The 115,343-nt window shown below is 64.4% G+C and carries 89 protein-coding genes and 3 pseudogenes; 62 read left to right on the forward strand and 30 right to left on the reverse strand.

The genetic code is table 11. The features are described 5' to 3' along the window. Nucleotides 1–41 precede the first annotated feature (41 nt). The 9 genes and pseudogenes from AB0P23_RS15285 (at nucleotide 42) to AB0P23_RS15325 (ending at nucleotide 12,776) form a co-directional block, all read left to right on the forward strand. Nucleotides 42–2,987 carry a thioester reductase domain-containing protein gene (locus AB0P23_RS15285; RefSeq protein ID WP_363798056.1) on the forward strand — a complete coding sequence of 982 codons (2,946 nt, stop codon included), beginning with the start codon at nucleotides 42–44 and terminating at the stop codon, nucleotides 2,985–2,987. 41 nt (nucleotides 2,988–3,028) lie between these two features. Then, nucleotides 3,029–4,228: a cytochrome P450 gene (locus AB0P23_RS15290; protein WP_363798059.1), complete on the forward strand. Its 1,200-nt coding sequence runs from the start codon at nucleotides 3,029–3,031 to the stop codon at nucleotides 4,226–4,228. A gap of 6 nt (nucleotides 4,229–4,234) precedes the next feature. Continuing rightward, nucleotides 4,235–4,975: an alpha/beta fold hydrolase gene (locus AB0P23_RS15295; protein ID WP_363798062.1), complete on the forward strand. Its 741-nt coding sequence runs from the start codon at nucleotides 4,235–4,237 to the stop codon at nucleotides 4,973–4,975. A gap of 139 nt (nucleotides 4,976–5,114) precedes the next feature. Beyond that, a pseudogene (locus AB0P23_RS15300) lies at nucleotides 5,115–5,243 on the forward strand (FAD-dependent oxidoreductase); the annotation flags it as partial. Between the two features lie 186 nt (nucleotides 5,244–5,429). Next, nucleotides 5,430–6,569, forward strand: a complete 1,140-nt coding sequence (locus AB0P23_RS15305; protein ID WP_363798165.1) for a GMC oxidoreductase — start codon at nucleotides 5,430–5,432, stop codon at nucleotides 6,567–6,569. Nucleotides 6,570–6,571: 2 nt separating this feature from the next. Next, the gene (locus AB0P23_RS15310) at nucleotides 6,572–8,173 is read left to right on the forward strand and encodes an MFS transporter (protein WP_363798064.1); all 1,602 of its coding nucleotides are present in this window, start codon (nucleotides 6,572–6,574) and stop codon (nucleotides 8,171–8,173) included. A gap of 214 nt (nucleotides 8,174–8,387) precedes the next feature. Next, nucleotides 8,388–9,065: a hypothetical protein gene (locus AB0P23_RS15315; RefSeq protein WP_032365277.1), complete on the forward strand. Its 678-nt coding sequence runs from the start codon at nucleotides 8,388–8,390 to the stop codon at nucleotides 9,063–9,065. A 58-nt stretch (nucleotides 9,066–9,123) separates the two neighbouring features. Beyond that, a complete protein-coding gene (locus tag AB0P23_RS15320) occupies nucleotides 9,124–9,993 on the forward strand; it encodes a hypothetical protein (protein ID WP_363798067.1) in 870 nt (289 codons plus the stop codon). A 212-nt stretch (nucleotides 9,994–10,205) separates the two neighbouring features. Further along, the gene (locus AB0P23_RS15325; RefSeq protein WP_363798070.1) at nucleotides 10,206–12,776 is read left to right on the forward strand and encodes an aminotransferase class III-fold pyridoxal phosphate-dependent enzyme; all 2,571 of its coding nucleotides are present in this window, start codon (nucleotides 10,206–10,208) and stop codon (nucleotides 12,774–12,776) included. Here the strand turns inward: AB0P23_RS15325 and AB0P23_RS15330 are convergent. From AB0P23_RS15330 to AB0P23_RS15345, 4 genes are read right to left on the reverse strand one after another with little or no spacing between them, the layout of a single operon-like run. Next, nucleotides 12,773–13,387, reverse strand: coding sequence for a hypothetical protein (locus tag AB0P23_RS15330; protein WP_032386234.1), 615 nt, complete (start codon nucleotides 13,385–13,387; stop codon nucleotides 12,773–12,775). The genes AB0P23_RS15325 and AB0P23_RS15330 overlap by 4 nt on opposite strands. Beyond that, on the reverse strand, nucleotides 13,377–15,533 hold the full coding sequence (locus tag AB0P23_RS15335) for an MMPL family transporter (RefSeq protein ID WP_363798074.1): 2,157 nt from the start codon (nucleotides 15,531–15,533) through the stop codon (nucleotides 13,377–13,379). Before AB0P23_RS15335 ends, AB0P23_RS15330 begins: the two co-directional genes overlap by 11 nt. After that, nucleotides 15,530–16,906, reverse strand: coding sequence for an aminotransferase class I/II-fold pyridoxal phosphate-dependent enzyme (locus AB0P23_RS15340; protein ID WP_363798076.1), 1,377 nt, complete (start codon nucleotides 16,904–16,906; stop codon nucleotides 15,530–15,532). The genes AB0P23_RS15335 and AB0P23_RS15340 overlap by 4 nt, the downstream gene beginning before the upstream one ends. Next, entirely contained in the window at nucleotides 16,903–23,325 is a 6,423-nt protein-coding gene (locus AB0P23_RS15345; protein WP_363798078.1) for an SDR family NAD(P)-dependent oxidoreductase, read from the reverse strand. The genes AB0P23_RS15340 and AB0P23_RS15345 overlap by 4 nt, the downstream gene beginning before the upstream one ends. Nucleotides 23,326–24,228: 903 nt before the next feature. On the opposite strand from AB0P23_RS15345, the gene rpoB reads away from it, so the two are divergent. Then, complete coding sequence (rpoB, locus tag AB0P23_RS15350; RefSeq protein WP_032365281.1) at nucleotides 24,229–27,735, forward strand: DNA-directed RNA polymerase subunit beta; 3,507 nt, start codon at nucleotides 24,229–24,231, stop codon at nucleotides 27,733–27,735. 95 nt (nucleotides 27,736–27,830) lie between these two features. Next, entirely contained in the window at nucleotides 27,831–31,787 is a 3,957-nt protein-coding gene (locus AB0P23_RS15355; protein WP_363798080.1) for a DNA-directed RNA polymerase subunit beta', read from the forward strand. Nucleotides 31,788–32,042: 255 nt separating this feature from the next. Here AB0P23_RS15355 and AB0P23_RS15360 read toward each other — a convergent pair. After that, a pseudogene (locus AB0P23_RS15360) lies at nucleotides 32,043–33,371 on the reverse strand (MFS transporter); the annotation flags it as partial. Nucleotides 33,372–33,438: 67 nt separating this feature from the next. Here AB0P23_RS15360 and soxR point away from each other — a divergent pair. Continuing rightward, nucleotides 33,439–33,876, forward strand: a pseudogene (gene soxR, locus AB0P23_RS15365) (redox-sensitive transcriptional activator SoxR). A 38-nt stretch (nucleotides 33,877–33,914) separates the two neighbouring features. On the opposite strand, the gene AB0P23_RS15370 reads toward soxR, so the two are convergent. Continuing rightward, the gene (locus AB0P23_RS15370; protein ID WP_363798082.1) at nucleotides 33,915–34,277 is read right to left on the reverse strand and encodes a nuclear transport factor 2 family protein; all 363 of its coding nucleotides are present in this window, start codon (nucleotides 34,275–34,277) and stop codon (nucleotides 33,915–33,917) included. A 76-nt stretch (nucleotides 34,278–34,353) separates the two neighbouring features. Here AB0P23_RS15370 and AB0P23_RS15375 point away from each other — a divergent pair, with 76 nt between their 5' ends. Further along, nucleotides 34,354–34,848 carry a MarR family winged helix-turn-helix transcriptional regulator gene (locus AB0P23_RS15375; RefSeq protein ID WP_288123385.1) on the forward strand — a complete coding sequence of 165 codons (495 nt, stop codon included), beginning with the start codon at nucleotides 34,354–34,356 and terminating at the stop codon, nucleotides 34,846–34,848. Between the two features lie 31 nt (nucleotides 34,849–34,879). On the opposite strand, the gene AB0P23_RS15380 is transcribed toward AB0P23_RS15375, so the two are convergent. Continuing rightward, a complete protein-coding gene (locus AB0P23_RS15380; RefSeq protein WP_032369714.1) occupies nucleotides 34,880–35,302 on the reverse strand; it encodes a VOC family protein in 423 nt (140 codons plus the stop codon). A 120-nt stretch (nucleotides 35,303–35,422) separates the two neighbouring features. Between AB0P23_RS15380 and AB0P23_RS15385 the strand changes: the two genes are divergently transcribed. Next, the gene (locus AB0P23_RS15385) at nucleotides 35,423–37,078 is read left to right on the forward strand and encodes an alkaline phosphatase D family protein (protein ID WP_032375385.1); all 1,656 of its coding nucleotides are present in this window, start codon (nucleotides 35,423–35,425) and stop codon (nucleotides 37,076–37,078) included. Nucleotides 37,079–37,095: 17 nt separating this feature from the next. On the opposite strand, the gene AB0P23_RS15390 is transcribed toward AB0P23_RS15385, so the two are convergent. Together AB0P23_RS15390 and AB0P23_RS15395 are read right to left on the reverse strand one after the other, a co-directional pair. Continuing rightward, nucleotides 37,096–37,662 (reverse strand): GNAT family N-acetyltransferase, encoded by a 567-nt coding sequence (locus AB0P23_RS15390; protein ID WP_032375386.1) that lies wholly within the window; start codon nucleotides 37,660–37,662, stop codon nucleotides 37,096–37,098. A 23-nt stretch (nucleotides 37,663–37,685) separates the two neighbouring features. Then, nucleotides 37,686–39,287, reverse strand: coding sequence for a GMC oxidoreductase (locus AB0P23_RS15395; RefSeq protein WP_230595422.1), 1,602 nt, complete (start codon nucleotides 39,285–39,287; stop codon nucleotides 37,686–37,688). Between the two features lie 175 nt (nucleotides 39,288–39,462). Here AB0P23_RS15395 and AB0P23_RS15400 point away from each other — a divergent pair, with 175 nt between their 5' ends. After that, nucleotides 39,463–40,413 (forward strand): endonuclease/exonuclease/phosphatase family protein, encoded by a 951-nt coding sequence (locus AB0P23_RS15400; RefSeq protein ID WP_032375388.1) that lies wholly within the window; start codon nucleotides 39,463–39,465, stop codon nucleotides 40,411–40,413. Here AB0P23_RS15400 and AB0P23_RS15405 read toward each other — a convergent pair. Continuing rightward, nucleotides 40,410–40,784, reverse strand: a complete 375-nt coding sequence (locus AB0P23_RS15405) for a VOC family protein (RefSeq protein ID WP_032375389.1) — start codon at nucleotides 40,782–40,784, stop codon at nucleotides 40,410–40,412. The two genes, AB0P23_RS15400 and AB0P23_RS15405, sit on opposite strands and share 4 nt — an antisense overlap. Nucleotides 40,785–40,878: 94 nt before the next feature. On the opposite strand from AB0P23_RS15405, the gene AB0P23_RS15410 reads away from it, so the two are divergent. After that, nucleotides 40,879–41,847, forward strand: coding sequence for an MsnO8 family LLM class oxidoreductase (locus AB0P23_RS15410; RefSeq protein ID WP_176458525.1), 969 nt, complete (start codon nucleotides 40,879–40,881; stop codon nucleotides 41,845–41,847). Here AB0P23_RS15410 and AB0P23_RS15415 read toward each other — a convergent pair. Next, complete coding sequence (locus AB0P23_RS15415) at nucleotides 41,823–42,740, reverse strand: LysR substrate-binding domain-containing protein (RefSeq protein ID WP_363798085.1); 918 nt, start codon at nucleotides 42,738–42,740, stop codon at nucleotides 41,823–41,825. The genes AB0P23_RS15410 and AB0P23_RS15415 overlap by 25 nt on opposite strands. A 131-nt stretch (nucleotides 42,741–42,871) precedes the next feature. On the opposite strand from AB0P23_RS15415, the gene AB0P23_RS15420 reads away from it, so the two are divergent. From AB0P23_RS15420 to AB0P23_RS15435, 4 genes are all read left to right on the forward strand, one after another. Beyond that, nucleotides 42,872–44,209 carry an NAD(P)/FAD-dependent oxidoreductase gene (locus AB0P23_RS15420; protein WP_032375511.1) on the forward strand — a complete coding sequence of 446 codons (1,338 nt, stop codon included), beginning with the start codon at nucleotides 42,872–42,874 and terminating at the stop codon, nucleotides 44,207–44,209. 137 nt (nucleotides 44,210–44,346) lie between these two features. After that, nucleotides 44,347–45,642: a hypothetical protein gene (locus AB0P23_RS15425; protein ID WP_283541867.1), complete on the forward strand. Its 1,296-nt coding sequence runs from the start codon at nucleotides 44,347–44,349 to the stop codon at nucleotides 45,640–45,642. Then, entirely contained in the window at nucleotides 45,639–47,042 is a 1,404-nt protein-coding gene (locus AB0P23_RS15430; protein ID WP_222067820.1) for a PQQ-binding-like beta-propeller repeat protein, read from the forward strand. Before AB0P23_RS15425 ends, AB0P23_RS15430 begins: the two co-directional genes overlap by 4 nt. A 64-nt stretch (nucleotides 47,043–47,106) precedes the next feature. Beyond that, the gene (locus AB0P23_RS15435) at nucleotides 47,107–47,307 is read left to right on the forward strand and encodes a membrane protein (protein ID WP_027498199.1); all 201 of its coding nucleotides are present in this window, start codon (nucleotides 47,107–47,109) and stop codon (nucleotides 47,305–47,307) included. 6 nt (nucleotides 47,308–47,313) lie between these two features. Here AB0P23_RS15435 and AB0P23_RS15440 read toward each other — a convergent pair whose 3' ends face one another. Continuing rightward, nucleotides 47,314–47,847 carry a histidine phosphatase family protein gene (locus AB0P23_RS15440; protein ID WP_032390682.1) on the reverse strand — a complete coding sequence of 178 codons (534 nt, stop codon included), beginning with the start codon at nucleotides 47,845–47,847 and terminating at the stop codon, nucleotides 47,314–47,316. After that, nucleotides 47,834–48,376, reverse strand: coding sequence for a GtrA family protein (locus AB0P23_RS15445; protein WP_027498197.1), 543 nt, complete (start codon nucleotides 48,374–48,376; stop codon nucleotides 47,834–47,836). Before AB0P23_RS15445 ends, AB0P23_RS15440 begins: the two co-directional genes overlap by 14 nt. A gap of 62 nt (nucleotides 48,377–48,438) precedes the next feature. On the opposite strand from AB0P23_RS15445, the gene AB0P23_RS15450 reads away from it, so the two are divergent. Both AB0P23_RS15450 and AB0P23_RS15455 read left to right on the forward strand, forming a co-directional pair. Further along, nucleotides 48,439–49,644 carry an MFS transporter gene (locus tag AB0P23_RS15450; RefSeq protein ID WP_363798090.1) on the forward strand — a complete coding sequence of 402 codons (1,206 nt, stop codon included), beginning with the start codon at nucleotides 48,439–48,441 and terminating at the stop codon, nucleotides 49,642–49,644. 191 nt (nucleotides 49,645–49,835) lie between these two features. Next, nucleotides 49,836–50,783 (forward strand): CPBP family intramembrane glutamic endopeptidase, encoded by a 948-nt coding sequence (locus tag AB0P23_RS15455; protein WP_363798092.1) that lies wholly within the window; start codon nucleotides 49,836–49,838, stop codon nucleotides 50,781–50,783. Here the strand turns inward: AB0P23_RS15455 and AB0P23_RS15460 are convergent. Then, nucleotides 50,773–51,285: a GNAT family N-acetyltransferase gene (locus tag AB0P23_RS15460; RefSeq protein ID WP_363798095.1), complete on the reverse strand. Its 513-nt coding sequence runs from the start codon at nucleotides 51,283–51,285 to the stop codon at nucleotides 50,773–50,775. The genes AB0P23_RS15455 and AB0P23_RS15460 overlap by 11 nt on opposite strands. A 103-nt stretch (nucleotides 51,286–51,388) precedes the next feature. On the opposite strand from AB0P23_RS15460, the gene AB0P23_RS15465 reads away from it, so the two are divergent. The 7 genes from AB0P23_RS15465 to AB0P23_RS15495 all read left to right on the forward strand — a co-directional run bounded on the left by AB0P23_RS15465 (nucleotide 51,389) and on the right by AB0P23_RS15495 (nucleotide 59,289). Continuing rightward, nucleotides 51,389–53,572, forward strand: coding sequence for a DUF222 domain-containing protein (locus AB0P23_RS15465; protein WP_363798097.1), 2,184 nt, complete (start codon nucleotides 51,389–51,391; stop codon nucleotides 53,570–53,572). 107 nt (nucleotides 53,573–53,679) lie between these two features. After that, nucleotides 53,680–54,282 carry a biotin transporter BioY gene (locus AB0P23_RS15470; protein WP_174557291.1) on the forward strand — a complete coding sequence of 201 codons (603 nt, stop codon included), beginning with the start codon at nucleotides 53,680–53,682 and terminating at the stop codon, nucleotides 54,280–54,282. Beyond that, a complete protein-coding gene (locus AB0P23_RS15475; RefSeq protein WP_363798100.1) occupies nucleotides 54,279–55,412 on the forward strand; it encodes an AMP-binding protein in 1,134 nt (377 codons plus the stop codon). Before AB0P23_RS15470 ends, AB0P23_RS15475 begins: the two co-directional genes overlap by 4 nt. After that, complete coding sequence (locus tag AB0P23_RS15480) at nucleotides 55,409–56,530, forward strand: thiolase family protein (RefSeq protein ID WP_363798102.1); 1,122 nt, start codon at nucleotides 55,409–55,411, stop codon at nucleotides 56,528–56,530. Before AB0P23_RS15475 ends, AB0P23_RS15480 begins: the two co-directional genes overlap by 4 nt. After that, on the forward strand, nucleotides 56,527–57,207 hold the full coding sequence (locus tag AB0P23_RS15485; RefSeq protein WP_363798105.1) for an ABC transporter ATP-binding protein: 681 nt from the start codon (nucleotides 56,527–56,529) through the stop codon (nucleotides 57,205–57,207). The genes AB0P23_RS15480 and AB0P23_RS15485 overlap by 4 nt, the downstream gene beginning before the upstream one ends. Continuing rightward, nucleotides 57,204–57,851: an energy-coupling factor transporter transmembrane protein EcfT gene (locus AB0P23_RS15490; RefSeq protein WP_027498186.1), complete on the forward strand. Its 648-nt coding sequence runs from the start codon at nucleotides 57,204–57,206 to the stop codon at nucleotides 57,849–57,851. The genes AB0P23_RS15485 and AB0P23_RS15490 overlap by 4 nt, the downstream gene beginning before the upstream one ends. Beyond that, nucleotides 57,760–59,289 (forward strand): AMP-binding protein, encoded by a 1,530-nt coding sequence (locus AB0P23_RS15495; protein WP_363798108.1) that lies wholly within the window; start codon nucleotides 57,760–57,762, stop codon nucleotides 59,287–59,289. Before AB0P23_RS15490 ends, AB0P23_RS15495 begins: the two co-directional genes overlap by 92 nt. Here AB0P23_RS15495 and AB0P23_RS15500 read toward each other — a convergent pair. The 5 genes from AB0P23_RS15500 to aroQ form a co-directional block, all read right to left on the reverse strand. Beyond that, entirely contained in the window at nucleotides 59,193–59,984 is a 792-nt protein-coding gene (locus AB0P23_RS15500) for an acyl-ACP thioesterase domain-containing protein (protein WP_363798111.1), read from the reverse strand. The two genes, AB0P23_RS15495 and AB0P23_RS15500, sit on opposite strands and share 97 nt — an antisense overlap. Before the next feature lie 37 nt (nucleotides 59,985–60,021). After that, complete coding sequence (locus tag AB0P23_RS15505) at nucleotides 60,022–61,527, reverse strand: NlpC/P60 family protein (protein WP_363798114.1); 1,506 nt, start codon at nucleotides 61,525–61,527, stop codon at nucleotides 60,022–60,024. A gap of 119 nt (nucleotides 61,528–61,646) precedes the next feature. Then, nucleotides 61,647–62,231: a vitamin K epoxide reductase family protein gene (locus tag AB0P23_RS15510; protein ID WP_032365300.1), complete on the reverse strand. Its 585-nt coding sequence runs from the start codon at nucleotides 62,229–62,231 to the stop codon at nucleotides 61,647–61,649. Nucleotides 62,232–62,251: 20 nt separating this feature from the next. After that, entirely contained in the window at nucleotides 62,252–63,022 is a 771-nt protein-coding gene (locus AB0P23_RS15515) for a thioredoxin domain-containing protein (protein WP_032375400.1), read from the reverse strand. A 63-nt stretch (nucleotides 63,023–63,085) separates the two neighbouring features. Then, entirely contained in the window at nucleotides 63,086–63,520 is a 435-nt protein-coding gene (aroQ, locus tag AB0P23_RS15520; RefSeq protein WP_032375401.1) for a type II 3-dehydroquinate dehydratase, read from the reverse strand. A 73-nt stretch (nucleotides 63,521–63,593) separates the two neighbouring features. Between aroQ and AB0P23_RS15525 the strand changes: the two genes are divergently transcribed. The 3 genes from AB0P23_RS15525 (at nucleotide 63,594) to AB0P23_RS15535 (ending at nucleotide 67,418) form a co-directional block, all read left to right on the forward strand. Beyond that, nucleotides 63,594–64,883 carry an MFS transporter gene (locus AB0P23_RS15525; protein WP_222072591.1) on the forward strand — a complete coding sequence of 430 codons (1,290 nt, stop codon included), beginning with the start codon at nucleotides 63,594–63,596 and terminating at the stop codon, nucleotides 64,881–64,883. 92 nt (nucleotides 64,884–64,975) lie between these two features. Continuing rightward, nucleotides 64,976–66,688: an MDR family MFS transporter gene (locus AB0P23_RS15530; RefSeq protein ID WP_363798118.1), complete on the forward strand. Its 1,713-nt coding sequence runs from the start codon at nucleotides 64,976–64,978 to the stop codon at nucleotides 66,686–66,688. 4 nt (nucleotides 66,689–66,692) lie between these two features. After that, nucleotides 66,693–67,418 (forward strand): alpha/beta hydrolase, encoded by a 726-nt coding sequence (locus AB0P23_RS15535; RefSeq protein ID WP_363798121.1) that lies wholly within the window; start codon nucleotides 66,693–66,695, stop codon nucleotides 67,416–67,418. A gap of 116 nt (nucleotides 67,419–67,534) precedes the next feature. On the opposite strand, the gene AB0P23_RS15540 is transcribed toward AB0P23_RS15535, so the two are convergent. The 3 genes from AB0P23_RS15540 to AB0P23_RS15550 all read right to left on the reverse strand — a co-directional run bounded on the left by AB0P23_RS15540 (nucleotide 67,535) and on the right by AB0P23_RS15550 (nucleotide 71,043). Beyond that, the gene (locus AB0P23_RS15540) at nucleotides 67,535–69,364 is read right to left on the reverse strand and encodes a DUF222 domain-containing protein (RefSeq protein ID WP_363798123.1); all 1,830 of its coding nucleotides are present in this window, start codon (nucleotides 69,362–69,364) and stop codon (nucleotides 67,535–67,537) included. 199 nt (nucleotides 69,365–69,563) lie between these two features. After that, nucleotides 69,564–69,962, reverse strand: a complete 399-nt coding sequence (locus tag AB0P23_RS15545; protein WP_032386257.1) for an ASCH domain-containing protein — start codon at nucleotides 69,960–69,962, stop codon at nucleotides 69,564–69,566. A 7-nt stretch (nucleotides 69,963–69,969) separates the two neighbouring features. Next, nucleotides 69,970–71,043 carry an endonuclease/exonuclease/phosphatase family protein gene (locus AB0P23_RS15550; protein WP_032365305.1) on the reverse strand — a complete coding sequence of 358 codons (1,074 nt, stop codon included), beginning with the start codon at nucleotides 71,041–71,043 and terminating at the stop codon, nucleotides 69,970–69,972. Nucleotides 71,044–71,137: 94 nt separating this feature from the next. On the opposite strand from AB0P23_RS15550, the gene AB0P23_RS15555 reads away from it, so the two are divergent. The 18 genes from AB0P23_RS15555 to AB0P23_RS15640 all read left to right on the forward strand — a co-directional run bounded on the left by AB0P23_RS15555 (nucleotide 71,138) and on the right by AB0P23_RS15640 (nucleotide 92,546). Next, nucleotides 71,138–71,950, forward strand: coding sequence for a TIGR03084 family metal-binding protein (locus AB0P23_RS15555; RefSeq protein ID WP_363798126.1), 813 nt, complete (start codon nucleotides 71,138–71,140; stop codon nucleotides 71,948–71,950). Further along, nucleotides 71,947–73,641, forward strand: a complete 1,695-nt coding sequence (locus tag AB0P23_RS15560; protein ID WP_363798127.1) for an acyclic terpene utilization AtuA family protein — start codon at nucleotides 71,947–71,949, stop codon at nucleotides 73,639–73,641. Before AB0P23_RS15555 ends, AB0P23_RS15560 begins: the two co-directional genes overlap by 4 nt. Beyond that, nucleotides 73,638–74,786, forward strand: coding sequence for an acyl-CoA dehydrogenase family protein (locus AB0P23_RS15565; protein ID WP_032375408.1), 1,149 nt, complete (start codon nucleotides 73,638–73,640; stop codon nucleotides 74,784–74,786). Before AB0P23_RS15560 ends, AB0P23_RS15565 begins: the two co-directional genes overlap by 4 nt. Then, nucleotides 74,783–76,381 carry a carboxyl transferase domain-containing protein gene (locus AB0P23_RS15570; protein WP_027498168.1) on the forward strand — a complete coding sequence of 533 codons (1,599 nt, stop codon included), beginning with the start codon at nucleotides 74,783–74,785 and terminating at the stop codon, nucleotides 76,379–76,381. The genes AB0P23_RS15565 and AB0P23_RS15570 overlap by 4 nt, the downstream gene beginning before the upstream one ends. Nucleotides 76,382–76,388: 7 nt before the next feature. Next, complete coding sequence (locus tag AB0P23_RS15575) at nucleotides 76,389–78,365, forward strand: biotin carboxylase N-terminal domain-containing protein (RefSeq protein ID WP_363798131.1); 1,977 nt, start codon at nucleotides 76,389–76,391, stop codon at nucleotides 78,363–78,365. After that, complete coding sequence (locus AB0P23_RS15580) at nucleotides 78,362–79,522, forward strand: acyl-CoA dehydrogenase family protein (RefSeq protein ID WP_032365310.1); 1,161 nt, start codon at nucleotides 78,362–78,364, stop codon at nucleotides 79,520–79,522. The genes AB0P23_RS15575 and AB0P23_RS15580 overlap by 4 nt, the downstream gene beginning before the upstream one ends. Next, nucleotides 79,522–80,274: an enoyl-CoA hydratase family protein gene (locus AB0P23_RS15585; RefSeq protein ID WP_032375412.1), complete on the forward strand. Its 753-nt coding sequence runs from the start codon at nucleotides 79,522–79,524 to the stop codon at nucleotides 80,272–80,274. Before AB0P23_RS15580 ends, AB0P23_RS15585 begins: the two co-directional genes overlap by 1 nt. A gap of 25 nt (nucleotides 80,275–80,299) precedes the next feature. After that, entirely contained in the window at nucleotides 80,300–80,923 is a 624-nt protein-coding gene (locus AB0P23_RS15590; RefSeq protein WP_032390459.1) for a TetR/AcrR family transcriptional regulator, read from the forward strand. Nucleotides 80,924–80,969: 46 nt separating this feature from the next. Continuing rightward, the gene (locus AB0P23_RS15595; RefSeq protein WP_206498013.1) at nucleotides 80,970–82,385 is read left to right on the forward strand and encodes a guanine deaminase; all 1,416 of its coding nucleotides are present in this window, start codon (nucleotides 80,970–80,972) and stop codon (nucleotides 82,383–82,385) included. A gap of 72 nt (nucleotides 82,386–82,457) precedes the next feature. Then, nucleotides 82,458–82,976: a DUF3558 domain-containing protein gene (locus AB0P23_RS15600; RefSeq protein WP_027498162.1), complete on the forward strand. Its 519-nt coding sequence runs from the start codon at nucleotides 82,458–82,460 to the stop codon at nucleotides 82,974–82,976. Next, complete coding sequence (locus tag AB0P23_RS15605) at nucleotides 82,973–83,515, forward strand: DUF3558 domain-containing protein (RefSeq protein ID WP_032375414.1); 543 nt, start codon at nucleotides 82,973–82,975, stop codon at nucleotides 83,513–83,515. The genes AB0P23_RS15600 and AB0P23_RS15605 overlap by 4 nt, the downstream gene beginning before the upstream one ends. Nucleotides 83,516–83,791: 276 nt before the next feature. Then, on the forward strand, nucleotides 83,792–84,166 hold the full coding sequence (gene rpsL, locus AB0P23_RS15610) for a 30S ribosomal protein S12 (protein WP_027498160.1): 375 nt from the start codon (nucleotides 83,792–83,794) through the stop codon (nucleotides 84,164–84,166). Between the two features lies 1 nt (nucleotide 84,167). Next, nucleotides 84,168–84,638 (forward strand): 30S ribosomal protein S7, encoded by a 471-nt coding sequence (gene rpsG, locus AB0P23_RS15615; protein ID WP_003941856.1) that lies wholly within the window; start codon nucleotides 84,168–84,170, stop codon nucleotides 84,636–84,638. A gap of 95 nt (nucleotides 84,639–84,733) precedes the next feature. After that, on the forward strand, nucleotides 84,734–86,836 hold the full coding sequence (gene fusA / locus AB0P23_RS15620) for an elongation factor G (protein WP_206498012.1): 2,103 nt from the start codon (nucleotides 84,734–84,736) through the stop codon (nucleotides 86,834–86,836). 102 nt (nucleotides 86,837–86,938) lie between these two features. Next, nucleotides 86,939–88,129 carry an elongation factor Tu gene (gene tuf / locus AB0P23_RS15625; RefSeq protein WP_032365471.1) on the forward strand — a complete coding sequence of 397 codons (1,191 nt, stop codon included), beginning with the start codon at nucleotides 86,939–86,941 and terminating at the stop codon, nucleotides 88,127–88,129. A gap of 262 nt (nucleotides 88,130–88,391) precedes the next feature. Continuing rightward, on the forward strand, nucleotides 88,392–89,702 hold the full coding sequence (locus tag AB0P23_RS15630; RefSeq protein WP_230595419.1) for a 3' terminal RNA ribose 2'-O-methyltransferase Hen1: 1,311 nt from the start codon (nucleotides 88,392–88,394) through the stop codon (nucleotides 89,700–89,702). Then, nucleotides 89,699–92,224 (forward strand): polynucleotide kinase-phosphatase, encoded by a 2,526-nt coding sequence (locus AB0P23_RS15635; RefSeq protein ID WP_363798138.1) that lies wholly within the window; start codon nucleotides 89,699–89,701, stop codon nucleotides 92,222–92,224. Before AB0P23_RS15630 ends, AB0P23_RS15635 begins: the two co-directional genes overlap by 4 nt. A 25-nt stretch (nucleotides 92,225–92,249) precedes the next feature. Beyond that, a complete protein-coding gene (locus tag AB0P23_RS15640; RefSeq protein ID WP_032375417.1) occupies nucleotides 92,250–92,546 on the forward strand; it encodes a putative quinol monooxygenase in 297 nt (98 codons plus the stop codon). Between the two features lie 286 nt (nucleotides 92,547–92,832). Here the strand turns inward: AB0P23_RS15640 and AB0P23_RS15645 are convergent, their stop codons facing one another. Together AB0P23_RS15645 and AB0P23_RS15650 are read right to left on the reverse strand one after the other, a co-directional pair. Further along, nucleotides 92,833–93,384, reverse strand: coding sequence for a hypothetical protein (locus AB0P23_RS15645; RefSeq protein ID WP_206498009.1), 552 nt, complete (start codon nucleotides 93,382–93,384; stop codon nucleotides 92,833–92,835). Next, entirely contained in the window at nucleotides 93,384–94,316 is a 933-nt protein-coding gene (locus tag AB0P23_RS15650) for a DUF6286 domain-containing Asp23/Gls24 family envelope stress response protein (protein WP_206498008.1), read from the reverse strand. The genes AB0P23_RS15645 and AB0P23_RS15650 overlap by 1 nt, the downstream gene beginning before the upstream one ends. Nucleotides 94,317–94,452: 136 nt before the next feature. On the opposite strand from AB0P23_RS15650, the gene ilvA reads away from it, so the two are divergent. From ilvA to AB0P23_RS15670, 4 genes are all read left to right on the forward strand, one after another. After that, nucleotides 94,453–95,616: a threonine ammonia-lyase gene (ilvA, locus tag AB0P23_RS15655; RefSeq protein ID WP_218828725.1), complete on the forward strand. Its 1,164-nt coding sequence runs from the start codon at nucleotides 94,453–94,455 to the stop codon at nucleotides 95,614–95,616. Between the two features lie 74 nt (nucleotides 95,617–95,690). Beyond that, entirely contained in the window at nucleotides 95,691–98,822 is a 3,132-nt protein-coding gene (locus AB0P23_RS15660) for an arabinosyltransferase domain-containing protein (protein ID WP_206498007.1), read from the forward strand. A 55-nt stretch (nucleotides 98,823–98,877) separates the two neighbouring features. Then, nucleotides 98,878–99,846 carry a daunorubicin resistance protein DrrA family ABC transporter ATP-binding protein gene (locus AB0P23_RS15665; protein ID WP_032381330.1) on the forward strand — a complete coding sequence of 323 codons (969 nt, stop codon included), beginning with the start codon at nucleotides 98,878–98,880 and terminating at the stop codon, nucleotides 99,844–99,846. Next, nucleotides 99,843–100,637 carry an ABC transporter permease gene (locus AB0P23_RS15670; protein ID WP_027498151.1) on the forward strand — a complete coding sequence of 265 codons (795 nt, stop codon included), beginning with the start codon at nucleotides 99,843–99,845 and terminating at the stop codon, nucleotides 100,635–100,637. Before AB0P23_RS15665 ends, AB0P23_RS15670 begins: the two co-directional genes overlap by 4 nt. A 68-nt stretch (nucleotides 100,638–100,705) precedes the next feature. On the opposite strand, the gene greA is transcribed toward AB0P23_RS15670, so the two are convergent. Continuing rightward, complete coding sequence (gene greA / locus AB0P23_RS15675; protein WP_027498150.1) at nucleotides 100,706–101,200, reverse strand: transcription elongation factor GreA; 495 nt, start codon at nucleotides 101,198–101,200, stop codon at nucleotides 100,706–100,708. Between the two features lie 223 nt (nucleotides 101,201–101,423). Next, nucleotides 101,424–101,864 carry a DUF4307 domain-containing protein gene (locus AB0P23_RS15680; protein ID WP_027498149.1) on the reverse strand — a complete coding sequence of 147 codons (441 nt, stop codon included), beginning with the start codon at nucleotides 101,862–101,864 and terminating at the stop codon, nucleotides 101,424–101,426. A gap of 103 nt (nucleotides 101,865–101,967) precedes the next feature. Here AB0P23_RS15680 and mca point away from each other — a divergent pair, with 103 nt between their 5' ends. From mca to AB0P23_RS15695, 3 genes are read left to right on the forward strand one after another with little or no spacing between them, the layout of a single operon-like run. Continuing rightward, the gene (gene mca / locus AB0P23_RS15685) at nucleotides 101,968–102,843 is read left to right on the forward strand and encodes a mycothiol conjugate amidase Mca (protein WP_027498148.1); all 876 of its coding nucleotides are present in this window, start codon (nucleotides 101,968–101,970) and stop codon (nucleotides 102,841–102,843) included. Beyond that, complete coding sequence (locus AB0P23_RS15690) at nucleotides 102,840–103,130, forward strand: hypothetical protein (RefSeq protein ID WP_027498147.1); 291 nt, start codon at nucleotides 102,840–102,842, stop codon at nucleotides 103,128–103,130. Before mca ends, AB0P23_RS15690 begins: the two co-directional genes overlap by 4 nt. Then, on the forward strand, nucleotides 103,130–105,139 hold the full coding sequence (locus AB0P23_RS15695; protein ID WP_219518686.1) for a thioredoxin domain-containing protein: 2,010 nt from the start codon (nucleotides 103,130–103,132) through the stop codon (nucleotides 105,137–105,139). Before AB0P23_RS15690 ends, AB0P23_RS15695 begins: the two co-directional genes overlap by 1 nt. 38 nt (nucleotides 105,140–105,177) lie before the next feature. Here AB0P23_RS15695 and AB0P23_RS15700 read toward each other — a convergent pair whose 3' ends face one another. Next, a complete protein-coding gene (locus tag AB0P23_RS15700) occupies nucleotides 105,178–105,843 on the reverse strand; it encodes a hemolysin III family protein (protein ID WP_206498005.1) in 666 nt (221 codons plus the stop codon). A gap of 133 nt (nucleotides 105,844–105,976) precedes the next feature. Here AB0P23_RS15700 and AB0P23_RS15705 point away from each other — a divergent pair, with 133 nt between their 5' ends. Beyond that, complete coding sequence (locus tag AB0P23_RS15705; protein WP_027498144.1) at nucleotides 105,977–106,759, forward strand: isoprenyl transferase; 783 nt, start codon at nucleotides 105,977–105,979, stop codon at nucleotides 106,757–106,759. A gap of 83 nt (nucleotides 106,760–106,842) precedes the next feature. Here AB0P23_RS15705 and coaA read toward each other — a convergent pair whose 3' ends face one another. Next, entirely contained in the window at nucleotides 106,843–107,775 is a 933-nt protein-coding gene (gene coaA, locus AB0P23_RS15710; protein WP_027498143.1) for a type I pantothenate kinase, read from the reverse strand. A gap of 126 nt (nucleotides 107,776–107,901) precedes the next feature. Between coaA and AB0P23_RS15715 the strand changes: the two genes are divergently transcribed. From AB0P23_RS15715 to AB0P23_RS15725, 3 genes are all read left to right on the forward strand, one after another. Beyond that, nucleotides 107,902–109,098: a hypothetical protein gene (locus AB0P23_RS15715; RefSeq protein ID WP_032375422.1), complete on the forward strand. Its 1,197-nt coding sequence runs from the start codon at nucleotides 107,902–107,904 to the stop codon at nucleotides 109,096–109,098. A 63-nt stretch (nucleotides 109,099–109,161) separates the two neighbouring features. Beyond that, on the forward strand, nucleotides 109,162–110,445 hold the full coding sequence (gene glyA, locus AB0P23_RS15720) for a serine hydroxymethyltransferase (protein ID WP_027498141.1): 1,284 nt from the start codon (nucleotides 109,162–109,164) through the stop codon (nucleotides 110,443–110,445). 429 nt (nucleotides 110,446–110,874) lie between these two features. Then, on the forward strand, nucleotides 110,875–112,200 hold the full coding sequence (locus tag AB0P23_RS15725; RefSeq protein ID WP_027498140.1) for a PhoH family protein: 1,326 nt from the start codon (nucleotides 110,875–110,877) through the stop codon (nucleotides 112,198–112,200). Between the two features lie 53 nt (nucleotides 112,201–112,253). Here AB0P23_RS15725 and AB0P23_RS15730 read toward each other — a convergent pair whose 3' ends face one another. Both AB0P23_RS15730 and AB0P23_RS15735 read right to left on the reverse strand, forming a co-directional pair. Then, the gene (locus AB0P23_RS15730; protein ID WP_206498059.1) at nucleotides 112,254–112,631 is read right to left on the reverse strand and encodes a limonene-1,2-epoxide hydrolase family protein; all 378 of its coding nucleotides are present in this window, start codon (nucleotides 112,629–112,631) and stop codon (nucleotides 112,254–112,256) included. Between the two features lie 26 nt (nucleotides 112,632–112,657). Continuing rightward, a complete protein-coding gene (locus AB0P23_RS15735) occupies nucleotides 112,658–114,253 on the reverse strand; it encodes a serine hydrolase (protein WP_363798146.1) in 1,596 nt (531 codons plus the stop codon). Between the two features lie 126 nt (nucleotides 114,254–114,379). Between AB0P23_RS15735 and AB0P23_RS15740 the strand changes: the two genes are divergently transcribed. Beyond that, nucleotides 114,380–115,237 (forward strand): acyl-ACP desaturase, encoded by an 858-nt coding sequence (locus AB0P23_RS15740; protein WP_032381336.1) that lies wholly within the window; start codon nucleotides 114,380–114,382, stop codon nucleotides 115,235–115,237. Nucleotides 115,238–115,343 lie beyond the last annotated feature (106 nt).

The raw sequence follows: 115,343 nt of genomic DNA on the forward strand, positions 1-115,343 counted from the left end.
CTGCTGCGCTTGCTGGTGTGTTCACGGTTGCCGAGGGAGCCATGATCGTCGGCGAACGAGCCCGTCTGACTGCCGAACTCGCCGACACCGGCGCGGTCGAAGCCGGTATGCGGTCCGTGTGCGAGCGGATCAAGTTTTTGCCGGCCACAGTCGAGCTGCTGATGGACGCTAACTGGATTACCTCGGAACGTTCCTTCGGCGGTCCGACTCACTGGGTAAAGTTCGAACCCAAACCAGTCGATCTACAACCGGTCGCGAATGCGCTGGCGACCTGGGGGGCAGATGTCGTCATCGATTTGGCCTCGGAGTTCGTATTGACGACCGAGGACGAGTCAGATGATTCTGTCATCGGCACGATGCCACCAGGTGGCGGCGCCCCGGCTATGGTGTATGCACTTTCGAAGCTCTGGTTGCGCGGCGCACAGGTTCGATGGCGAGAGGTCACCCCAAGGCCTCAGTTGCCAGTTATGTTGCCGCATTATCCTTTTCAGCGGGAAAGATACTGGATCCCGTCGCCGGTCGGACGGCCGAATCCGCGCGGGGGGAAGCCGTTGGCCCCGAGCATGACCACCTTGGCGACGGGTCAGCTGATTGCGGAAACAGAGATTTCTGTCAAGACCGTCCCGTTCTTGCACGAACACGTGGTTCATGGTCTTCACGTCGTTCCCGGAGTGGTGTTCATCGAACTGGTACTGCGATGCAGCGAATTTCTGTTCGGTACCGACGCTGCAATTCGATCCATGTCGATTTCCCGCCCTTTGGTACTGGCACCGGACGCCTCCGCTTCGGTTCAGGTCATCATCACGCCTGGTCCGGCGGACGGCTATGACGCCTCCGTCTACAGCCTAGGTAGCGGCGGAAAGTGGAATGTGCACCTCAGAGCGGATGTGACGTCCGGCGTCGGGGGCACAAGAGATGTACTCGTCGCTGCGTCGACGCAAGAAGCGGAGGAGGCCGGGCCCGAACAATCTTTCGATGGGCTCGCTTTCTACTCGGACTTCTGGCACCCGGACTTCCAACTCGGGCCCAGCTTCCAATTGATCACCAGCGCGAAAAGGGTGCGTGGACATGCGGAAGCATCGATCGCCATGCCCGCGCAGAATACCCAGGGTGTCAGAGCTGGCATTCGACCGGAGCTACTGCTGTTAGACACTGCAGTGCAGCTCGTCGCGCTTGCCGCGGGTGAAGTCGGAGTGCCTCTCGACCGGGTACGACTCGGGACCGGCTACCAGAAGATGGCGATCTACAAGACCACCCCAGTCGGCCCGATCAAAGGTACGGCGGTCGCCTCTACCGGAGCCGATGGAAGCATTGTCGGGAGTGTGTCTCTGACGGACAGCAACGACGAACCGATCGGAATCATCGAGGGAGTGTCTTTCGCGCAAGTGGGTGCCGAGATGCTCAGGCGGATAGCGGAATCGACGGCCGAACACGGCGTCAGCGCTCGTGCTGTCGCCAAACCTGACCTTGCTGCGATCGCCGCTCTGTCTCGCGACGAACGCATTTCTTCGGTTGTGGGCCACCTTCGTAAAATATTGGCGGCCATCACCAGCGCACCCGCCGATAGTTTCCGTGAGACGGAGTCTCTGGTGGACCGCCTGGATTCCCTCATGCTCATCGAACTGAAAGACGGAATCGAGACCGACTTCTCGATCGAGGTGAACACGGAAGACTTGTTCGAGGCGGCGACTCTGGCAGGTCTCGGGCCCTGGATTGCCGGGCGATTGACTCTGGGCGGGCATGCTGCGGCACCGTCCGGCGCACCGGTGACAAGCGAGCGAGCAGCGGGTCGGCGGAACTCGAAACTGATGACGGTCGAACAGATGAGTCGCAAGGCGATTCTCGATCCCCCAATCATCGTGCGCGGGGGAGACGTGACCGATGTGCCCGTCTCAGGGGCTACGTTCCTGACCGGAGCCACCGGTTTCGTGGGAGCATATCTACTGGGGGAATTGCTGTCCCAAACCGACGGCGACGTCTTGTGCCTGGTGCGTGCCGATGATGAATCGCACGCATTGCGTCGGATCGAATCCAACCTCGACAAGTACGGAATAAACTGCCCCCAAAGCCGTCATCGCATCGTGCCCGTAGTTGGGGATCTGGCACTTCCCCTCTTCGGATTGTCCGCCGCTGCTTTCGATTCCCTGCATGGCATCATCGGCAACATTGTGCATTGCGGCGGTATGGTCAAATGGACATACCCTTACGACGGCCTGTCCGCAGCGAATGTCGATGGAACGGTGAGTGTGCTTCGCCTCGCGACCGTGGGAACTCCACGGCCAGTGCATTTCATATCGACGGTCGGAGTGTTTTCGTCGCGTTTGTACACAAAGCCCACCGTCGACGAAACTACAGATTTGGACTCCAGCGGCCCGCTTGCTGTGGGGTACGCCCAAACCAAGTGGGTTGCCGAGAAGATGATGAGACTGGCACATGAAAGGGGCGTTCCGACTACGATTCATCGAATCAACACCGGCGGCGACAGCACGAGCGGTGCATTCAACCGCCAAGACCACTTGAGCATGATGATAAAGGGCTGCGTCGAGGCGGGACTCGCTCCTCTCGAGGCCGATATGCCGCTGCAGCCGGCTCCGATCGACTACGTGGCGCGGAGCATCGTCGCGCTCGCTGGTGAAAGGTCGTCGATCGGAGGGACCTTCCATCTCGTTCATCCGAACCAACTCAGTTGGCGTCAACTCTTCGACTACGTCGAGGACTTCGGATACAAAGTGGAGCGGCTATCGTTCGCGGACTGGAGGGACAAGGTTGTCAACAGGCGAGTCGGAACAATGGCCCTGGTCGGTCTGACACCTTTTCTTCACGAGTCGGTCGACGATGTCCAACTACCGTATTCGGAGAGCAAGCAGACCCGGTCGATCTTGACGGAGCTCGGTATCGAATGCCCAGACTTGGACCGAGACCTCGTCCATCGCTACTTGCAGAAATTTGTGTCGTCCGGATTCTTGGACGCGCCCCGCGTCGTGTGAATCGAGCCGAAGGCAGTTATGAGGAGCGTGCAATGACTACGTTGACAATCGATCTTGCCAGTCCGGAGTACCGACTCAACCCGTGGGGGCTTTATCAGAGGCTGCGTGACGACCACCCGGTGCATTACGTTCCGAGCGGTACTCATGACGGCGAGGACATCTATATTTTGAGCCGCTACGACGATGTGGGCCTTGCGCTCAAGGACAAAGCGCTATTCTCATCGCAAATCCAGCGTGACAATTACATGAATCTGCCGATGCTGGTGAACCGTGATGCACCGGAACATACAAGGCTGCGTCATTCCACGAATCGCGCATTCAACGCCCGCTTGGTCCGTCAGCTCGGAAACTGGGTGCAGGAAATCGTCAACGACTTGATAAGCGATCTGCTGAAGCGAGACACCGTCGAGTTCGTCGATCTGTATTCGACAGCGCTGCCGCTACGAGTTGTAGGTGGGATGTTGGGTGTCCCGCTCGATCGTAAGGCCGATCTACGACGTTGGTCGCAGGCCGTCATGAATTCCTTTGCAGTGTCGGCTGGGCTGGACCCGGACAGTGTCCCCGGATTCTTCGAGGACATTATGGAGTTCAGCAACTATATGGAGGAGTTGGCACACGAAAGGCGCGGAAAGCCCAATCGCGGCGACATTCTCGGGGAGTTGGTCGAAGAACAGGAAAGTGGTGCCCTGACGCGAGACGAGTTGGTGACCATGGCGTGGTCGTTCATTGCTGCAGGCCACGAAACCACGATGAACCTGCTGGGTGGGGGCATCGAAATGTTGATCCGCCGGAAGGAACTGGCCGAGGAGCTCAGGTCGGCCCCAGAGAGAACCGGTGCTTACATCGAAGAATACCTACGTCTTTACAGCCCGACCCAGTGGTTGCTTCGTCGAACAGCCGCCGAGGTGACCTTGCATGACGTTGTCATCCCCGAAGGTGCGCTGGTACACGTAGTGCTGGGCGCGGCGAACAGAGACCCAAGACAGTTCAGCCATCCCGACGACTTGGACCTCGACCGCACCAACGTGAACAGGCACTTCGCTTTCGGGGCCGGACCGCACTTTTGTCCGGGGTCGGCGTTGTCCAGGCTGCTCGCGGAGGTCACGTTCACATCGTTCTATCCGATTCTGGGGCAGTTCAGTTTCGATCCGGATCGTCCACCGCAGTTACGCAGGCAGCAGGGCTCGTACGGGTTCGCAGAGATGTACCTGAACGTGAAGTCCGGCGCGGCGAAGGGCTGAAGGACGGTGTCGATCGAATCGAACGTCTGGTTCCGAGCTTTCGATCGGACAAGCACGAAACGGCCTACGCTGCTGTGCCTTCCCCACGCGGGGGGATCCTCGGGATTTTTCAGGTCGTTGTCGGAACACTTGGCCGATTCGAAAGAGATTGTTGCGGTTCAATATCCGGGGCGTCAGGACCGCCTCCGCGAAGAGCCGTTGAAGCGTATTCCGGAACTTGCAGCAACTATCGCGTCCGAGGCGAGGGAAGCGATGGAGGGTTCGATCCAAGTTCTGGGCCACAGCATGGGTGCCTTGGTCGGTTTCGAGCTCGCACGGATGTTGGAAGAGGACAAAACACTACGTGTCGAGCATCTGACGATTACCAATATGAGGGCACCATCCATTCCGGCGCGGCCGCCGTATTTGCACACGCTCGCAGATCCCGACTTTTTCGGTGCCGTGGCTGGACTCGGTGCAACTGACCCGGCTCTATTCGACGATGCGGAGATGGCTCGCCACATTCAGGGAACCCTGCGTGTCGACTTCTCGGCAGTGGAAGTGTACCGAGCGATCGGATGCCCGAAGGTGACCTGCGGAGTGACAGCAGTCGTCGGACTGCAAGATCAATTGTTCACCGCGGCCGAGGTCGGTGCCTGGCGCAGGCACACCACCGGGAAATTCCGCTTACGGATGTACGACGTGGATCATTTCGGAATATACGACGCGATTCCGTCACTGGCCGCCCTACTGCTGGAGGTTCCTTGATTTCGACGAATGTGGGGGTCTATCGATGAACAGATTCAGGCCGAGTGGAACGCTGTCTCGAAGGCAGCTACTGCGTGGTGCGACTCTCTCGGCTGTGGCGCTGGGCGGGTCCGGGATCATCCAGCACCCGGCGCGAGCTATGCCGGGCTCGAGTGTATTGATAATAGGCAGCGGTTATGCGGGTTCTGTTGCAGCGCTCCGATTGGCGCAGCGTGGAGTCAGATCGACCGTTCTGGAACGAGGACGAAGGTGGTCGATCGATGCTGTGTCCAATACCTTCGCGTCAAGTCGAAGTTTGGACAGTAGGGCACTGTGGGCGCCCCTGGGGGCAGTACCCGGATACGGAGTGCTGCCCGGAGTAACCGGTGTCCTCGAAGTTGTCGAGGGTACAGGCGTGAAGTGTTTCGCAGGAGCTGGCGTGGGGGGCGGGTCACTTGTCAACTACGCAGTCATGATGACACCGCCCGAGCATCTATTTCGGGCCAGCTTCGGTGACTTGCTCGATTACGAGGAGATGGTGGATGTCTGGTATCCGAGAGCGCTGAATCTGTTGGGCTGCAGTCAGATTCCCGACGACGTATTGGCTTCCGAGCCATATGCCGATGCTCGCGAGTTCGCGAAGTCCATGGCGCGTGCCGGTCTGCGGGTCGAACGTCCGAACCTGGCGGTGGATTGGGATGTTGTTCGTGCGGAAATCGCCGGCACAATCGCACCGTCGGCGATCATGGGTGATTGCATCCTGGGCATCAACAGCGGTGCGAAGATGAGCGTGGACCGCACAATCCTCGCTGCGGCCGAAGCCACCGGGCTGGTGACGGTGCTGCCGATGCACCGAGTCTCCGCGGTGGGTGGCGATGAGAATGGCTATACGGTCGAGTGCGAAGAACTGTCGATTTCGGGCTCGGTGACGAATAAGAAAGTATTCGATTCTCGCACAGTGATCTTCGCCGCTGGGTCGATCGGAACGTCGCAGATGTTGGTTCGAGCTCGCGCTCGCGGGGACATCGCGGGGTTGCCCGGAGAGGTGGGTAGGTATTGGGGAACTGCTGGCGATCACGTCACCTCGGGGTTGATCGGCGTGGGATCTCCGGAGCAACAGGGTGGCCCGGCCCATCTAGTGGCGACCGATTGGTCCAACAAGGCCTGCCCTACGACGTTTCTCGGCTTTCCGCTCGGTGTCCCGGTTGTGGGGCCTCTGACCAAAAATGCATTGGCTGTCACTGTTGTTCCGCCGCGCGGTTCGCTGGTTCATGACGCCGTGACTGGTGACGTGAAGGTGACGTGGCCTTCCTCCGACCCGGACATAGTGGCAGTCTCACGTGGGGTCGCCCAGACGGTGAGCAAGGTCGACAGAGCTAATGAGCGTGTGGTTCCGACCATATCGTCTCCGGCCGTGACATCGCATGCCCTTGGCGGGGCGATCATTGGTAAGGTGACCGACGGTTTCGGGCAAGTAATTGGCTGTCCAGGCCTGTTCGTCGTGGATGGTGCTCTGATACCCGGTTCGACAGGTGCAGTTCCACCCGCCTTGACTGTGACGGCTCTCGCAGATCGATGCGCCAGCCGCATCGCTTCCCAACTGAGCGGGGAGTAGGCGTGTTCGGTCAGGGGCGTGCCGGGTCGGAACCCCGGGTACCGGTCGTCGACGACTCCCGTGAGTCAATCGCTGCGCGGCCAACCAAGAACGGCAACCCGGGTTGGACGTTGATGGTCGTCGCGCTCGCGACATTCATGTTGATGCTCGATCTCACAGTGGTCAATGTGGCCTTACCCGATATTCGTTCGTCCTTTGATTCGTCGTTTTCAGATCTTCAATGGTTTCTCGATGCATATGCTCTGGGACTCGCGACGATATTGCTGGCCGCGGGTGCGCTAGCCGATCGAATCGGGCGCCGTATTGTGTTTCAGTCTGGGCTCATTGTATTCACAGTTGCTTCTTTGATTTGTGGTTTGGCCCCAAACGGCGTCACATTGATAGGTGCCAGATTTCTGCAGGGATTGGGTGGCGCAGTACTCTTTGCAGTTGGTCCGGCATTGCTGGGTCACGAATTTCGCGGAAAAGACAGGGGAAAAGCCTTTGGGGTTTTTGGCGCGGTCGCCGGCCTGGCAATCGCGTTCGGTCCCCTGATCGGTGGGGCGCTGACAGAGTTTTCCAGTTGGCGCTGGATCTTTCTCGTCAATATTCCGCCTGCCCTGGTTGCGATTTGTTTCTGTCATGCGAAGGTACGCGAGTCGCGGGACGATGCCTCCCCGTCGGTGGATTGGGTGGGAAGTCTTTCATTTTCTGTAGCGCTTTTCTTCGTGGTTTTAGGCGTGATGCGCGGTACGCCCGACGGCTGGATCAGCCTCGGCGTCACCGGGTGTTTCGTAGTATCGGCATTGCTGATAGTAGTTTTTCTTGTAGTTCAATTTCGCCGCCGTGAATCTGCATTGTTCGATATCGCACTTTTGGTCAACCGCACGTTCAATGGACTATCTCTCGTCACGGCACTGTCGGCATTCTCGGTGATGCCGGCAATATTCTTCTTGATTTCTTACGTGAGGAACGTTCTCGAATATTCTCCGCTAGCGAGCGGAGTCAGATTTCTGCCACTTACGCTGCTGGTTTTCGTGGCCGCAGGACTGTGCGGGTCGGTGGTGGCCAAATGGCAACCCGCACTGTTGATCGGGGCTTCTCAGTTGTTCATTGCTGCGGGATCGTTTGCTGTCCTTCTGGTCCAGCCGGACTCTGACTGGACAGCCCTGCTACCAGCCATGGTGCTGATCGGTATCGGCATGGGTTTGTTCAATCCGCCGCGAGCAGCGCTATCCATTGCGGTGACCGTCCCCGCGAAGGCCGGAATGGCGTCGGGGACGAACGAGACGTTTCAGCAGGCAGGACTAGCCGTGGGCATAGCGGCTATGGGCGCTCTCTTCCAAGAACGTGTGTCCGTCGCGTTCTCCGAAGGGCCGGTCGCCGCCCTGCTCGGGAGCAGGGCGGCGGATGCGTCCGACGCCATTGCTGCGGGGGCTGCGGCCGAAGTGGTGAATTCCGTGCCTGCGTCGATCGCCCAAGAAGTGCGTAATGCGGCAACGTCCGCCTTCGTCAGCGGACTGCACGACATGATGATGGTGGCTGGAAGTATCGCATCCGTGGCCGGGATTCTCGCCTTCGCGACCATAAGGAGAAGGGATCTGGACAGCACGGCGCTTGCCTAGCCCTGCCGGCAGATGCCGCCCGTTGGGAGAGTCGAGCTGAGGCGAAGCCGCCGGGTGTCCGGTTCCTGCGGGTAGCGACCAAGGGGCAGTTTTTTTCTTGTTGAGCGTCGTGGGAGAGGCCAACCGATAGTGGCTTCCCCTAGTTTTGCTGCTCAGCACTACTATCGGGCCGAGAGCGGTTCGGCCGGATATTACCGAGTAGTAGGGTGACAGTGTGAACTCGAGCACCGAAACCCTGGAGTCGCCCGCGACTCCAGGGTCAAGCAAGACAGCAAAGATTCTGTTGGCCGTCGTCACGGTGATTGCCGTGGCGGCGCTCGCAGCGGCCGTGTTCTTCGGATACGGCTGGGGCACGGCGCTGTTGAGTGAGAAGCCCACCGCCGACACCCGCGATGCGGCGCTCACCGGCGCTCAGCAGGCTGCGGTCAACCTGAACACTGTGGATGCAGCCAACATCGACCAGTCGTTCGACAACATGAAGTCCTCGATCACCGGTGATCTGATGCTCAACGATCTGGAGCAGACCCGTTCGGGAATTACCGATCAGGTTCGTCAGTCCGGTGCCAAGAGCGAGGCCGAGGTGCTGCACGGCACCCTCACCGAGCTGAGCACCGACGAGAACACCGCAACGGCGCTCGTCGTCATCGCCACGACCACCACCTGGCCCGACCGGGTGGAGCGCAGCAAGCTGACCATGCGGATGGCCATGGAAGACGTAGACGGGGTGTGGAAGACCAACAAGGTCGATCCCATCGGTTCGCGGATCTCTCTCGACAACCCGAACACCAATCCCGTCATTCCGACGGAACCGGGTGGTCCCACCGACCCCAACGCGGTCGACCCCAGTACGGAAGCGACGCCGGCCCCCCAGCCGAACACCGGCGGCAACTGAGTTTGCCGGCAGCGCCGTCGTCCATCTGTACAGAAGTAAGCCTCGAAGGAGTTCTGCAGTGCCTCCCCAGCGTCGCAAGATCGTTCCCCCCACGACCACCAGCAAGGTACGGCGAAAGGTAGCCGGCACCGCCAAGCCCACGTCGGCCGAGACCGACGCAACGGCACCCGAGACAACGGCACCCGAGACAGCGGCACCCGACACCACGGCTGCCGAGACAGCCGTCGGCACCACACCCGCGTCGGAGAAGCCCAGACTGGACAAGGCAGATCCGGTCGAGACGGATACGGCCACGACAGCCCCGGCCACGACACAACCGGCCGAGACGCAGCCCGTCGACACGCAGCAGGGATCGCGCCCGTCCAGGGCCGGGCTGAAGAAACCGGTCGCGCCCACCTCGACCTCGACCGAGACGACCGAATCGCCGAAGTCGGCGTCGGGTATCGGGTTCAAGCACGTGATCGTGGTCGCGGTCATCGCCGTGGTTCTCGGTGCTTTCGCAGCCGTCGCTGCATTCAAGCCGTTCGCGACGATCGACAACAAGGCATGGGTGGATTCTTCGGGGACGCAAGAGGTGACGTCGGCAGCTACCGACGCTCTGCAGACCCTGTACACGTACAAGGCCGAGACGATCGATGCAGATTTCGATGCGGCGCGGGCGGTGCTCAATCAGTCGATGCTCGACGAGTTCAACTCCACCGCCGACACCACCAAATCTGCTGTGGTGCAAACCGATACCGGCACCGAGGCAATGGTCACCGATATCGGCGTCTCGCGACTCGAGGACGACAAGGCCGAACTGATCGCAAACGTCAACATCAGCGCTACTCAGAACGGCGTTGCCTCCGGCAGTGCGGAAGGCCCTCTGACGGTCAACATGGAGAAGATCGACGGCACCTGGAAATTGTCGGCGATCGACGACCAGTAGACCCCGACCGGTCGATACTTCGGCCCCGTCCGATGCAGCGTCAGCGCTGCTCGGACGGGGCTTTTCGTTGTTTTCACGGTCTCCGTCGGTGTCCCTGGCCAGGTCTACCATCGCGTTTGCGTCCTGGCTTGGGGCGAGCCCTGGTTGTTCGGGACAACCATTCGATGCTCGACGGCCAGGGATGGATCCGATGAAAACGGAGCATGCTGGTCATGACTGACACGACAATCGATGTATCTGTAGTACCCGAGCGGTCGGGTCGCTCGGGATTTGCGGGCAGCGTCAATCCCGAGTTGTACCGACTGCTGACTGCGCTGAATCTCGATCGCGAGTACGTCCGCGGCGACGGCACCGTGCTGTTCGATTCTGCGGGCCGTCGGTATCTGGACTTCGCGGGTGCCTACGGGGCGCTGCCGTTCGGGCACGGGCCGACGCCCATCTGGCAGGCGATCAACGATGTTCGATGCAGCGGTGAGCCCATCTTCGTGCAGCCCTCGGTGCTCACCGCCGCAGGTGAACTGGCGGATCGTCTGGGGAGAATCGCACCCGAGGGATTGACGCGTACGACGTTCGTCAACAGTGGCACCGAAGCGACGGAGGTGGCGCTGAAGATCGCGCGGGCCCATACCGGCCGCCTCGGGGTGTTGACGACCGGGAACAGTTTTCACGGCAAGACGTTGGGGGCGCTGTCGGCGACGGGAAATATCAAGTACCAGAGTGGATTCGGGGCCCCGGTATCGGGATTCGACCACATCGCTTTCGGCGATGCAGAGGCACTAGAGGCGGCTCTGGCGGCTGCGCCGGATCACTATGCGGTGTTCCTCGTCGAGCCGATTCAGGGTGAGGGCGGCGTGGTGTGCCCGCCCGACGGCTACTTGCGGCAGGTCCAGGAGATCTGCAACCGCCACGGTGTGTTGCTCGCGCTCGACGAGGTACAGACGGGATTGGGCCGGACCGGCCGGATGTTCGCGGCGGAGCACGAGGGCGTGATTCCCGACATTCTGACTCTCGCAAAGGCGCTCGGCGGCGGGATCGTGCCGGTGGGCGCGGTGCTGTGCCGCCCGGAGTTGGTGGGGGAGAGTTTCGCTCTTCGCCACACGTCGACGTTCGCGGGCAACGCGTTGGCCGCACGGGTCGGCCTGGCCGTGCTCGAGGAGTTGACCCGAGACGACTGCGCGGTGGTCACCGGAGCTGCCGCGCTCGGACGACAGCTGAAGAACGATCTGGCCGGCCTGGCCGAGAAGTACCCCTCAGTGGTCACCGAGGTACGTGGTCGCGGATTACTGCTGGGCATCGAACTCACCGCGGATGTGAACTTCGTCGGACGGCAGTCGCTGCTCGGTTCGATCGCGGATCAGCACAACCTGTCCGCGGTGATCTGCTCGTATCTGCTCAACGTCGAGGGCATTCGCGTGGCTCCGACTCTGTTCGGCAACAGGGTGATTCGTATCGAACCACCGTTGACGGTCTCGTCGTCGGCATGCTCGCGTCTGGTCGCTGCCCTCGATCGCGCGCTCGGCTACGCGGCCGAAGGGGACATGGACGGATTGTTCGGACATCTGCTCGGGCGTCCGACTGTCGCCACTCCCGCGGCGCTCACCGCATTGCGTCCGGGCCGTACTCCCGACATCGCGGTACGGCCGGGCGATCGACGCTTTGCCTTCATCGCCCATCCTCTCGATCTCGGCTTCTTCGCTGCGTTCGATCCTGCGCTCGAGGTGTTCGACAATGCCGAGAGACAGGACTTGCTGGAGCGATTCGCCGCGTCGACGTCCGAGCTCGATCCGGCCTCGTTCGTCATCGGCAGCGGGCGGGTGTCCGGATTCGGAGACGCAACTGCGCACGGCGACCTGATCGGGCTGCCGTACACCTCCCAGCAGTTGCTGCAGCTGCCGACCGAGCGTGCGCTGGCAGTGGTGGGCGGAGCCGTCGAACTCGCGATCTCGCGCGGCGCAACCGTGGTCGGACTCGGCGGGTACTCGTCGGTGATCACAGGAAACGGGCTGGGTCTCGGTGCGACATCTCGGCCGATCACGACGGGCAACACCTTTACCGCGGCCGCGAGTCTGCGGGCCGTCCGACGTGTGTGCCTGGAACGGGGCATCGATGTCGCTCGCGCTCGGGTGACGATTCTCGGTGCGGGTGGGGCGATCGGACGGACCATCGGCAAGCAATTGGCCGGTGAGGTCGGCAGTATCGCGTTGGTGGGCAGGCGCGGCGAGAACTCGGTGATCGCGCCGAAGTTGTGGGCTGCGGCGCAGGAGATGGTGGCGAGTGCCGGTTCGGGTTCGGGTGACCTGGCGGTGGCTGCCGCCGAGGTCGACGGCGACCTCGACGATCTGATCCGTTCGCGACACATCGAATTCTTCACCGATCCTGTTGCTGCTGTGCGGGATTCGTTGATCGTCATCGCGGCGACGTCGGCTCCGCAGTCGTTGATCGATCCGACGGACCTGATGCAGGGGGCCATCGTCTGCGACGTGGCGCAGCCGCCGAACATCGGCCGGGACGTCCGCGGTGAACGGCCGGACGTGACGGTGTTCGACGGCGGAATCGTGCGGGTGCCGTCGGGCTCGGACTTCGGTTTGACGTACGGGTTGGCTCCGGGGCTGACGTACGCGTGCATGGCCGAGACGATGCTGATCGCATTGTCGGGCGAATTCGCGCTCCGCAGCATCGGGACCACTCTGGACGGTGAGAATGTCGAACGGTTGGGTGCGCTGGCCGACGTTCACGGTTTCACGCTCGCCGCGGCCACCCGGTGGCGTCAGGACGCTCACTAGGTGACCGGGGCCGGGGGTCGCGAGAGCAGGTGGACCTCCGGTCCCGCCGCGCCGATGCGGGCGGTTCCCCATGGCACAAAGCCCATCGCCGTCCAGAATCCGAGGTTGCCCTCCTTGCAGATTCCGTACAGAGGTCGGCCCTCGCGATCGGTGCGCGCCTGCACGTGGGCCGACAGCGCAGCACCGACACCGGATCGGTGTGTGGACGGTTCGACGCCGAGGTATACCCACAGCACAGCGTCGGGGGCGGGGGAGTTCTCGGTCAGGAGCCGATCCATCTCGATGCCGGCCCGGGTGCCGGAACCCATGGCCCACAACAGATGTGGACCGGACACCAGCTGTCGCCACCGCGGTGTCGCGGGGGCGTCGTGTGGATGCCACAGTGACACTCCGACGATGCGGCCGTTCTCGACGGCGAGGTCGGCCCCACCTGCGGGAATGTAGCGGTGGCGGATCAGTGCGGCCATCATGCGCCGCTGTTTGCTCGGGCGGCTGGACGCGTCCGGGAAGAAGTATTCACTGACCGGGTCGTCGTCCTGGAAGGCGCGTGCCATCATCGCGGACATCTCGGCGATGTCTGCTGTGGTGGCCGTTCGGATCTCAATGGGCACGGCTGGTCTCCTCTGCGGGCGAGTGCGGACGTGGTGTGGCCTGCGGTCGCTTTGGGGTGGGGCGCAGCCACCAGTTGGCGTTGCCCATCGACGCGACGAGCGCGGGCACCAGCATCATGCGCACGATGGTGGCGTCGATGACGAGACCGACGATGATGCCGATACCCACGAGCCGCATCATGGCGAGTTCGGACAGCGAGAAGAATGCGGTGACGGTGATGAGCAGTAGCGCGGCGGCCGTGACGACGCGTCCGGTGTGGGCGGCACCGATGCGGACGGCGTCCCGGGTGGTGGCTCCTGAATCGTGTGCTTCGACGATGCGGGAGAGCAGGAAGATCTCGTAGTCGGTGGACAGGCCGAACACCACGGCCATGATGAGGATGCTCATCGTCGACTGCAACGGCCCCGGGGTGACGCCGATCCACTCGGCACCGTGACCGTCGACGAAGATCCAGGTGAGCACTCCGAAGGTGGCACCGAGGCTGATCGATGCCATCGCAATTGCCTTGACGCTGAGCACGATCGACCGGAACGCCACCGTCGTCATCACGAACGTGGCGAGAACCATGATGGTCAGCATCCACGGAAGCGTCGTGTAGATGGCGTCCATGCCGTCCTGGCTCTGCGCGGTGCCGCCGCCCACGCGCAGTGTCGTCCCGGTCGGGGCCGGGATCGACCGGATGGAGTCCAGTGTCTCCAGGGCACCTGCCGTGCGATCGGGTGAGCTCATGATGGCGTCGACGACGGTCAGGTTGTCCACGGTTCCGCCGGGGACTGCTGCAACGACACCGAGCGACCCGTCGACCGCTCTGGTCACTTCGGCGACCGCTGCGGGACTCGGTGGGGAGTCGGTGTCGGATTCGACGAGGACGGTGACACCGGTGTTCGCGAGCGGGAATTCGGTGAACAGCTTCTCGGTGGCGATTTTCGCGGACGCGTCGGAGGGGAGGCCCGTGTGGTCGAGATCGCCCAACCGGGCACCGAGAATCGGCGCACTGAGCAGTGCGAGTATCGCGAAAATGGCTACGACGACGAGCACCGGCCTGCGCATGACACGGTCTGCGACCGTGCCCCAGAACCGTTGGGCGCGTGCGTCGCCTCGGTCGATAGCGCCTCTGCGCCAACTCCACGAGTCGATACGGTGTCCGAGGATCGCGAGCGCTGCGGGCAGTGCGGTCAGTGAGATGACGGCAGCAACGGCCACCGCGGCCATGCCGCCGAAGCCGAGAGATCGAATCATCGACTGCGGGAAGATCAGCATGCCCACGAACCCACATACGAGCAACAGGGCCGAGAACGCCACGGTGCGGCCTGCGGTGAACATCGTGCGACGCACCGCATCTGCCGGGTCTCGGCCGTCGCGTAGTTCCTCGCGGAAACGCGTGATGACGAACAGGCTGTAGTCGACGGCCATCCCGAGTCCGACGAGCGAGGCGATATTGGTCGCGAACACCGACACTTCGGTGACCTCGTTCAGTGCGCGCAGTACGGCGAGCGATGCCACGACGCTCATGCCGCCGATGACCAACGGCGTTGCGGCAGCGACGAGTCCGCCGAAGATCAGCAGCAACAGGACGAGCAGAATCGGGAACGTGATGATCTCGGCCCGCACCAGATCCGCTCGCGCCTGCTCGTTGTAGGCGTCGGCGATGGCCGAGAAGCCGCCGAACTGCACGGTCGCGCCGTCGATCGTCAACTCCGCGCGCAGGTCCCGGTAGGTCTTGACGCGTCGGTCCTCGTCGCCGGTCAGCGTCAGGACCGCGAGTGCGGACCGGCCGTCGAACGATCGCAGACCCGACGCGAACGCGTCGGGCACGGTCCAGTAGGTGATGGGAGCGCGGGCGAGCAGTCCGTCGTCGATGCCGTCGAGGCGACCGAGAACGGTGTCGCCGATGTCGTCGATGGAGCGTCCGTCCGTCGGGGTGTAGACCACCGCGACGTCGGGAACCTTTCGGCCGAAACGCGATTCGACCAACGCGTCCACTTCGGCCGATTCACTGGCCGGGTCGGTGTACCCGCCCAGGCTCAGTTCGTCGACGACACCGATGCCCCACACACCCGCGGCCAGCACGAGCGCGACCACGGTGACCAGTACCCACCGCGCACGTTCGACGACGAAGTCGACCGGGCCGGTGCCGGTGGTCACGACGCACCCGGGGCGCCGACGCCGTCGACGAAGGACGCCAGTGCGGTCAACGCGGCGTCGATCTGTGCGTGCGTGTGTTCGCTCGAGAGGAAGAAGCGAAGCCGTTCCTGGCCCACCGGTACCGAGGGATAGGTGATGGCGTTGACGTTGATGCCCTGCTGCAACAGTGCGACGCAGGCCAGTACGGTTCGTTGGGTGTCGCCGATGACGATCGGCAGAATGGACGTGCCCTCGGCGGTCCCGGTGTCGAACCCGTGAGAGCGTGCGCGGGTGAACGCATAGCGGCCGTTCTCGCGCAGGCGTTCGACACGGTGCGGTTCGGCGGTGAGCACGTTCAGCGCCGTGTTCGCCGCTGCCACTGCGGACGGCGCGGGTCCGGCGGTGAACATGCTCAATCCCGGTGCGGAGTACTTGAATCCACGGATCAGCTCGCGGGAGCCGGCCAGGAACCCGCCGACGCTGCCGAGGGCCTTGGACATGGTTCCCATCCACACGTCGACGGCGTCGCCGGGCAGGTCGTAGAGTTCGCGGATGCCGAGGCCGCGCTGACCCAGTACGCCGAACGCGTGTGCTTCGTCGACCATCACGGCGCAGTCGTAACGCCGGGCCACGGCGATCAACTCGGGGAGTAGGGCGACGTCGCCGTCCATGCTGTAGTGGCTTTCGAGAATCACCATTGCGCGTGCGAAACTGCCGCGCGACATCTTCAGTATCGCCTCGAGCGCATCGGGGTCGTTGTGACGGAACAACACTCGTCGACACCCTGCCCATTCGGTTCCCGAGACGATGCTGCTGTGGACCAGGGTGTCGCACACTGCCAGGTCACCTTTGCCCAGCAGATAGCCGACCGCGGCGGCGTTGGTGAGGTACCCGCTTGCGGTGATCACCGTGTCGTCGACGTCGTAGGTGCGGGCGAGCGCCGACTCGAACTCCTCGTAGAGCGGAATCTGACCGCTCACGATGCGGCTGCCGGACACCGAGGTTCCGTAACGATCGATCGCGTCCTTGGCTGCGTCCATCACGCGCCGGTCCGAGCTCAGGCCCAGGTAGTTGAAGCTGCCGAAATTGATCATGTCGCAGTCGAGCTGTCGGATGGTTGCTCCGGCCGTGCCGTCGTGCGGCAGGTACAGCGGGTTGGGCACACCGAGTTCCGCGAACATCCGGTCGACTCCGTCGAATTGCGCGGTGGTCGCCGCGACGTCGGGATGGTCGGCCAGAGACCCGCTTCGCTGCCCCTTACCGTGCCCGGCGACGGCAGGTTCGGCGGCTGTGGGTCCACGGCCGATCGACTCGGGGCCGGTGTCCACGTTCACCGTGGAGTACCCGCCGCGGGCGAGCAGCCTGCGAGCGATCTCTCGTGAATCGACGCTCATGGTGCGACCGCTTCCAGAGGGGCGGACGGGGGCACGGTGGATGCGGCGTTACCCGCGGCGGCATTCCTGGTGATGCTCGCAGCGAGTTTCGCTCCGATCGCGGCAAGGCCTTGACCACGCCCGAACTCGAGCACCGACATTTCGAGACCCACGGATTTGCCGACCCGAGCGGCGAATTCGACTGCCATCAGTGAGTCGAGGCCCAGTTCCGGTAACGGTGTCGAGGTGTCGACTGCATCCGGATCGATGCCCATGACGGCAGCGAGCTGCTCGGCCAGAACGAACGTCAGCACGTCCGCGCGTTGGTCCTCGGGCAGCGCGAGTATTTCGGCGTGCAGTGCGGTGACGCCCGACCCGCCGGTACTCGCTGCGGCGATGTGCGCTGCGAAGCGTGGGATGTGCGCGGACGCGGGGTTGGCGATACCCCATTGTTCCCAGTCGATTCCGACGACGGCCACGTGCGGGAGGTCCAGCGTCAGGCATTCGCCCAGATAGCGGGCTGCTGCGTCCATGTCGACATTGCGGAAGCCGAGCATGTCGAGGTATCGCACCACCTCCTCGGCAGTTTCCGCCATGCCTCCTCCGCTCATCGCGCCCCAACTGACCGTCAATGCCGACTTACCGCGGGCACGCCGGGACCAGGCGAGTGCATCGAGCACGGAGTTCGCGGCGGAATAGGACACCTGCGGGGTGCCACCGCTGAGGCTGCTCATCGAGGAGAACAGGACGAAGATCGCAGGATCGATTCCGGCGACGTCGAGTGCGCGATCGAAATTCAGTGCGCCGGTTACTTTGGGCGCGAACACTTCTCGAACAGATTGTTCGGTGATGTTCGCAACCGGCAGGTTGTCTACCACCCCGGCGGTGTGGAACACCCCGCCGAGCGGGGCGTCGGCGACGGTGCGTCCGATCAGTTCGGCCACTGCGTCGTAGTGCGAGATGTCCACGCGTTCGGCGACCACTCGTACTCCGGCTGCCTCGAACGCGGCGACTCCCGCGATGGCGGTCTCGGTGGTTGCTCCGCTGCGCCCGACGAGTACGAGGTGTCGTGCGCCCTCGGCGACGAGCCAGCGCGCGATCGCCATTCCGAACGCGCCGAATCCGCCGGTGACGATGTAGGCGGCCGTGGGATCGATGCGTACGGTCGGGACCTCGGGCCGGACCGAGGGCATGTCGTCGTCGAAGGACAGTACGACGCGGCCGGTGTGAGTGGAGCGCACGACAGCGTCGAACGCGTCGGCGACGCGAGCGAGCGGGTACGTCGTGTATGGCAGCGGTGTGTACGTGCGGTCCACCAACCCCGCGATGACGGCCTCGGTGACCTGCCGCGCCAGAGCTGGCTTGAACTCGAACATTCGGTCCATGTCGACGGCGAAGAAGGTGAGATTGCGATCGAACGGGGCGAGGTCCAGCACGCCGCCGAAGTAGATGTCTGCTTTCCCCAGCTCGACGATGCGGCCGAATTCCGCTGCCACATGCAGGTTCTGGGCCATGATCTCACCCGGCGAGGAGTTGTAGACGACGTCGACGCCTCGTCCGTCGGTCAGCACACGAATGTCGTCGGCGAAGTTCAGTGATCTGGACGCGAGCACGTGGTGAGCGCCGGCCTCGGTTGCGACTGCCCGCCGCTCCTCGGTGCCTGCGGTCGCGATCACCACTGCTCCGAGTCCGCGGGCGACCTGGATTGCGGCCAATCCCAATCCGCCCGCGGCACCGTGGATCAGGACGGTCTCGCCGGGTCGAACTCGGGCGAGATCGAGTAGGCCGAATCGCGCGCACATCAGCGGCAGGATCGACGAGCACCACCCGAACTCCCAGTCGGACGGTACCTTCGCCGAGCCCCCTTCGTCGGCGTCGAGGGTGACGAAGCGCGCCATGATGTTTCGTGAGCACAAACCGATGTGATCGCCCGGTGCGATGCCGTCCACATCCGGTCCGACGCGAGTCACGACACCGAGTCCGCCGAGTCCGAGTGTCGTGCCGAAGTAGGTGCCCGCGAGTTCGCGCTCGGTCAGCACTCCCATGACCTTGAGCGGGTCCTTGTAGTTGATGTCGATTGCGCGGACCTGAACCTCGATCTGGCCGGGGCCGGGGTCCATGCGCGCTGTCGCGCGAAAGGCGATATCGGACAACATCTTCGATGCCGGAGCCTCGATCGCGAAGGACGCCTCCCGGTCCAATAGCGGGGCGGGTGTATCGCGTAGCGCCAGGTGGTCACGCAAATTGCTGCGCAGCCTCACTGCCCATCGAGAACCCTGGCGCAGAGCCACCTCGTCGGCATCGTCGCCTGCGTAGGGCCCGAACGCGATCGTCTCGGTCACCACCTGCTCGACATCGGTGTCGGCTTCGGTGTCCACCAGACGCCACGCGGCAGGGGATTGTTCGTTGCGCAGTGACCGTCGGGCACCGACGAGGCCGGAGTGGGTCAGGTGCGCGCAGGCAGGATCGCCCGGCATGCAGAAGGCCTTCTCGGTCACGATCACCGCGGTGACGGACCCCGGCTCGGAGGCCGGCCCGTTCGAGTCGCCGTACAGCGCGTTCTGCACGGTGCGTGCGATGGTGGTCAGGGCGTGCACGGCCGACGCCGGGTCTGCGAACTCGCCGGCGACGGCGACGACGGTGGCGCGGTCGACACCGTCGGCCTCGAGGCCGGTACGCAGGATTCTGGTCAGGTCGGTGGCGTCGAAGGTGTTCTGCGCCAACACAACCGATGTTCGGCGGGCGCGGGCGATGGCCTCGGCGCGCGTGTGTGCTCGGCTGTCGGCTGAGGCGTCGCCCAGCACGACGACCAGCGCGAAGTCGCGATCGGTGTCTGCTGCGGGCATCGGAGCATCGCGGTTGTCCCGCAATTCCCACACCGGTTCGTAGAACAACCGGTCCAGTTCGGTGTGCAGCGACGGCGGCGGCGCAATCGGTTTGAACTCGACGCCGCCCAACGCGACCGCGGCCCGGCCCTCGTCGTCGGTCACGGTGATGTCGGCTCGCATCGGGTCGGTTCCCGTGCTCCGCACCACGACGACGGCATGGTCGGGAATCGGTCCGTACCTGCGGACGGACGCGATGGTGGCCGGAACCACTGCGCCGCTGCGGTCCCCGACGGCAGCCGACGAAACCAGCGCTGTTCCAGCCAGTGCAGCGGTGCCGGCCAGCGCAGCGACGCATTGCAGCGCGGTGTCCAGTACCGCGGGATGCACCAGGTGACGGGAGCCGGAGTGACGGCCGGCGTCGATGACGGCGACGACTGTGTCGGTGTCGATTCGGGCGGAGACGATGCCCTGGAAGGCCGGTCCGTAGTGCAACCCGGCCGCGGCGAGCAGCGGATACAGCGCGTCTCCGGTGATCTCGACGGCGGCGTCGGAGATCTCAGCGGCGACGAACGGGGCGTCGAATCGCCCCTCCACGAGGCGGCCCGTGGCGTTGACGGTCCATTGGGTGTCGGCCGCCGACCGCGAGCGCAGCACGAATCTTCTCGTCGAGTCCTCCACCGAGATCTGCAGAACGGGAACGTCGTCGGCGTCGATCACCAGCGGGGCGACGAACTCCACGTTCTCGGCTGCGACCTCGGGATGTCCGGTCCGCGCGGCCGCGGCGCTCAGTGCGGCGTCGAGGTATGCGGTACCGGGTAGCAGAACGAGACCGTCGACTACGTGGTCGCGTAGCCACGGAAGTTGGGCAACGGCCAGTTCGACGCTCCAGTGGGAACCGGCCTCGTCGGAACGTTCGCCGAGCAGGGGGTAGGTGTCGGGGGCACCGAACCTGTCGAGAATCGAGGATTCGGGCTCGGACCAGCAGCGTGTGCGTTGCCACGGGTATGCGGGCAGCTCTGTGTGCGGCGATACGGCTGCCGGTCCGTCGAAGGAACCGCTCGCGTAGAGACCCTGGATTGCGGACGTCAGGCTCGATCGGTCGTCCGCCCCACGGACCAGCGTTCCGATCGATGTTCCGGTCTCGCCGGCTCGGATCAGGATTTCCCTGATGTTGCCCGAGAGCACCGGATGGGGGCCGACTTCGAGGAAGACGCGGTGGCCGTCGGCGATGAGAGCGGCCATCGTGTCGGCGAAACGCACCGGGCGTCGAACGTTGTCGCACCAGTAGCTCGAGTTCCATTCTGCGCCGGTGACTCGCTCTGCCGTGACCGTCGAGTACAGCGCGAGACCAGGGACCTGTGCATCTATGGTGTGCAGGGCCGAATCGATCTGCGCCAGAATGGGATCCATGAGGTGGCTGTGGTACGGCACCTCGACGTGCAGCATCTTGGCAAAAACGCCGCTGCCGGTGAGTGTCTCGGCGAATGCTGCCAAGGTTGCCGTGTCGCCTGCCAACGTGACCGCGGTCGGGCTGTTGATCGCGGCCACCGAGATCTCCGCGGACACGCCGTGCTCCTGGATCCGGGCCATGGCATCGTTCTCGGACAATCCGACGGCCAGCATGCCGCCGGAGCCTGCGGTGGTGGCCTGCAATCGGGCGCGGTGGTAGCTGACGAGCAGCGCGTCGTGCAGGCTCAGTGCTCCGCTGATGTAGGCGGCGCTGACCTCGCCGACGCTGTGTCCGACGACCGTGGTCGGTGCTATCCCGAGGGAACCGAGCTCGGCGACGAGAGCGACCTGGACGAGGAAGTTCGCCGGTTGCGCGATCGAGGTATCGGTGACCCGGGATACGTCTTCGTCCCGGGTGAGTTCCTCGATGATCGACCAACCGGCGATGTCGACGAACGCAGCATCGACGAGCCGTGCGACACGGGCGAATTCGCCGTCCGCGAGCAGCAGTTCGCGGGCCATGGCCCACCACTGCGGGCCCATGCCGCTGAAGACGAACACCGGCGCCGCGCTGTGGCCGACGACGGTGTGGGCGGTCGACCCACTGCCGCCCGCGAACGAGACCAGGGCGCCGAGCAAGTCGTCGGCATCGGTGTAGGGGAGTGCGGCCCGGACGGGGTGGTGGGCTCGACGCGACCACGCGGCCGAGGTGAGCGCAGGTAGTTCGTCTGAGCGGCCGGAATCGATCAGATCCCGAACCGTGGTTCCGAGTGCCGCGGCGGATGCACGTGCGGCCGCGTCGGTCCGTCCGGAGACGGGGAACAGCCGAAGTTCGACGGTGTCGTTCGCAGGTTCGGTGGCCGACACGTCGAGCTGGTTCGGTGCCGCAGACATCACGACGTGCGCGTTGGTACCGCCGTATCCGAAGCCGTTGATGGCCACGTACGGGTCTGCATCGGCGAAGGGTTCCGCGGCCACCGGAATGCGAATGTTCAGCTCGTCGAACGGGATTGCCGGATTGAGCGTGTGCAGCCACGCCTGCGGCACGATGGTCCGATGGTGCAGCGTCAATGCCGATTTGATGAGGCCGGCGATGCCCGCGGCCGCTTCGGTATGCCCGATCGCGGCTTTGATGGAACCGACCACCAGCGGGCTTTCGCGTCCGTCGACCACGCCGTAGGCTCCGCCGAGCGCCTCGAGTTCGAGTGGGTCTCCTACCGCGGTTCCCGTGCCGTGCGCTTCGACGTAGCCGACCCTTCCGGGTTCGATACCTGCTTCCGCGCACACTCGGGTGGCGAGTGCGAGTTGCGAGACGGGATTGGGGACGGGAATGGCGATGGTGCGCCCGTCCTGGTTCACGCCGGAACCTCGAATCACCGAATAGATCCGGTCCCCGTCCGCGATCGCATCCGCCAGGGGGCGGAGCAGCACCATGCCCGCGCCTTCGCCGCGGCCGTATCCGTCGGCGGCCGCGTCGAAGGACTTCGATCGGCCGTCGAACGAGAGAAACCTGCCCTTGCACATCGAGACGAACGTCTCGGGGCGGAACATCGCATTGGCTCCGCCGACCAGGGCCATGGTGCATTCGCCGCGCTCGAGTGCGCGGACGGCCTGGTGGACGGCGACGAGGGACGACGAGCATGCGGTGTCGATCGTCATGGACGGTCCGACGAGATCGAGCGCGAACGAGATGCGGTTGGAGAGCAACGTATGCGAGGAACTGGTGGCGCTGTGCGAATTGATCTGGGCGCGTGCGGAACTGGATGCGCGCAGCCCGGCCGAGTCGTTGGTGAATCCGCCGACGAACACTCCGATCGGCTGCCCGCTGACCCGGCCGGCGTGCCCGGCGTCGTCGAGCGCTTCCCAGGCGACTTCGAGTAGGAGACGTTGCTGAGGGTCGGTCACCGAGGCCTCGCGAGGCGACATTCCGAAGAATTCGGGGTCGAAGTCCCACAGCGACTGGGTCAGGAATCCGCCGCGTCGGGTGTAGGCGCGTCCCGGCGCGTCGGGATTGGGGTCGTAGAAGCGATCGGCGTTCCACCGATCCGCAGGTATGTCGACGATGCCGTCGCCCTTGTCGAGCATGAACTTCCAGAAGCTGGGGCCATCGTGTACCCCGCCTGGGAATCTGCATCCGATTCCGACCACTGCCACCGCGACCATGCTGTCCCCCCCCGAGAGACAAAGAGTTGTGTTGTGCGAATGCGTTTGTTGCGCAAAAGAAAAGACGCGCGTCGACGAATCGAACCCCCTCGTCGACGACCCCCGTTGCGACAAAGTGAATACAATCAGACCGCGGGCCGGATTTCCATAGCAACCGAGGGGTTGCGTCGATCGGGTCGGTCTGCATGGTCGATCACGACTCGACCGTTGTCGTTGCAAATGAAATGCGTGTTCCACCAATATCTTTCGTGATTGCCGCGAAAGATCTGGAAGCTCACGCGGAATCGCGGTCCGCAACTCGGCTCGGGTCGCAGTCGCCGGAGCCCCGATCCGACGAATGTCGATCAGCAGATCCCTCGGTAGCGATTCGTCCGGGTCGCCGCGATCGGCGGGATGAACGGCAGAGGCGAACAGCTCGAGTGAACTGCAGGGGTGATCAGCTTCCGTGTCGGTCGGGGAGGACCGACAGAATCGCGTCTGTGCCAGTCGTCACATCGGTCGCCTCGGGCGGGGTCGATGCGCCGGTTTCCCGCGGACCTCTTGACGAAGGGAGGCGCAAGGTTCACTCTTGTCGTCAGGAGCACCCCCTTGCGGTATCGGGCGCACACCTGTTCGAGACGGCGTGGCGACACGCTTTCCTCGACTCGGTGCGAGAACGGACCTCGGGTGTTACTTTTGATGCCCCCGTTGCGCCTTGCGCACATTTGGGGTACCTTTGGACGTTGCGCTGGCTGCCTCCTGTCCACCTCTCGATCGCTGTTACTCGAAAGCACGTTTTCGGGCCGCTGTGATGGGGATTCGGTCTGGTTGCGACCAGCCGAAATTCGCCCCAACATATAGCAAACAGATACAGCGGCGGTCGCCATGTCGTTTCGGTTGACAGAACGGCGCGACCCGCGTGAGGTGCTGGAAGGACGCATCTTGGCAGTCTCTAGCCAGACCAAGGCAGTTGTCGGAACACCGGGAGCCCCGAGGAGGGTTTCGTTCGCGAACATTCGCGAGCCGTTGGAGGTACCCGGTCTCCTCGATGTACAGACGGACTCGTTCGAGTGGCTGGTAGGTGCGCAGAGTTGGCGCGACCGTGCCGCCGCCCGTGGAGACAGCGGTGTCTCCGGCGGACTCGAGGACATCCTGACCGAGCTCTCTCCGATCGAGGACTTCTCGGGCTCGATGTCGCTCTCCTTCTCCGACCCACGATTCGACGAGGTCAAGGCCTCGACCGATGAGTGCAAGGACAAGGACATGACGTACGCGGCTCCGCTGTTCGTCACCGCCGAGTTCATCAACAACAACACCGGCGAGATCAAGAGCCAGACGGTCTTCATGGGTGATTTCCCGATGATGACCGACAAGGGCACCTTCATCATCAACGGCACCGAGCGCGTCGTCGTCTCGCAGCTGGTGCGTTCTCCGGGCGTCTACTTCGATCACTCGATCGACAAGACCACCGAGAAGGACCTGCACAGCGTCAAGGTCATCCCCGGCCGCGGTGCTTGGCTCGAGTTCGACGTCGACAAGCGCGACACCGTCGGTGTCCGTATCGACCGCAAGCGTCGTCAGCCCGTCACGGTGCTGCTGAAGGCTCTCGGCTGGTCCACCGAGCAGATCACGGAGCGCTTCGGCTTCTCCGAGATCCTCATGGCCACGCTGGAGAAGGACAACACCGCCGGTACCGACGAGGCTCTCCTCGACATCTACCGCAAGCTGCGTCCGGGCGAGCCGCCGACCAAGGAGTCGGCGCAGACCCTGCTGGAGAACCTGTTCTTCAAGGACAAGCGTTACGACCTCGCTCGCGTGGGTCGCTACAAGATCAACAAGAAGCTCGGCCTCAACTCGGGTCAGCCCATCGTGGCGTCGACCCTCACCGAGGAAGACATCGTCGCGACCATCGAGTACCTCGTGCGTCTGCACGCAGGTGAGACCTCGATGACCGCACCCGACGGCGTCGAGGTTCCGGTCGAGGTCGACGACATCGACCACTTCGGCAACCGTCGTCTGCGCACCGTGGGCGAGCTCATCCAGAACCAGATCCGCGTGGGCCTGTCCCGCATGGAGCGCGTCGTGCGCGAGCGTATGACGACTCAGGACGTCGAGGCGATCACGCCGCAGACCCTGATCAACATCCGTCCCGTCGTCGCTGCGATCAAGGAGTTCTTCGGAACCTCCCAGCTCTCGCAGTTCATGGACCAGAACAACCCGCTGTCGGGTCTGACGCACAAGCGTCGCCTGTCGGCACTGGGACCCGGCGGTCTCTCTCGTGAGCGCGCCGGCCTCGAGGTCCGCGACGTGCACCCCTCGCACTACGGCCGCATGTGCCCCATCGAGACCCCGGAAGGCCCGAACATCGGCCTGATCGGTTCGCTCTCGGTGTACGCACGCGTCAACCCGTTCGGCTTCATCGAGACCCCGTACCGCAAGGTCGTCGACGGCAAGGTCACCGACGAGGTCGATTACCTGACCGCCGACGAGGAGGATCGCCACACGCTCGCGCAGGCGAACTCCCCGGTCGACGATTCGGGTCACTTCATCGAGGACAAGATTCTCGTTCGTCGTAAGGGTGGAGAGGTCGAGTTCGTCTCGTCCGACGACATCGATTACATGGACGTCTCGCCTCGTCAGATGGTGTCGGTCGCGACCGCGATGATTCCCTTCCTCGAGCACGACGATGCCAACCGTGCCCTGATGGGCGCGAACATGCAGCGTCAGGCTGTCCCGCTGGTGCGCAGCGAGGCTCCGATCGTCGGTACCGGCATGGAGCTGCGTGCCGCCGTCGACGCCGGTGACGTCGTCATCACCGAGAAGACCGGTGTCGTCGAAGAGGTCTCCGCCGATTACGTCACGGTCATGGCCGACGACGGATCGCGCAAGACCTACCGGATGCGCAAGTTCGCGCGTTCCAACCAGGGCACCTGCGCCAACCAGCGTCCGATCGTGGACGAGGGACAGCGCGTCGAGTCCGGCCAGGTCCTCGCCGACGGCCCCTGCACCGAGAACGGTGAGATGGCTCTCGGCAAGAACCTGCTGCTGGCGATCATGCCGTGGGAGGGCCACAACTACGAGGACGCGATCATCCTGTCGCAGCGCCTCGTGGAAGAGGACGTTCTCACCTCGATCCACATCGAGGAGCACGAGATCGATGCTCGCGACACCAAGCTCGGTGCCGAAGAGATCACTCGCGACATCCCGAACGTCTCCGACGAGGTCCTCGCAGACCTCGACGAGCGCGGCATCATCCGTATCGGTGCCGAGGTTCGTGACGGCGACGTGCTGGTCGGAAAGGTCACGCCGAAGGGCGAGACCGAGCTGACCCCCGAAGAGCGCCTGCTGCGCGCCATCTTCGGTGAGAAGGCTCGCGAAGTTCGCGACACCTCGCTCAAGGTTCCGCACGGCGAGAACGGAAAGGTCATCGGCATCCGCGTCTTCTCGCGCGACGACGACGACGATCTGCCTCCCGGCGTCAACGAGCTGGTCCGCGTCTACGTGGCTCAGAAGCGCAAGATCCAGGACGGCGACAAGCTCGCCGGCCGTCACGGCAACAAGGGCGTCATCGGCAAGATCCTCCCGCAGGAGGACATGCCGTTCCTGCCCGACGGCACCCCGATCGACATCATCCTCAACACCCACGGTGTTCCGCGTCGTATGAACATCGGTCAGGTCCTCGAAACCCACCTGGGTTGGATCGGCAAGACCGGTTGGAACGTGCAGATCGCCGCGGACGGCAGCAAGCCCGATTGGGCCGAACGCCTGCCCGAGGAGATGCTGGCGGCTCCGGCCGACAGCAACATCGCTACCCCGGTGTTCGACGGTGCCAAGGAGAATCAGCTCGCCGGCCTGCTGGAGAGCACGATCCCCAACCGCGACGGCGAGCAGATGGTCGGATCCGACGGAAAGGCCACGTTGTTCGACGGCCGCTCCGGCGAGCCGTTCCCGTACCCGGTGTCGGTGGGCTACATGTACATCATCAAGCTGCACCACTTGGTCGACGACAAGATCCACGCTCGTTCGACCGGGCCGTACTCGATGATCACGCAGCAGCCCCTCGGTGGTAAGGCTCAGTTCGGTGGACAGCGCTTCGGTGAGATGGAGTGCTGGGCCATGCAGGCCTACGGTGCCGCGTACACGCTGCAGGAGCTTCTCACCATCAAGTCGGACGACGTTGTCGGCCGCGTGAAGGTGTACGAGGCGATCGTCAAGGGCGAGAACATTCCCGAGCCCGGTATCCCCGAGTCCTTCAAGGTGCTCCTCAAGGAGCTCCAGTCGCTGTGCCTCAACGTGGAGGTGCTGTCCTCGGACGGCGCTGCCATCACGATGGCCGACGGTGACGACGAAGACCTCGAGCGTGCCGCAGCCAACCTGGGAATCAACCTCTCCCGCAACGAAGCTGCCACGGTCGACGACCTCGCTCAGTAGTTCTGTGGTCTCCGGGCCTGCGTCACTGCAGGCCCGGAGGCGTTTCTCTCATTTGCTCTTCCAGCACAACACCCATAACGGGGAAAGGAAGTTACGTGCTCGACGTCAACTTCTTCGATGAACTTCGCATTGGCCTTGCCACTGCGGACGACATCCGTCAGTGGTCCTACGGCGAGGTCAAGAAGCCGGAGACCATCAACTACCGCACGCTCAAGCCCGAGAAGGACGGCCTCTTCTGCGAGAAGATCTTCGGCCCCACCCGGGACTGGGAGTGCTACTGCGGCAAGTACAAGCGCGTCCGCTTCAAGGGCATCATCTGTGAGCGCTGTGGCGTCGAGGTCACTCGCGCCAAGGTTCGTCGTGAGCGCATGGGCCACATCGAACTGGCCGCTCCGGTCACGCACATCTGGTACTTCAAGGGTGTGCCGTCGCGTCTGGGCTACCTGCTCGACCTGGCTCCGAAGGATCTCGAGAAGATCATCTACTTCGCTGCCTACGTCATCACCACGGTCGACGACGAGCTCCGTCACAACGAGCTCTCGACGCTCGAGGCCGAGATGGAGGTCGAGAAGAAGGCCGTCGCAGATCAGCGCGACGCCGATCTCGAGGCTCGTGCGCAGAAGCTCGAAGCCGATATCGCCGAGCTCGAAGCCGAGGGTGCCAAGTCCGACGTGCGCCGCAAGGTCAAGGACGGCGGCGAGCGCGAGATGCGTCAGCTCCGTGACCGCGCGCAGCGTGAGCTCGATCGTCTCGAAGAGATCTGGACCACGTTCACCAAGCTCGCTCCCAAGCAGCTCATCGTCGACGAACTCATCTACCGCGAGCTCATCGACCGGTACGGCGAGTACTTCACCGGTGCCATGGGTGCCGAGTCCATCCAGAAGCTCATGCAGACCTTCGACATCGACGCCGAGGCGGAATCTCTTCGCGAGACCATCCGCAGTGGCAAGGGTCAGAAGAAGCTGCGCGCGCTCAAGCGTCTGAAGGTCGTCGCTGCGTTCCAGGCCGGCCGTAACTCGCCGATGGGCATGGTTCTCGACGCTGTCCCGGTCATCCCGCCGGAGCTTCGTCCGATGGTGCAGCTCGACGGTGGCCGTTTCGCGACGTCCGACCTCAACGACCTGTACCGCCGCGTCATCAACCGCAACAACCGCCTCAAGCGTCTGATCGATCTCGGTGCTCCCGAGATCATCGTCAACAACGAGAAGCGGATGCTGCAGGAGTCGGTCGACGCCCTGTTCGACAACGGCCGTCGTGGACGTCCGGTCACCGGACCGGGTAACCGCCCGCTGAAGTCGCTCTCCGACTTGCTCAAGGGCAAGCAGGGACGATTCCGTCAGAACCTCCTCGGCAAGCGCGTCGACTACTCGGGCCGTTCGGTCATCGTCGTCGGCCCGCAGCTCAAGCTGCACCAGTGCGGTCTGCCCAAGCTGATGGCACTCGAGCTGTTCAAGCCGTTCGTGATGAAGCGTCTGGTGGATCTGAACCACGCGCAGAACATCAAGTCGGCCAAGCGCATGGTCGAGCGTCAGCGTCCGCAGGTGTGGGACGTTCTCGAAGAGGTCATCGCCGAGCACCCCGTGCTGCTGAACCGTGCACCCACCCTGCACCGGTTGGGCATCCAGGCGTTCGAGCCGCAGCTCGTCGAGGGCAAGGCCATCCAGCTGCACCCGCTCGTGTGTGAGGCGTTCAACGCCGACTTCGACGGTGACCAGATGGCTGTCCACCTCCCGCTGTCCGCCGAGGCTCAGGCCGAGGCCCGCGTGCTGATGCTGTCGTCGAACAACATCCTCTCGCCGGCATCGGGCCGTCCGCTCGCCATGCCACGTCTGGACATGGTGACGGGTCTGTACCACCTGACGCGTCTCGATGCCGGTGCTGTCGGCGAGCGCGTCGACGCATCGACCGATCAGGCCGAGTTCGGGGCGTACTCCTCCCCGGCCGAGGCTCAGATGGCCGTCGATCGTGGATCGCTGACCGTGCAGTCGCAGATTCGGGTTCGTCTCACCATGCAGCGCCCGCCGCGTGACATCGAGAACGAGCTGTTCCCCGAGGGCTGGAACCGCGGTGACGCATGGACCGCGGAGACCACTCTGGGACGCGTGCTCTTCAACGAGCTGCTTCCGGCGGACTACCCGTTCGTCAACGAGCAGATGCCGAAGAAGCGTCAGTCGACCATCATCAACGATCTCGCCGAGCGTTACCCGATGATCGTCGTCGCACAGACCGTCGACAAGCTCAAGGACGCAGGCTTCTACTGGGCCACGCGTTCGGGTGTCACGATCTCGATCTCCGACGTCCTCGTGCCGCCGGAGAAGCCGCAGATCATGGAGACCTTCGAGGCTCAGGCCGATCAGATCGAGAAGAAGTACCAGCGTGGCGCACTCGACAAGGTCGAGCGCAACTCCGCACTGGTCAAGATCTGGCAGGACGCGACCGAGCAGGTCGGTAAGGCCATGGAGGCCCACTTCCCCGACGACAACCCGATCCCGATGATCGTGAAGTCCGGCGCAGCCGGAAACATGACTCAGGTTCGCTCGCTCGCCGGCATGAAGGGCTTGGTGACGAACCCGAAGGGTGAGTTCATCCCGCGTCCGATCAAGTCTTCCTTCAAGGAAGGCCTGACGGTCCTCGAGTACTTCATCAACACGCACGGTGCTCGTAAGGGTCTGGCCGATACGGCGCTTCGTACCGCCGACTCGGGCTACCTGACGCGTCGTCTGGTCGACGTCTCGCAGGATGTCATCGTTCGGGAAACCGACTGTGGCACCGAGCGTGGCATCGTCACGACGATCGCGGAGAAGACCGCCGACGGCAAGATGATCCGCGACGCTCACGTCGAGACCAGCACGTACGCCCGCACCTTGGCGAACGACGCTGTCGACGAGAACGGCACGGTCATCGTCGCTCGCGGACACGATCTCGGTGACCCGGCCATCGACGCGCTGCTCGCTGCGGGCATCACGTCGGTCAAGGTTCGCTCGGTGCTCACCTGCACCACGGGTACCGGCGTCTGCGCCACCTGCTACGGCCGTTCGATGGCCACCGGCAAGCTGGTCGACATCGGTGAGGCCGTCGGTATCGTTGCCGCACAGTCCATCGGTGAGCCCGGAACCCAGCTGACCATGCGTACCTTCCACCAGGGTGGTGTCGCCGGAGATGACATCACCGGTGGTCTGCCTCGCGTGCAGGAGCTGTTCGAGGCACGTGTGCCGAAGGGCAAGGCTCCGATCGCGGACGTGTCGGGACGCATCCAGCTCGAGGACGGCGATCGTTTCTACAAGATCACCATCGTCCCGGACGACGGCGGCGAAGAGGTTGTCTACGACAAGCTCTCCAAGCGTCAGCGTCTGCGCGTCTTCAAGCACGACGACGGCACCGAGCGCCTGTTGGCGGACGGTGACCACGTCGAGGTCGGCCAGCAGCTCATGGAAGGTGCTGCCGATCCGCACGAGGTGCTGCGCGTGATGGGTCCTCGCCAGGTGCAGATCCACCTCGTCAACGAGGTCCAGGAGGTGTACCGGTCGCAGGGTGTGTCGATTCACGACAAGCACATCGAGACCATCGTGCGCCAGATGCTCCGTCGCGTGACGATCATCGACAGCGGCTCCACCGAATTCCTGCCCGGTTCACTCACCGAGCGCAGCGAATTCGAGTCGAGCAACCGTCGCGTCGTCTCCGAGGGTGGCGAGCCCGCAGCCGGACGTCCGGTCCTGATGGGTATCACCAAGGCGTCGCTGGCCACCGACTCGTGGCTCTCGGCCGCGTCCTTCCAGGAGACCACTCGTGTGCTCACCGATGCGGCGATCAACTGCCGTAGCGACAAGCTCATAGGTCTCAAGGAGAACGTCATCATCGGTAAGCTCATCCCGGCTGGTACCGGCATCAACCGGTACCGGAACATCACGGTGCAGCCGACCGAGGAGGCACGTGCCGCGGCATACGCGGTGCCGTCGTACGACGATCAGTACTACAGCCCGGACGGCTTCGGCCAGGGAACCGGTGCTGCAGTGCCGCTCGACGACTACGGTTTCTCCAACGAATACCGCTAGAGCGACTCCGTCGCATGTGACTGGAACTTCGTAGCCCACTACGAGTTTCCACTCACGACGACAGGGCGTGACCAGCAAAGCCCCGCATCGACTTCGGTCGGTGCGGGGCTTTGTTCTATGTGGAGGGGGGCGCGGTGAGTTTCCCGCGGCACTCGAGTCGGTACCGGTATGACCGAGCAAACACCCAGCACAATCGTGAACATCGGCGTGGCCATGTTCACCGTCGCCGATCAGGACGCAGCCCTCGATTTCTGAGGTGAACAGCAGCAACTGCGCCGATCGCAGCGTCGACGGTTCTCCGAGGTTCACCAGGACACCCGCCAGAGCTGCTCCGAAGGCGTTGGCGATCAGCTGAACAGTGTTGATCGCGGCCGAGGCTCGTGCGCCTTCGCCCGGTTCGGCGACCGATGTCATGGCACCGACGGCCAAGTGTGGCCACGCGATTCCGATTCCGACGCCCGCGACGAGCAGACCCACTACCCACGTGGCGATCGAACCGGCACCTGCCTGGTCGGTGAGAAACGCTGCCACGATGCACAATCCGGCGGCGACGAGGATCGGGCCGGCGATGACGATGCGTCGCACGACCCGTGGAGCGGTGGCCGACGCGCTCGGTATCTCGCCGAGTGTCCACCCGAGCGCCAGTGCGGCTCCGAGGAATCCGGCGGCCAGCGGTGCCAATCCGGCGAGACGTTGGCCGAACAGTGGGATGAAGGTCTCCACCGTGGACGCGACGGCGAGGACGACGATGGTCAGGTATATCCATTTCAGCGCTGACGCGCCGAAGGTCGACGGGGGGAGTACGCCGTGCGCTGCGCGACGGTCGGCGGCCACGAAGGCGATCAGCAGGAGTACTCCTCCCAGGACCATGGCCGCGGTGATCGCGAGGTTGGAGACCACTCCGGCGAAGCTCACCAGCAGGGCAGCCGTGGTGAGCAGGGTCAGCGACAGTGTCGGTACCGGGCTGGGTTCGGTGGCTTCAGCGGTGTGGGCGGGCAGTGCTCGCGGGACGAGGGCTGCCATGGCCAGAGCTGCGAGAACGAGCACACCGAAGGCCATTCGCCAGGCTCCGAATTGCGCGAAGATGCCGCCGACGGCCGGTCCGGCGAACGTTCCCACACCCCACATGGCCGAGACCAGAGCCGCACCTCGCGTCCAGAGATGTTGCGGTAGTGCGGCATTGATGACGGCGTAGCCGAGTCCGGCCAGTAGGCCACCTCCTGCGCCCTGAATTGTGCGGCCCACCAGTAAGAGTTCCATCGTGGGGCTGACGGCACACACGACGGTGCCGAGAGCGAAGACCGTCAGGCCGATCAGGTAGGCACCGCGAGGTCCGCGGGCGGCCAGAACTTTGCTGACCAGCATCGAGGAGATGACGGACGCAACGAGGAAAACCGTTGCAGTCCAGGCGTAGTAGCGCTCGCCGCCGACCTCGTCGATGGCCGTGGGTAGCAGGCTGGTCGTCAGGTAGACGTTCGTGGCGTACAGCGCGACGCCGCCGGCGAGAACGGTAGCGGTGCCGAGGTAGCGAGCGCCGAGCAGCTGTCGCCAGGTTCCGGTCGTGGATTGGGTGGGGGAGTGCATGGTGTGTAAGGCTAGGATCTCGAGTGCACTTGAGATCAACTCGTCGTGTCGGATGGGAGGCAGCATGATCCGTATCAGTGACGAACTGTTGTCCATCGGGGAGGTCGCGGCCAGAACCGGTGCCGCAGTGTCCGCGGTCCGGTATTACGAGACTCTCGGGCTCGTTCCCGCCGAGCGGACGGCGGGCAACGTCCGAAAGTTTCCCCGTCACGCGATTCGGCGGATCTCGCTGATTCAGGTGGCGGTGCGGTTCGGAATACCGCTTGCCGAGGTGGCAGAGGTCTTTGCGTCCCTACCGTCGGGGCGCACCCCGAACAAGCGCGACTGGGCCAAGATTTCGGTTGCATGAAACCAGCGGTTGGAGGATCGGAAGCAGTCGATTGCGCGGATGCAGGAGCAACTCACCGGCTGCATCGGCTGCGGATGTCTCTCCCTCAACAAATGCAGTCTGCTCAATCCAGGCGACGAGCTGGGCAAGGCGGGCCCCGGGGCGCGGCTCATCTGACGCGTGCGTCGGCGGTGTCGGGTCTTGTGGGTGGCCGGCTATGGCTGGTCGATGAACGTGTACAGCTCGGTGATCAGGTCGTCTTTCACGACGACGAAGTCCTGGCCCGAGACTACGGCAGGGGCGTCGGGCGGCGACAGTACCCAGGAAATTCGGGCGACGTTGCCCAGGGCGGTGGGCTCGGCAGTGACGGCGAATGTCAGACCCTCGGAGGGCCCGACCAGCGCTCGAACAGCCTCGATGACCGGCTCTCTCCCGGTGGCGGTGTTCTCGGCGTCGTAGAACACCGCGTCCGGGTGATACATGGACTCGATGAGTTCGCGTCGTTTCGCGTCGTCGTTCGTGTTGAATACTTCGACGACGTTGCGGCGTGCCAGCTCTGCGGGAGTGCTGCGATCCATGGTGTGCCCCTAGGGTTGGTGGTCGGGGTTCGGTGCGCCGGTGCCCCCGGACCCAGCATCGCAGAAAGTACGTGACATGTCACCCAGTAACCCCGAAAGCACTCCGTGGTTGACGCCCACCGAGGAATCGGCGTGGCGCGCCTACATGGGTTTGTCGCTGCAGATGACGTTCGAGATGAACCGGCAGCTGACCGAGGAGCACGGTCTTTCCCTCGCCGACTATTCGGTGCTGGTCGCACTGGCGGACAGTCCCGACGGTCGTCGCCGGGTGACCGAACTGGCCGCCGAAATCGGCTGGGAGCGCAGCAGGGCCTCCCATCACCTCGCGCGGATGTCCGCGCGAGGGCTCACCGATCGCGCTGTCTCGACTACCGACGGACGGGCCACGGATGCAGTGCTCACCGGTGCAGGGAGGGCTGCTCTGAACGCATCGGCGGCGGGGCACGTCGACGTCGTGCGTCGCCTGTTCTTCGACGCACTCGCACCCGAGGACGTCGCCACCCTCGAACCGCTTCTCACTCGTCTGCGAGACCACGTGCGAGCCAACGGGACACTGCCGCGGCCGCAGTGAGACACCTCCACCTCGGATGACGACCGGGCGTTCATCCGTGGTGACACACGGCCTCGAGGTCGATGCCGTTGAGGTCCCGCACGAAGGATCCGTAGTAGGTCGCGTGGTATTCCGGCTGTAGTCCTGGAGGCCGGAGTTCGGTCGCGCCCGCCGACAGTGCTGCCGCGTGGAATGCGTCGACTGTGGTGCGGTCCGGTGCGCTGAACGCGAGATGGGTGTGGGGGCCGATCGCCGACCCCGGCGCGTCGACGATCCAGAAGAAGGGCTTCACCTGCGCCCAGCCGAATGCGACCATGGCGAGCTGGTTCGCTTCGGGTGTGTGCGGCACGCGCATGATCTCGGTGATGCCGAGCGGTGCCAGAGCGGCACCGTAGAACTCGGCACTGGCGGCGAGATCGGCGACGCCGATATTGAGGTGGTCGATCTGGGATCCTGTGCGGTCGATGTTCGTCATGCCCTGACGATTCCCGAGATCGCGGACGGTTACGGTCCTGAATCGAATGGATCTACCGTGTTCATTTCTGCGTCGAATCGATGACGGATGTAGTTTGCCCGGGCACGAGAGTCTCGGGCAATGGTGAACCGAGGTAACGACGTCAGGATCGGTCGCGACATTTCTCTGCGGGCCGGACCCACACGTCGACAGTTTCTGACGTGGAGTGCGTTGGTGGGGGCGCTGGCCTTCACGCCCGAGCTTGCGGGGACATCCGCGACTGCAGGTGCGCAGTCCGTGATCACCCCTGACTATCCCTTCCGTCTCGGTGTTGCTTCCGGCGATCCGTTGCCCGATTCGGTGGTGCTGTGGACCAGACTCGCCACCGATCCGTTCGCCCCGCTGGGCGGCATGACGCCCGGCGTGGTGCCGGTCCAGTGGCAGATCGCTGCCGATGAAAAGTTCGGTCGTATCGCAGCGCAGGGTATCGAGCTGGCAACCGAATTCGACGGTTGGTCCGTTCACGTCGATGTGCGCGGGCTCGAGCCGGCGCGCGAATATTTCTACCGTTTCCTGGTCGGCCCACATGCGAGTCCCGTCGGTCGCACCAAAACTGCACCCGCACTTGGGCAGCCGCTGAGCACGCTCGATTTCGCGTGGGCTTCGTGTCAGAAGTGGGAGGACGGGTTCTTCGGCGCGTACCAGGACCTGGCGGCCTCGAATCTCGATGTGGTGTTCTTTCTGGGCGACTACATCTACGAGTACGCGATCAAGAACGAGGGTGCGCGGGCGGGCGAGCCGCGCACCGAGTCGGCGGCCCGAGAAACCATGGTGCTGGCCGATTATCGCGATAGGTACGCCCTGTACAAGGCAGACGAGAATCTGGCGGCGGCACATGCGTCGGCACCGTTCGTCTCGACGTTCGACGACCACGAGGTGGACAACAACTGGGCCTCGCAGATCAGCCAGGACGCCCAGGAGTGGAGCCCGCGGAACGACCCAAGCCAGAACGACGATCCACGAGAGTTCCTGCTACGCAGGGCCGATGCGTTCAAGGCGTGGTGGGAGAATACTCCGGTGCGCGCGAACCTGCGGCCCGTCGGCCCGGACATGAAGGTCTATCGCCGGTTCTCGTTCGGTGATCTGGTGGACTTCTCGGTGCTCGACACCCGGCAGTATCGCAGCGATCAGGCTCATGGAGACGGTGAGCACGCGCAGGACGCCGAGACGGCGGATCCGGCGCGCACCATCACCGGTGCGGCACAGGAACAATGGATCCTCGACGGATTCGCGTCGCCGTCGAGGTGGAACTTCCTGGCGCATCAGACCGTCATGTCCGATCTCGCGCAGGGGCAGGGCAACGACCGCAAGGTCGGCATGGATCCGTGGAGCGGCTATGAAGCGTCCCGGCATCGAATTCTCGACGGAGCCAGGGATCGTGGCACGAAGAACGTGGCGTCGATCGTCGGCGACATCCACCGGACGATTGTCTCGGAGTTGCGACGCGACTACCAGGATCAGGTCTCGCCGTTACAGGGAGTCGAGATCGCCACCACGTCCATCGCGTCGGGCAAGGACGGTGCCGACATCGACAAGACCGGTGCTGCGATCGCCGACGGTTCACCCCACGTCAAGTACGGAAATGCCCGTCGGGGCTACCTGCGCAGCACCCTGACACCCACCGAATGGCGTTCGGAGGTAAGGGTTCTCGATGCCGTGTCGACGCCGGGTAAGCCGGTTCGCACGGCCATGACGGTCATCGTTCCCGAGGGGCGGCCGGAGATTCAGCTGGGGTAGCGCCTGGTGCCGCAGGCTCATCCCGTGCCGAATGTTCGGATCATGGACCACACCTCGGGCCCCTCACTCGGTGTGGCGTGGCTCGAAACACGGAACCCGGCCCGCTCGTACAGGCGCACGTTGCGCAGATCCGATGTGTCCAAGGCCAACCCGGAGGCACCACGTTGCTGTGCTTCCTCGACGGCCTTCTCGAGCAGTAGTCCGCCGATCCCGTGCCCTTGCCGATGCGGTTGCACGCCGAGCGTTTCCAGTTTCCATGACCCCGGTGCTGCGTCGCTGGAGGACAGTCGGTCGATCCGATCTCCGTGTAGCTCGATGATCCGCGCGATGGATTCGTCACCGGGCGGAGGGGCATCTGCGGGCAGTAGAGCCGCGACCCCGGCGTAGTCGGCGGTGAGCAATACGATTCCGTGTCGATGCGCATGTTGTAGGTACAGCTGCTGGAGTTCCTGCAGCGTGGCCAGGTAGTCCTCGGCCGGGATCACCCATCGCGTCCATGGGTAGTCGGCAAATGCGTCGCGCAGTGTGTCGGCCGCTGTTGTCAGATCGTGGTTTTCGGCGAGTCGGGTGGCGGGATGGTACATGGGTAAACCTCTGGAAAGACGGCTCAGCGCCCGTCGGCGATGATCTGTGCGACGTTGCGTTCGGCGAGTGCGGTGATGGTCAGTGACGGGTTGGCGGCACCGGTGCTGCCCGGGATCAGGGCACCGTCGACGACGTAGAGCCCGGGGTGGCCCTTGACTCGACCGTAATCGTCGGTGGCGTCGCCGAGTACTGCGCCGCCGAGGGGGTGGGCAGTGAAGGTGTCGTCGACATCGCGGGTGAACGGTTCGGCGGCGACGATGGTGCCGCCGGCCTGCGCCATTCGATTCTGCACGGCGCGTAGGGCTTCGACGGTGTCGCGGCTGCCACCCTTGGGCCAGTTGAGGGTCAATCTGTTTGCGGCGGAATCGAATCCGAAGTTTCCGCGCAACGGGTCGATGGTCATACCGAGTGAGCCGAGGAAGCCCATGTTCAAGGGAACGCCTGGGGTGTACCAGTTCTCGACGGTCAGGGGCAGTCCGGAGTCGTCGACGATGCGGGATGCGCAGGGCGCAGCCTGAGGGCCGGCAGACATCGGTCCGAGGGACCTCGTCATCGAGGCGTCGCCGTTGGTGCCCCAGCCGGTGCCGACGAATTCGTTGAGGTTCGACAATGCGCCGGTGGTGCGTGCGCGCATCAACAGTTCGGTGGTACCGATGGATCCGGCCCCGAGGACGAGGGTGTCGCACGTGAGTGTCCGGGTCTCGACGATGTTGCCGAACGGGTCGAGGCGTTCGATGTCGACGCGGTAGCGGCCGCCGGATTCGCTGCCGATCGCTGCGACGCGGTGGCTGTGGCACACCGTCGCGTTACCGGTGGCTTCGGCTTGGGGGATGTAGTTCTGGGTCAGGTCGTGCTTGGCACCGTTGGAGTTACCGAAAGTGCTTTCCCCGACGGTCGCGGACGGCCGGGAGCGGCCGGCGATCTCGTCGCGCACGACGTTCCAGTTCCAGTTGCCGTCGACTGCTTCGGGGCGGAAGCCTGCACGGCGGGCGTGATCGTCCCAGGTTCGTGAGTGAGCGAAGTTGGGGCTGTTGTAGACGTCCTCGGGCATCGCCGACGGCCGGAGCATGGAAAGGGCCTTGGGATACCAGGTGGCTGCCATCTCGTCGTAGTTCAGGCGTCCGCCGAACGAGAGGTCGAAGAATTTCTTGTTCGGTGCGATGGTGACGCCGGTGTACACCACGGAGCCGCCGCCGACGGCTGCGCCGCGCCAGACCGAGAGGTTCTCGTAGCGGGTGGTGTCGAGGACGCCGCCGAAGAGGTCGACCGGTCCGACGGGGAGACCGGTGATGTTGGTGAACGAGTTCTGCTGCCACAGTCCGCGGCCGTCGGCCGTCATGTCCGCCGTGAAGATTTCGCGCCAGGGGTCGCGCGGCCAGCGCAGTCCGCGCTCGAGGACGGTCACCGCGGTGCCGGCCTGGGCCATGCGTAGGGCGGCGGCGCTCGCTCCGAAGCCGGAACCGATGACGATGACGGGCGAGTGGTCCGGTGGCCGGGGAGGGTCGGCGAAGAGTTCGGGTACCAGCGACCGGATGCGGTCTGCTCCGATCGGCAGAGCGCCGGCGACGGGGGATCCGGCCAGTCCGGTCGAACTCAGGACCGGGGCTGCAGCGGCACCGAGCATTCCGGCAGCGGCCAACCGCAACAGTTGCCTTCTATTCACGGCAGTACTTCCCTCTCGGACACCTAGCGGACAGCGCTCCCGATTCTGTCGTGTTTGCGACAAGAAAGCCAACGGTCCGGTCGTATTTCGGGACGGCTCCCAGCTCGGCCTCAGGTTTGCCTGCCACACTCCGCTCATGGTGTCGGCATCGGTGGCTGTATTACTGCTCGTCGTGGCGGTTATCGGGGTCGTCGCGCACCTGGTCGACGGACGTGCGCAGCCGATGGCGGTCGCTGCGGCTTTGGCACATGTCCTCATGCTCGCGGCCGTCCCCGGAACTGTGTTGGCTGGTGTGGCCTTCGGTGGGTGGGGGCTGACGGCAGGATCGGCGGTCTCTGCCGCGGCGGTCGCGACCCAGTTCCGGCTCGGCTACCGCCGCGTCGCCCGGAGGCCGAGCGAGTCGGACCTGACGGTGTTGCACGCCAACATCTGGCTGGGCCAGGCCGATCCGGATGCGTTGATCGCGCTCATCGAACACCATCGGCCGGATGTGCTCACTCTCGTCGAGCTGACGCCCGAGGCAGATGCGAGTCTTCGACCCAGGCTGTCCGAGCTGTTACCGCACGCCCACGTCAGCGCCGGACCCGGAGGCAACGGAACCGGCATCTACAGCCGATTTCCTCTCGCCGACGAGCAGCGGCACGACGGCTTCGTGACCGAACTGCTGTCGGCTCGGGTGCAGATGCCGGGTCGGCCGCTGGTGTTCGCGGTGCATCCTGTTCCGCCGTGGCCGCGGGAGCCGTCCGAATGGGTACGTGAGCTCGGGCTGCTTCGGCAGCTGTTGGCCAAGATCCCGGCCGACGACGGACCTGTCGTGGTGGCCGGGGACTTCAATGCAACGCAGGACCACCGGCGCTACCGCGATCTGCAGGACGGCCGATTCGTCGACGCCGCGGTGGCCACGGGAGCCGGCATGCTCAGGACGTATCCGGCGCACACCTGGCACCCGCCGGTCATTGCCATCGACCATGTTCTGGTGGCAGACATGGGAGTTCGTTCGGTCGAGGCCGTGACCGTCCCCGGCTCCGACCACCGCGGCATCCTGGCGCGATTGGCTTTCTTACCGAACCAGGGCTTTCCGAACTAGGGCTGGGCCGGCAACTGCTGCAGCGACCACTTGTTGCCGTCGGGGTCCGCGAAGTACACGAATGTTCCCCAGCCCTCGTCCTTCGGCTGCTCGACGGTCAGGCCCACCGCGGTGAGGTGGTCGTAAGCCTCCTGGGCACTGTCGACGACCATCAGAATGCCTGCGCCGGCACCGGGTTCGGCGTCGGTGATGCCCTCGCCGATGGCGATGGAGCACGCCGACCCCGGAGGGGTGAGTTGGACGTACCGAATGCCTTCCCACGGGCGTGCGTCGTGGTCGGCATCGAACCCGATCGAGGTGTAGAACTCCTTGGCGCGGTCGACGTCGGTGACAGGGACGGTGATGAGTTCGATCTTCATGGTGAGAGTCATGAAGCAATGATGAGCCCCATTGCGGACATATTCGGTCCGCGATGAGCAGGTCGTTCCGAGAAATATGCCCGACGCATCGCCGGTTGCAGCTGATGTGTTCTTCTCACTGCTCGACCGATCCCGCACGAGGGCAGGCGTCGACGACGCCGCAGCGCTCCGTCACACCGTCGAACGCGGCGTGCACGCCGAAAAGCTCGGGCTGCACCGGTTCTGGGTGGCCGAGCATCATGCGGTACCCGGCATCGCTTCGGGCGCGCCTGCTGTTCTCGCAGCGGCGGTGGCGTCGCAGACATCGCGCATTCGCGTCGGATCCGGCGGGGTCATGCTGCCCAACCATCAACCGCTGATCGTGGCCGAGCAATTTCTGATGCTGGAGTCGCTGTTTCCGGGTCGGGTAGACCTGGGCGTCGGGCGGTCGCTCGGGTTCACCGAGCCGGTGCGCGCTGCCCTGCGTCGAGACCGTGACGCCCCGGATACGTTCGAGGCCGACGTCGCCGAACTGCGGTCGTATCTCGACGGGTCCGGTCCTGTGACCGCGCGGCCGGCAACCGCGCCGCCGCCGATGTTCGTGCTCGCGACCGGTGCCGGTCTCGAGGTCGCCGCCCGCGCCGGGCTGCCGGTGGTCGTCGGTGGCCCGGTACTGCGCGGGGACGACCCATTGGGGCTGTATCGCAAGCACTTTCGGCCGAGTTCGCAACTGTCGGAGCCGTACGTGACCGTCTCGCTCGATGTGACGATCGCCGCGGACGCGGCAGACGCGCGCCGTCTCGCGCTCCCGGAGGCATGGGCGATGGCGCGATCGCGGCGCGAGGGCGAATTTCCGGCGCTCGAACCCGCCTCGTCGATCGACGAAACGCGGTGGACGCCGCGCACCCGGGATCGGATCGAATCCTCGTTGGACGCAACCATCCTCGGCACGGCCGAGCAGGTCCGGCCCCGGCTCGACGAGCTGATCGAGCGCACCGGAGCGGACGAGATCATGGCCTCCACGTCGACGTTCGACCGGGCCGAACTGTTCGCCGCGGACGCTGCTTTCGCTCAGCTCTCCGGCGCTGTTTCTTGAACCGGAGCTGTCGGCTGGGCCGGTGCCGTATCGGCCAGCGCGGCAACCAGATCGCGTTGAATGTCGGTGGCCGGCACGGTCGCGTCGACCACTGCCGAGACGGGTAGTCGCAGCCGACGGTCGGCCTCGGTGCGAAAGACGAGGCCGGTTTTGGGTGTGCTCTCGGCCGTGCTGGCGTAGAGGATCGACCAACATTGCGGGTGGTTGAGCAGTTCGGCGCTCGCGGTGTGATCGGACGCCACCGGCGGACCGAAGGTCAGTGGAAGCACACTGCGTTTCATCTCGCGTTCGATGACGCGGTGCAACAGGATCTGCTCGCTTCGTTTGGGTAGCAGCAGTGGGTATTCGGCGAGCTGGCTCAGGCTCGGGTTGGGTTCCCCGGCCAGGGGATGGCCCTCTGCGAGGACGACGACGAGGTCCTCGGTCCACAGTTCGGTGACGTGCAGACCGGAGCGTTCGACGCTGCCGCGGATCAGTGCCACCTGGCAGTCACCCGACGTCACCGCTTCGATCTGTTCTGCGAATCGTTTGAGAACGAAGTCGATCTCGGCGTCGGGATGGCGTTCGCGTACCGCGACGATTGCCGAGATGGCGTTCGCGGCGAACGTCATGTTTCCGGTGAGGCGGAGTTGGTTTCGACGCCTGGTCGTCAGCGCCAACGCTGCCTGTTCGAGCTCCACCATGTGGCGGGCGATGGACACCAATTGTGCTCCGACGACTGTCAATCGGACTGTGCGTGAGGTGCGCTCGAACAGCGGCTCACCGATCTCGCGTTCGAGCTTGGAGATCTGCAGACTGATCGCCGACTGCGAGACGTAGCACCGCTCGGCGGCACGGGAGAAGTTGAGTTCTTCCCCGACCGCGAGGAAGTACTTCAGTTGCCGCAGCTCCACGGCGACCTCCATTCATGAGTTCTGCTCATGGATGCTATTTCAACTTTCGCGTTGATAGCGCAGGAACGGCGGAGTTTCATGGAGGTAGTTCTTCGATCTACAAGAAATGTGTGCTCGGAAAGGGAAGTGCTGTGAAAACGTACGACGTCGTCATCGTGGGTTCGGGATTCGGAGCGTTGGCCGCGGCCAAGGCTCTGGGCAAGGCCGGTGTGACGTTCTCTCTGATCTCCAGCACCACCGAGCACCTGTTCCAGCCGCTCCTCTACCAGGCAGCAACCGGGATGATCTCGACGGGCGAGATCGCCCCGCCGATCCGGCGCATTCTCGCGCAGTACGACTCGGCCGATGTGCGTCTGGGCCGAGTGGTCGACGTCGATCCCGAGAGCCATCAGGTCACCTACGTCGGTGGCGGCGAACGCCACACCATCGGTTTCGGTCGCCTGATCGTCGCCACCGGAGCCACTCAGGCGTACTTCGGCCGAGACGAGTTCAAGGACCGTACCTTCGCGCTCAAGACCGTCGACGACGCGATCGCCCTGCGTGAGCAGATTCTGAGCTGCTACGAAAAGGCGCACCAGACCACCGATTTCGACGTACGCAAGGAACTGCTCAGCTTCGTGGTCGTCGGTGCAGGCGCGACCGGCGTCGAACTGGCCGGCCAGATCCGGGATCTCGCGCACCGGTACTTCGCCGGCTCGTTCCCCGATATCGGACCCGACGACGTCACGGTCACCCTCGTCGACGGTGTGAAAGAAGTACTCCCCGCTTTCGGCGGCAAGCTCAGTGCCTATGCCCGCACCAAGCTGGAGAAGTCGGGCGTCGACGTCGTCACCGGTGCCATGGTGACCGATATCGCCGACGACGTTGTGACCGTGCAGGACGTCGACACGAAGACCTCGCGCACCTACCCGGCCAAGACCGTGATCTGGTCGGCCGGCGTTCAGGCCAGTGAGCTGGCGGCGACGATCGCCGAGCGCACCGGGTGCGAGACCGATCGGGCCGGTCGGTTGCTCGTGCACGACGACCTCACCGTCGGTACCGCGAAGGACATCTACGCGATCGGCGACGTGACCTCGCTGCACAAGCTGCCGGGACAGTCGCCGGTCGCGATGCAGCAGGGCCGCCACGTAGCCAAGACGATCATCGGAAAGGTCGACGCGGGAACGCCGTTCAAGTATGTCGACAAGGGCAGCATGTCGATCGTGGGCCGATTCAGTGCGGTGGCTCGACTGTTCGGCAAGGTCGACATGTCCGGACCGATCGCGTGGTTGATGTGGCTCGCGGTGCACCTGATGTACCTGGTGGGCTTCCGCAACCGCTACGTTGCAGTGGTCTCGTGGATGACGTCGTACATCGGCGACAAGCGACCGCACTTCCAGTACACCGACAAATCCGGGTCGATGCTCGAACTTGCCGACGAGACATCGGACAGCGAGACATCTGACGACGAGGAACGTTCGGCGGCTTAGGGTTCGGATAGGGCTAGCTGCTCACCAGCCCGTTGCGGCAGGCCCAGATCACCACGTGCACTCGGACGTACGACGCGGTGGTCCACAGAAAGCCTTAGCACTGCCCCCACACCAGGCAGGCGGCTAGGCTCACCGGCGTGATCGTCCTCCGGGCCCTAGGGCGTCAACCCAAGATGTTCTGGGTCTTCGTCTCGGTTGCAGTCATCGCACTGGGAGTGATCGTGGCGGGCCTCCGTGCGCCGATTGCCGGGGACATCGACATCCCCGAGACCCCAGGATCGACCGACGCTCTTGGAGAGTCTTTTTCCCCGAGGGATTCGTCGGCGACGATCCCTGGATGCGACGTGGTCGAGGCCCCGGACGGGCGAGCCGTTGCGTTCTATCAGGCCTTGGAAGAGTCCTACGACAATCCCCGTTACCCGTGGTTCTCCGGGCGGAAGGCAACCGCCCTGTCCGACGCTCTAGCGGCGGCGCTACCGGCGGGCACGGATATCGAGTTTCCATCGGCCGGAACGAGTGCGTTCGGCACGGAGTCGGCGCTTCGTTTCGGTCCCGTTCAAGGGCCGTCCTCCGACAGCTCGGTGGATGACCCATCGTTGTTTGCGGGCAGCAAGGCAGCAGGATTGCTCATTCGACACGGCCGGGGCGTCGACATCACCGTCACCATCTCGAAGCAGACATACGGCGTGCCGCCCTGCGTCGGTGGCAGTCTGGACAGCAGACAGGTGCTGGGAGACGGCACGGTGATCGACGTGTCGGAGTCCATCAGCGAAGGTTCCGGGAGGACTTCGGTCATCAGGTCGGTGTCTGCGTATGCGCCCGACGGGACGAACCTGCAGATTCAGGCGACTCAATTCGTGTCCGCGGATGAGGCGCTGTCGATGGACGACCTGGTGTCGATGGCGTCGAGGAGCGATCTTCGCATCGACGCACCGATACCGCGCGGAACCCGGTCGGAACCGCCCCCGTGCGGCACGCGGGCAGGGGTGCAGGATGGGCCGCCGGTGACCGCGGCAGATGCAGACCGCCTCGGTCGTGCCCTGGACCATGCTCGTATCCGCGCTCTGCGGGCCGTCGTTGCATTCGACCAGCCGATGACGTCGATGCGGCGCGTGGCCTTCTCGGTCGATACGTTGTGCACGACCGGCACGATCGTCAGCCCCGACTCGAGAGGTGTTGTGAACGTGTCGATCACAGGTGGGCAGCCACTTCCGAAGATCGCCGACAAGTACGACCCGGATGTCGATCGGTCGGTCGATACGGTTCGCCTGCCGGACGGATCCATCTCCGAGCGAACGAAGCGCGGTGGCAGGACCGTGACTGTCACGCGGCCGTCGGGCACTCGCGTTCGTATCTCGTCGACGTCGGCGGGCGAACTCGTCACCGTTGCCAACCTGGAGTCCATCGCGACTGCACCGGGGCTGGACTTGTGAGCGTCCGGTGGCCCGTGTGGCTGGCGGGCACCGCCGCAGTCGTAAGTATCGTTGCTGCCCTGATCGTCGTGCAGGAGAACGCTCCGCCGACGGTAGCGACGGCTCCGGAATCTGCGGACCCGACGCCCTCGGTGGTTCCGCTTCCGCCGGAGGTCAAGTGGTCGAGGTCGGCCGAGGAGGTCTACGGTCGAAAGTTCGCCCAATTTCGTGATCCTGGTGCGGGGAACCAAGGCTATTCCAGCGCAGCAGCTTTCATCGATGCCGGTGACGTGTACATCACGGCAATTGGGCTGCCCGATCCCTCCAATGGCAATTTCGACGCTCCGGCTATCGTGGGGCTCGACGCGTCGGACGGATCCACCGTATGGCGACGTGACGACGTTCGAGTGGACGCGTGCGCCGACCGACTTTTGCTCGGAAATCTGATCTGCGTCTCGGGCGTCGACTCGGTCGAGCTGGATTCGACAATCGTTCTGATCGACGCCACGACCGGTGAAGGCCGTTCCATCCGAACGCCGCAGCATGTGCTCGCGGTCGGGACCGACGGTGCGTCGGTCTACACAGTCAATTCCACCGTGACACCGCAGGGTTACGAGGGCACGCCGCAGCTGCGGAAGGGCTCGGTGGACGATCTCGACCGCGACTGGATCAGCGAGTTCCCCGGCGTCGCCATCTACGCGGCTTCACGGGGGACGGCCATCACTGTCGACGGGACCTACGGACTGGGCCGGTTCGGTTCGACGGCAATAGGATTCGACTCCGTCACCGGGGTCATCACCTGGTATCGGGGGTACCCCGACAGGTGTGTGCAACAGCCGTACCGGATACAACCTGCACTGGTGATCATGACCGAGGCGGTGTGCTCGCAGTCCGAATCGTTCACCGGCACTGCGGCAGTGGCGTCCAACGGCCGTATCGTTGCCAGATCACCGACGCCGATCTATCCCTATCCTGAGATCGACGCCCCAGCCGACCTCTCGTTACCGATGATCGTCGGTGACACCGCATTCGAGCGAACGACTGGAGCGTTCGCTTGGTCGAGCCCACTGTTGGCCTCCACCAACGGAGTAGCGGTCGTCGGTGATGTTGTCATCGTGCGTGCACCTGGAACCGCCCATGTGACGGCCCTCGATCTGAGAACCGGGTCCGTCCGGTGGGAGGACGACCCCGGCGACTACTATCCGATCACCGCATCCATCGACGGTCTCGCTTATTTCTCGGTAGGCGGTGTCGTACAGTCCATCGCTCTGAACGATGGTTCGACCCGTCGGCGTACAGAGATCGAGCCGACACCGGACCCCTACGCATCGAATCGTCACCTGGGATCGCGGGTGACGCAGTCCGGCGATCGGCTGGTCTATTCGTCCACAGCAACGCTTGCTGTCCTCGACCGTAGGTAGCCCGCTGCGGGTGCACCTACAGTGGAAGTACGCATATACGGCATACGAAACCCGGGAGTCGACGATGGCAGGCAAGAAGATCGACAGAGTCCATGCACAGTCCGCGCTGGAAACGGTTCGCGAGAATCCCGGTATTGCATTGATTGCCGCCGCACCTGCATTGGTGGTGCTCGCGGTGGTGTGGTGGCTTCTCGGATTTCCCGCCGCGCTGATTCTGCTGATCGCCGCAGGCGGTGCCGGCTACCTGTATCTCCGGAACCGTTAGTCGGGTCTACGCGCCGTCGGAATCGGCGCGGGGGATGCAGAATTCGGTGATCGTGGCGGTACTCGCTGCCAGCTCGGCCCAGCTGCATTCGGTGGTCAGCACAGCGATCGCCGAGGTGGGGAAGCGGTGTCGCACTTCGCGGGCCACGTCGGTGTCGTCGTCGACGGCCAGTTCGAGTGCCGTCCACGGAATTCCGGGCTCGTGCCCGACGACCAACAGTGTCGAGACGGTCACGTCGTCGAAGTAAGTGTCCGCCAGTTTGATTTCGTCGATGATTTCGTCGGCCGAACCACCGTAGATGTCTCGCTCGAAGCGGGTGGGTGCATCGCCGAGGCCGGTGGCGGCCAAGGTCTCGCGAGTCCGCAGAGCCGTCGAGCACAACACGGCGTCGACGGAGCCGACGTGCTCGGTGATCCAGGCTCCCGCCAGTCCTGCTTCCCGTTGGCCGCGTGGAGCCAGTGGCCGCTCGTGGTCGGGCACGCCGTCGGGGTAGCCGGATTTTCCGTGCCGCATCAGCACGAGAGTCCTAGTGGTCGCCATGCCGTCCACCGTAAACGGTCAGGGCAACCTCGTCGGGAACGACGTTCACCGGCTCGGGGAAAACGAACTTCCGCATTGCCCACCACCGGAAGGCGGTGGCGAGCAGGGTGCCGACAATGGAGCCACTGACGAAGTCCGCGATGTTCTCGGTGATGAAAGACACGTTGGGAGCGCGCAGATCCAGCACGTAACTCGACACCCAGAGCGGCAATTGGTTGATGGCCAGACCGGTCCCGGCGACGGCGAAGAACAGCGCTGCTTCGTGATGGCGACGTCGTCCGCCGCGGGCAGTGAACGACCATTCCCGGTTGAGAACGTACGACACGATCGTCGCGATCAGCACGGCCAGAACATTGGCTGTCACCGGCTTGTCCTGCAGGATCGTCCACTTCAAGCCGAAGAACAGCACGACGGTGACGACGAAGGTGATTGCTCCGACGATGAGGAACTTCAGCGCCTCGGCGTGCTTGACGAGGGGCGCGAGCCAACGTTCGGGAACGTGGTCGGTGAGGCGGTCGGACACATGCATCCCATCGACGTTACCTCGAGTAACGGGTTGGGTAGTCCCATCAACGATAGGCTCGCGGCACTATGGGCCGCCCGAAAACCAGTGCTCGTTTGTCCGTTCTGATCGTCTTCTTCGTCAACGGCGCGGTGTTCGCCAACTGGGCACCCCGCATTCCCGAGATCCAGAACTCGTTGTCCATCGATGTAGCCACGCTGGGTCTCGCTCTCGCCGGGGTCGGTGTCGGCGGGCTTGCCGCAGCACCCGTTGCCGCCGTGCTGGTACACCGGTTCGGCAGTCGGTGGGCTGTTCTCGGGTCGGGACTCTTGTTGTGCGGTGCGTTCGTGCTTCCCGCTGTGGCGGTGTCGTGGTGGACGCTGCTGGCAGCTCTGGTCCTGCTCGGCGGGGCCGACGCGGTGATGGACATTTCCATGAACGCCCAGGGAGTTCTCGTCGAGGAGCGGGCCGGTCGGTCTCTGCTCAGTGGCTTTCATGCCGCGTGGAGCGTCGGGGCGGTGGTGGGCGGAGTGACGGGTTCTGCGGCCGCGGGTGCTCGCCTTCCGGTCGCAGTGCACTTCGCCTGCGTCGCCGTGGTGCTGGTTCTCGCGCTCGCGGCGGTCGGCCGGGGTCTGTTGGGTCCGGATGCGCGGCCGGATGAGTTCGCCGACGGCCCAACTCCTCAGCCGGCCGTCGGCCGTCCGATTGCGGCGCTGGCCATGCTCGGCGCGGTGGTTCTGCTGGCCGGCCTGATGGAGGATTTCCCGCAGTCCTGGAGCGCGGTGTACATGACGGCCGAGCAGGGTGCCGGTCCTGGTGCTGCCGGTCTGGCGTTCGTCGCGTTCTCGGTGGCCATGTTGGTGGGACGCCTGGTGGGTGACCGGATCGTCGATCGGTTCGGACCGTCGTCGGTACTGACGGGTGGCGCAGCGCTGGTTGCGGTCGCATTTGCGGGCATCGCGGGGCTGTCGGTCCTCGCCGTCGACGTGCCTGTATTGGTCATCGCTGCATTCGCGGTCGCCGGCCTGGGTTCGAGTCCGCTGTTTCCCATCGTGTTCAGCCTGGCCGGACGGCTTCCCGGCGTCTCGTCGGCTGCGGCGATCTCGACCGTCTCGCTGATCTCGCGTGCCGGATTTCTGCTGGCACCGTTGGTGGTCGGGCGGGTCGTCGAGGCATCGGGCTTCGGGTCGGTATTGGCCGCGATCGCTGCCGCGGGCGCCGTCGTCGCGGTGATCGGGTGGCTCTACGGCCGCAAATTTCCCGTGGACTCGGCTCAGGACTGCGGCTCCAGATAAGAGCGCAACAACCGACGTACCTCGTCGGCCGTGAGTTGCTCGGGATACGTCACCGTGAGTGCGCGGTACTGAATTCTGGCCTCGTGCGTGATAGACAAGTCCGGAGTTTACGGTCTCGGTGGTGTGAGAGGCCCGTTGGCAATAGCGAGACGCAGGGCAGTATGCGGCGATGAGTGAATGGTGGTGACTTGATGGCGACCGATGCCGACTCGGGTCTCCGTGACGAATCACGCAGGCGGGCGCTGTCTGTCACCGGTACGGCTGCTCTGGCGCTCGCTCTGGTGGTCGGGTGGGTCGTCGTGTATTTCATCGGCTTGGTGGGTGCGCTGTGGCGTTTTCGTGAGCCGCATGCGCCGGCACCGATCCTCACGATGCACGATCAGTGGACCGATCTCGCGGTCGGCGCCCTGCAGGTCGTTGTGGGGGCGATCGCGATCGGCGCGGTGTATCTCGCACGGCGACGGACTTTGCCGGCGGTGCTGCCTCTGCGGCATGGCTCCGCGCGCGAGGCTGCGTTGACTTGGTGTGCTGCGATCGGCGCGGCGTCGGCGATAGTGCTCGTATTGTCGCGACTGAATATCGTTCGGTTCGGGTTCTCTATCCCTGCCTCTGTCGAATCGGATTGGCTTGCAGTCGTTTCGGCGCTCGCTGTCGGTCTGAGGGAAGAGCCGATTCTGGTGGCTCTTCCGGTTCTGCTGTTGGTGGGCAGGATGCCGATCTGGGCGATCATGGGGTTGTCGGCAACGTTGCGGGGCTTCCTGTACCTGTATTTCGGCGGCGGCGGATTCCTGTGGGCAGCCATATGGGGCGCTGCGGCGGTGTGGGTGTATTACCGATATCGGCGATTGTGGGTCCTGATCCTCATTCATGGATTCGTGATGAACATCCAGGTCTTCGACCGGGTGATTCCGTCCGACAATTCGGCGACGGTGCTGCAGTGGATCAACATTTTGATCCTGTTCGCGGCCCTGCTGTGGTGGATCACGCCCCGCGCCCTCGATGCGTTCCTGCCGAACACGGTGGCTGTCCGTTCCAACGATCGGGCTGTCGAGACGACGCCTGTGGTGACCGACGTCGTGCTGAATCCCGAGAACGCGAACTCCGACCGATCCAGAAACGAACCACCCGTCAAGCCCTGACCATGCGCGCCTCGTGGCATTCCCACGTCGGGTCGAAGCGGGCTTCGCCGTCCAGCTCGAACCCGTTCTTGCGATAGAAGGCAATCGCGCGCTCGTTGGCCGCGGCCACCCACAGATACGCAGCTGGAGTGTCCTCACCTAGTGCGTCGTTCATCAACGTCAGTGCAATGCCGGTGCCGTGGTGTTCGGGAAGAACGTTCAACGACCACAATTCCCTGTGCGCGGGCGGATTTTCGTCGCGCGGGGGTCCTCCGGTCGCGAAGCCGACAATGCGTGAGTCGGCGACGTCGACTGCACATCGGGTGCGAACTCCGCGCGCCGACGACTCGTCGCGATGGGCGATGATCTGCTCCCACCGATGGATGCGGTGCGCGGGCCTCATCGCATCCAACTTCGCACCGTTCATCATTCCCGCATACGTTGCCTTCCAGATCGCAACGTGTGCTGTACCGATCTGCTGCTCGTCGCCGGGCCGGATGTCACGAATCGAGTAGCTGCGCATGGTGCCGTTATACCGGCCCGAACTCGGTCACCGAATCGAATTTTCTTGTCGGACCCCTCTCGTACTATCGAATACATGTTCGATACCGGGGGGGTGGGGAGCGGTGGAGACGCCGTCGGTCGATGACTGTATTGCGGGGTTTCTCGATGTCATCGCGCTCAGCCGTGTCCAGGAGAATCTTGCCCGGGCGGGGACCGTCCTGGCGTACTGCGACGTGCTCGAAATGCGGTTGGAGGCTGCCGAATCCGACGGTGGGGACCCTGGCGAGACCGTTCGCGGCGCTTTGTGCGACTTGGCCGTGACGATGACCGGCACGCGTCGCGATGCGTCGGTGATGCACGATGTCGCCGAGCGTTTACATCGAATGCCGTTGACGGCCTTGCGTTTCGTGACCGGCAGCTTCGACTGGTCGACGGTAGTCACCATAACCTCGGTGTTGCATCGCGCCAGTGACGAGACCATCTCGACAATCGAATACGAGGTCTGCGCCGCAGGGGGCCGAATGCGTCCGCAGGCCTTGCGGAACCGAATCTGGCGGTTGTGGATGAGGGCCGATCCGGACGGCGCTGCGCAGGCTCGCGAGACCGCGAAGTCGGAGGAAGTCGGAGTGCGGATCGACCGCACCGGTCCCGGCGGTATTTCGTCGCTCATCGCAAAAATCACGCATCTCGAGGCGGCCGAAGCGGATGCGCTCATCGTCGAGATTGTGGGGACTGTCTGCAAGGACGATCCGCGGTCGACGCGGATGCTGCGGGCGGCGGGACTGATGGCGTTGCTACACGGCGAACATTCGCTGGCCTGTCAGTGCGATCTGGGCGACGACTGCCCGGTTGCGGGTGGCACCGATGATCTCCCTCCTCGGCGCGGGCATCTCCTTCAGATCGTGGTGGCGGTGGAGACGCTGCTGGGACTGTCCTCGGATCCCGCGTCCTTGGCGGACGGGACGCCCATCGATCCGGAGGTGGCGCGCATCGTCGCCACCGACGCGAAATGGCAGGCCATGCTGACCGAGTTGGTCGACATGCTCAAACCCGAGGGAAACAGTTCCGACGACGGCGACGACGGCGACGACGGCGACGACGGCGACGACGGTGACGACGGCGACGACGGTGAGGGCGACGAGGGCGAGGGCGACGACGAGGGCGACGACGGCCCTGAGGGCGGTAACCCGAAAGGTGGAGGACCGTCTGGCAGAGGGCCGGATGACGGTGACCCGAACGACGTGAATCCTGATGGCAATTCCGGCCCTGACGGCGATTCCGGTCCCGACGGCGATGGCGGTTCCGAGGGCGATGGCGGTTCCGACGGCGATGCCGGTCCTGACGACGATGCCGGTCCTGACGACGATGCGGGTCCAGGCACCGGCGACCAGGACGACCGTCGCAGAGAAGAACCGGACAGCGGTGGAGGCTCGCAGCGCGGTGAGTGCAGCGGTCGAGACCCGGGCAGCGGTAAGCACCCGGGTAGCGGTCAGGACCCAGGCGTGCGGTTGTCGACCGGTTCGTTGCTACGTCGAGTGGTGGTCATCGGGCGCGTGCGCGCTGCCGGCGAGCTTCCGTCGATACGCGGGGCAGGTGACTGCGCGAATTCACCCGCAGCCCCTGTGCTGGGTGAGGAGTCTGTCCGCGATGGGCTGGTCGCGCGGTGGCTCGCATGGATTGCCGAGAAGCCCGAGCGTGCTCGGGGCATCTTTCCCGACGGCCACGGCGGGGAGCGCAGTCCATCTCAGGCTGCGGTGACCTATCGACCCAGTGCCCGCGTCGCTGCTGTCGTTCGGGCCGCGTATCGCACGTGCACGTTCCCCCGTTGCGACGTGCCGTCGGCGCGGTGCCAGATCGATCATCTGGTGCCGTTCGACCAAGACGATCCGCGGCGGGGAGGTTGGACCATCGTGACCAATCTTCAACCGGTGTGCGTGTTCCATCATCAGGCGAAGACCTCGAAAACGTGGTCGGCGGCGATGGTTGCCGGAGGGGTGATTCTGTGGTCGAACTCGCTCGGGTTGCGCTCGATCACGTTGCCGGACTTCTCGATCGGATCGCACGCGGGTCGCAGCCGACGTCGGAAGCGGTCTTCAGGGAAGGTGACGTCCCTGTCCGAACCCACCCGATGGGAACTCGACTACAGCGGATCCGCACCCCCGACGCTCGCGGACTTCCGTGCTGCCTCGACGGACTCGGCAAGGAAGAGGCTCGCAGAGAAGAGGCGGGCCTATCTCGAGCATTGCCGCGTTGTACACGCACGCATACGACAGGACTGGAGTCGATACGATCCCGCGCCCTTCTGACGCCGGGACTGCCGGTGCCCGATAGGTGGTCAGGGCCACGCACCTGCTACCTTGAACGCCGTTCAAGTATCTGGGGCAGGTGATCGCCCCTTCCTCGAGGAGCCACCGTGTCAGGTATCGACAGCAGTACTCGCCCGCCGAGCCGTAAGGTCGGTCGAATGAACGTCTCCGCCCGCGACATGGCGCAGATCGCGGTGTTCGCGGCGCTCATCGCCGCGCTCGGACTGCCGGGATCGATCACGGTGGGCTTCTCCGGAGTCCCGATCACCCTGCAGACCCTCGGCATCATCCTGGCCGGCGCAGTTCTGGGACCACGCAAGGGCACGGCCGCAGTACTCGTGTTCCTCGCCCTGACAATGATCGGCCTGCCGCTGTTGGCGGGCGGACGCACCGGCCTCGCGGCGATGGCCGGCCCCACCGTCGGATACCTGATCGGCTGGATTCCGGCAGCGCTGATCATCGGTTGGCTCACCGCCCGCATCCTGCCGAAGTACTCGATCGTGCTCGGACTGCTGATCAACGCCGTCGGCGGAATCCTCGTCATCTACATCTTCGGCACCATCGGATTGCTGCTCCGCACCGACGTCGGGCTCTGGGCCGCGATCACCACCAACGGACCGTTCCTGCCCGGCGACATCGCGAAGGTCGTCGTCGCCACGGTCGTCGCCAAGAGCGTGCACCGCGCTTACCCGGGACTGATCAAGAGGTGACCTTTACGCTGGGAGGTCGAGACCAGGACACCGCCATCGTCTGGCGCGGTCGCAGTCTCACCTACGCCGAACTCGACGCCGCCGTCGAGCAGTGGCCTCACCTCCCGGCACACGCCCAATCACACGACGCATCAGCACTGGATCTGCCGGACGCATTGGTCTGCGTTCTCGCGGCGGCTCGGCAGGGGAGCGCCGTGCATGTCGAGGACCCGGCCGCCAGGCCCGAACGCAGCGGCGACCCCGATCCCGACGCCTTCCTGCTGGTTGCAACCTCCGGTTCCACCGGCAGGCCCAAGCCGCTCGCGCGGACCGCGGCGTCGTGGGTCGACAGCTTCGCCGAGTTCACCGACATCACCGGCATCCGTCCCACCGATTCGGTAGCGATCACCGGACCCCCGCACGCCACGATGCATCTGTTCGCGGCACTTCATGCGCTGTGGCTCGGTGCCTGTGTCACCGACGACCGTGCGCGGGCCACGGTGGTACATGCGGTCCCCGCTGTGTTGCGGGACGTCGCTCCGCGGATGCCGCACCTTCGGATTGCGGTCGTTGCTGGAACGATGCTGGACTCCGTTGCAGCTCAGTCTGTTCCGGACAGCGTGAGACTGGTCGAATATTATGGGGCCGCCGAGTTGTCCTTGATCGCAGCGAGGGTCGTGGGTGAGCAGCCGTCATTGGTACTGCTTCGCGACGTCGAGGTGCGCACCGACGACGGATACCTGTTCGTGCGGTCCCCCTACGCCGCCTCGAGTGCACGTGATTGGTTCGCCGTCGGCGACCTGGCCGACGTGCGTGGCCGGGAACTCGTCGTCCACGGGCGCGGAGATGCGGCGATCAACGTCGGTGGCACCACCGTGATCGCCGAGGACGTCGAGCGAATTCTGGTCTCGATCGACGGCGTCCTCGCCGCCGCGGCGATCGGGACCCCGCACTCCATTCTCGGCGAAACCGTCTCTGCCGTCCTCGAACTCGACGGTTCACGCGATCTGGACGTGGTGCGCGCCGATGCCCGAGCGATCATGACCAAAGAGGCACTACCGAGGCGGTGGACGGTGGTACAGCGGTTGCCCCGCACCGCCAGCGGAAAAATCGCACGCGGGGCACTGCTAGCTAGAGGAGCACTGGCGTGACGCCCACACCCGTTGTTGTTGCGGGTAAACGGACCGCCATCGGTATCGCGGGGCACGGGTTCGCCGATGTCACGGCACCTCACTTGGCGGTACCGGTTTTGAAAGCTGTTGCTGCAGAGATCGATCCGCTCGGTATTCCGATCGACGACGTGATTCTCGGCAACTGCCTCGGCCCGGGCGGTGACGTCGCCCGAGTGGCGGCGTTGGGTGCCGGGCTCGGGTTCGCCGTCCCCGGGGTCACCGTCGATCGGCAGTGTGGATCCGGGTTGGACGCGCTCGCCCAGGCCGCGTCGCGCATCCGGAGCGGCGACGAGACGATGATTCTGGCCGGGGGAGTCGAATCTGCGAGTACCAGCCCGTGGCGGTTCTGGCCGCCCGTCGGCGACGCGGAGCCGGTCCGCTACACCCGAGCGCCGTTCGCGCCCGACGGTTTCGACGACCCGGACATGGGTGTTGCGGCGGATAATCTCGCGCGGCGTCGTGGGATCGGTCGCGAACGCCAGGATGCCTATGCCGCACGGTCTTTCGCCCGAGCGGCAGCGTACGACTTCTCCGCGGAAATCGTGGCTGTGAACAACATGGCTACCGACGAGCGCATTCGGCCCAACATGACGACGCAGCGCCTGGGCAGGCTGCGCCCCACGTTCAGCACGGACGGGACCGTGACCGCCGGCAACTCGTGTGGAATCTCCGACGGCGCAGCCGTTCTGGCGGTCACCACCCTCGACCGCGCCGCGGGCATGCCGGCGCTGCGCATTCTCGGCAGCGCTGTTGCCGGGTCCGATCCTGCCCTTCCCGGGCTGGGACCGGTACCCGCGATCGCCAAACTGCTCGCCCGCACCGGGGTGGCGCTGAGTGACATCGAAACAGTCGAGATCACCGAGGCCTTCGCGTCGGTCGTGCTTGCCGTCGCAGACGAGCTCGGCATCGACGAGGACCGCATCTGCCCGGACGGTGGTGCCATCGCAATGGGGCATCCGTGGGGAGCGTCGGGCGCAATATTGTTGGTGCGGTTGCTCTCTCGTATGCTGCAGCCCGGAGGCCCCGCGCTGGGGTTGGCGGCCTGCGCTATCGGCGGCGGGCAGGGAATAGCAATGCTGGTGGAGAGAGTGTCATGAGTACGGTCGCCTTCGAGAACATCTCTCACGCCTTCGGCGAGCGGCAAGTGTTGCGCGGCATCGATCTCGAATTCGACGAACGCCGTATCGGCATCATCGGGTCCAATGGATCGGGAAAATCCACGCTGGCCCGCATGATCAACGGGTTGATCAAGCCCGATACCGGCCGGGTCACGGTCGACGGAATCGACGCGGCCAAGAAGGGCGCGCAGGTCCGCAAGAAGGTCGGCTTCGTGTTCACCGATCCCGACTCTCAGATCGTCATGCCCACCGTCGCAGAGGATCTCGCGTTCTCGCTACGGAGGTCCGGGCTCAACAAGACCGAGGTGGCCGAGCGTGTCGACCAAATGCTTGTCCGGTTTCGACTCGATCGGCACCGCGACCACCCTGCTCACCTGCTGTCCGGTGGACAGAAGCAGTTGCTCGCCATCGGGGCCGTCCTCATCCGGCGGCCGGAGGTGATCGTCGCGGACGAGCCGACGACGTTGCTCGATCTGCGTAACGGCCGCGTCGTCGCAGACGCCTTGAATTCGATGGACCAACAGGTCATCGTCGTGACTCATCAGCTGGCATTGCTGGACGGTTTCGAGCGCGTCATCGTCATCGACGACGGGCGAATTGCATTCGACGGCACCCCGGCTGCCGCGGTCCCGGCCTACCGCGAGTTGATCGGATGATCGGTCTCTACCGCCCCGGTGATTCGTTGCTGCATCGGATGAGTCCGGGATCGAAACTGCTGGCGCTGATCGTTGCCATTCTGGCGACGGTGATTCTCGCACGCACACCGCTCGAGGTCGGCGTGGTTGCCGTAATGGTCGCAGTACTGTTCGCGGTCGCCCGCATCCCTGCGAAAGTAGCTCTGGCGCAACTACGTCCGGTGCTGTGGATGCTGCTGATCATTGGCGTGTTCCAGGTGATCATCACCACCTGGCAACGCGCAGTGGTGGTCTGCGGAGTGCTGATCGTCTCCGTCGCGTTGGCCGCGTTGGTCACGCTGACCACCCGGGTCACCGACATGCTCGATACCGTCACCCGAGCCCTCGGTCCCGTCCGCCGCTTCGGCGTCGACCCGGATCGAATCGGTTTGCTTCTCGCCCTTGCCATTCGCTGCATACCGTTGTTGGCGTCGATCGTGCAGGAAGTGTCGCAGGCCCGAAAGGCCCGCGGCCTGCAGTGGTCGATGACGGCCCTGGCCACACCGGTGTTGGTGCGTGCGCTCCGTACCGCCGATGCGATGGGCGACGCTCTGGTGGCGCGCGGTGTTGACGACGACGGTGTGGACGACGACGGTGTGGATGACGACGGTGCAGATGACGAGTGATCTTCTCACCGCGCGGATAGCGCAGCACCGCGATCGGGCAGACATCGCGATCGTCGACGCGACCGGTCGGATCACGTACCGGGATCTGTGGCGTCGGGTGGAACGTGCGGCCGGGTCGATGGCCGGGATGCGTCGCATCGCGGTGTTGCCGACGTCGGACATCGAGTCGCTGATCGTCGTCGCGGCCGCGATGCATGCCGGCGTGAGTGTCGTTCTGCTGCATCGGCATCTGCTACCCGGCGAATTCGTCGACGCGATGTCGGTCACTGCACCGTCGCTCATCGTGGCGCATCCGCGTCAGCACGCACGATTGCACAGGTGGGGTGCCGACGCGGTGCTGGCACCCGAGCAGCTCGCCGGCGACCGTGTTGCGCGCGTCGATCCGCCGGCACGCAGCGCCGAACTGCTCGTGGGCATCACCTCCGGAACCACCGGCCCACCGAAATTGTTCGTTCGTGATCAGGCGTCCTGGGCGGCCACGCTCGACCGTTCCGATTCTCTGTTCGATCTCGGTCCGGGCGACAGAGTGTCTGCATCGGGAACTCTCGATCACACGCACTTTCTCTACGGTGCGTTGCACGGGCTTACTCGCGGCGCGACGGTGGACCTGCGCTCGGCGGCTGCTGCTCTCGAAGATGCTCCGACACACTTGTATTCGGTACCGACGATCGCCTGGGACATCGCGCGGTCGCATGTGCAGTACCCCAGCGTCCGCGAGGTGCTCTCTTCCGCGGCGCGATGGCCGCAGTCGGGTCGGGCGGCACTTGCCACGGTGCTACCGAACGCGACCATGACGCACTTCTACGGCGCGTCGGAACTGAGCTTCGTCTCCTACGACCGTCGAACGTCCGAGGGCGCGGGGATCGAGGGAGCGCTGTTCGACGGCGTCGAGGTGGAGACCAGGGGAGAACTGCTGCACGTGCGCAGCGACATGCTGTTCGACGGCTATCTGAGTCGGGTGGGTGAGCACACCACCCTGACGGACGGACCGGTCGACGGGTGGATGACGGTCGGTGATCGCGGCAGCATCGACCAGGGCCGGCTGACCTTGCTCGGCCGCGGCAGCGAGACGATCGTTCGAGCCGGCCTCACGGTCGAGTTGCCCCCGATCGAGGCGGCGCTGTTGTCGGTCCCCGGTGTTCTCGATGCCGGAGTTCTGGGCCTGCCCGATGACCGAGCAGGGGAGATACCGGTCGCCGGAGTGGTTGTAGCACAGGATGTTTCACCGACGGTGGCGCAGATACGGCGGCACCTGCGTTCGTTGCTACCCGACCCGAGTCTGCCCGTCGTCATCGCGATCGTCGACGGTTTGCCGCGTACCCCGCGCGGCAAGCTCGATCGTCAGGCCCTGGGTGCAACCTTGGCGACGGTCCGGACCGTCGGTTCGCCCGAGGCTCCGGTGACGACGAACCAGACGGTCAGCGCTCCGCCCTCGTAGCGGTGACGCAGCGTCACGCGTTCGTTCGCCAGTACGGGCGTGAGGTATTCGATGACGGCGCGGTGGGGCGCTGCGGCCAGGTGCGGCAAGTCCACCAGCAGTTCTTCGACCGCGTGCCAGTACGCCGCGTTGTTGAGGTGATTGAAGGGGTCGATATCGGTTGCGCGCAAGGGGAATTCGATGTCGCTCTGGGATTGCGACGGTACCGGTTCGGTCAGCCACGCCTTCCAGCGCAAGCGGTGCTGATCGGTGGTCTTGGCCAGCATCTCCAGTGCCCCGTCGCTGATGCGTGTCGGCATGCCGGTGTCCTTGCTGATGTTGATCCAGAAGCCCTCGGTCTCGATGCGACCGCCCTTGGGGGTCGTCACCGCCACCCGCATGTTGGACCAGCGCGTCGACATCGAGGAACACCAGCGCCGCAGGTGCACGCGGTCGGGAAAGTGGATGGGCTCGAAGACGTCGATGACGGTGCGTCGCACGATCCACATCGGGTCGGTCTTACCCAGAGGGGTGGCGTCGAGATTGTCGGTGCCGATGTCCTGGAGGTAGCGCGCGACACCGTCGAACCGGAGTCGGTTGTTGGGGTCGATGTCGCCGGTACGTACTGGCCAGCTCGTCTCGAAGCCTTCACCGGGCGGCGGCTCGGGTGCCAGTTCGTCGTCGAAGCCGGCTGGTTCCACGCGTGCCTTGGTCACGTCCGCACTGTACGCGGGTGGACCCACGTGATACCCGTCAGAGGATGTGGCGAGCTCGCATCCCGTCGAACACCGGTGCCACCCGCACCACGTCACCGGTGGTGGGCGCATGCACCATCTGCCCGTTGCCCATGTAGATCGCCACGTGTCCCGGGCCCGCCGCGCCCCAGTTGCCGAACAGTAGATCGCCGGGCTGGGCGAGGGCCATCGGCACCTCGGTGCCCACGTTCCACTGCGTCTCCGACGTACGCGGCAGGGTGACCTTTCCGCCCGAGGCCTTGAACAGTGCGTAGGACGTCAGGCCCGAGCAGTCGAATCCGCCGCCGGACGGTCCGTTGATGTTTCCGCCCCCCCACACGTACGGCAGGCCCAGGTAATCCATCGCCAATTGCACTGCCCGCCCGCCCATTCCGGTGAGATCGAGCCCGGCGAACGGAGTGAGGATGGCCGCGAACTGGGCCTCGGTGGCCCGGATGCGCGCTACGTAGGGCTTGGTCTGAGTCTCGTAATCGACCGACCCCGAAGGCATTCCGCCCGAGCGCAACACTGCGCCCGCTCCGGCGTTGTATCCGGCGAGGGTCAGGTCCGTCGTGTCGCCCGAGACCTTGCCGTCGCGCTTCCAGCCGTCGACCTGTCCGTAGATGTCGCACAGCATCGTTCCCGACGCCATGACCGAGTCGCCGATGCTGTTGACGTCGACTACGCCGTTGCCGTCGTAGTCCTTGCCGTAGGTTGCCCAGGTTCCCGGCATGAACTGGCCGGGTCCCTGTGCGCCGGTGCTCGATACCGGAGCTGTCGGACCGTATCGAAATCCGTTCTCGGCGGCATAGAGTGCAGCGATCGTTGTGGCCTTGACGCCGCCGCAGATGTTGCCTGCCTTCTGCAACCACGGAACGAACGCGGTGATCGCTCCCACCGCGCCCAAACCGATCGGACCGACATTGATGCCGGTGAACGTGATGGGTAGACCGGGGAACAGTGCTCGCCGAATGGCTTCGGCCGACGCCATGAACGCCGTCTGGGTCGCGATGTCGGCGGCGGTGTACGTCCGGCCGGCGAATTGCAGAGCGCCGGTGGCGAGCCCGGCGACGGCGCTGGATGCCGCATTCGACGAAAAAACACTGAAGGGTAGCGGGGCGCCGGCAGTGATCGCAGCCTGTGTGACGGCTGCCCCTGCAGCTGGGGACACCGCCCCCGGCGCAGCTGTGTCGGCAGCGCCTGCAGCTGCGGCAGCGTCCGGCGTCTCGATCTCGGCAACCGCGGGCAGGTCCGGCAGCATCGGTTCGACGGCGGTGTGCAGTCCCTCGGCGGCGTCGTTCAGGGTCCGGTCTGCGACGTCGGCGGCGGGTTCGGGCATGGTGCCCATCAGGTCTGCCCATTGATCGGACATCGTTTTGCCCTGGTCCTCGGCAGCGGCAGCGACCGCGGCTGCCTGATCCTTCACCGCCTGATTCTGCAGTGGAGCTGGGGCGTCCGTTCCGGCGACTGCGCCTGCGGCAGACACGATGACGGCAACGATGACTGCGAAGGGATCGCCTGCCATGCTTCGACTCCTGTTACTCGATCGTTCTTCCCCGAGCCAGGAGCTGTGATCAGACTCACCCGGGTGCTGCAACCATCATGCACGGTGCAGCCGATCGACTCATGAGTTTTGCGAAACTGTCAGAGCAACGAGGCCCAGTAGTCCGAGAACCGGATTCCGATGAGCGCGACGACGATTGCGTACCACACGGCGAGCAGCGTCCACCGCCATTCGAGGAAAAGACGGCCGACCGTGCCCGGGCGTTCGTCCGGATTACTGGAGCCGGTACTGATCAGCCGGCTCAGCGCCAGTACGAACAGTGGCATCGTCACCGCCCACACCACCATGCAGTACGGGCACAGGGCACCGATCTCGTAGAGACTCTCGAAGATCAGCCAGTGCACGAACACTTCGCCGAGCAGCAGACCGGCACTGAGTCCGAGCCAGAACCAGTGTGGGAGTTCGACGCGGCCGAGCCACAGGATACCGGCGACGAGAGCGACGGAGAACGCCACGATTCCGAGGATCGGATTGGGGAATCCGAACAGCGCAGCTTGCTTCGTGACCATCACCGACCCGCACGAGAGCACCGGATTCAGGCTGCACGACGGAACGTAGGACGCGTCTTCGAGGAGCTTGAATCGTTCGATCGTCAGGGTCAGTGCGGCGAGGAGCCCCAGTGCGCTGAAGAGTGTGAAGACTGCAGCGCCGGCGCGAGTTCTCATGGTCGGTTACCGGTTGCTGCTCAGTTTCCGGCTGCCGCGGCGGCAGCGAGGATGTTCTCGGGTGTCGGGGTGGCGACGTCGGTGCCGTTGACACGGACGCTCGGCGTTCCGTTGACGCCCTCGCCGATGACGGTCTGCGTCTGGGTGGTGACCCAGTCCGTGTAACTGCCGTCGGTGATGCACGACGCGGTGGCGGGGGAGTCGGCACCGGCTGCGGCGGCGATCTCGACGAGCTTGTCGTCGGGCAGACCGTTGCCGTTCTCGGCGGGCTGCTCGGCGAACATCGAGTTGTGCCAGTTCATCCAACTGTCCCGATCGTTCTCGGCGACGCAGATCGACGCGCTCGCAGCACGAGTGGAATACATCGTGCCGTTCGAGAAGCGATCGAGAATGGAGATGGGACGGTAATCGACGGCGACGTTGCCTGCGTCGGCCAGCTGCTGCAGAGTCGATCCGCTGACCGACTCGAATGCCTTGCAGGCTGGGCACTGGAAGTCCTCGACGACGCTGACGACAGTGGTGGCATCGGGGTTGCCGAAACGAATGGCACCGTTCGCGGTGAGTGACGTGGGAGTCAGCTGCGGGCCCGATGTGGAACTCGCGTCGGGAGATGCCTCACCCGACGTCGAATCCTTGTTGACGATGAACAGAGCAATGGCTGCAACGAGTGCGATGAGAACGACCGCGACGACGATCTGGATCAGCGTTCGACGATTCTTGTCGCCGTTCTGCATTGCCCGGATGTCCTTGGACGCTCTGCCGTCTCTCGATGCCTTGTTGCTGGTGTTCACGGCGACCAGTTTATGCAGGACAACCTGAGTGTCAGATGAGAGCTGTGTCGAACAAGTGCAGTATCAGACAAGTACTGCGAGTCTTTCGATTGCGAATCGGTATCCATCGATGCCGAGTCCGGCGATGACTCCGCTGGCGATCGGAGAGACGTAGGAGTGGTGCCGGAACTCCTCGCGGGCGTGCACGTTGGAGATGTGCACCTCGATGATCGGGACCTCGGGGATGACGAGTGCGTCACGCAGCGCCACCGACGTGTGGGTCAGTCCGCCGGGGTTGATGACGATGCCCGACGCCACCCCGCGTGCCTCGTGGATCCAGTCGATCAACTGTCCCTCGTGGTTGGACTGCTCTGCTTTCACGTCGAGTCCGTGTGTGGCGGCGGTCTTCTCGCACAGGGCGACGACGTCGGCGAGGGTGGCGCGGCCGTACACCTCGGGCTGGCGGGTGCCGAGCATGTTCAGGTTCGGACCGTTGAGCACCAGCACTTGCTTGGCCATGACGTCACTCGCTTTCCTGCTCTACGAACTACCGGGTCCGATCATTCCACAGCGTGGTTGACACAATCGTCCGGTGAGTACTGGCAAGACAGTCTGGGTGGTGTGGGGCATCGGCGTCTTCGCGTATGTCATCGGGGTGCTGCATCGGACGGCCTTCGGGGTCGCCGGGCTGAGCGCTGCGGACCGGTTCTCGATTTCCCCGTCTCTGTTGTCCTCGTTCGTGGTGCTGCAGGTGGTCGTGTACGCGGCGATGCAGATTCCGGCCGGAGTGCTGCTGGATCGGATCGGTTCGCGCAAGATGATCGCTGCCGGTGCGCTGATCATGGCGTCGGCGCAGATCACGTTGGCGCTCACCGAATCGCTGCCGGTCGCGGTGGCGGCACGTGCATTCGTGGGCATCGGCGACGCGCTGACGTTCATCTCGGTCCTGCGTCTGGTGCCGCGTTGGTTCTCGCCGCGGCGGGTGCCGATCGTGTCCCAGTTGACCGGGCTGCTGGGTCAGCTCGGGCAGGTGCTCTCGGCCGTGCCGTTTCTGATTCTGTTGAACGGGCCGGGGTGGACGTTCGCTTTCGGTAGCGCGGCGGCACTGGGTTTGCTCGCACTCGTCCTCTCACTCGCTCTGATTCGAGATCGTCCCGACGACAGCACTGTTCCGGAACCGGAGCCGACGTCGTTGCGGCAGACGCTGGACTCCATCGGCGAGGTGTGGCGACGACCGGGAACCCGGCTCGGATTCTTCTCGCACATGGGGACCCAGTTCTCGATCACCACGTTCGCCTTGTTGTGGGGTGTGCCGTACATGACCACCGCTCAGGGATTGTCGGCGTCCACGGCCGGAGCGCTGCTGACGTTGTCGGTGCTGTCGGCGGTGGCGTCGGGCATCGTGCTCGGTTTGCTCACCGGGCGCTACCCGATGCGTCGGTCCTGGCTGGTGCTGGCGATCATGGTCAGCAACGCCACGATGTGGGCCATCGTGCTGTCGCTGCCCGGACCTGCGCCGCTGTGGCTGCTCGTTCTTCTCGTCGTGGTGATTTCCGTGGGTGGGCCCGGGTCGGTGATCGGATTCGACCTCGCCCGCACGTTCAATCCGAGTGCCAATCTGGGGACGGCTCAGGGGATGGTCAACATCGGCGGCTTCCTGGCATCGCTGTTGGTCATCGCGGCGATCGGGTGGATTCTCGACGCGATGGGTGGTTACGACTTCGACAGTTTCCGGGTCGCGATGCTGGTGCAGTTTCCCGTGTGGATCATCGCGATCATCGGGGTGCTGGCGACGCGGCGCAAGACGCGCAAGGTGCTTGCGGCCGACGGCATCCACCCGCACACGATGCGCGAGGTCCGAGACCGGATGCGCCGCAAATAAACCTTTGCTTAGTCGGCTTTCTACGAGCATGCTGGTGGTCCGAATATCGTTGTAGGACACAAGCAAACGTTACGTAAAGGTGAAACAAAGAGATGGTAAGCGAGCCTGAAGCGACCGCCGAGCGTGAAGCGAGTGCGGTGAGTGGCGAGTACTCGCACCGCGAGATCATGACGATTCTGTCGGGTCTGATGATGGGTATGTTCCTGGCGGCTCTCGACCAGACGATCGTGTCCACGTCGGTACGTACCATCGCCGACGACCTGAACGGGTTCTCCGTTCTCGCCTGGGTGACAACGGCATATCTGATCACGTCCACTGTCTCGACTCCGTTGTACGGCAAACTCTCCGATCTCTACGGGCGCAAGCCGTTCTTCATGACGGCCATCTCGATCTTCGTCGTCGGGTCCATGCTGTGCGGCATCGCGACATCGATGTACGAGCTTGCAGCTTTCCGGGCCGTCCAGGGGTTGGGTGCAGGTGGCTTGATGTCGATGGCGTTGGCGATCATCGGCGACATCGTGCCCCCGCGTGAGCGCGCCAAGTATCAGGGTTACTTCCTGGCGGTGTTCGGTACGTCCAGTGTGCTCGGGCCGGTCATCGGCGGTCTGCTGGCCGGACAGTCGTCCATTCTCGGCATCACCGGCTGGCGCTGGGTCTTCTACATCAACGTTCCGCTGGGCATCATCGCGCTCGTCGTCGTCTGGCGGGTGCTGAACCTGCCGGTCTACCGCCGCGAGGCCCGCGTCGACTGGTGGGGCGCAGTGCTTCTCAGCGTCGGGCTCGTGCCGCTGCTGATCATCGCCGAGCAGGGCCGCGTCTGGGGATGGAGTTCGCCGCGGGCACTGCTGTGCTTCGGGATCGGCATCGTGGGCGTCATCGCATTCGTTCTCGCCGAGATCAAGATGGGCGACGACGCCTTGATCCCCATGCGGTTCTTCCGAAACCCGTTGTTCTCGTTGTGTATTGCCGTCAGTGTCATCGCAGGCGCAGCCATGTTCGGCGGCATCTCGTTGCTGCCGCAGTACCTGCAGGTGGTCAAGGGTTCGTCGCCGACTCTCGCCGGTTATCAGACCTTGCCGCTCGTCGGCGCTTTGATGATCGCGTCCATCGTGTCGGGTTCGATCATCTCGAAGACGGGGCGGTACAAGATCTTTCCGATCGTCGGCACTGCGCTGATGGCGATCGCCATGTTCACGTTCCACTACGTGCACGCCGACACTCCGTTGTGGCAGACCATGGTCGTGATGGGTGTGTTCGGTCTCGGTCTCGGTTCGATGATGCAGCCGCTCACGTTGGCCATCCAGAATGCGATGCCGCCCAAGGACATGGGCGTCTCCACCTCGGCGGCAACGTTCTTCCGTCAAATCGGTGCAACGGTCGGCGTGGCGGTGTTCCTGTCGATGCTGTTCACGCAGCTGACGCCCAAGACCGGCGATGCGTTGGTCGCCGCCGGTTCGACGCCCGCGTTCCAGCAGGCCGTGCAGAGCGCGGCCACCAGTGCCGATCCGTTGGAGTCCGGGTTCGCGAAGGCCATCGCCTCGGGTGATGCATCCGTTGCCGGTAGTGCCTTGCAGGACAGTTCGTTCATCCAGAAGCTCGATCCCGCGCTCGCCGAGCCGTTCCGCATCGGCTTCTCCGGCGCGATGGACTACGTGTTCCTGGCCGTGTCGATCCTGATGCTCCTCGGATTCGTCCTGGTGCTCTTCCTCAAGGAGGTGCCGCTGCGCACGATGTCGGGTCTGGCTGCAGCTCAGCAGGAACGCGACGAAGAGCGAGCGAACGACGTGGGCACCGGTCTACATTGATGGCGTGAGTTCGGAGAACTGGGTTCGGCTCGGCTCGGTGGACACCTGGTACGCAGAGGTGGGCGACGGGGAACCGCTGGTCCTTCTCCATCCTGGGGGCGCTGATGCGCGAGCGCTGGATATCACTGTCGCCGGGCTGTCCTCGGCGTTTCGGGTGCTCACCCCCGAACGTCGAGGGCATGGCCGCACCCCGGATGTTTCCGGGCCTGGTCTCTCCTCCGAGTTGACGTTCTCGGACATGGTCGACGACACCATTGCGTTCATCGAGCAGGTCGTCGGGCGACGGACGCGGTTGGCCGGGTGCAGCGACGGCGGTGTCGTAGCGCTACTGGTCGCACTGCTACGCCCGGATCTGGTGGATCGTCTCGCCTGCGTCGCGAGTGTCTTTCATCGCGACGGTTGGGGCGGCGGGCTGTCCGGACTCGGCGACGCCGACCGTAGCGATTTCGTACGCCGGCTCGACGATATGCACAGTGCAGATCCCGCACTGACTGCGAGCGATCTCGCCGCGTTGTCGGTGCGCACTCTGGTGATGATCGGTGACGACGACGAGGTGAGCATCGAGCATGCTGCCGAGTTTTACCGCAGTATGCCGGTCGCCGAGCTGGCAATAGTCCCGGGTACCTCGCATGGCGTGTTGGTCGAGAAGCCCGCGTTGACCAATGCGATATTGCTGGACTTCTTCACCCGGGATGCAGTGCAGACGTTCGCGCCCATTCGCCGAGCCTGATGAGGGTGGCCAATTCGATTAGGACGTCGCGCGTTACGAGGACAACATCGTCGTCTACGCGGATCGGGTCTGACCTCTACTTTTCGAGCCCGGCCGCAGCGCCATCGACTGCGCATTCAGAACGGCGGCACGTCGTTCTCGGGTGCGGATGCAGGAGTGAACAGACGTACCGAAGTCGGCGTAGGCCGATGACTCGGTGCGCTCGAGTTCGAGGTCGAGGTCGATAAATCTGGCTGCCGTTCCGCGCCTTTGGGTCTGCGGTAGACGGTCGGAAGGTGCCCGTGATTTGCGAGCTGTGTAGTTGCAGGCACGGTGACGGCAGTGGTGCCGGCATTGGAGACCCAGAACTCCACGCCGTTGGCAAGCATGACCGGAGTCCACAGGCCCATGGTCTTCAGGCTGTGGTGATAGCGGCACAGGCAGTGCAGGTTGGTGTCGATCGTCCAGCCGCCGGTCATTGGATCGCGGTGGAGATACGGGACTATATGGTCGATCTCGCACTGCTGCGCGGGGACATCACATCCGGGATGCTTGCAGGTTCGGTCGCGGAACCGAATACTGTCGGCGAGTGCGTTGGACGGCCGATAGACGAGTGCGCCGGGTGGCGGGACCGTAAGGCCGCCATGCCCATCCGGGTGAAGCGCCACCCCGAGCGTGGGGTCGCATGCGATCGCCGCCTCGAACTCGGCCACCAGAGTGAACGCACCGCGATACGGCGTGGCAATGCAACTGCTCCGCGATGGAGTTCCGTCTGCGGCCGGTGTTTTGGAAGCCGGCGATCGGAGTGGACGAGGAACTGCGCTGTTTCGACGACGCCCACGACCCAGCGGATGAAACACCACATGAGGGGTACGTGTCGGCCGAAGCGGTTCGGCATCTACTGCATCGTCCCCGTCTATGACATCCACGGCGACGTTTTCAGTGTCGGTGTTCGTGCCTTCTGCCGAGTCCAGGTCGATCATCGATTCGAGGTCGTCACCGTGTCCGAGTTTGTCGGCGAGGTTGCGTGCCTCGGTCAGCAGAAGCTGCCACTGTGAGTTCTCGGCGAGCTCGCGGGCGTACTCGGCGTCGATGGTTCCGTGTCCGGCCAGGTGTGCGGGATTGGACAGCAAGCCGGCGAGGGTGGCGAGGTCGACGGTGATGATGGTCAGCGGTGCACGTCGATCAGGCCGCGATGCGTCGGCCGTGCAGGGATGGTCGTCGTTCGCGTCGCACAAGCATGCCATCGACGATTCCTGGTGCAGCAGGGCAACATACGCGGCCGCTCGTTTCTGTCCTTTGTTGCGCGGATCGCGTCGGCACACGGTGGCGGCCATCTCGTTGATCAGCTGCCAGGCTGCGGCAGCGTCGGCAGCGGTGAGATCGGCTTTGAGCGTCGACAGCACGTCCTTGTCGGTGTAGGTGACGTTGGTGTGTCGTTCCAGGTCCTTACGGAGAGCGGCGGCCTCCTCGGGCGCGATGCGGTACATGATCGACCAGATCTCGGTCGCGAGCGGGCCGGGGGAGAGGCGTCTGGCAGCGTGGAGAACCTCGATCTGGACAGCCGTTGCTGCGTCCTGCGTCAAATTGTGAGTGCAGCGGTAGATCGCACGCACCCGAGGTAGGTCGATCTCGCCGGCCCCGAACGCAGCTGCAATGGCGGGTAGCCGAAGCCGTAGGTCCATACCGATCTCGGCGTACGAGTTTGCGACCGTCTTCGAGCAACCCAGCACGTGCGCAATCTCGGACGCTGCGTAGTTGCCCGCATCCTGAACGACATCGCCGACCAGAACGTTCTGATGAATACACGAGTCCCAGATGGCGGCGGCCAGAGCGACCTTGCGGGCGCACGCCTGATTCTCCAGAATCGCGACATCCCGAATCTCGGCCAACGAAGCAACCTCGATGTACGGCTTCGATTGCGGCCCGAGATAGGCCGCGAAACGGCTACGCGTCGATGTGCCCATTGTGTCTTCGCCCCCCGGCTGATGTTCCAACAATATGTAGAACGTGTGTTCGATAGTACCGAGACGTGAACCAATCGTCAACCCCAATTATGTTGCAATGAAGAAGGATTGGAGTCGGGTGCCTATACACCCACCCACCGACAAGCTGTGAGTCCACGGCTCGAGCCTCGAACATCGCCGTAAAGCTGTCGGGCAACCTTCATGCCAGCTCGAATCGCTCCAGCACCACCTGAGTGTCGTCGTTGACCGTGAAATTCGGATTGCCCAGCTCCTCGCGGACTTCGACGGACTGCCAGAATCGTTCGTGGCCGGCACGCCACTGCGCCACATCGGTGTAACCCTCACCCTCGTCGAGCGCATGCTGCAGCGGAACATCGCTCAGCGCAACGACATCGACGGCCGTGGTCTCGATGACCCCGACCACGGCACCCGTCGAATTCACCACCGCACCGCGTTCGCCGACCCTCGGCAGCTCCTCGTCGGTGTACTGAGCCAACAGGCTTGCCGTGCTGGTCTTCGCTCCGGACAGCACGGCCGCAACCAGCGTGTCCCGCAGTGGGCCCGGGTAGGCGAACTCGACAATCGGCAGATCGGTCACTCACGCATCATATTTCGAGGTCTACCCACACCAGTCTGTGGTCCGACGGGTGCTCGGCCTGATCGGGCCAATACACCTGCGAGTCGCGCACGGTGAGATCGTCCGAGGGCAGTACGTAGTCCACGCGCAGGTCACCCGGCGTCGGATCAGCGAAATCAGCTGTGTCCGTTCCATGTCCATCGGACGTGGGTGCCGGATCTCGAACCCGCGGAAGATCCAGAACCTGTGCGATGGCACCGGCCACGGAGTCGCCGTCGACCGGATCGCTGTTCTGGTCGCCCATCATCACGAACGACGCTCCCTCGTCGAGTCCGCCTCGCACGCCGTTGTCGTCGTAGAGATAGTCGGCACCGGAAATGTAATCGGCGCTCAACCGGATCTCGTCGTGATTGCGCTTACCGTTACGGTCCTCGGGTCCGTCGAAGGATGGGGGAGTGGGATGCGAAGCCAACACGTGCAGCGTCTTCCCGTTCACGTCGACGGGCACGTCCCAATGCGACTTGCTGGACAGTCGAAGCGCGTCTGCGTTCTCTCCGTAATAGTCGTGCGGTAACAGCGAGTTCGGCATGTCCTTCCACAGAAAGTTCTGGAACGTGCGTACCGAACCGGTGTCGATCGGGAACTTCGAGTACACCACCATGCCGTACTGACCGGGAAACTGTCCGAATCCCCAGGCGTCGCCGGGGCCACCGAGTGCGCCGTCCCCGTCCAGGTCGAGTCCCGAGTCGACGCCGGTGTTCACCGGAGCAGTGAAGAAGAACGGGTACTGCCCGTCGAGGTAGTTCTCGTTGAAGAGGGTGGGGCCATCGGACCCCGAATAGTCGAACTCGTTGACCAGCAGAACATCCGGTGAGTTCGCGGAGATCACGTCGGCTACTGCGCGAGCCTGGGCGTTCTCCGCGCTCAGGTCGGTGACCAACTGTCCGGCCGCGGACCGATTGAGACTGGCGTTGAACGTCGCCACCCGGATGCTTGACGGTTCGTCGGGGGTCGGGTCTGCAGCAGACGGGTCCGTGGTGGAGCAGCCGGCAGCCATGAAGGCGAGGGTAACGGCGACGGCCACAAGTCTCGACGTTTTCACGTTTCCGACCGTAGAGACGGCAAGCGAACGTAAGGTTACGAATTAACAAGCAAGCGTGCTTGCTTTTTTCTCGTGCCTTTGTGAAGCTGGTCCCATGGCAGACCTCGACTCACTCGTCGGCGATCTCCGTGCCGAGGGTGACGACCTCGACGCGCTGGTGGCCGAGCTGGTACCCGAACGCTGGGCGGCACCTACTCCGGCGGCGGGCTGGACGATCGCACATCAGATCGCGCACCTGTCGTGGACGGATCACGTCGCGGAGCGAACCACATCCGCAGCGTCCGGTGATACCGCGGCCGAGGAGGAGTTCGCCCGCACGCTGAAAAAGGCCTGGGAGAACCCCACTGGATTCGTCGACGACGCCGCCGAGGAGGAAGCGGGCAATCCGGAACTGTTGAGCGCCTGGCGAACCCGCCGCCACGCCATGACGGACGCGCTGAAGCAGGTCCCGTCGGGCGTCAAGATCCAGTGGTTCGGGCCGCCCATGAGTGCCGCGTCCATGGCCACCGCCCGTCTCATGGAGACGTGGGCCCACGGACAGGATGTCGCCGATGCGCTGGGCGTGACCCGCGTGCCGACCGACCGAATCCGCGGAGTCGCACACATCGGCGTGCGGACACGGGATTTCGCTTACGCCGTCAACGAGCAGACTCCGCCGGCGGAACCGTTCGGAATCGAGCTCACCGCACCCTCGGGCGAAGTGTGGACGTGGGGTCCCGACGACGCAGAACAGCGTGTCACCGGATCTGCACTCGACTTCTGCCTTCTCGTCACTCAGCGCGCACACCGCGACGATCTGGACGTTCGAGCCGACGGGGCCGACGCCGCACACTGGCTCACCATCGCCCAAGCCTTCGCAGGCCCTCCCGGACAGGGACGAGACAAGGCAGGACGCGAGAAAGCATGACCGTACGTATAGGCAACTGCTCCGGTTTCTACGGAGATCGACTGTCCGCGATGCGGGAGATGCTCGAGGGAGGAGACCTCGATTACCTCACCGGTGACTACCTCGCCGAGCTGACCATGCTCATTCTCGGACGCGACCGAATGAAGGACGCGACCCGTGGCTACGCCAAAACCTTTCTGCGGCAGGCCGAGGACTGCCTCGGACTGGCACTCGACAAGGGCGTGAAGATCGTGGCCAATGCCGGCGGACTCAATCCGCGCGGACTGGTCGAGGCGTTGGAGAAGCTCGATTCCGGCGCGAAGATCGCCTACGTGGACGGCGACGACCTCCTCGGCAGGGCAGGCGAACTCGGCCTCGGCAGCCCGCTGACGGCAAACGCCTACCTCGGTGCGTGGGGAATCGTGGAATGCCTGAACTCCGGTGCCGACGTCGTGGTGACCGGTCGCGTCACCGACGCCAGTGTCATCGTCGGCCCCGCCGCCGCTCACTTCGGTTGGTCGACAACCGATTACGATGCATTGGCCGGCGCAGTCATCGCGGGCCACGTCATCGAGTGCGGTACTCAAGCGACCGGCGGCAACTACTCGTTCTTCACCGAGATCGCCGACATGTCCCGTCCCGGGTTCCCGATCGCCGAGATCGAAGCCGACGGATCCTCCGTCATCACCAAGCACGAGGGCACCGGCGGTGCCGTCAGCGTCGGTACCGTCACCGCGCAACTGCTGTACGAGATCACCGGTGGCCGATACGCGAACCCCGACGTCACCGCGCGCATCGACACGGCGGTCCTGGCGCAGGAGTCCAGCAACCGAGTATCGATCAGCGGGGTCACCGGAGAAGCGCCGCCGCCCACCTACAAGGTCTCGCTCAACGCGCTCGGCGGCTTCCGCAACGAATTCACGATGGTGTTGACCGGCCTGGACATCGAGGCCAAAGCCGAACTGGCGCAACGGCAGTTCGAGTCGTGGTTGCCCGCCCGGCCGACCGAGTTGGACTGGACTCTGGTGCGTACCGACAAGCCCGACGCCGAGACCGAGGAAACCGCAAGCGCGTTGCTGCGCTGCGTCGCCCGCGACAGTAACCCCGACGCGGTGGGACGCCAGTTCTCGGCTGTGGCGGTCGAACTCGCACTTGCCAGCTACCCGGGCTTCTCGGTCACCGCACCGCCCGGAAACGGAGCCCCGTACGGGGTGTTCACCGCAGGTTTCGTCGACGCACACGACGTACCGCATACGGCCCACCTGGCCGACGGCACCGAACGCAGCATTGCACCCTCGGCGCAGACGCGAGTCCTGGAATCGCTGGTCGAACCGAAGCTGCCGGCACCGCGAGCCGCCGAGGACACCATCCGACTACCACTCGGCACCATCGCCGCCGCCCGTAGCGGAGACAAAGGTGGGAGCGCCAACGTCGGAGTGTGGGTGCGCACCGACGACGAATTCGCCTGGTTGGCGCACGCATTGACCGTCGACACCCTGAAAACGATGCTGCCCGAGGCCGAGCACCTCACGGTCACGCGCCACGTGTTGCCCAATCTGCGGGCCGTCAACTTCGTCATCGACGGCATCCTCGGCCAAGGCGTGGCTTCGCAGGCCAGATTCGATCCACAGGCCAAGGGACTCGGTGAATGGCTGCGGTCGCGGCACATCGACATCCCCGAAACACTCGCTTACAAGGGAGCACTCGTATGAGCATCTGGACTACCCCGGAGCGTCAGCAGCTTCGCAAGACCGTTCGCAGTTTCGTCGAACAGGATATTGCGCCGCACATGAATCAGTGGGAGACCGAGGGTGAGATCCCGCGCGAGCTGCACAAGAAAGCGGCGGCTCTCGGTTTGCTCGGCGCAGGGTTTCCCGAGGACGTCGGCGGCGACGGCGGTGATCTCGCGGACGCGGTGCTGATCTGCGAGGAGATGCACCAGGCCGGCGCGTCGGGCGGACTGTTCGCTTCTCTGTTCACCTGTGGAATTGCGTTGCCGCACTTGGTTGCCGCGAGAGATCCTGAGCAGATCGACAAGTGGGTGCGGCCGACGCTCGCGGGGGAGAAGATCGGCTCGCTCGCGATCACCGAGCCGGGTGGCGGCTCCGACGTGGGTCATCTGCGGACCAAGGCGGTCAGAGACGGCGACCATTACGTCGTCAACGGGTCGAAGACCTACATCACCTCGGGGTGCCGTGCGGACTTCGTCGTCACCGCGGTCCGGACGGGAGGCGAGGGGGCAGCCGGAGTGTCGCTCCTCGTCGTCGAGAGGGGCACACCGGGCTTCGAGGTCACCAGCAAGCTCGACAAGATGGGGTGGCGCGCCTCCGATACCGCCGAACTCTCCTTCGTCGACGCACGGGTTCCGGTGGCCAACCTGGTCGGTGCCGAGAACAGTGGCTTCGTCCAGATCGCGCAGGCATTTCTCACCGAGCGTATCGCTCTCGCCGCTCAGGCCTACGCCAGCGCGCAGCGGTGCCTCGATCTGACGCTGCAGTGGGTTCGAGACCGGGAGACCTTCGGAAAGCCGCTCATCGCACGGCAATCCGTACAGAACACCGTCACCGAGATGGCGCGCAAGATCGACATCGCTCGCGTGTACACCCGCTCCCTCGTCGAGCGGTCCTTGCAGGAGGACGGTGACTTCATTGCCGAGGTCTGCTTCGCCAAGAACACCGCCGTCGAATCCGGGGAGTGGGTGGCCAATCAAGCCGTCCAGCTCTTCGGCGGTCTCGGGTACATGCGCGAGAGCGAGGTCGAACGGCAATACCGCGACATGCGCATCCTCGGTATCGGCGGCGGAACCACCGAAATTCTCACCGGCCTTGCCGCAAAACGATTGGGGTACCAGGCATGAGCGTGCTGAAGTCCACTCTCGACACCGCATCGGAGCAGTACACCGGTGCCACCGAGGCCATGCACACCAAACTGGCCGAGATCGACGCCGAACACGACAAGGCGCTGCTCGGTGGCGGTCAGAAGTACGTCGATCGCCACAAGAAGCGTGGCAAGCTGCTCGCCCGTGAGCGCATCGAGTTGTTGATCGACGAGGATTCCGCGTTTCTCGAACTGTGCCCACTTGCGGCGTGGGGCAGCGACTTTCCCGTCGGTGCCAGCACCGTCATGGGTATCGGTGTCGTGTGCGGGGTCGAATGTCTCATCGTGGCCAACGATCCCACGGTCCGCGGCGGGTCCAGCAACCCGTGGACCCTGAAGAAGGGGTTCCGCGGCAACGACATCGCCACCCAGAACCGACTGCCGGTGATCTCTCTCGTCGAGTCGGGCGGTGCCGACCTGCCCACGCAGAAAGAGGTGTTCATCCCCGGCGGGCGCATGTTCCGTGATCTGACGCAGCTCTCGGCGGCCGGTATTCCGACCATCGCCCTGGTGTTCGGCAACTCGACTGCGGGCGGTGCCTACGTTCCCGGCATGTCCGATCACGTCGTCATGATCAAGGAACGTTCCAAGGTGTTCTTGGCCGGGCCGCCCCTGGTGAAGATGGCCACCGGTGAGGATTCGGACGACGAGTCGCTCGGTGGAGCCGAGATGCACGCCCGGAAGTCCGGTCTCGCAGACTACTTCGCCGTCGACGAGCAGGACGCCATCCGCATCGGACGCAGCATCGTCTCTCGGTTGAACTGGAAGAAGAAGGGGCCCGAGCCACGCACCGAGGTCATCGAGCCACTCGCCGATCCCGAGGATTTGCTCGGCATCGTCCCCACCGACCTGAAGATCCCGTTCGATCCCCGTGAGGTCATCGCCCGCATCGTCGACGGTTCCGACTTCGACGAGTTCAAGCCGATGTACGGCGGCTCGCTCGTCACCGGTTGGGCAGAGTTGCACGGCTACCCGATCGGCATTCTGGCCAACGCACGCGGCGTGCTGTTCAGCGAGGAATCGCAGAAGGCGACGCAGTTCATCCAGCTCGCCAACCGGTCGAACACGCCACTGTTGTTCCTGCACAACACCACCGGCTACATGGTGGGCAAGGAGTACGAGGAAGGCGGCATGATCAAGCACGGATCGATGATGATCAACGCGGTCTCCAACTCGAAGGTGCCGCACATCTCGATCCTGCTCGGGGCGTCCTACGGAGCCGGCCATTACGGCATGTGCGGCCGTGCTTTCGATCCTCGCTTCCTCTTCGCCTGGCCGTCCAGCAAATCCGCCGTCATGGGTGGCGCACAGCTGGCCGGCGTCATCTCCATCGTCGGACGCGCCGCCGCAGAAGCTCGCGGTCAAGCGTTCGACGCGGAGGCCGATGCCGGACTGCGCGCGATGATCGAGAATCAGATCGAAGCCGAATCGTTGCCGATGTTCCTGTCCGGACGCCTCTACGACGACGGCGTCATCGATCCCCGTGACACCCGCACGGTAGTGGGAATGTGCCTGTCGGCCATCGCCTCTGCCCCGATCGAAGGCACCGCGAACTTCGGTGTCTTCCGGATGTGATGCCCGCATGCTGAACAAAGTCCTCGTGGCCAATCGCGGCGAAATCGCCCGACGCGTCTTCACCACCTGCCGCGCGGAGGGCATCGATACCGTCGCGGTCTTCTCCGACGCCGACGCGGCATCTCCCCATGTGCGTGAGGCGGACTCCGCTGTGCGCCTGCCTGGGCAGAGCCCGTCCGAGACCTACTTGCGCGGAGAATTGATCATCGCCGCCGCGTTGCAGGCCGGTGCCGACGCGGTCCATCCGGGATACGGATTCCTCTCCGAGAACGCCGAATTCGCCCGGCAGGTACTCGACGCCGGGTTGACCTGGATCGGACCGCCCGTCAAGGCTATCGAATCGATGGGCTCGAAGGTCGAGTCCAAGAAGATGATGGCCGACGCCGGAGTGCCGGTGTTGACTCGGCTCGATCCCGAGTCGGTCACCGAGAACGAGCTACCGGTACTGATCAAGGCCTCCGCGGGCGGCGGCGGTAGGGGGATGCGCATCGTCCGTAGTCTCGACGCACTGCAGTCGGAGCTCGAGGCAGCCGGACGAGAAGCCCTCTCGGCCTTCGGCGATGGAACGGTGTTCATCGAGCGGTACATCGAAACCGGGCGGCACATCGAAGTTCAGGTCATGGCCGATCGATTCGGCACGGTGTGGACGGTGGGCGAGCGTGAATGCTCGATCCAACGCAGGCACCAAAAGGTCGTCGAGGAAGCTCCGTCGCCGCTCGTCGAACGCATCGACGACATGCGCGAGAAGCTGTTCGAGGCAGCCACACTGGCAACCGAGGCCATCGGCTACGAGGGTGCAGGCACCGTCGAATTCCTCGCCGACGAGAAGGGAAACTTCTTCTTCCTCGAGATGAACACCCGCTTGCAGGTGGAGCATCCGGTCACCGAATGCACGACGGGTCTGGATCTCGTTGCGCTGCAGATCCAGGTTGCGGCGGGGGAGCGGCTACCGGCCGAACAGCCCACGGCACGGGGACACTCGATCGAGGTTCGGCTGTACGCCGAGGATCCGGCTCAGGACTGGCAGCCGCAGAGCGGTGCAGTGCACCGATTCGAGATCCCCGGTGCGCAGTTCGAGGTGTCGGACAAAGCTGGATACATCAGAGTCGATTCCGGCGTCGAGACGGGCAGCGTGGTGGGAACGCAGTACGACCCCATGCTCGCCAAGGTGATCTCCTTCGCCCCGACGCGGGACCGAGCGGCGACTCTGGTGGCGAAAGCACTGCAGAACGCCACCATTCACGGTCTGAAGACCAATCGGGATCTGCTGGTCAACATTCTGCGCCATCCGGCGTTCCTGGCGGGCGACACCGATACAGCCTTCTTCGACACGCACGGCCTCGATGTCCTGGCTCAGCCGATCGCGCAGGGCCGGGCCGAGGAACTGTCGGCGCTCGCGGCTGCCTTGGCCGACGCGGCGAGCAACGTCTCGCGAACTCGGGTGAACCGGGGTCTACCCGGCGGCTGGCGCAATCTCCGGTCGCAACCGCAGCGCAAGACGTACAACGACATCACCGTCGAATACTCGATCGGACGCAGCGGACTCACCTCCTCGGTGGAGGGTGTCGAACTGGTGGGGCACACACCGACCTCGGTGACGTTGGACGACAACGGTATTCGTCGTATCTTCGCAGTGAGCACCTACGGGTCCGACGTGTTCGTGGATTCTTCCCTGGGCCCCGTCCGATTGGTTCGAGCACCGAGGTTCACCGACCCCACCGACGAGGTGGCGGCCGGATCACTGCTTGCGCCGATGCCGGGCAGCGTCATCAGAATTGCTGCTGCGCAGGGAGATACCGTCACCGCAGGCCAGCCCATTCTGTGGCTGGAGGCGATGAAGATGGAGCACACCGTGACTGCACCCGCCGATGGTGTGCTCACCGAACTGAACGTGCAGCAGGGTCAGCAAGTCGAGGTAGGACAGGTCTTGGCAGTAGTCACCGACACGCCAGTAGTCACCGAGCAGGGAGTGGAGCAAGCATGAGTTTCATCGAAACCGAAGAGCAGAAGGGTCTGCGCAACGCAGTCTCGTCACTGGGCAAGCGCTACAACTACATCGACTACGTGCTGCCCAAGGCGCGCAAAGGTGAGCCACTGACCGAACTGTGGAACGAGGCGGGCAAGCTCGGCTTCCTCGGGGTCAATCTGCCCGAGGAATACGGCGGCGGCGGCGCAGGCATCTACGAACTCGCGCTCGTACAGGAGGAGTTGGCTGCGCACGGTGCCGGTCTACTGCTCGTCGTCGTCAGCCCGGCCATCTGCGGCACCATCATCGGCAAGTACGGCACGCCGGATCAGAAGCAGGAGTGGCTCACCGCCCTCGCCGACGGTTCCAAGATCATGGTCTTCGGCATCACCGAACCCGACGCCGGATCCAACTCGCACCAGATCACCACCACGGCGCGTCGCGACGGTGACGAATGGATCTTGAAGGGCAACAAGATCTATATCTCGGGCGTGGATCAGGCCGACGCCGTGTTGATCGTTGCGCGGACCGAGGATTCCAAGACCGGCAAGCTCAAGCCGGCGCTGTTCATCGTGCCCACCGACGCTCCGGGACTGCAGAAGACGCAGATGGAGATGGACATCGTCGAGCCCGATCACCAGTTCGTGCTGTTCCTCGACGACGTCCGGTTGCCCGCCGAGGCACTCGTCGGTGAGGCCGACGCTGCCCTGATGCAGTTGTTCGCCGGACTGAACCCCGAGCGCATTCTCGGTGCTGCGATGGCTGTCGGTATGGGTCGCTACGCTCTGGACGCGGCGGTCAAATACGCCAACGAGCGGACGGTCTGGAAGACGCCGATCGGCGCTCACCAGGGCTTGGCGCACCCGTTGGCGCAGTGCAAGATCGAGCTGGAGTTGGCGAAATTGATGATGCAGAAGGCCGCGGTGCTCTACGACTCCGGCGACGATTTCGGAGCGGCAGAAGCCGCGAACATGGCCAAATATGCTGCGGCCGAGGCCAGTATCAAGGCACTCGATCAGGCGATCCAAACCCACGGCGGTGCCGGGTTGAGCAGTGAATACGGATTGGCTGCGATGCTCGGAGCCGCCCGCATCGCCCGCGTTGCTCCCGTGAGCCGGGAGATGATCCTGAACTTCGTGAGCCAGCACTCGCTCGGCCTGCCGAGAAGCTACTGATGGCCGTTCTCGTCGAGTCGGGCAAGGACACAGCGTATTTGACGTTGGATTCGCCGCAGAACCGAAACGCGCTGTCGTCGGTGTTGGTCGAGGAGCTGACAGCGGGCCTCATCGCTGCGGCGCACGACGACGACATCAGAACGATCGTGCTCGGTCACACCGGTACGACGTTCTGCGCCGGTGCCGACCTCAGAGAGGCCGGGGCGTCGCCGGAGCTTCGGACTCGGCAGATGCTGGATCTGATGCGGCTGATCATCGACACCCCGAAACCCGTCGTCGTACAGATCGATGGTCATGTGCGGGCAGGCGGTATGGGGCTCGTGGCGGCGTGCGACGTCGCCATTGCCGGACCGGAAAGCTCGTTCGCGCTGACCGAGGTTCGCCTCGGACTGGCGGCGTCGGTCATCTCCGTCGCCGTGTTGCCGCGACTGTCGTCCCGGGCGGCGAGTCGATATTTCCTCACCGGCGAGACGTTCGACGGTGCCACCGCCCAGGAGATCGGTCTGGTCACCGTGGCCGACGCCGTTCCCGCGGCCGCGGTGGCCGACTACATGATCATGTTCAGGAAGTGCTCGCCGCAGGGCTTGGCCGAGTCCAAACAGCTCACCACCGCCGCGATCCGACGCGAGATCGACGAGCGCGGAACGGCCGTCGCCGAGCAATCGGCCAGGTTGTTTGCATCGGAGGAGGCCCGAGAGGGGATGATGTCCTTTCTGGAGAAGAGGCCGCCGTCCTGGGCTGCCGAAAAGTAGGTCGAGAAGGAGCAGGGAGATGGTGATGGCGCGCGAACCCAAGCAGGATCGCAGCAGGGTGACGCGTCAGCGACTGCTCGAGGCGACGATCGACTCGCTCGCCGAGCAGGGCTGGAGCGCAACGACGGTCGGGGTCGTCGCCGAGCGCGCCGGCGTCTCTCGCGGTGCCACCCAACACCATTTCCCGACGCGTGAGGACCTCATCACCGGGGCACTCGAGTACATGTTCGACACTCGGATGGACCATGCTCGCCGCGAGGCACAGGAGATTCCGCCCGGCCCCGGCCGAACGAAACTGGTGGTGGAACGGCTCGTCGAGTACTACACGGGTCCGATGTTCAAAGCGGCACTGCAGGTCTGGACGGCGGCGTCGGCCGATCCGGAACTGCGTGATCGGATCGTGCCACTCGAAGAGCGATTCGGTCGTCGAGCACACACAATGGCTGTCGAGAACCTCGGAGTCGACGACAACGATCCCGTCACCCACCGTCTGGTTCAGGCGACGCTCGACCTGGCGCGTGGGCTCGGTCTTGCGGACGTCCTGACCGACGACGCGCGTCGCCGCGTCGAAATCGTGCGAGCCTGGGCCGATGTGCTCGACGCCTCGCTGAACGCACGGCTGTCCGCCGCAGGAGCGGTAGCGCACTAGACGCGCACGATCTGCAGTTCCGATCCACCTGTGCTTGAGTCTGCTCGTGACTTCCGATTCCGCACGCGTCCACCGTGGCCACATCTTTCACATCGCGGGCTCGCCCACAGTGCTGGACGCCGCCGCGTCGTTGGTCTCGATTCCCGACGGTGCCCTCGTGGTCTCAGGCGAGGGCAGGATCGAGTTCTGCGGCGAGTTCGATTCTCTGCCAACGCACTACGCCCATTCGGATGTGTCGGATCACCGGCCCGGCTTTCTGCTGCCGGGATTCGTCGACACGCACATTCATTTCCCACAGACCTACGCCGGTGACTCCTACGGCGGCGGGCAATTGCTCGAATGGCTGAACACGTGCATCTTTCCGTCCGAAGCACGATTCGCCGATCCGGAATTCGCGGCGGCGGCCGCGCGCGACTTCTGCGCAGCACGCATTCGCGCCGGGACGACGCAGGCCATGGTGTTCGGGTCGGCCTTCCCCCATGCCCAGGACGCATTGTTCTCGGAGACCTCGAGACGTGGATTACGCATCGTCAGTGGTCGCGGGATCCAGACCACCGGCCCCGCGTCGGCGCACGCACTGATCACCGGCGAGGACGAGGCCATCAGGCTGGTGTCGGAAGAAATCGAGAAATGGCACGCCGCCGACACCGGCGACGTCGACACCGCCATGCTGCACGTCGCCGTCGTGCCGCGGTTCTCGCTGTCGGTGACCACGGACACGCTGAGGAACCTCGGCGAGCTCTACGACTCGGTGCGGGCACGTGGCGTCTACTTCCACACACACCTCAACGAGAACAACCGACCGGGCACGGGCGAGATCGACGCCACCAAGGGTGCGTACCAGGTCGAGAGTTACCTGGACACCTACGACGGCAAGTTCCTGCCGGGCTCGCAAGTAGGTGGCAAGAGCCTGCTGGGTCGACGGTCGATTCTGGCGCACGCGGTGCACTGCGACGACGCGGAACTGACGAGGTTGGCAGAGACGGGTACGTCCATCGCGCACTGCCCCACGTCGCAGCAGTTCCTGGGCTCGGGCACGATGCCGTGGAAGAGAACCGTCGCCGCCGGGGTCACCATCGCCATCGGGTCCGATTTCGGCGGCGGTGACGAGTGGCTACTACCGCAGGTGCTCGCCGACGCGTTCAAGGTGCACATCTCCGAACCGGGAGACGCAGGCCTGTCGCTGCATCCGGCCGAACTGTTGTTCACCGGAACGCTCGCCGGGGCACGTGCACTCGACATGGAGGAGCGCATCGGCAACTTCGACGTGGGGAAAGAGGCGGACTTCGTCGTCGTCGATCCCGACGCGTGGCCGCAGCTGGCCGCGGCCGTCGACCACGGCGTGCGGGCCGAGGACCCCGAGCTGGCCCGCGACCAGACCCTGTTCGCCCTGCTGATGGCCATGCGAGAGCCGGCCATCGTGGGTGTGTACGTCCAAGGACGCGCTGTGCACGGCACATGACCGCTGCCCTGTTCGGTTGGTAGGTTCGGTGCGACGCGAACTGCAGCATCGGACCAGCACGCGAAGGACGGCATGAAGCGAGTGACACTGGTGATCACCGCGGTCGCCGCGTTGATCGCAGGTTGCGGTGGCTCGGATACCGACGCCGCCGATACCGCGCCCGAGCCGTCGACGAGCAAGGCCGCGTACGAGCCCGGCCCGTTCTTCGGCGAATGCGGATCGATCAGCGACGCCGAGGTGCAGGCCGCGTTCGGTGCCGGACCGTTTGCCCAAGTCACCCGCAACTCCGTCGGTTGCCAGTGGGAAACCGTGGCCATCAGCGGACCGAGCGTCAGCTTCTCCTGGTACCGCGGCAGTCCGATCGGCCGCGAACGCGCCGGTTCCGAACTGATCGGCCGTCCGGCCAAGGACATCGCCATCGACGGCAACCCCGGATTCGAAGCCGAGCAGGGCCCGTTGTGCGAGATCGGTGTGCAATTCGGCGACGACTTCTTCCATTGGTCGGTCACCTACTCCGAACAGATCCCGGCGCGCCCGCCGTGCGACGTCGGCAACGAGCTGGCGAAGCTGACCGTGGAGCGCAAACAATGAAGACTCGAGCAAGTACGACGAGACGGGTTTTCGCCGCCGCCGCGACCCTGCTGCTCGCGGCCGGTTGCTCTCAGTCGGTCGAGGGCACGGCGCGGCCGGCGAGCTTCGCCGGATCGGGCAACCAAGAATTCACCAAGTTGTTGACCGAGTGCGATGCCGTCTCCGACGACCAGATCGCCGATGCCACCGGAGCCGACGACATCGCTCGCGGCTTCTTCGGAGCGATCTGCCGATGGGATCTGATCGGTTCCGCGGGCATCGTGAAGGTGACGTTCAACTGGTTCGAGTCCGGCACCCTGGCCGCCGAGCGGGCGGCCGACGAGAAGATGACGTACACCGTCAGCGACACAACAGTGCAGGGCCGCAAGGCAATACAGGCTCAACGCCCGAACGACCCGGACTCGTGCGGAGTGTCGGCCGGAGCGGACCAGGCGGGCATCTTCGGGTGGTGGGTGCAGTACCGTCCGGGCGTCGCACACCCCGATCCCTGCCAGGCGGCAGCGAAGCTGGCAGACCTCACACTCAACCTGAGCAGATAGGTTGCGTATCAGAGCGAAGGGTGTTTTGACCCGAGGCCGCGCCGCCGGGTATCGTTATGGGTCGTGTCCGGCCTGGCCGGACCGTTTGTGTGCCTATGCGAGGTACAGCCGTGCGCACGTTCGTCTCGAGAGCGCGCAACCGGCTGGACGTGTGGGGGTATGCGACACACCCGACCGCGGGGTGCAAGAGACCCGCGGAGACGTCATGGGTGAGGAGCAGTGTTCTCTTGCTCCAACTGCTAGATCCCTGTTTATCGACACGAAGAAAGCCGGTTTATGCCAACGATCAACCAGCTGGTCCGTAAGGGTCGCACCGACAAGGTCGCGAAACTGAAGACCGCTGCCCTCAAGGGCAGTCCCCAGCGCCGTGGTGTGTGCACTCGCGTGTACACCACCACCCCCAAGAAGCCGAACTCCGCTCTCCGTAAGGTCGCGCGCGTTCGCCTGACCACCTCGGTAGAGGTCACCGCGTACATCCCCGGTGAGGGCCACAACCTGCAGGAGCACTCGATGGTGCTCGTTCGCGGCGGTCGTGTGAAGGACCTCCCGGGTGTGCGTTACAAGATCATCCGCGGCTCGCTCGACACCCAGGGTGTCAAGAACCGCAAGCAGGCTCGCAGCCGCTACGGAGCCAAGAAGGAGAAGAGCTGATATGCCACGCAAGGGCCCAGCACCCAAGCGGCCGCTGATCAACGACCCGGTCTACGGATCGCCGTTGGTCACGCAGCTCGTCAACAAGATCCTTCTCGACGGCAAGAAGTCGACCGCAGAGCGCATCGTCTACCAGGCGCTCGAGCAGGCTCGCGAGAAGACCGGCACCGACCCCGTCGTCACGCTCAAGCGTGCACTCGACAACGTCAAGCCGGCCCTCGAGGTTCGCAGCCGACGCGTCGGCGGTGCCACCTACCAGGTGCCCGTCGAGGTTCGTCCCGGCCGCTCCACCACGCTGGCACTGCGCTGGCTGGTCACGTTCTCGCGCGCTCGTCGTGAGAAGACCATGGTCGAGCGTCTGGCGAACGAGTTGCTCGACGCCAGCAACGGCCTCGGTGCCGCTGTGAAGCGCCGCGAAGACACTCACAAGATGGCCGAAGCCAACAAGGCGTTCGCCCACTACCGCTGGTGATCTCCTCGCTCGGGCGGTACTCGGAACTATCCGATACCGCCGGAGCGTTGATCAGCTCAGGCAATACCTCTTCCAACACCAAGGCGGGTTAACTCGTGGCACAGGACGTGCTGACCGACCTCAACAAGGTCCGCAACATCGGCATCATGGCCCACATCGATGCCGGCAAGACCACCACTACCGAACGCATCCTCTTCTACACCGGTATCTCCTACAAGATCGGTGAAGTTCACGATGGCGCAGCCACCATGGACTGGATGGAGCAGGAGCAGGAGCGTGGCATCACGATCACCTCTGCTGCCACGACGTGCTTCTGGAACGACAACCAGATCAACATCATCGACACCCCCGGTCACGTCGACTTCACCGTCGAGGTGGAGCGTTCGCTCCGCGTCCTCGACGGCGCTGTCGCAGTGTTCGACGGCAAAGAAGGTGTCGAGCCGCAGTCCGAGCAGGTGTGGCGTCAGGCCGACAAGTACGACGTGCCGCGTATCTGCTTCGTCAACAAGATGGACAAGCTCGGCGCGGACTTCTACTACACCGTGCAGACCATCATCGATCGTCTCGGTGCCAAGCCGCTGGTCATCCAGCTGCCCATCGGTGCAGAGAACGAGTTCGAGGGCGTCATCGACCTCGTGCAGATGAAGGCTCTCGTGTGGAGTGGCGAGACCAAGCTCGGCGAGAAGTACGAGATCCAGGAGATCCCGGAAAACCTCAAGGAGCGCGCAGACGAGTACCGCACGGTGCTGCTCGAGACCGTGGCCGAGTCCGACGAAGCGCTTCTGGAGAAGCACTTCGGCGGCGAAGAGCTCACGATCGACGAGATCAAGGGCGCCATCCGCAAGATGACGGTCAACAGCGAGCTGTACCCGATCCTGTGTGGATCCGCGTTCAAGAACAAGGGCGTTCAGCCCATGCTCGACGCGGTCATCGACTACCTCCCGTCTCCCCTCGACGTTGCCGAGACCATCGGACACGCCGTCGGCGACGAGGAGAAGGAGATCACTCGCAAGCCGTCCGCAGACGAGCCGTTCGCGGCTCTCGCGTTCAAGATCGCGACGCACCCCTTCTTCGGCAAGCTGACCTACGTCCGGGTGTACTCGGGCAAGGTCGACTCCGGCGCTCAGGTCATCAACTCGACCAAGGGCAAGAAGGAACGTCTGGGCAAGCTGTTCCAGATGCACTCCAACAAGGAGAACGCGATCGCGACCGCGTCTGCCGGTCACATCTACGCCGTCATCGGCCTCAAGGACACCACGACGGGTGACACGCTCTGCGATCCGCAGAACCAGATCATCCTCGAGTCCATGAGCTTCCCGGACCCGGTCATCCAGGTCTCGATCGAGCCCAAGACCAAGTCCGACCAGGAGAAGCTGGGAACAGCCATCCAGAAGCTCGCCGAAGAGGACCCCACGTTCTCGGTGAAGCTGGACGAGGACACCGGCCAGACCGTCATCGGCGGCATGGGCGAGCTCCATCTCGACATCCTCGTCGACCGTATGCGTCGCGAGTTCAAGGTCGAGGCCAACGTCGGCAAGCCGCAGGTTGCGTACCGCGAGACCATCCGCAAGACGGTCGAGAAGCACGACTACACGCACAAGAAGCAGACCGGTGGCTCCGGCCAGTTCGCGAAGGTCATCATCAAGCTCGAGCCTTTCGAGGGCGAAGACGGCGCGACGTACGAGTTCGAGAACAAGGTCAGCGGTGGTCGTGTGCCCAGGGAGTACATCCCCTCGGTCGACGCCGGTGCACAGGACGCCATGCAGTACGGTGTTCTCGCCGGATACCCGCTGGTCAACGTCAAGGTCACACTGCTCGACGGTGCGTACCACGACGTCGACTCGTCGGAGATGGCCTTCAAGGTCGCCGGCTCACAAGCGTTCAAGGAAGCCGCCCGTAAGGCCAGCCCCGTCATCCTCGAACCCGTCATGGCCGTCGAGGTCATCACGCCCGAGGATTACATGGGTGAGGTCATCGGCGACCTGAACTCCCGCCGTGGTCAGATCCAGGCCATGGAGGAACGCAGCGGTGCCCGTATCGTCAAGGCACTGGTTCCGCTGTCGGAGATGTTCGGCTACATCGGAGACCTTCGGTCGAAGACGCAGGGCCGCGCTAACTACTCCATGGTCTTCGATTCGTACGCAGAAGTTCCCGCGAACGTAGCGAAGGAAATCATCGCGAAGGTCAACGGAGAGTAATTCTCTTCGTTTGCTGGACCACGCTCGACCTGTAATAAGTAACAACACATACGCGTGCGTGCCCCGTCGGGGCCCGCACAGATCAGTCCAGGAGGACACACAGTGGCGAAGGCGAAGTTCGATCGGACGAAGCCGCACGTCAACATCGGCACCATCGGTCACGTTGACCACGGTAAGACGACGCTGACGGCTGCAATCACCAAGGTTCTGCACGACAAGTTCCCGGACCTGAACGAGGCCTCGGCTTTCGATCAGATCGACAAGGCTCCGGAGGAGAAGGCTCGTGGTATCACGATCAACATCTCCCACGTCGAGTACCAGACCGACAAGCGCCACTACGCGCACGTCGATGCACCGGGTCACGCCGACTACATCAAGAACATGATCACCGGCGCGGCACAGATGGACGGCGCAATCCTGGTCGTGGCAGCTACCGATGGCCCGATGCCGCAGACCCGCGAGCACGTGCTCCTGGCCCGCCAGGTCGGCGTGCCGTACATCCTGGTCGCACTGAACAAGGCCGACATGGTCGACGACGACGAGATCATCGAGCTCGTCGAGATGGAGGTCCGCGAGCTCCTCGCTTCGCAGGAGTTCGACGAGGACGCACCGGTCATCAAGGTCTCCGCACTCAAGGCACTCGAGGGTGACGAGAAGTGGGGCGAGTCGGTTCTGGAGCTCATGCAGGCCGTCGACGACTCGGTTCCGGACCCCGTCCGTGAGACCGACAAGCCGTTCCTCATGCCCGTCGAGGACGTCTTCACCATCACCGGTCGTGGCACCGTGGTCACCGGACGTATCGAGCGCGGCTCGGTCAACGTCAACGAAGAGGTCGAGATCGTCGGCATCCGCCCCGGCTCGACCAAGACCACCGTCACCGGCATCGAAATGTTCCGCAAGCTGCTCGACTCGGGTCAGGCAGGCGACAACGTCGGCCTCCTCGTTCGTGGCATCAAGCGCGAAGACGTCGAGCGTGGACAGGTCATCATCAAGCCCGGCACCACGACTCCTCACACGGAGTTCGAGGGCAACGCCTACATCCTGTCCAAGGACGAGGGCGGCCGCCACACGCCGTTCTTCAACAACTACCGCCCGCAGTTCTACTTCCGTACCACGGACGTTACGGGCGTTGTGACCCTCCCCGAGGGCACCGAGATGGTCATGCCCGGTGACAACACCGAGATGTCCGTCACGCTGATCCAGCCGGTCGCCATGGATGTCGGCCTGCGTTTCGCAATCCGTGAGGGCGGTCGTACCGTCGGAGCCGGTCGCGTCACGAAGATCATCAAGTGATCTAGCTTCACCCAGCTCTACGAAAGCGGCACCCACCTTTTGGTGGGTGCCGCTTTTGCGTGTGCACGCGACCTCCTCAATGTGCGGCCTCCCTTGTGTGGCCCTCCCGTTGGACGGCCCTCCCGTCGGGATTAATGTGGGTTTCAGTCGCTCAGACTGCAACAAAGTCGCATTGATCCGGCGGGTAGAGGGGAGTACACGACCGAAAAATGGGACGCATCGGACGCGGCTGTCCCGTAACGTCGCTGCGGTGCTACTGACCGTGACTGCAAATGCCACAACCGATTTCCCGGACGCCTCCGATATCGGGTATTTGTTGCACAAGCACCCCGATCGCGTACAGACCCGCAATCTGCCCATGGGTCAGACCACGGTGTTGTATCCCGAGGTCTCGGCAGAGCGGACAACCCTTGCAGTACTGCTCGACGCCACAGACGGCAAGAGTCCGGCTGCATCAGGGCTTGCTGTGGCGTTGTCTCGCCTGTTCAAGCAGACGCTGGCAGGCGTCTGTACCACAAGACCCGAATTGGTCTCTGCAGCAATCGATTTGATCGTCACGATGCCGGCCGCGCCGTCGCGCGGTGCGACTGATCTTGCGCCTCGACTGTTCGGTCCCCTCGGATGGAATGTCGAGGCCACCCCGATCCCACTGGATTCGACGCAGCCGAACTGGGGCGACTCCGAATACGTGGATCTGGTACTCACCGGCACCTTTGCTCTGTCGGCTGCGCTGCGGCACCTGTACGTACTGCTGCCAGTGCTCGACGACACCAAGCACTATTGGGTCGGTGAGGACGAGGCGGACAAACTCGTTCGGGCAGCAGGGGATTGGCTCGGTGATCACCCGGAGTCGTCGTTGATCGCCTCCCGGTATCTGGCGCACCGTCGGGAGCTCGTCGAGTCCGCACTGGATCGTCTGGTCCCGGATGCCCCCGAAGAGGTTGTCATCCCACGGGATCCGACGTTGGCCGAGCAACGACTACATGCGGTGCTGGCTGCACTCGATGCTGCCGGTGCGAAGTCGGTCATCGACATGGGGTGCGGCGAGGGTCGCCTGTTGCGTGAGTTGCTTGCGCACAACACAATCGAGCGGATACTCGGTGCCGACGTGAGTGATCGTGCGCTGGCGAAGGCGCAGCGCAGGCTCCGGCTCGACGAGATGTCGGATCGGCAGCGTGGACGCATCGAACTGCTCCAGTCGTCGGCGACCTATCGCGACGTGCGGTTGCAGGGATTCGACGCGATGGTGCTCATGGAGGTCATCGAGCACATCGACCTCGAACGCCTTCCGGCGTTGGTGCGCTCGGTCTTTCGAGAGGCCCGTCCGAGGACGGTGCTCGTCACCACGCCGAACTCGGAATACAACGTGCTGTACCCGGGCCTCGACGCCGGGGCCTTTCGGCACGTCGATCACCGATTCGAGTTCACCCGTGCCCAATTCGAGCAGTGGGCAACGTCGGTGGCGGACGCACACGCCTACACCGTTCGCTTCGACCGCATCGGACCCGTCGACGACGTGCTCGGCAGCCCTACCCAGATCGCGCTATTCACCAGAGAGGAGCAGTCCCAGTGAGTACCTACGAGATTCCGGACCTGTCCCTCGTCGTCCTCGTCGGCATCAGTGGATCGGGGAAGTCCTCCTTCGCTGCAGACCGGTTCGGCCCGTACGAAACCGTGTCGAGTGATGCCTGTCGAGGGATGGTCAGCAACGACCCCAACCTGCAGAGCGCCACGAAGGACGCGTTCGCGCTCCTGGAATTTCTCGTCGCAACCAGGCTGCGGGCCGGTCTGCTCACCGTCGTCGACGCCACCAACGTGCAACCGGCGGCTCGCAAGGCCCTGATCGCCTTGGCTCGTGAGCACGATGTCCTGCCGGTTGCCGTGGTGCTCGACGTGCCGGAACCGGTCTGCGCACAGCGCAACGCGGACCGCAGCGACAGGACGTTCGGCCGAGACGTGCTGCGCCGCCAGCAGTCCCAGTTGCAGCGCTCGATGCGAGGGCTGTCCAAAGAAGGCTTTCGCTCGGTTCATGTCCTCGACGGTGTCGACGCGGTGGCGTCGGCGACGTTCGTTCGTACCCCGCTGCGTAGCGACCGCCGGGAGCTTTCCGGGCCTTTCGATGTGATCGGCGACATTCACGGATGTCTGTCGGAGCTCGAAAGCCTGCTCACGACTTTGGGTTACACGCTCGAGCGCGACGCAGACGGTAGGGCAGTCGGTGCAACGCCGCCGGAGGGTCGAACGGCGGTGTTCGTCGGGGACTACGTCGACCGTGGGCCGGATTCGGTCGGTGTGCTGCGGCTCGTGATGGGGATGGTGGCAAACGGCGCAGCACTGGCAGTTCCGGGCAATCACGAGAACAAGCTCGTCAAGGCGCTGCGAGGTCGGAAAGTCACTGCCTCACACGGTTCGGCCGAGACACTCGAGCAGCTCGACGGCGAGACCGACGAGTTCCGCCGCGAGGTGCTCGAATTCTGTGATGGTCTCGTCGCACACCTGGTGCTCGACGGCGGAAGACTCGTCGTTTCGCACGCGGGGTTGATCGAGAAGTACCACAACCGCGCGTCGGGCCGAGTGCGCAGCTTCGCCCTGTACGGCGACACCACCGGCGAGACCGACGAATTCGGGCTGCCGGTGAGGTATCCGTGGGCTCAGGACTATCGCGGGTCGGCGACTGTGCTGTACGGACACACTCCCGTGCCGGAGGTGCAGTGGGAGAACAACACTGCGTGTCTGGACACGGGGTGTGTCTTCGGCGGCAAGTTGACGGCGCTGCGGTATCCGGAGCGTGAGGTCGTCTCGGTGCCGGCGGAGCAGGTCTGGTACGAGCCGACCCGGCCGCTGGGCGGGTTCGTTCGGGAGTCGTCGTCGCTGGATCTGTCGGACGTCATCGGACCGACCGGAGTGGAGACTGCGCTGCGTGGGCGTGTGTCGATTCGGCCGGAGAATGCCGCGGGCGCATTGGAAGTGATGAGCCGGTTCGCCTTGGCTCCGCAGTGGCTGCACTACCTTCCGCAGACGATGGCACCGAGTCGTACCTCGGAACGAGAGGGTTATCTCGAGTACCCGACGGAGGCATTCGACGCGTATCGGGCGCTCGGTGCGTCGACGGTGATCTGCGAGGAGAAGCACATGGGCTCGCGGGTGGTCGTCGTGGTGTGTCGCGATGCCGACACCGGTCGGGCGAAGTTCGACGCTCCCGACGGTGTCCTCGGCACCGCGTACACGCGGACCGGTCGGCCGGTGTTCGACGAGACCGTGACCGGGGTGCTGATCGCTGGGGTGGCCGACGCTCTGGAGGGGGCCGGCGTGTGGGACGAATTGTCCTCGCACTGGCTGGTTCTCGACTGCGAACTGATGCCGTGGTCCGCCAAGGCGGAGGGCCTGATCAAGTCCGAGTATGCGGCACCTGCGGCCGTGTCCCGGGCGAATCTCGAGGCCGAGGAGTCGGTGCTCGCTCGGGCGGCCTCGCGCGGCCTGGCCGTGTCCGAACTGCAGGAACGGAACGTGAGTCGGCAGCGCAACCTCGCCGAGTTCACTGCTGCGTATCGGCGGTACAGCTGGCCGACGGATGGACTGGCAGGCGTCAGCCTCGCCCCGTTCCAGCTGTTGGCCTCCGACGCAGGCACGTATGCGGACCGCCCGCACGAATGGCACCTTGCACTGGCCGATCGACTGGTGGCCACTGCGCCGAAGCTGTTCACGACGACACGTCGAATCGAGGTCGATCTGGCATCGTCGGATTCGGTTGCGGCAGGGGAGAGATGGTGGGAGGAGTTGACGGCACAGGGCGGTGAGGGAATGGTCGTCAAACCGGCGGCCAACATGCCGCGCGGAAAGATGCAGCCCGGCATGAAGGTTCGTGGCCGGGAGTACCTGCGGCTGATCTACGGTGCGGATTACACCGACCCGAATCGACTCACTGCACTGCGTAACCGAAACGTGGGACACAAGCAGTCGATGGCTCTGCGCGAATACGCGTTAGGAATGGAGGCACTGGACAGATCGATTCGCGGTGAGCCGCTCTTTTCCATCCACCAGGCCGTGTTCGCGGTACTCGCTCTGGAATCGGAGCCGGTGGACCCGCGGTTGTAGGTGCCTGCGGCGTTAGTATGAGGCGATGACCATCAGACTCGTTGTATCCGTGGAGACGAAGGCCGGTCTCGGCGAACGCCAGGTTCAGGCGTTCGCCGAGTTGGCACCACTGGTTCGAGCGGAATCGGGTTGTCTCCAGTACGACCTGCACCGAGTCGTCGGCACCGAGGATGAATTTGTGATCCTCGAACACTGGGAGTCAGCGGAGGCCTTAGCAGGCCACGACGATGCGCCGCACATGGTCGAGGCGGATGCCGCTAACAAACAGTTTCGGGCGGGACCTGCTCGAGTGCTGATCATCGAAGGCGCAGCAGTCCGTTAGACCGCGAGTGCTGCGCCCGCCCCGGCTGGGATCAATGTGGATTTCAGTCACTCAGAATGCAACAAAGGCGCATTGATCCGAACGGGGGAGGGCTACGGCACTAGTTTCGGGGCGACGAAAACGGAGTGATTCCGGCACCGATGGGTGCGGCAATTGCCGCGGTCACCGCTATGGATGCCCAGAAGGTGGTCTCCGAATGCCACCGGGACAGAGAGGGGCATTCCGCCGGACCATCGCTCGAATCTGCTACGCGTCGATGCCGTCATGGATCCACCGTAACGTGACGTCAGGTCCGTTTGTCGATGTGCAGTTGGACGCGTGTCGCCACGTCCGCGCCGCCAAGCGACCGCGCCACGAACGCGGCGCGGGACTCAGCTTCGGCGGTGAAGCCGACGACGTCGAAATCGGCTGCAGCATAGACCAATACGGTGATGGTGGGCATACCTCGGTCGTCGATGGCAGTTCCCCTGGCCCGTCTTACGCCAGGGAACTGCGCCAACTCCGCGGCCACGCCCGACGCGATCGCACTCAGGTCCACATGCGCCGAGAAGTGTGGCTCCTCGATAACGCTCGCCGTTCCGGTCGTGCGTGGTGAGAAGTTGCCGATCAACAACACCAGCGCCGCGACGACGGCCACCGCGACGACGATTGCCAGAGTCGGTACCCACCAACCCTGCTGCGGCAGTTCGGCAATACGAGCACGCTCGAAGCGAGAGAGCGTCTCCCGTGCCCACGGAACGTCGTACTGCCACGCAAGTGCGATTCCGCCACCGGCGAGCAGAGCGGCTCCCGCGATGACGGCAACGACTCGATCCAGTCCGGCGACAAAGGTTTTCACTACGACACCCGTGTCGGTTGCGACACCGAGTGCTGCACCGTCAGACGCCGCCCACCCGCGGCGACGGACAGTAACGGACCGAGGGCAGCGCGCACGGCAGCGTCGGCAGTGTCCGGAGAAACAGCTCGATCTCGCTGCACCCGGACCTCGATCTTCCTGCGTGTGACGACGGTATGCGCGTCCACGACTCCGCGGGTGGACTGCGCTGCAGCACTGCACAATCGAGCGATGTCGGTCGGCGTGGCCCAGACGGTGGGTGTCGGGCCGCCCAATCCCGAATGAGTTCTCGTCCGAGGTTTGACGCCCGGAAAGACGAAGAGTGCACCGACGACGATCGATCCGACGGCGGGCGCGATCAACCACCCCTGCCAGTGCAGTTGCGAAACCCAGTGCACGGCATCGGCAATCCATGGACTGCCGACGATGTGTCCCTGAGCGATGAAGAATTCGCGGCCGGCTACGAACGCCACGGCGAGGAGGGCGAACCCGAACACCAGCGCCACCGGCATCGCCGCGGGACCGGCCGTGGGTGGTCGAGGTGAAACCACCGCAGCAGCAACATCATCGGTGGCAACGTCGGGCCCGCGCGCCGAACGGTCCAGCGCGGTATCCGACACCAGCACGTTCACCCGATGCACGTGCACGCCGGTCATCGTCGCCAGTGCGGCCTCGACGGTGCGGTGAACCGACTCGGTCACGTCGGTGATCTGCGAGGGCCAGCGCACTCCGATGTAGAGGTTGACCGAGACGGTGTCCTCTCCGAGGGTGACGTCGGCTCGGGGAAGTTCGCGGCCGGTCAAACGCGACATGCCGCCGGTGGTGCGGGTGACCCGAGGGTCCTTCGATGCCGCCGCGATGGCCGTTCTCGACAGCGCACGGTGTTTGATCTCCAGACTTCCGCGCGACTCGTCGTGGGCACTGTGGTGTTGCACTCCACAACTGTAGTGACGCGGTGCACCTCGGCCGGATCGGCGGCGCAATTCTTCCTGGCATACTGCGGTTGTGTCGGAAATCGTTCGGGTGACCACGTCGGATATTGCCTCGGCCGAGGCGTTGCTGGAGCCGGTCATGCGCCGGACGCCGGTGGTCGCGTCACGGATTCTGTCCGACCTGACCGGTCACGAGGTGCGCCTCAAATGCGAGAACCTGCAGCGCACCGGATCGTTCAAGCCGCGCGGGGCGTACAACCGCATCGCCAGGCTCGACGCCGACCAGCGAGCCCGAGGCGTGGTGGCGGCCAGCGCAGGCAACCACGCTCAAGGTGTCGCGTGGGCCGCGTCGCAGGTGGGGATCACCTCGACGGTGTTCATGCCGGTCGGAGTGTCGCTGCCCAAACTCGTCGCCACCAAGGCGTACGGCGCGACGGTTCATCTGGTGGGCAATACCGTCGACGAGGCTCTGACGTCGGCACGGGAATTCGCCGACCGTACCGGTGCCACGCTCATCCACCCGTTCGATCATCTCGATATCGTGGCCGGGCAGGCGACGCTCGGAACCGAACTGCTGCAGCAGATGCCGGACGTCGGCACCATCGTGATTCCCACCGGCGGCGGGGGACTGTTGGCGGGTGTCGCCGCTGCGGTGAAGCTGACGAGACCGGACGTCAGGGTTATCGGCGTGCAGGCCGAGGGCGCGGCCGCGTGGCCGGCGTCGTTGGAGGCGGGCCACCCGATCGCGCTGACGTCGATGTCGACGATGGCCGACGGCATCGCCGTCGGTCTCCCCGGATCGGTGCCGTTCGATCACGTGCAGGGCTGGGTCGACGACGTCGTCACCGTCAGTGAGGACGCGCTGTCGCGCGCCTTGGTGCTGTGTATCGAGCGAGCGAAGCTCATCGTCGAACCGGCGGGTGCCGCTGCGGTGGCAGCGCTCATGACGCACTCGGCCGAGGAATTGGGTCTGACGGGGTCGGTGTGCGCGGTGCTGTCGGGCGGAAACATCGATCCACTGCTACTCACTCATGTCATCACCCACGGGCTTCGGGCCGGTGGACGTTATCTGGCCGTGCGGGTGACGATTTCGGATAAGCCCGGCGGACTCACCGGCGTCCTGGGGGTCGTGCGCGACGCCGGTGCGAGTGTCGTCGACGTCGTGCATTCCCGCACCGGCGGACGTCTGGGTCTCGAGGAAGTCGACGTCATGTTGACCGTCGAGACCCGCGGACCCGATCACCGCGGCACGGTTCTCGACGCCCTGGGCGCAGCGGGATATGCGGTGCAGGTCGAGAACTGACGGCCGGGTTCACACAGGTCGCACTGGTACCTTGATCAGCGACCTGGACCAGGACATCGGTGGGAGAAGTTTGCATGGCACGGCTCGTCGCGATCGTTTCCGCACTGGTGGGAATCCTGCTGACGATCTCGATACCGCTGTTGCCGATCGAACAACAACAGTCGTCGTTGACCTGGCCGCAGAGCGAGACCGTCGGCAATGTCGAGGCTCCGCTCGTCGGCTACACCCCGATCAGCGTCGACGCGACCGTCCCGTGTGCGGCCGCGGCTGATCTCTCCGACGGCGGCCTGTTGCTGTCCACCTCGCCCAAGGGATCGCCCGACGCCTATCGCTATGGTCTTGTCGCCGAGGTGACCGGCGGCGAGGCGTCGCAACTGAAGGTGACGCTGCGCGATTCGGTTCTGCTCGAGAAGCCGGTCGCGGAACTGAGCCCATCGACCGCGGGCGACTGCTCGCTGACGATCACCTCGAACGGCACCGCGACCACTGTCGGACTGACCGGTGACGACACCGTCTCCCGCGAGGGCGACGTGCGGCCCCAGCTGGTCGGAGTGTTCAGTGATCTGCAGGGCAACGTTCCCGGTCTGCAGCTGCAGGCCGAGCTGGACAGTAGGTTTTCTTCCACGCCCAGCGCGCTCAAGTGGTTCGCGATGATCGTCGGAGTGCTCACCGCGGGAATCTCGTTGGTGGCCCTGCACCGCCTCGACCTGTCCGATGGCCGCCGCGCCCGCCGGTTCCTGCCGCGTCGCTGGTGGAGCTTCGGGCCGGCCGACGCGGTGGTGATCGGGACGCTGCTGGTGTGGCACGTCATCGGCGCGAACACCTCCGACGACGGCTATCAACTGGGCATGGCACGCACGGCCGACCACGCCGGATACATGGCCAACTACTTCCGTTACTTCGGGGTGCCCGAAACACCGTTCGGCACACCGTTGTACGACATGTTCACCCTCCTCTCGCACGTGTCGACGGCCAGTGTGTGGATGCGGATCCCGACGCTGATCTGCGGCGTCGTCGTCTGGCTCGTCCTCAGTCGTGAGGTGATCCCGCGGTTCGGTGCCGCTGCCCGCGCGTCGAAAACTGCGTTGTGGACCGGCGGGCTGGTGATGCTGGCGTTCTGGTTGCCGTACAACAACGGTCTGCGCCCGGAGCCGTTCGTGGCTCTGGGCGTGTTGCTGACGTGGTGTTCGGTGGAGCGGTCCATCGCGACACGGCGACTGCTGCCTGCGGCAGCGGCGATTCTGATCGCCGCGTTGACTGTCACGTGCGCACCGTCGGGCTTCATCTGTTTCGCGCCACTGATTGCCGGTGCCCGGCCGGTGATTCAGATCGTCGTCGGCCGCGCCCGCGCGTTCGGCACCACTACACTCGGCGCGGCAACACTGCTCGCCCCGCTGGTGGCGTCGGGCACGGTGGTACTCGTCTTCGCGTTCGGAAATCAGACCGTGGCCGGGATGCTCGAGATGCAGCGGGTGCACACTGCGGCCGGGCCGAGCCAGGCGTGGTTCGAGGAGTACCTGCGCTACCAGTGGCTGATGAACATGGACATCGACGGCTCGCTGGCGCGCCGCTTCGGGGTGTTCGTCATGGTCGTCTCGCTGATCGCGGTGGTGATCGCGATGCTGCGCAAGGGCGGCAAGATTCCCGGCACCGCCACCGGGCCCGCTCGACGCATCGTCGGCATCACCGTCGGGGCCATGGCATTGATGATGATCACCCCCACCAAGTGGACGCATCACTTCGGCGTGTTCGCCGGGCTCGCGGCCTCGGTTGCGGTGCTCGCGGCCGTGGCGACCGGCGCAGCGGTGCTCCGTTCGCGGCGCAACCGGTTGCTGTTCGCGGCGGCCGTGTCGTTCCTGACGGCGGTCGCCTTCACCGGAACCAACGGCTACTGGTACGTCTCGGCGTGGGGAGTTCCGTTCTGGGACAAGCCGATTCTGGTGGCCGGTCTCGGCGTCTCGACGATGTTCCTCGGCCTGACGGTACTGCTGTTGCTCGCCGCCGTGTGGTTCCATCTGCGTGCGCCGTACGTCCGCGCCGACAAGCCGATGGCGCGATGGTGGTCGGTGCCACCGATCGCCGTGGCCGCAGGTCTGATGGTGCTGCTGGCCGTGGCATCGATGGCCAAGGGTGCGGTGGCTCAGTGGCCGTCGTACTCGGTCGCGAAATCGAACCTGTCGGCGCTGGCCGGCAACACGTGTGGACTTGCGAACGACGTGCTGCTCGAGACGAACCCCAATGCCGATGTGCTGCAACCGGTCAGCGGCGACGCCTTCGCTGCTCTCGGGGCCGAGAACGACGGTTTCACCCCGGACGGGGTTGCGCGGGACCTCACCGCAGACAAGGAATCCTCGGCGTCGGGCACCTCGAACACCGTCGACACCGAGGATCAGCAACAGCCGACGTCGACCACCGGAGCCGGAACCGGGGGCAGTGCACTGCCGTACGGCCTCGACCCTGCGACCGTGCCGGTACTGGGGTCGTTCGGATCGGACACTCCCGCCACCCTGACCACCGGCTGGTACGCGCTGCCCGCCGATCCCGGTCAGCTCGTCTCCATTGCCGCGGCCGGACGCATCCGCTCGGTGAACTCCGACGGCATCGTCACCTACGGCCAGAACCTCGAACTCGAGTACGGAGTGGACGGCCGGGCGCAGGGGCGGGTGACGCCCATCGACATCGGCCCGACGCCGTCGTGGCGCAACCTGCGGGTGCCGATGGACCTGATTCCCGCCGGCAGCAACATGATTCGTTTGGTATTGAGTGACACCGACCGCGACCCCGACCAGTGGCTCGCGGTCACCCCGCCGCGGGTGCCGCGTACCCAGACGTTGAACGAGGTCGTCGGTCGCGAGAATCCCGTGCTGCTGGACTGGGAGGTGGGCTTCAACTTTCCGTGTCAGCATCCGTTCGATCACCGACTCGGGGTTGCCGAAGTTCCGCAGTACCGGGTGTTGCCGGACCGCAGCGGTGCCGTCATCACCAACGCATGGCAGGACCATTTCGGCGGCGGCCCGCTCGGATGGATCGATGTCGTTGCCTCGGCCCGCACCATCCCGTCGTACCTGGACGGGGACTGGGATCGTGACTGGGGATCGATCGAGCAGTACACACCGTACGACCGATCGGCTGAGCCGGCGAAGATCACAGCAACCGAGATCCAGCGTTCCGGCCTGTGGACGCCCGGTCCCATCAAAACCGGTTAATCTCTACGCGTTCGGAAGTCCTTATACCGACAGTGGAAGAAACGGGGAGAGGGCCATGGCGAACGCTATAGAAGTAGAGAACCTGGTACTTCGGTACGGGAAGAACGTCGCGCTCGACGGGATCGATTTCACGGTTCCCGAGGGCACGGTGCTCGGTGTGCTCGGCCCCAACGGTGCGGGCAAGACGACGGCGGTGCGGATCCTGGCCACTCTGCTGCAGGCAACGTCCGGTTCGGCGCGGGTGTTCGGGCTCGATGTGGCCAAGCAGGCCAACGAGGTTCGGGGAACTATCGGCCTGACCGGTCAGTTCGCGGCTGTGGACGAGTATCTGACCGGGTACGAAAATCTGGAGATGGTCGGCAGACTGTTCGGGCTGCGCAAGGCCGAGGCCAGGAAACGCGCCGACGAGCTGCTGAGCAGATTCGACCTGGAATATGCACGCGACCGCACCGCCAAGCAGTACTCCGGAGGTATGCGTCGCCGACTCGACATCGCGGCCAGTCTGATCGGCAGGCCACGGGTGGTGTTCCTCGACGAACCCACCACCGGTCTCGACCCCCGCAGCCGAATCACGATGTGGGAGTTCATCGCAGATCTCGTCCGTGACGGAACGACGATCCTGTTGACGACGCAGTACCTCGAGGAGGCGGACCGGCTCGCCGATTCGATCATCGTGCTCAACAAGGGCAAGATCATCGCGCGCGGCACCGCCGACGAGCTGAAGGCCCAAACGGGCGGCGAGCGAATCGAATTCGTGCTCACGGACCGATCTCAGGCCGATCGTGCCAAGGAGATCCTGACCCCGATCGGCGTCGAGCCGCCCACCCTGGACGAACAGGTGGGACGGATCGTCATGCCGGTCAACGGTGGATCGAAGGATCTGTCCACGGCGTTGAGTCATCTGGAAGCTGCAGGGATCGGGGTGGTCGACGTCGGTCTGCGACGGCCGAACCTCGACGATGTGTTCCTGTCTCTGACCGGTCAGACCACCGGCGAGCCCGAGGCTGCGGAGGAAGAGAAATGAGCAACGTTCTCCTGGATTCGGCGATCATCACCAAGCGAAACCTGATCAAGCTCAAGCGAGTTCCCGATCTGCTGTTCTTCGCAACGCTGTCACCGATCATGTTCGTGCTGTTGTTCGCCTATGTCTTCGGCAGTGCCATCGACGTACCCGGTATCGACTACAAGAGCTTCCTGATGGGCGGCATCTTCGTTCAGACGATGATCTTCGGTGCGTCCATCACCGGATCCTCACTGGCCGAGGATCTGCAGAAGGGCGTCATGGATCGCTTCCGGTCGCTGCCGATGGCGCGATCTGCCGTCGTCATCGGGCGGACGGCCGCCGACGTCGGCAACAACGTCGTCACCATCACGATCATGTCCATCACCGGACTCATCGTGGGCTGGCGCATCACGTCGTCGTTCTTCGACGCTCTGCTCGGTTACGTGCTGTTGCTGTTGTTCGCGTACTCGATTTCGTGGGTGATGGCGCTGGTAGGACTGATCGTGCGCTCCCCGGAGATCTTCAACAACGCGTCGTTCATCGTGATCTTCCCGCTCACGTTCATCGCGAACACCTTCGTGCCGATCGACAACTTCCCGAGCGTGCTCAAGACCATCGCGGAATGGAACCCCATCTCGTCGGTGACCCTGGCCGTGCGTGAGCAGTTCGGCAACACCAATCCGATGGCCCCACCGCCCGAGGTGTGGCCGTTGCAGAACCCGGTTCTTTACACGTTGATCTGGGTCGTGGTGATGCTCGTGGTGTTCGTGCCGCTGTCGGTCCGCAAGTACCAGAAGACGATGACTGCCTGAGATCGTCCGAAACGACAACACCCCCGGCCGCTGAGCGACCGGGGGTGTTGTTCGAGAAAGGGCTCGAATCAGGTGTGGTACGGCTCTGCGCTGACCAGCGTGACCTTCATGGTCTTGCCGTTGGGCAGGGTGTACTCGCGGGTGTCGCCGACCTTCGCGTCGATGAGCGATCCACCCAGCGGGGACGCGGGGGAGTACACCTCGAGCTTGCTGTCGCGGGCACCCTCTTCGCGGGTGGCGATCAGGAAGGTCTCGGTGTCGGACTCGTCGCCGTCGTAGTAGACCTTCACGACGGATCCGGGCAGAGCCACGCCCGACTGGGTGGGCGCCTCGCCGACCTTCGCGTTGTTGAGCAGTTCCTGCAGCTGACGAATGCGTGCTTCCTGCTGGCCCTGCTCCTCGCGCGCAGCGTGGTAGCCGCCGTTCTCCTTCAGATCGCCCTCTTCGCGACGCTCGTTGATCTCGGCGGCGATGACGGGGCGATTGGAAATGAGCTGGTCGAGTTCGCTCTTGAGCCTGTCGTGTGATTCCTGGGTAAGCCAGGTCACCTGGGTCTCGGTCATCTCGATCACTCCCTCGTAGTCGGAATCTCGAGTTCGATTCCGGTTTCTAGGCGGTAGGGCACGCAACGAAGAGGGGACTCCAATGGATGGATCCCCTTGGTCGGCCCGCATCCTGGAGCCGTCGACATCGTTGACGCAGGTAACCCTGCCCGCAATGCAGCAATACACGGCACCTGTGCGGCAGCCGTGTACGACCCGAGCTTACCACGAACAGGCTCTTCGCCTATCGGGCTCGTAAATACTCGGGAACATCGAGGCTGCAGCCGTACACGTCTCCGACGGCGGGTGGGGACGACGTCGTCACGTCGGTGGTGAGCTCCACCGTGGTCGAGGAGGACTCCGGTGGGATGTACACCTCGCGCCGTCCCGTCTCGGAACCGTCGCGAGAACGAGCGCGGACGATGCACACCGCCGGCTGCTCCGGGTTCTCTCGGGTGACGCTGAATCGGATCGACATCGTGCTCTCGTCGACGATGTCGAACGAAAGCTGGCTGCCTTCGACGGGCTTGACCGAGAATTTCGTGTACGCGTAGTAGGCCACGCCGAGCCCGACCAGCAGGACCAGTGCCACCAGTGCGATCTTCGTCGCACGTTTCGGAGCTCGCCGAATGCCGCTCGGACCGGAACCCGACGGGTATCTACCTGCGGGAAGTGCGTTGGTCATGTCAGCTCTCGGAGTGAAATCGGGGGTGCCGCTGGGGGCATGTCGGCGTCAGGTGGAACTATAGGGCAGGCAAGAACAAGGCGAATCCGAGGTGAGGAAGAACGTGTCCGGACTGCGGCTCATGGCAGTGCATGCCCATCCCGACGACGAGTCCAGCAAAGGTGCTGCGACCACGGCCCGCTATGCGGCCGAAGGGCACGACGTTCTGGTCGTCACGCTCACCGGCGGCGAGCGAGGGGACATCCTCAATCCGGCGATGGACATTCCGGGCGTCCACCAACGGATCAGGGAGGTTCGACGCGAGGAGATGGCCGAGGCCGCGCGCATCCTCGGGGTACAGCAGACGTGGCTCGGATTCGAGGACTCGGGACTCCCCGAGGGCGATCCGCTGCCGCCGCTGCCCGAGGGCTGCTTCGCGCTGGTGCCTTTGGAGGTGTCCACCGAGGCGTTGGTGAAGGTGGTTCGAGACTTCAAGCCCCACGTCATCACCACCTACGACGAACGCGGTGGCTACCCGCATCCCGATCACATCCGCTGCCACGAGGTCTCGATGGCCGCGTGGGAGGCCGCGGGCGATCCCGAGCGTTTCCCCGATGCGGGTGAGCCGTGGACTCCGCTCAAGCTCTACTACTCGCACGGTTTCCTGCGTAAGCGCATGCAGCTCTTCCACGACTGGTTCATCGATCGCGGCGAGGAGAGCCCGTTCGTCGACTGGCTGAAGCGGTGGGACGGTCAGCGCGACGAGATCATGGAGCGCATCACCACGCAGGTCGACGTGGGTACCTGGTTCGAGCAGCGCGACGACGCACTGCGAGCCCATGCGACGCAGATCGATCCCAACGGAGCGTTCTTCGCGGTGCCGGTGGACGTCCAACGCAAGTTGTGGCCCACCGAGGAGTTCGAGCTCGCCCGCACCCGCGTGACCACGTCACTGCCCGAGACCGACCTGTTCGCGGGAATAGAAGAGACCGAACAATGATCGTGTCGATCCTCGCCCAGCAGCCCACGGGGCCCGAGTTCGGCAAGTCGTCGCCGATCGGTCTGGTGATCCTCGTTGCGTTGCTGGTCGGAACGGCGCTGCTGATCTGGTCCATGAACAAGAAGATCAAGCGTCTGCCCGCGACGTTCGAGAAAGAAGATCCCACGCTGGATCAGGCGCTCGACGAGGGCACCGATCGTGGGGGCATCACGCCGAGCCCACAACCGGACACCAGCCGTCCGAAACCTGCTGTCTCCGACAAACCCGCTGTCTCCGACGAACCCTGATGCTCGACGCGAACACGCTGGGCGAATCCACCAGTCCGTATCTGCGTCAGCACGCCGACAATCCGGTGCACTGGCAGCAGTGGGGACCGCAGGCACTGCAGTCCGCGCGTGATCGCGACGTCCCGATCCTGTTGTCCATCGGGTACTCGGCGTGCCACTGGTGTCATGTCATGGCACACGAATCGTTCGAGGACGAGGCCACCGCGGCCCTGATGAACGAGCACTTCGTGTGCATCAAGGTCGATCGGGAAGAACGCCCCGACCTCGATGCGGTGTACATGAACGCCACTGTCGCGATGACCGGTCAGGGCGGTTGGCCGATGACCTGTTTCCTCACACCCGAGACCGAACCTTTCTACTGCGGGACGTACTACCCACCGGCCCCGCGCCAGGGGATGCCCTCCTTCGAACAATTACTGACCGCAATCGCCGATACCTGGTCCACCCGGCGACAGGAGGTGTTCGACGCGTCCGCGGCCATCGTCACCGAACTGCGCAAACAGAGCTCCGGAATTCCGGCCGGCGGACGATCGCTGGACGCCGATTTTCTGGCCGCGTCCGTCGCGGCGGTCTGCGCCGACGAGGACACCACCTACGGCGGCTTCGGCCGGGCACCGAAGTTTCCACCGGGTGCACTGCTCGAGGGTCTGCTCCGGCACTACGAGCGCACCGGCAACGGTGAGGTACTCGACGTGGTTCGACGTACCGCGGCGGCAATGGCGCGCGGCGGCATGTACGACCAACTCGCCGGCGGCTTCGCACGGTATTCGGTCGACGCCGAATGGATCGTCCCGCACTTCGAGAAGATGCTCTACGACAATGCGCTGCTGCTGCGGTTCTACGCGCACGCCGCCCGGGTCGACGACGATCCGCTGGTGCGTCGGGTGGCGTCGGATACAGCAGGATTCATGCTCGGTGAATTGCGGACGGCCAACGGCTGTTTCGCGTCGGCGCTCGATGCCGACACCGAAGGAGTCGAAGGTCTGACCTACGTGTGGACGCCGGAGCAACTGGTCGACACCCTCGGTTTCGAAGACGGTGTATGGGCTGCGGGTCTGTTCGCGGTGAACTCCGCCGGCACGTTCGAGGCCGGTATGTCCGTGCTGCAACTGCCCGCCGAGCCCGAGGACTACGACCGGTTCGCCCGCATAAGGAACGCGTTGTCGGCGGCTCGAGCGTCGCGGCCGCAACCCGGTCGAGACGACAAGGTGGTCACCGCGTGGAACGCACTGGCCATCACCGCGTTGGCCGAGGCCGGAACCGGCGCGAACGAACCGACCTGGGTCGACGCCGCCGTCGAATGCGGCGAGCAACTGTTCGCCACTCACGTCGAATCGGGACGTGTCCGGCGGGCGTCCCTCGGTAGCGCAGTGGGTGAGGCCACCGGAGTGCTCGAGGACTACGCCTGCCTCGCCGTGGCCGCTGCCACGCTGTTCCAGGCCACCGGCGACGCGGTCTGGACCCGGCGGATGACGACGATCCTCGACGCCGCGATCGAGCACTTCGCCGATCCCGACGACGCCGGCAGCTGGTTCGACACCGCCGACGATGCCGAGACCCTGGTGACCCGGCCGCGGGATCCGATCGACGGTGCGACTCCGTCGGGAGCGTCGACGATGGCCGAGGCGCTGCTCACCGCCGCCGCACTCGTCGATCACGAATCGGCCGCACGGTACGCCGAACTGGCCGCTGCTTCGCTCGCGCGAGCAGCGGCCATCCTCGAACGCGCCCCGAGGTCGGGTGGTCACTGGCTGGCCGTGGCCGAGGCAGCAGTGCGCGGCCCGATTCAGATCGCCGTGTCGCTCGCACCGGGCGGTGAGTTGCTCGCCGCCGCGCGGTCGCTGGCGCCCGGAGGTTCCGTGGTGGTCGCAGGCTCCGCAGACTCGTCTGCGCTGCTGACGGGCCGACCGCCCGTCGACGGGCAGGAAACGGCGTACGTGTGTCGCGGATTCGTCTGCGACCGGCCTGTGACGTCGGTCGAGGATCTGGCGGCCGCACTGCGGAAGTGACGTCGCCGACGCGGTGTTCCGAGCCTTCCGACGCGTCGTCAGAACAGGACGAGCCACACTGCCACGAGGTGGCAAATTGCCGCCAACACCGTTGCTGCGTGGAAGAATTCGTGATGGCCGAATGTCGTGGGCCACGGATTCGGCCACTTGGTGGCGTAGAGGATCGCCCCGACGCTGTAGAAGATGCCGCCGACCAACAGCAGCAGGAACGGTGCGAAGCCGACGTGCTCGATCAGGGTGTGAGCGACCGGCACGATGGCCCAGCCGAGCACGAGATACAGCGGTACCCCGACCCAGCGGGGAGCGGTGGGCCACAGCATCTTCAGAGCCACCCCGCAGATCGCTCCGATCCACACGACGATCAACAGAGTTCGTCCCGTCGCGGCCGGCAGACCCAGTACGGCGAACGGGGTGTAGCTACCGGCGATGAACAGGAAGATCATGGAGTGGTCGGCGCGTTTCATCCAGATCTGCGACGCGGTGGTCTTCCAGTGCACGCGGTGATAGGTGGCGCTGACGCCGAACACCCCGCACACGGTGATCGAATAGATACCCGTCGCGAGGCCTGCGCTGACCGACACCAGGCTGAACGCCATCGTGACGAGGGTGATCGCGCACACCACCGCGACGCCGAAGGCGTACAGGTGAATCCAGCCACGCATGCGTGGCTTGACGGGTATCTCGTCCAGTCCGAACATCGTCATGAAAGATGACCTCCCGTTCCGCCGTAGTGAACCTACGCAACCGTAGGTTCGGACGCTACTGTACCGGCCGCCCGCTCGAAGACGTCGGCGTAAGGTGATCCTCCGTGGTGATGAGAGCAGCGGTGACGAAGTAGTGGTGATCATTCCGCAGAAGGTGCGCGGCGTTCTCTACAACGTGTACGAGCGGCGTTTGTTGAGTCAGCTCGAGGGTGTGCAGCACCCGCGGCACGTCGCGGTGATGTGTGACGGCAACCGGCGGTGGGCACGGGAGAACGGGTTCACCGACGTCGCGCACGGCCACCGCATGGGGGCGCTCAAGATCGCCGAGATGCTCGGCTGGTGCGACGCTGCCGGAATCGAGATGGCCACCATCTATCTGCTCTCGACCGAGAATCTCCGACGGGATGCCGACGAACTCGATTCGCTGCTCGACATCATCACCGACGTCGTCGAGGAGATCTGCGGACCCGAGATGAACTGGGGTGTCAAACTCGTCGGCACTCTCGATCTGCTGCCTGCTTCGACCTCACGCCGGCTCAAGGAGGCGGCTGCGCGCACCGAGGGCCGAACCGGAACGCACGTCAACGTCGCCGTCGGATACGGCGGGCGTCAGGAAATCGCCGACGCCGTGCAGTCTCTGGTCACCGAGAAGATCGCCGAGGGCATCACCGGGGACGAGTTGGTGGCCTCCATCAACGTCGACGGTATCGACAGTCACTTGTACACCTCGGGTCAACCCGATCCCGATCTCGTCATCCGCACCTCGGGAGAGCAACGGCTGTCCGGTTTCCTGCTGTGGCAGAGCGCATATTCGGAGATCTGGTTCACCGAGGCCTATTGGCCGGAATTTCGCCGCGTCGACTTCTTGCGCGCACTCCGTGATTTCGCCGCACGACACCGTCGGTTCGGTATCTGACGTGCACGGCTGGACCGTCTGGTCATTCCGCAGGCTCCACTCCAGCTCGTAGCCTGCTACGAACTTCCACTCACGACCTGGACCTACAACTTTCGCAGGCGCAGCCGGTTGATCGCATGGTCGTTGTCCTTGCGTAGCACCATCGTTGCTCGCGGACGAGTCGGAAGAATGTTCTCCACCAGGTTCGGCAGGTTGATCGAATGCCAGAGATCCTCGGCCGCGATCTGCGCGTGATCGTCGGACAGTCCTGCATAGTGATGGAAATGCGAGGACGGGTCGGTGAACGAGGTCTTGCGTAGCGCCAGGAATCGTTTGACGTACCAGCTCTCGATGTCCTCGATCCGAGCGTCGACGTAGATCGAGAAGTCGAACAGATCCGAGACCATCAGCCGAGGTCCGGTCTGGAGTACGTTGAGCCCCTCCACGATCAGGATGTCGGGCTGGCGAACCATGTGGTACTGGCCTTTGACGATGTCGTACGACACGTGCGAATAGACCGGCGCGCCCACCTCTTCGGTTCCGGACTTGACCTCGGTGACGAACCTGAGCAGCTTGCGTCGGTCGTAACTTTCGGGAAAGCCCTTGCGGTGCAGGATCCCTCGGCGCATGAGCTCGGCCGTCGGATACAGGAAACCGTCCGTGGTGACGAGGTCCACGCGGGGATGGTGATCCCACCGGGCCAGGAGTGCTTGCAGCACACGGGCAGTGGTGGATTTACCGACCGCGACGCTGCCCGCTACGCCGATGACGAACGGAACCTGTCGATCGGGATGTTTCTCACCGAGGAACGTGGCCGTTGCCGCGAACAACCGCTGGCGCGCGGCCACCTGGAGATGAATCAGCCGGGCCAGCGGCAGATAGACCTCGGCCACCTCGTCCAGATCGATCTGCTCACCGAGGCCGCGCAGACCGACCAGTTCTTCCTCGGTGAGTACCAGCGGTGTGGATTGACGCAGCGTGCGCCACTGCACACGGTCGAACTCGACGTACGGACTGGACTCGCTCACGCACGCCACCTGAGCATCGGAGCTGCTGAGGATTCGGCGGTGCTCCTGTCGGGCGCGAGTCGCATGGTTCCAGATTGTGCTCGGTGCCTGTCCACCGCGCACGGGCGGGGTCGTTCGCCGTACTAGGGTTCGGATATGGATGCTGCTTCCCTGGTTCGCGAATACCTGTTGCTGGGCCTGAGTTTCGACCGACTCGAAGACGGTTTCGTCGACGCGTACACCGGTGATCCCGAACTGCGTCGAATCACCGAGAACGCCCCGGCGCCGGAGCCGCGTGAGCTCGTCCGTCGAGCGCAGACACTGCGCGCCGAGCTCGGCAACGTCGAACTGACAGCGGAACGCCGGACGTTTCTCGACGTCCACCTGCGGGCGTTGGAATGCTCCGCGCGCAAGTTCGCAGGTGAGAACATCGGCTTCGTCGACGAGGTCCACGCCTACTTCGACGTTCGAATCGCACCGGGGGATCAGGACCAGTACCTGCAGGCGCATCGCAAGATGGACGAGGTGCTCCTCGGACCCGGCTCGCTGAGCGAACGGTTGATCGCCCACCGCCGCGCCGACGTCATTCCAGCGGATCGACTGCAGGACTGCGTCGAGGCGTTCTCGTCCGCATTGCGCGACCGCGTCCGCGCCGAATACTCGTTGCCCGAGAACGAGAAGGTGACGTACGAGGTAGTCGGCGACAAGCCGTGGTCCGGATTCAACTACTACCTCGGCAACTTCCAGTCCACCGTCGCGATCAACTCCGACATCGAACAGCAGATGGCCAACCTGCCCCACCTGATCGCGCACGAGTCCTACCCCGGCCACCACACCGAGCACTGCCGCAAGGAGACGGGTCTCGTCGGCGCAGGACAACTCGAGCAGACGTTGTTCGTGGTCAACACTCCGCAGTGCCTGATGGCCGAGGGGCTCGCCGATCACGCTCTCGGGGCGATCGTCGGCGAAGGCTGGGGTGCGTGGGCGCAGGAAATCTACGCCGACCTCGGACTGCGATTCGACGGCGACAAGGCCGAGCGACTCTCGGCGGCGTCGAGCCAACTGCTGGGGGTTCGCCAGGACGCCGCGCTGTTGCTGCACGATCAGCACAAGAGCGAGGACGATGTGGCCGCCTACCTGGAGCGATGGTCGCTTGCCTCGCCGCAGCGCGCACGGCACAGTCTGCGCTTTCTGTCCTCGCCGCTGTGGCGGGCGTACATCAGCACCTACGTCGAGGGCTACAAGCTTCTCGCCGGCTGGCTGGACCAGGGAGAGACCGCCAGTGAGCGGGCGCAGCTGTTCGGCAGACTGCTCGACGAGCCACTGACACCGGGCGCAGTACGCGTCTCGTAAACTGGCTCAGGTCCGTTGTTTATTGATGCCCCCTTACTCTGCTGTCCCTTGGAGACTCCTGTTATGACTGACGTCAACAACCTGTCACTGGCCGAGCTCGATCCCGAGGTCGCCGCGGCGATGGCAGGTGAACTGGGACGTCAGCGCGACACCCTCGAGATGATCGCCTCGGAGAACTTCGTGCCCCGCGCGGTTCTGCAGGCCCAGGGCAGCGTCCTGACCAACAAGTACGCCGAGGGCTACCCCGGACGCCGCTACTACGGCGGCTGCGAGCACGTCGACATCGTCGAGGACCTCGCCCGCAATCGCGCCAAGGAACTCTTCGGTGCCGAGTTCGCCAACGTGCAGCCGCACGCCGGTGCGCAGGCCAACGCCGCGGTACTGATGGCACTGATCAACCCGGGCGACAAGATCATGGGCCTCGATCTCGCCCACGGCGGCCACCTCACCCACGGCATGAAGCTCAACTTCTCGGGCAAGCTCTACGAGGTCGAGTCCTACGGTGTGTCGAAAGAAGACCACCGGATCGACATGGACGAGGTCCGCAAGCAGGCCATCGCCGCCAAGCCCCAGGTGCTGATCGCCGGCTGGTCGGCCTACCCGCGCCACCAGGACTTCGCTGCGTTCCGCTCCATCGCCGACGAAGTGGGCGCACTGCTCTGGGTCGACATGGCGCACTTCGCCGGACTCGTCGCCGCAGGCGTACACCCCTCACCCGTGCCCTACGCAGACGTCGTGTCCTCGACGGTGCACAAGACCCTCGGCGGACCGCGCTCCGGCATCATCCTCGCCAAGAAGGAATGGGCCAAGAAGCTCAACTCCGCCGTGTTCCCCGGCCAGCAGGGTGGGCCGCTGATGCACGCCATCGCCGCGAAGGCCGTCGCCTTCAAGATCGCTGCGACGCCGGAGTTCAAGGAACGCCAGGAGCGGACCCTTCTCGGCGCGTCGCTGCTCGCCGAGCGTCTCACCGGTGCCGACGTCGCCGACAAGGGCGTCTCCGTCCTCACCGGCGGCACCGACGTGCATCTGGTACTCGTCGACCTGCGCAACTCCGAGCTCGACGGCCAGCAGGCAGAAGACCTGCTGCACGAGGTCGGCATCACCGTCAACCGCAATGCCGTGCCCTTCGACCCACGCCCGCCCATGGTCACCTCCGGCCTGCGCATCGGCACCGGCGCACTCGCCACCCGCGGATTCGGCGAAGCCGAGTTCACCGAGGTCGCCGACATCATCGCAACCGCCCTGGCCACCGGTCAGGCCACCGACGCCCTCAAAGAACGCGTCGTGAAACTGGCACAGAGCAAGCCGCTGTACGAGGGCCTCGAAGACTGGGGATTGCTGGGCTGACCCTGGCTTTCCTGCCCACCCCGGTCGCGTCAATGGACCATTGCAGCGTTCAGACGTTTGCAGTGGTTCATTCACGCTGGCCCCCGGTCGGATCAATGTGGCTATCAGTCGATCTGAGTGCAACAAAGCCACATTGATCCGACGGGGGAGGGCGGTCTCGGCACCGAACGTCCCGCCGACCTGGGGCGAATCGGCTGTAACGCGTTGTTCACCGACACGCCAGACTTCCAGCGCGCCCCCAAGTGATTTCGGCGGTACCGTCGGCAGTAACAGGCAGCGGGGAAGCTGCCTGTGCGGGAGGTTCTGATACGTGACTGAGCTAGTGAGCGCGAGAGGGCCGGTACCCGGTCCTCGTGTCACCTGACACATCGGACCCGACCGGCCGAGCGACAGAGTTTGCGCGGTGCCGCGCAAACGTAGGAGCCCCACGTGACCACTTCACGCTCCGTTTCCGCCCCTCTTCGGACATTCGTGCTCGATACCTCGGTCCTGCTGTCGGATCCGTGGGCAGTCATCCGGTTCGCCGAGCACAATGTGGTACTTCCGTTGATCGTGATCAGCGAGTTGGAGGGCAAACGCCACCATCACGAACTGGGATGGTTCGCGCGGGAATCCTTGCGCATGCTCGACGACCTTCGCGTAGAATTCGGCCGACTCGATCAGCCGGTCCCCATCGGAACGTCCGGCGGCACACTGCAAGTCGAGCTCAATCACACCGATCCGTCGGTGCTTCCCGTCGGGTTCCGTACCGACTCCAACGATTCTCGAATCCTCGCCTGCGCCCTGAATCTGGCGGCCGAGGGCAAAGATGTGGTGTTGGTCAGCAAAGATATCCCGCTGCGCGTCAAGGCCGGTGCTGTCGGGCTTCCCGCCGACGAGTACCACGCTCACGACGTCGTGCCGTCCGGATGGACCGGTATGACGGAGCTCGAGGTGCCCTCCGATGCCGTGGACACCCTGTTCAACGACGGCGTCATCGATCTCGTCGAGGCCCGAGACCTGCCGTGTCACACCGGAGTTCGACTGCTTGCCGGACGGCAGAGCGCACTGGGGCGCGTCACGCCCGACAAGCAGCTTCAGCTCGTGCGCGGCGAGCGTGAGGCGTTCGGCCTGCACGGTCGTTCGGCGGAACAGCGTGTGGCACTCGATCTTCTGCTCGACGAGAGCATCGGCATCGTCTCTCTCGGCGGCAAGGCCGGCACCGGTAAGTCCGCACTGGCTCTCACTGCCGGACTCGAGGCCGTCCTCGAACGTCGCTCACACCGGAAAGTTGTTGTCTTCCGGCCTCTTTACGCCGTCGGTGGGCAGGAACTCGGCTACCTCCCCGGCAGTGAGAGCGAAAAGATGGGCCCGTGGGGCCAGGCTGTCTTCGACACCCTCGAAGGACTCGCGAGCCCCGAGGTGATGGAAGAAGTCATCGCTCGCGGAATGCTGGAAGTGTTGCCGCTGACGCACATTCGTGGCCGGTCGTTGCACGACTCCTTCGTGATCGTCGACGAGGCGCAGTCACTCGAGCGCAATGTGCTGCTGACGGTCCTGTCCCGGCTGGGGTCGGGCTCACGCGTCGTGCTCACCCATGACGTCGCGCAACGAGACAACCTGCGGGTCGGACGACACGACGGCGTCGCTGCCGTCATCGAAAAGCTCAAGGGGCACCCGCTTTTCGCGCACATCACCCTCACTCGCAGTGAGCGTTCACCGATCGCTGCACTGGTGACCGAAATGCTCGAGGAATTCGGTCCGTCAGGGGCCTGACGCCCCTCGTGAGTGGAACTTCGTAGCCTGCTACGAAGTTCCACTCACATGGGTCACCGGCCCACCGCAGCCCTGAGCGCTCCTCGCGCAACACCTTTCATGAAATCGACGTTGTCGAAATAGTCGCGCCACACAGCTACTTTGCCGTCGCGCAGCTCGAATGTTCCGCACACCCAGAACTCGACGCGGAGCCGACGCCAGATCAGGACGTCGGTGCGCTCGGTGAGCACGACATCTCCGTCGGCCGCGATGTTGTGCACGACGACGTCGAAGCCGTAACCCGGCTTGGCCAGCAGCGTCAGAAATCTGCCGACGTTCGAGATTCCGCGTACCTTCGGAAGCCCGACGTTGTGCCACACGATTTTCTCGTCGAGAAGCGTCAGCGCGCGATCGGTCTCGCGAAGCCTCAACGCGTCGAACAGGTTTTGCACGATATCGGTTGCTTGTCGGGTATCAGTCACTTGGTGAACCGTCCTAATCCATCGCCGTCGAAGAACTCGAGTGTGACCGTGTTCCCCTCGAAAGTCGCCTGAGAAATCGTTCCGTCCGGTGCGTTCTCACCGGTCGGCTCGAACGCGAACGTATCACCGTCCCAGTGCGACAACTCGTAGGAAGTCGAGTTCGGTCCGAGGGTCAACACCAGCCTCCCGTCGACCTCCGCGACGGTCGCCGGCCCCCAGTAGGCGTTCTGGTACACCCCGGTGTACGACGTGAGCGGTTGTGGCGTAGCGGCATTCGTCGGAGCGGTCTTCCCCGCGAGGTCGCCCTCCGGCTCGCTCATACCGGCGAAGGCATTCTTGTACAGCGTTCGCCAGTCCTCGCGTACCTCGCCGAACTGCACGAGGTCGGCGAACTCGGCCGTGACCGTTTCTGCGATGCCGAGTGGCGCGGCGTTGGTCAGTACGACGATGGCGACGTTGAGCGACGGGATCCAGAGAAAGTTCGTGCCCGCCCCGAGCGCGAACGCTCCGGAATGGCTGACGGTCGTGCGGCCGGCTGCACTGGTGGAGACGTTGAATCCGTACCCGTAGTAGCCCGCGCGCGAATCCGCCGTCGTCGACGGGCTCGAGACGATCTGCGCGCTGATGGCAGGAAGGAGGGCGTCGGGATCGACGATCTGCTTCCCGTCGTGGGTGCCGTCGGCGATGAGCATCGTCAGCCACCTGGCGAGATCGTTCACCGAGGAGCTGACGCCACCGGCCGGCGTCTGCGGATCGGGTTCGCGTTGGTATCGGGCCTGATACTCGCCGTCCACGAGGACGTGAGGTACCGCTCGGTCGGCGCGGCCGATGTAGTCGGAGAACGACGAGCTGGTCGAGGTCATGCCGAGCGGACCGTAGATCGTGTCCTCGCTGAGGGTGTCCCAGTCCTTGCCCGAGGCGGCAGCGACGGCCTCGGCCGCGGCTGTGATCCCGAAGTTGGTGTAGTGATACGTGGAACGGAACGGATCGAGGGGCATCTCCCGAAGGCGCTCGAGGATCTGTCTGCGGTCGTAGCCGAGGTCTTCGAGCAGATCGCCTTCGTGCTCTGGGAGTCCGCTTCGATGCGCGTAGAAGTCGCCGACCGTGATGTTCTGAGTCACCCACGGATCGTCCAGCGCAAACCACGGCAGCTCGGAGACCACCGGCGTCGACCAGTCGATGACACCCGCTCCCACCTGTGACGCGACCACCGTCGCACCCACCGACTTGGACAGCGAGGCCAGCTGGAACACGGTGTCGCCGTCGATCGGGTCGTCCTTGCCCATTTCGCGAACGCCGAAGCCTTTCGAGTAGACGACGTCGGAACCGTGCACGACGGCAATGGCCATACCCGGAATGTTCGACGACGCCATCAGTTCGTCGGCGATACCGTCGAGCTTGCCGACCGCATCGTCGACGCGACCGGCCGGAACGTCGACGCCGGCAACCTGGCCGGGCGACAGATCCTCGGTCGGCACCGGCTCGGACGCCGGTGGACTGTCTGCGGTGGGTGCGTCTTCGGAGCACCCTGCCAACAGAACCAGAGAGCACACGACAGCAAGACACAGAAAATTTCGACCCGACCGCATCATGAGGAGTCCTCACGTCGATGATTGGATGCACCTGAGGATAGACCCGCAACGACCTGGCGTTAGGAGAATTCACAGAGGTCAGGGGCGCGACGTCGGACGCTCGGCGGCAGGCGCTACGGTTACCGCATGTCTACGAACCTGTCCGACGGTGATCTGCTGGTCCGTTTGGAGCCCGCGGTCGAAGAGAATCTACGACGCCATATCGAGGCAGCGAGTGATTGGCACCCCCATGAGCTCGCGCCGTTCGACGACGGCAAGAACTTCGCGTTCCTCGGCGGCGAGGATTGGTCGCCCGAGCAGTCGCACCTGAGCGACGTCGAAATTCTGTCCGCCACGGTGGGCGTGTTGGTGGCCGACAACCTCCCCGCCTACCACCGGGAATTGGCCCACGCCCTCACCGGCCTCGGTGCCTGGTGGAAGTGGACGGGCCGCTGGACGTCGGAAGAGAACCGACAGTCGATCGTGCTGCGCAACTTCCTGGTGCTCACCCGCGCTGTCGATCCGGTCGCCCTCGAGCGAGTCCGGATGGAACACATGACCCTCGGATTCGACGCGCCCAGCCAGCGGCTGCTCGACATTCTGGCGCACTTCGCCATCGAAGAAGCTGCCGCCGCCCTGCGTAACCGCAACACCATCGCTTTGGGCAAGGATCCGGTGCTGGCCACCATCCTCGGCAGAATCGCCGACGACGACGAGCTGCAGTCGGCATTCTTCGCCAGCATCCTCGACGAAGCATTCGCTGTCGTACCCGATCAGGCTGCGCGCGCAGTGGCCGACCGAATCAACGGCTTCAAGATCCCCGAGATCGAGCTTCCGGACCGCGGCAGCAGCATCGCCGCCCTCGCCGAAGCCGGCATCTACGACGCCGACCAGGAACGCGACAAGGTGTTCAAGCCGTTGCTCGCAGGCTGGAAGATCTTCGACCGCACCGATCTGGGTGAGGACGGCCTGAAGGCACGCGAAGAACTCGCGCACCTGGCCTGAGGTTTCGGCCCCTTTTCGAAAGCGACCCGCCCCCGGTCGGATTAATGCGACTTTGTTGCAGTCTGAGTGACTGAAACCCACATTGATCCAACCGGGGGCGGGCGCG

Origin of the sequence: Rhodococcus sp. NPDC077669, assembly GCF_040686915.1 — a bacterium.
In the GTDB taxonomy this organism is placed as follows: Bacteria; Actinomycetota; Actinomycetes; order Mycobacteriales; family Mycobacteriaceae; genus Rhodococcoides; species Rhodococcoides fascians.

Bases quoted from the DNA above. Each gene is read 5' to 3' on its own strand.
- AB0P23_RS15285 (WP_363798056.1), top strand. From the start codon at position 42: ATGATCGTCGGCGAACGAGCCCGTCTGACTGCCGAACTCGCCGACACC.
- AB0P23_RS15305 (WP_363798165.1), top strand. From the start codon at position 5,430: ATGACACCGCCCGAGCATCTATTTCGGGCCAGCTTCGGTGACTTGCTC.
- AB0P23_RS15325 (WP_363798070.1), top strand. From the start codon at position 10,206: ATGACTGACACGACAATCGATGTATCTGTAGTACCCGAGCGGTCGGGT.
- AB0P23_RS15340 (WP_363798076.1), bottom strand. From the start codon at position 16,906: ATGAGCGTCGATTCACGAGAGATCGCTCGCAGGCTGCTCGCCCGCGGC.
- AB0P23_RS15345 (WP_363798078.1), bottom strand. From the start codon at position 23,325: ATGGTCGCGGTGGCAGTGGTCGGAATCGGATGCAGATTCCCAGGCGGG.
- AB0P23_RS15370 (WP_363798082.1), bottom strand. From the start codon at position 34,277: ATGGATCGCAGCACTCCCGCAGAGCTGGCACGCCGCAACGTCGTCGAA.
- AB0P23_RS15375 (WP_288123385.1), top strand. From the start codon at position 34,354: ATGTCACCCAGTAACCCCGAAAGCACTCCGTGGTTGACGCCCACCGAG.
- AB0P23_RS15380 (WP_032369714.1), bottom strand. From the start codon at position 35,302: ATGACGAACATCGACCGCACAGGATCCCAGATCGACCACCTCAATATC.
- AB0P23_RS15385 (WP_032375385.1), top strand. From the start codon at position 35,423: ATGGTGAACCGAGGTAACGACGTCAGGATCGGTCGCGACATTTCTCTG.
- AB0P23_RS15390 (WP_032375386.1), bottom strand. From the start codon at position 37,662: ATGTACCATCCCGCCACCCGACTCGCCGAAAACCACGATCTGACAACA.
- AB0P23_RS15395 (WP_230595422.1), bottom strand. From the start codon at position 39,287: ATGCTCGGTGCCGCTGCAGCCCCGGTCCTGAGTTCGACCGGACTGGCC.
- AB0P23_RS15400 (WP_032375388.1), top strand. From the start codon at position 39,463: ATGGTGTCGGCATCGGTGGCTGTATTACTGCTCGTCGTGGCGGTTATC.
- AB0P23_RS15405 (WP_032375389.1), bottom strand. From the start codon at position 40,784: ATGACTCTCACCATGAAGATCGAACTCATCACCGTCCCTGTCACCGAC.
- AB0P23_RS15435 (WP_027498199.1), top strand. From the start codon at position 47,107: ATGGCAGGCAAGAAGATCGACAGAGTCCATGCACAGTCCGCGCTGGAA.
- AB0P23_RS15440 (WP_032390682.1), bottom strand. From the start codon at position 47,847: ATGGCGACCACTAGGACTCTCGTGCTGATGCGGCACGGAAAATCCGGC.
- AB0P23_RS15445 (WP_027498197.1), bottom strand. From the start codon at position 48,376: ATGCATGTGTCCGACCGCCTCACCGACCACGTTCCCGAACGTTGGCTC.
- AB0P23_RS15450 (WP_363798090.1), top strand. From the start codon at position 48,439: ATGGGCCGCCCGAAAACCAGTGCTCGTTTGTCCGTTCTGATCGTCTTC.
- AB0P23_RS15455 (WP_363798092.1), top strand. From the start codon at position 49,836: ATGGCGACCGATGCCGACTCGGGTCTCCGTGACGAATCACGCAGGCGG.
- AB0P23_RS15460 (WP_363798095.1), bottom strand. From the start codon at position 51,285: ATGCGCAGCTACTCGATTCGTGACATCCGGCCCGGCGACGAGCAGCAG.
- AB0P23_RS15485 (WP_363798105.1), top strand. From the start codon at position 56,527: ATGAGTACGGTCGCCTTCGAGAACATCTCTCACGCCTTCGGCGAGCGG.
- AB0P23_RS15490 (WP_027498186.1), top strand. From the start codon at position 57,204: ATGATCGGTCTCTACCGCCCCGGTGATTCGTTGCTGCATCGGATGAGT.
- AB0P23_RS15495 (WP_363798108.1), top strand. From the start codon at position 57,760: ATGCGATGGGCGACGCTCTGGTGGCGCGCGGTGTTGACGACGACGGTG.
- AB0P23_RS15505 (WP_363798114.1), bottom strand. From the start codon at position 61,527: ATGGCAGGCGATCCCTTCGCAGTCATCGTTGCCGTCATCGTGTCTGCC.
- AB0P23_RS15510 (WP_032365300.1), bottom strand. From the start codon at position 62,231: ATGAGAACTCGCGCCGGCGCTGCAGTCTTCACACTCTTCAGCGCACTG.
- aroQ (WP_032375401.1), bottom strand. From the start codon at position 63,520: ATGGCCAAGCAAGTGCTGGTGCTCAACGGTCCGAACCTGAACATGCTC.
- AB0P23_RS15530 (WP_363798118.1), top strand. From the start codon at position 64,976: ATGGTAAGCGAGCCTGAAGCGACCGCCGAGCGTGAAGCGAGTGCGGTG.
- AB0P23_RS15540 (WP_363798123.1), bottom strand. From the start codon at position 69,364: ATGGGCACATCGACGCGTAGCCGTTTCGCGGCCTATCTCGGGCCGCAA.
- AB0P23_RS15555 (WP_363798126.1), top strand. From the start codon at position 71,138: ATGGCAGACCTCGACTCACTCGTCGGCGATCTCCGTGCCGAGGGTGAC.
- AB0P23_RS15560 (WP_363798127.1), top strand. From the start codon at position 71,947: ATGACCGTACGTATAGGCAACTGCTCCGGTTTCTACGGAGATCGACTG.
- AB0P23_RS15565 (WP_032375408.1), top strand. From the start codon at position 73,638: ATGAGCATCTGGACTACCCCGGAGCGTCAGCAGCTTCGCAAGACCGTT.
- AB0P23_RS15570 (WP_027498168.1), top strand. From the start codon at position 74,783: ATGAGCGTGCTGAAGTCCACTCTCGACACCGCATCGGAGCAGTACACC.
- AB0P23_RS15575 (WP_363798131.1), top strand. From the start codon at position 76,389: ATGCTGAACAAAGTCCTCGTGGCCAATCGCGGCGAAATCGCCCGACGC.
- AB0P23_RS15580 (WP_032365310.1), top strand. From the start codon at position 78,362: ATGAGTTTCATCGAAACCGAAGAGCAGAAGGGTCTGCGCAACGCAGTC.
- AB0P23_RS15585 (WP_032375412.1), top strand. From the start codon at position 79,522: ATGGCCGTTCTCGTCGAGTCGGGCAAGGACACAGCGTATTTGACGTTG.
- AB0P23_RS15590 (WP_032390459.1), top strand. From the start codon at position 80,300: ATGGCGCGCGAACCCAAGCAGGATCGCAGCAGGGTGACGCGTCAGCGA.
- AB0P23_RS15600 (WP_027498162.1), top strand. From the start codon at position 82,458: ATGAAGCGAGTGACACTGGTGATCACCGCGGTCGCCGCGTTGATCGCA.
- AB0P23_RS15605 (WP_032375414.1), top strand. From the start codon at position 82,973: ATGAAGACTCGAGCAAGTACGACGAGACGGGTTTTCGCCGCCGCCGCG.
- rpsL (WP_027498160.1), top strand. From the start codon at position 83,792: ATGCCAACGATCAACCAGCTGGTCCGTAAGGGTCGCACCGACAAGGTC.
- rpsG (WP_003941856.1), top strand. From the start codon at position 84,168: ATGCCACGCAAGGGCCCAGCACCCAAGCGGCCGCTGATCAACGACCCG.
- AB0P23_RS15640 (WP_032375417.1), top strand. From the start codon at position 92,250: ATGACCATCAGACTCGTTGTATCCGTGGAGACGAAGGCCGGTCTCGGC.
- ilvA (WP_218828725.1), top strand. From the start codon at position 94,453: ATGCGCCGGACGCCGGTGGTCGCGTCACGGATTCTGTCCGACCTGACC.
- AB0P23_RS15660 (WP_206498007.1), top strand. From the start codon at position 95,691: ATGGCACGGCTCGTCGCGATCGTTTCCGCACTGGTGGGAATCCTGCTG.
- AB0P23_RS15665 (WP_032381330.1), top strand. From the start codon at position 98,878: ATGGCGAACGCTATAGAAGTAGAGAACCTGGTACTTCGGTACGGGAAG.
- AB0P23_RS15670 (WP_027498151.1), top strand. From the start codon at position 99,843: ATGAGCAACGTTCTCCTGGATTCGGCGATCATCACCAAGCGAAACCTG.
- greA (WP_027498150.1), bottom strand. From the start codon at position 101,200: ATGACCGAGACCCAGGTGACCTGGCTTACCCAGGAATCACACGACAGG.
- AB0P23_RS15680 (WP_027498149.1), bottom strand. From the start codon at position 101,864: ATGACCAACGCACTTCCCGCAGGTAGATACCCGTCGGGTTCCGGTCCG.
- AB0P23_RS15690 (WP_027498147.1), top strand. From the start codon at position 102,840: ATGATCGTGTCGATCCTCGCCCAGCAGCCCACGGGGCCCGAGTTCGGC.
- AB0P23_RS15695 (WP_219518686.1), top strand. From the start codon at position 103,130: ATGCTCGACGCGAACACGCTGGGCGAATCCACCAGTCCGTATCTGCGT.
- AB0P23_RS15700 (WP_206498005.1), bottom strand. From the start codon at position 105,843: ATGACGATGTTCGGACTGGACGAGATACCCGTCAAGCCACGCATGCGT.
- AB0P23_RS15715 (WP_032375422.1), top strand. From the start codon at position 107,902: ATGGATGCTGCTTCCCTGGTTCGCGAATACCTGTTGCTGGGCCTGAGT.
- glyA (WP_027498141.1), top strand. From the start codon at position 109,162: ATGACTGACGTCAACAACCTGTCACTGGCCGAGCTCGATCCCGAGGTC.
- AB0P23_RS15735 (WP_363798146.1), bottom strand. From the start codon at position 114,253: ATGATGCGGTCGGGTCGAAATTTTCTGTGTCTTGCTGTCGTGTGCTCT.
- AB0P23_RS15740 (WP_032381336.1), top strand. From the start codon at position 114,380: ATGTCTACGAACCTGTCCGACGGTGATCTGCTGGTCCGTTTGGAGCCC.